The following is a 115,343-nucleotide window of genomic DNA, read 5'->3' on the forward strand; positions in this document are numbered from 1 at the left end:
TCGTGGTAATTAACGCAACAATGATAGCTAAAATTCCATTCATCATTAACTGCTTGCTTACCTGCGCACCAATGTAATTCAAGGAAGTTATTTGAGCGGTTGGCATAGCTGCTATTAATCTCGCTTTTAATTGTTCTTGTGTTAAATATTTATAGAGCGCCACTCGGACAGAAATGTGACGAACATCATAACCACGCACTACTGCCTGATAAAATCCCTGTTCTACTAAATTCTTACGTATTTTTGCAGTATCGATGGGGTTAGAAAAATTAACCTCCACTTGCATGCCACCTGTAAAATCCAAACCCAAATTAAGACCGTAAATTGAAAGCGAGAGAATCGAAGCTACAAACATAATCACCGAAAAAGTGCCCGCCCACTTACGTTGGCGAACGAATGGAATTTTGATATTCATCTTAAAAAATTCCATTATCGCTGATCCTTGATAGGTTGTATCTTGATACCAATAGACAAATTCGAAATGCGGTTACGCCTATAAATCAAATTAACTATTGAACGGGTGAAGAAGATAGCCGTCAACATAGATGACAGTAAACCGATACTCGTGGTAACTGCAAAACCTTGTACAGGACCTGAGCCTAACGCGAATAAAACAAACATCACAATCAATGTGGTTATGTTAGCATCTACAATAGTTATAAAAGCACGCTCATAGCCTACTTTAATACTTGCCTGAGGCGACATGCCGGCACGCAACTCTTCACGGATACGTTCATTAATTAAGACATTCGCATCCACTGCCATACCCATAGTTAAAACGATACCAGCAATACCTGGTAATGTTAGCGTTGCCCCCAAAATCGATAGGACAGCGATAATAAACATGATATTCAACATTAACGCTACATCAGCAATTACACCAAACAGACGATAGTAAAATGCCATAAATAGAATTACCGCCAAAGCGCCAATTTCTGTCGATAAAACGCCTATATGAATATTTTCTTTTCCGAGACTAGGCCCTACTACACGTTCTTGTACAAAATACACTGGAACTGGATATGCACCTGAACGCAATAACAATGCTAAATTCTTCGCATATTCCATCGTGGACAAATTAGTAATTTGAAAACTATTACCTAAAGCGTTTTGTATAGTTGCTACATTAATAAGTCGCTCTATTTTTCGATATCGAGTAATTATTTTGCCGTTTTCTAAATGACGTGTAGTTCGTGTCTCGACATAAACGACAGCAAGTGGTTTTCCTATATTTTCGGCCGTTATTCGATTAAAGGAAGATATATCATCACCACTCACACGAATTTGGACAGCCGGACGGCCGTTTTCACCAATAATGCTAGATGCATTGATAATCGAAGTTCCTTTTAGTACTATTTGCCCCTTTAACAAAATAGGATAACCTTCATACGTGTAGAGTTTCGACTCAAGGGGAACTACGCCCGTTTTTGCTGCCATTTGAGCATTGTGGTCTACGTCTACTAATTGCAAATAAATAGTGGCTACTTTGCCAATAATATCTTTAGCGCACGCTGTATCCTGAATGCCTGGTAAATCAATGCTAATATAACTAACTCCCTGCTGCTGAATAACCGGTTCCGCTACTCCTAACTCATTCACTCGCATCCGCAAAATCATGATAATTTGATCCATCACGTTTTGTTGTGTTTGTCGCAATGTTGTTTTTAAAATAGTGCCCTGAAGTGCAAGCCCTTTCTTTTTAAATTCATAGTGAGAAAACTGTTTTTTTAGAAATGTAATAGCTTTATCTCGCGATGACTGATCACGAAAATAAATGCTGATACCCTGTGCATCGCTCAACATATCAGTATACCGAACTTGTCTTTCTCGCAGGACTCTCGCCACAGCATGTAAATCACCTGTTTCCTGAGCCTTTACCATTGCATCAACATCAGTCTTTAATAAAAAGTGAATACCTCCACGCAAATCCAATCCCAATCGCATAGGTTTTGCTGCAATTGCCTGAAACCATCTAGGCGCTCGAGGTGCCAAATTCAAGGCAACTGAATAATCCGAACCTACAATAGCCTGAATCAGATCGTGTCCTTTTAATTGAGTTTCCGTATCGTGAAAGCGCACTAAGATAAAATTTTTAGTACTCTGAATAGATTGATAAGACAGATGCTGAGCACTTAAAATTGAAGCAATGTGATTTTTGATTGTCTCTGAAATTGAAGCATTCTCTTTTACCCTAATTTGTATGGCGGGATCTTCGCCATACAAATTAGGGAGTGCATAAATCACACTAATGACCACAAGTGAAACAAGTAAAACATAGCGCCACAGTGTCGGGTACTGATTCATGACCCCTAACCTAAGTCAGAAATTTTTAAGTAAATTCGATTGTCCCTTTGGGTAGCAGAGACATAATGGAAGTTTTTTGAACCATAATTTCAGTGCCCTTAGAAACTTCAAGAACAACAAAACTATCTTTAAATCGCGTTACTCTCGCCACAATACCTCCTGTGGTTACCACTTCATCGCCAAGCAATAAACCTTCTAGCAGTTGCCGAAGTTCTTTGGCCCTTTTAGTCTGTGGTCGGATCAGCAACAAATAAAACACCGAGATTAATAGCAGTGGCAACCATAATATCGACCAAAAACTTCCTCCATGAGACTGTTGGGCCAACATTGGTACAGCATAAGCCGTGCCAATACCTACCAAATTTAAAAGGCTCATAGCGTTACTCCTCAAAAACGCCTTAATGTACCGCGTTCCAAAGTAAGACGCAAATATTCTGACTCGAGACACTTTTAAGTACTTCGCTTATCGATTTCCTAGTGTTACACTAATCTCATGATAAAATATGAAAAAAATCAAGTTATTGCTGTAGGTCTTTCAGGCGGAGTAGATTCATCTGTAGCTGCGCTCATCCTAACAAAAACCGGTTATGAAGTTATCGGACTTTTTATGCAAAATTGGGAAGTTGACAAAGAAGACATTGTTTGCACAACTGAACAAGACTTAAACGACGCTAAAGCGGTCTCAGATCATATAGGTATCCCACTATACACAGTGAACTTCAGCAAAGAATATTGGGATAATGTCTTTCAACACTGTCTGGATGAGTTCAATGCGGGACGAACCCCCAATCCAGATGTCTGGTGTAACCGAGAGATAAAGTTTAAATTGCTTTTGAAGCATGCTAAAAAACTTGGTGCTGGCCACCTCGCTACAGGACACTATGCACGCATTAAAGAGAAAAATGGTCATTACCACTTACTAAAAAGCTGTGATAATAATAAAGATCAAAGCTATTTTTTGTATCTGCTAAATCAATATCCATTAGCTAATAGCCTCTTTCCCTTGGGGAGATATCAAAAATCTGATATCCGTACCATTGCCAAAGAGGCAGCGCTTATCACGCACGCCAAAAAAGACAGCACCGGCATTTGTTTTATCGGCAAACGAAAATTTAAAGAATTTTTAAGTGAATTTTTACTTGCACAACCTGGTAATATAGAAACACCAGACGGGAAAATCGTCGGCAAACATGATGGCATAATGTTTTATACACGTGCTCAACGGAAAGGCCTGCATATCGGCGGTCAAGCTCATGCCAACGACAAACCATGGTATGTTATTGACAAAGATGTTCAACGCAATGTGCTAATCGTTGATCAAGGACATGACCATCCGTTGCTCTATTCACACGAATTAATTTGCACGAAATTGCATTGGATCAGTGGTACCTATCCACTTCTCCCATTGACTTGTAAGGCAAAAATACGTTACCGTCAAGCCGATCAGGCCTGTAAGGTGACTGTGCTTAGCGAAGGTCGATTTCGTGTTGAATTTGAGCAAGCGCAATGGGCTATTACACCAGGTCAATCCGTGGTTTTTTATATAGACGATGAATGTTTAGGCGGGGGTATTATCGAAAAATGACAACGAAACTCTTTGGTAGAAGCTGTAAACCTTGCAAAGATGGAATACTACCGTTAACGAAAAAAGAGGCGGAAACTTTATTGAAGCAATTAGCAGATTGGATACTTGATGACTCAGGCATACAAATTAGTAAAGTTTTTCGATTTAAAAATTTTTACCAAACGATAAGTTTTATTAATGCGATTGCGTGGATTGTGAATCAGGAAAATCATCATCCAGATCTTAAAATAAGTTATAATTGTTGCCGTGTACATTTTACCACACATAGCATTCAGGGGTTGTCAGAGAATGACTTTATCTGTGCTGCAAAAATTGATCAGTTAATTTGATCAGAAAGCCCATCTTTTTCTCAAGCATAGGAGGTAGCTTCTAAAAATGAATTTAATTAGGTCTATTGTAACTACCGCTACTGAACCTGTCGACAATAAATAGGGATACAATGGAAAAATAAAAGGTGTGGCAGCGTGTTTAGCCTTGTTATTAGTGTCATTGCCACCAACCGGCCGTTTTATTAATCATCTATGAGCACCCGCCCGGACGGCAGCAGGTAATCATTTTATATTTCCTCACACGAACTTTATAAAAATGCCCTTCCTTTATGATAATAAAAATTATCTGCTTTTCAAACAAACTTGAGGTTTTCTTCTCCTGTTTTCCTAAAATGACGCACTGTTACATAATAATCTTATCAAGCAGTGAAACAAACATCCTTATGAGAAATTGTGTTATCATATTCTTCACCCTTTGTGTGAGTCTAAAGAAATATTTTATCGTTTGGCGAAAATTAAGGTCAGAAATAAAAAATTTTACCCAAATAAACTTTGGGGTGCTTTTGGATATTGTCGTTCTGTAAAAAATTGGAAATTTATATAGTTAAATAATTAAGCGCATCAAACAATGTGTGAAACATGTTATGTTTACTGTTCACAGTGTATCCTTTTTCCTCTTCCGTCCCGCATATAGTTAAACCTCGAAATGACAGGGAAAAAAATCGATTCAGTTCAGTCTGGAATAAAAAAGAAAGGGTGTCATCAGTTTTTCATTATCGCTTTCCTTTAAAAAAATTGTCGATTCTTTCACGGGCTTCTTTGGAGTTACGTATGGAAGCTAAGAGGGTGGCAGTTTTTGAGATAATATTTTCATTAATGGGACAGAGGTTATTGAGTAACTGTTTAGTTGCCAACAAAGCTTGGGGACCATTTTTTTTAATGGATTCTGCAATGGTATAACCCGTTGATTGTAATTCATTAGCATTAACAACTTGATGCAAAAGTCCTATTTTTTTTGCTTCTGTTGCAGCGAATAATTCAGCTGTTAAAAAGTAACGTCGCGCAAGGCCACAGCCAATTGAACGGATAATATAGGGCGCAATTATTGCGGGAATTAATCCCAACTTAACTTCAGAAAAACAAAATTGTGTCTCTGTAGTGGCAATGGTGATATCGCAACAAGCCATGAGTCCAATTCCACCGCCCATAACACAACCATGAAGTAGCGCAATAGTAGGTTTAGATAATTGGTCGATCTGTCGCAAAAGATTCCCTAATGTCAATGCGTCTGCTTCATTTTCTTCACGAGAGAATTTAACCATCCGTTTCATCCAGTTTAGATCAGCACCAGCAGAAAAATTTTTACCTTTAGCATTAATAATAACTACCTGAATGTTTTCATCGGTATCAATTTTTTTAAAAACCCTTTTTAGTTCAGTAATAACGACTTCATTAAAAGCATTACATTTTTTTGGACGGTTTAGAGTGATGACGCAAATATTTTTTTCAACGTTTTGTCGAATGCATGACGGTTTTGTCATCTTCCCCTCTCTACTTTTTTACCTTTACATCCTAAATACACCAAAATGGGTTTTAGAAATAGGTGCATTTAAGCTTGCCGAAATACAAAGGCTCAAAGTACGTCGTGTATCCACTGGGTTAATGACGCCATCATCCCACAATCTGGCGCTGGAATAATAAGGATTTGACTGAGCCTCATAAGTAGCACGAATATTCGCTTTAAATTTTTCTTCCTCTTTTTTATTCCACACCTCATTGCGTCGCTCCATTTGGTCATGTTTCACTTGAGCAAGTACGTTGGCTGCCTGTTCGCCACCCATAACGGCAATACGCGCATTAGGCCATATAAACAAAAATCGAGCACGATAACCACGGCCGCACATAGCGTAATTTCCCGCGCCATAGCTGTTTCCGATAATAACAGTGAATTTAGGTACTTCGCTACACGCCACCGCATGAACCATTTTGGCTCCATGTTTTGCAATACCACTAGTTTCGTATTTTTTCCAACCATAAAGCCAGTGATATTTTGTAAAAATACGAGAGGAATTTTTCGTTGACTACACAATTCAATAAAATGAGCGCCTTTCAATGCGGATTCTGAAAACAAAATACCATTATTAGCGATGATCCCGATGGGATAACCATAAATGTGTGCAAAGCCACAAATTAAAGTACTTCCATAAAGGGGTTTAAATTCTTCGAACTGAGAAGCATCTACTAGGCGAGCGATAATTTCGTGTACATCATAAGGTATACGAAGATCTGTGTTAATAATTCCGAGAATTTCCTCAGGGTCATAAGCAGGCTCTTCGATAGGGCAAGTCACCAAAGAAATTGTTTTTTTTCGATTTAAGTGGCTTATACATTCGCGCGCTATTTTTAAAGCATGTGTATCGTCATACGCAAGATAATCGGAAACACCTGACAACCGGCAATGCATATCAGCACCGCCTAATTCTTCTGCTGTAACAATTTCACCGACTGCCGCTTTAACCAAAGGAGGACCACCTAAAAAAACAGTGGACTGCTTTTGTACCATGATAACTTCATCAGACATCGCTGGTACGTAAGCACCTCCGGCAGTACACGACCCCATAACGATCGCAATCTGAGGAATATTTTTGGAAGAAAGACGTGCTTGATTGTAAAAAATATGACCAAAATGATCCTTATCTGGAAATACTTCATCTTGTTTAGGAAGATAAGCCCCGCCGGAATCGACTAAATAAATACAAGGTAAATCATTTTCTTCGGCAATTGTTTGTGCGCGCAGATGTTTTTTAACAGTAATAGGGTAGTATGTTCCCCCTTTGACGGTTGGGTCATTAGCGATAATTATACATTCCTGTCCGGCAATTTGTCCGATGCCAGTCACTATACCGCCAGCTGGTACATTATCATCTTCATAGAGTTTATAACCTGCCAAAGAAGACAATTCCAGAAAAGCTGCACCCGAATCTAACAGTCGCTCGATACGTTCACGTACTAGTAATTTTCCCTGCTCACGTTGCCGTTGGCATGATTGCTCCGGACCTCCTTTTCTGATTTTAGCGAGTAAAGCTTCCAATGTTTTTATCTGTAACTCCATCGCCGCTTTATTTTTTTTAAAGTCTTCGCTATTGATTTTTATTTTCGAAACAATTTTCGGCATCTATATTGTCTCCATAGCAACCGCTGTTGATTCGCTGCCGCCAATAATAAGTAGGTTACCGCGTTTTAAATTATTTTTTTCAGGATGTGTCATATGGGTTTTATTCAAGATTTTTCCGGATTGACTCTCATGGCATTTTCGTCGGAATAATAACGGTAGCTTTTTGGTATTTGATGATCATGGGAACAATTGCATCAGTATTTCTATCCTTGTTGGCTTTTTTGCTCGTAGTAGTGAAATAATCATAAAGTCACACACTTCGCACGAAATGATATCGCTCAGAACATATGTTTTGGCAAATACTAATATCATATGATCATAGATTCGGTCATGTTCTAAAAAGTAACTAAATCGCTATTATAAAATAAGGTGTATAAGACATTTTTCCATACTGCCAGCGATATGTTTATAGGAACTAGCAAGAAATTTCATTAACACCCTATAGGCGTTCGGGCAGAACTTATAATGACAACTTGGGCTTTCATTCATAAAGTTTATCTCCAATGTCTTTGAATAGTTTACGTCCAATAATAATTCGCCGAATTTCCGATGTACCGGCACCGATTTCATATAATTTGGCATCGCGTAGAAAGCGCTCGACGGGGAACTCAGCAATATATCCATTGCCACCAAGACATTGAATAGCTTTTAAGGCTACTTGGGTCGCATTTTCAGCAGCAAAGAGAAAAGCGCTGGCAGTGTCTTTTTGATGCATTTTTCCCGCGTCGGCGCTTTTTGCAATAGCGTATAAATATGCGCGACTAGCATTCAACGCTGTATACACATCAGCTATTTTTTCTTGTATTAACTGAAATTCAGAAATCGATTTTTTAAACTGCTTACGTTTGTGAACGTACGGTAAGATAACATCAAGACAAGCTTGCATCAAGCCTAGTGGACCTCCACCCAATACTAAACGTTCATAATCGAGCCCGCTCATCAAAATAGAAATAGCCTTATTAATTTCGCCTAATATATTTTCTTGAGGTACTCTGCAATTATTAAAAACCAGTGCGCAGGTGTCAGATCCTCGCATCCCCAATTTATCCAGTTTTTGTGCTGTTCGATAACCAGGCATACCTTTTTCAATTAAAAACGCACTGATGCCATGTGCTTTTGCTTCTAGATTAGTTTTAGCGTAAACAATTAATACATCCGCTTCTGGACCATTCGTGATCCACATTTTAGTGCCGTTTAACACAAATACTTCGCCTTCTTTTTTAGCAGAAAGTTGCATATTAACAACATCGGAACCTGCTTCTACTTCACTCATAGCCAATGCACCAACATATTCGCCGCTAATTAATTTTGGAAGATAGCGTTCTTTTTGTACTTTTGTACCGAAGCGATTGATTTGGTTAACGCATAAATTGGAATGCGCTCCGTAACTTAAACCTAATGAACCAGAAGCACGACTGATTTCTTCCATGGCAATAACGTGAGCGAGATAACCTATATTGATTCCACCATATTTTTTATCTGCCGTAATACCAAGAATGCCTAGAGCACCCAGTTTAGGCCATAAATCTCGAGGGAATTGATTAGTAGCATCAATTTTGGCAGCACGAGGAGCAATTTCTTCGCTAGCAAATTGCCGTATAGATTGACGGAGCATATTAATAGTGTCATCAAGCTGGAAATCAGGTCCATGAATCATATTATGATCACCTTGCTTTAAAGATTTATATTTTAACCATTCAAACAGGACGATAACAATGATCATAACCATAAAAAAATGATATCTTTAATTTCGCTTACTTTTATATTACCAATTCGTATTTTTACAGGAACGTTAGTCTAACATTATGATTTACTCTAAAATAAGATAAGTGTATAACTAAAAGAGATTTGCTCTCTCAATACAAAAATATTATAAAAAAGGCAAATAATAGAACGTGCGGGCTCTAGCTTGAAGAATGTGTAGTATGATTTATCATTATCTCCGCCCATTTTTATTCAAAATGGATCCTGAAATTGCTCATGCGTTAGCTTTAAAATGTTTTAAATTGGTTTCTTGTTCATGGATCATTAATCAACGATTAGCGTCTTTTCCTCAACAACCAACGTCGGTATTTGGTATTCGTTTTCCTAATCCAGTGGGGCTTGCCGCCGGTTTAGATAAAAATGGAGATTATATTGATTCATTATTAGGTCTTGGTTTTGGTTTTGTAGAAGTAGGTGCGATAACCCCAAAATTCCAGACTGGAAATCCGAAGCCTCGTTTATTTCGTTTGCCAGAGGCAAAAGCCTTAATCAATCGATTAGGATTTAATAATTTAGGCGTCGATTACTTAGTTCGACAACTTAAAAAACGTAAAATTAATGGAATAGTTGGTGTCAACATCGGAAAAAATCTAGCGACACCTTTAGAAAAAGCAAGCGAAGATTATCTCTATTGTTTGAAAAAGGTTTATCCATATGTGGACTATGCCACTATCAATATTTCTTCTCCAAACACTCCAGGATTGCAAGAATTACAGACTGAACACAATCTCGGGAACTTATTAAATAGCCTAAAAAAAGAACAGAAACGGTTAGAGAAGCATTATCGAAAACATGTGCCGTTGCTTTTAAAAATATCACCGGATTTAACGAAAGTAGAGATAGAAATGATTGGCCTTTTAGCGTTAAAGCACCATATAGAAGGTATTGTTGCGACAAATACCACTGCTAATCATGAAGGTATTAAAGGATTGCCGCACGCGGATGAAGTAGGCGGAATGAGTGGTAAGCCACTCTTTCCAACGACATTGCGTATAGTCGCCCAATTACGTACTTTTTTAAGCGATAAGATTCCAATTATTGCTGTTGGAGGTATTCATTCAGGGGAAGATGTAGTGGCTTTGTTGGCGGCAGGAGCGAAGCTGGTTGCCCTATATACGGGATTAATTTATGAAGGACCAAAGTTGGTTCGATCGATTATTGAATTTCTTAAAAATAAATTATAGTTTTAAGTAAGTTTGCTTTACTTTTGGATTTATTGCTAGGAGTAAGAGTATTCAGCTAGCATAAACTGCCGAATGGTTTAAATTCATCACTATCATACACAGCAAGCCTTCTGTTCTAGATTTATCAGTCTTTGCTACATGAATGAACACAACATCTTTTCTGACTCGGCAAAAGCAAAGCAAATTGCATCGTCACTTCATTAGTATACCAATTGAGACCCTTTCGTAGAGTACAATATTAGGACTAACAGAAGAAGTTGTGCTTTTTTCTGTGTATCTCACCATTGCCTTCACGGAGATAACAGAGGGAGTAAGAACTCATCTACTACTTTTTGCCGACTTTCTGATGAGTTTTCGTTCATTGAACGACGGAAAATGGTTATTACTTATGCATAACACGATAAAATAAAAAAATGACACAAATGACACCAACCTAAGAAGTATGTTATAAAAGGCGCCGTTATGAACCATGAAGCAATATTGAAATTTTGGTTCTCAGTCGAGTCGAAGAGGCTGTTATGCCTTAAAACTGGACTATCGTCTTGTTCGGAGAGAGTGAAGAGACGAAATGGGTGGAGAACGGACACATTGTCAATTGGCTTTGATCATCTGTTAGATCAATTTTTACACTATACTTATCTGAACTCTCTAAAAGCTTTTACCCAAGACAATGACATATTCGGTGTCTGCGTAAATGGTATAGAGAAACAGGGAGTCGCAAATTTAGCCTAATTCATCGGATATTTTATTATTTTCCCTTTCATTGTATTCGAAAAATTTACATCATCATAAAATTTTCGTCCGTGCTTATTGAGTACTTTATGATTTGGATTTATCAGGAATCCAAGTCATTGATGTACACAAGCTTTTTTAAATTTGCTAATTATTATTACAATGTTATTCGATGTTTTGGTCAGTTTCCTTAAAGAAATGTCGCTTTTGGTTAAGGATCTACAGCGAAAAAAATTAAATATTTGAAAAAGATACAACGTTTCTGAGGTGGTAATGCAAGAAAAAGAACGTATTTATCGAATCATTTTTTCTCACGAAGAAAAGACTTACGAAATTTATGCAAAATATATCTCTGAAGAAAGTTTGATGGGGTTTATTGAAATTGAAGAATTCATATTTACTGAATCTACTTCATTAGTAGTTGACCCATCAGAAGAGAAATTAAAGGCGGAATTTCATGGAGTAAAACGAAGTTATATTCCTATTCATAGGATATTACGTATTGATGAAATGGAAAAAAAAGGAGCAGCAAAAATAAAATATCCCACGCTAAAAAAAGATAATGTGCATCATTTTCCAAGTGTCTTTAAAAAGCCAATAAAGGAGTAAATATTTGGGTTTTACAATCATTGATCTTGAAGAAAAGAGACTGTTTTCGGTAGAATAAGGATTACTTTGATATCCTGTTGTGGTTAGTATTATCTTGTTCAGTCGAAACAAAGTTCTTTATAACTTCCTTAATTACCCGAATTAAAAAACAAACTATTATTGATTTATTGCTGTTGATTGATTAAGAAGGCAGACGTGTATAGCGATTTCACAACAGATTTACTCTCCAATCATCGATTGGTGCAATTATTACTATTTAGATAAGCTATGGACATTACCAATCTGTACTCAGAAAACAAATTAAACGATTTCTTTCGATTATTCAAAAGAAGTCTTATTTGCCCTCCGAAACTATACTTTTGCAATCAGCAAAAGGAGACAATAATTATATATAATATGTTAATCGAAGGGATCACACAGAGGACCAAGCCACAGCGAAGGACGAAACGATGATGCTCTTGTCTGAACATATTCGCGAAGTATTTGAAAAAGCAACATGCTTGTATTCTAAAATAGAAGTAGAAGCAGCACTTGATAGAATGGCTACAGAAATTAGCCAAACTTTAGCATCTGGTAACCCAATTTTTTTATGTGTTGTAGTTGGTGGTATTGTGCCATTGGGAAATTTATTGCCGCGTCTAGATTTTCCTCTCGAAGTAGATTATGTACATGCAACCCGCTATAGCGGGGATATAAAAGGCAAAAATTTAGAGTGGAAAATGAAACCGAGCTGTAATATGCGAGGTCGAACCGTCGTAGTCGTTGATGATATTCTCGATGGTGGCGTGACATTAGGCGCCGTTATTCAATATTGCCAAGACCAAGGAGCGAACACTGTCTATTCAGCTGTCCTAGTAGATAAATGCCAAGCCCGCGTGCCAAATGGATATAAGCACGCTGATTTTAGTGGTCTGAAAGTTGAAAATCACTATGTATTCGGTTACGGCATGGATTACAAAGGTTATCTACGCAATGCGCCAGGAATTTATATGTTGGCATCTGAACATGAATAACGACTTAATACATAACTGAAAGGACGACGATTTTTTAATTAATATTCTATATGATGGAAAATCGATGTAATTTAGTTCATTGTTTCGCAGCGGACTGTGCTGTTAATATGAAGTATACGTAAACAGCCTTGCAGACGTAGTTTTAATAATGGAAGATCATTAAAAAACATAGCAATAGAATAAGTTGCTGTTTACTTAGAAAAATATTCCTCTACTAATTGCATTCCCTTGTATAAATTTCCGTTTTCGTTAAACTCCGACTAACAAAATCAAGAAAAAATAGTGGCAGAATCTATAGATGATTTGACTGTAGAATATGTAGAAGATGGTGTTAAGACCATTAAGGAGTTTGATAAAGTGATTTTGTCTAAAGGCACCTGGATTATTATCCTTTTTAAAATCCAGATATGGAATAGAACAAAACAAAAATACAATCCCGTCAGTTATGCCATCCGTCGATATCAAAAACGGGTCGGTGAATTTAGACAGCGCTCGAAGTTCAATATTTCCAGGAAGGAACAAGCATAAAAGATCGTTGAGGCATTGTCTCAATGGACGAATGAAATAGATAATTAAACTGCAACAGAAATCCTATTTGGATGTGTTCATAAACTACTGTGTCCGAAAGTCTTTTTTGGTGTTGCATCCTAAAAATGTTTGATTATTTATCTAAGATATTTCCTTATAAATTTATACGTATATGTTAGCATTTCATCCTAGATCCCGCCGGAATGATAAATGACATGATCACTTCAAGAAATTCATTAACAGGTATTTTCTGGTTCTTTTCGACTACTGAAAATACTTTTAATCTTTTCGATCACCTAATGTTATAAAAGCGCGAGGATCAAGGAAACAACAACAAGCTATCTCAACTGCTAATTCGCTATCAATTTTATAATTTAAAAAGTATTCAGCAATACCTCGAATAACTTTATCAAATTTAGAGAAGCTTTTCGTAATCATCTCTCTTCAATAGCAATAAAATTCCTTGAATCAGGGCCAATATATTCAGAAATCGGACGAATTAATTTATTGTCAGCACGTTGCTCTAATATATGGGCAGTCCATCCTGAAATGCGAGACATTGCAAATAAAGGTGTAAACATTTGAATGGGAATTTTACAAAATGCATAGGCAGAAGCGCTATAAAAATCAAGATTAGGAAATAATTTTTTTTCATTCCACATGACTTTTTCTATCCGTTCAGAGATGGAAAAAAGATAACTCTCTCTTGAATGCTGAGCTAATTTTTTCGACCATTTTTTTATGATATTGGAGCGAGGATCGAAATCTTTATAGACGCGATGTCCAAATCCCATAATCAATTCTCTCCGCGCTAACATTTCTTTAAGGCCTTGTTCTGCGTTGTCGGAGTTATAAAAACGGTGAATTAATTTGTAAGATTCTTCGTTAGCACCACCATGCAATGGGCCTCTAAGGGTACCAATAGCGCTACAGATAGCGGAATAAAAATCCGACAGGGTTGCACCCGTTACCCGAGCTGCAAATGTGGAAGCATTGAATTCATGTTCTGCATATAAGATCATCGAAACATCAAGCATTCGTGCCTTCTGTGGATTAGGTTCTTTATCATGTAGTAATCGCAGAAAATAGGCAGCAGTACTGGGTGTCTTTAAGGTAGTATCGATGCGCTTGTCTTCTTTATGGAAAAAATACCAATAAAGAAGCATCGCAGGGAAAGTTGCGATTAAACGGTTTGCTATCTCAATGGCGTTATGCGAATTTGTTTCAGGTTCTAAACATCCGAGGATACTACAACCGCTACGCAAAACATCCATTGGATGTGTATTAGCAGGAATTTGTTCAAGTACAATTTTTAACCGCTCCGGTAATGATCGCAAATAGACCAGAATGTGACGATAGTCATTTAATTCTTGCTGATTGGGAAGTTTACCATAGATTAATAAATAGGCAACTTCCTCAAAACATGCATTTTCAGCCAGATCTTCGATCGAATAACCGCGATAATGGAGCCCGACATCTTTTTGACCAACGGTGCAGATAGCAGACTGACCAGCCACAACACCAGTAAGTCCCACTGTTTTTTGTTTGCGCATTGTGACTCCTATAGTTTTTGTTTTTTTAGTATAGCGAGAGTTAAACGAGAAACTGAAATGAGACGATCTTTCTCGTCTATAATGTCAATGCCCCATACTTGCGTACTTCTTCCTAAATGAAAAGGCTTTGCTGTACCGATTACATAACCTGAGCGAACAGAGCGAATATGGTTGGTGTTGATATCTAAACCCACACAATAGAATTTGTTTGGATCAATACAAAAATTACCGGCGGCACTACCAACTGTTTCAGCTAATACGCAAGAAGCGCCACCATGCATAATACCAAGAGGTTGATAAGTACGATAGTCTACAGGCATTTGTGCTCGAATATAATTAGACCCAATCTCTATAAATTCTATACCTAAATAGGTAATTATTGTGTTTTTGCTGCGTTCAGCCGCTTTTTTGGTGTCTAATGTAATTTTCCAAATACTCATTGAGCAATCCTAACTATAGAGATGAAAATTCAATGTATCACATTGATAGGGAATAATAAAAGTAGAGAATTAGCTAAAAGAGCATTCATCTTCTGAACGCCTTTTATTTTAAAAACTGATGCTAATACTGATTACGAACATTCTACCGCTTGGTGCCGCTAATCAAGAAAGTTTTTTTATCAAGAAAATTAAAAATAAGATAGTGAGTTCAAGATTATAGTTAGTTTCTCCTTAATTTCTAACTATGGAGAGAGATCTACAACTATAATCGTACAACTGAGATTCTCACAGTATCGACAAATTTATATAATGCGATAAGAATTATCACTCACGCTTTTATTCTTTTTGATTTAACGCTTAAAGCGCTAACATACCTGTTTCCATCCAACTAAATCCATCATAATATTTAACTCGACTTTAAAGGCTCAAAAACATGCAAACAACAGATAATTTGAGAATAAAAGCCGTACGCCCTCTCATCCCACCCATTCTTTTAATCGAAGAATTACCACTCAACCATGAAGTAGCTGATTTAATTTATAATACCAGAAGCCTCGCACAAGCAATTATTCAAGGGAAAGATGATCGATTGCTAGTAGTCGTTGGCCCGTGCTCGATTCACGATCCAAAAGCTGCTATAGACTATGCTTATCGACTGAAAGCCTGTATAGACCAATACACCGAGGAACTATGCATCGTCATGCGCGTTTATTTTGAAAAGCCCAGAACTACTATTGGTTGGAAAGGGCTAATTAACGACCCAACTCTGGATGGTAATTTCAACATCAATCAGGGGCTGAAGATCGCTAGACGTTTATTGTTAGCAATCAACCAAATTGGGGTTCCGACAGGCAGTGAATTTCTAGATACGATTATTCCTCAGTATATTGCGGACCTCACCTCTTGGGCGGCCATTGGTGCCCGCACCACCGAAAGTCAGATCCATCGGGAACTCGCCTCAGGTCTTTCTATGCCTATCGGATTCAAAAACGGGACTACAGGCAATATTCAAATTGCAGTCGACGCGGTTTTAGCAGCTCGCCATCCGCACCATTTTCTTGGCGTTTCTAAGCAAGGGATCGCTGCTATCATCTCAACCAAAGGAAATCCTAACAGTCATGTGATTCTCCGCGGTTCAACTCAATGTCCAAATTACGACTCTCAATCTATCGAAAAAACGGTCACAAAGTTAAAAGCTATTCACTTACCTCCAAGGGCAATGGTCGATTGCAGTCACGGAAACAGCAATAAAGATCATAAAAAACAGATAGAAGTAGTTGATTCACTCTGTGACCAAATACGACAAGGAAGCTTTTATTTATTTGGAGTAATGATTGAAAGCAACTTATTAGAAGGTAAACAGATATTGGAAACACACAAACCATTGACCTATGGACAAAGCATAACTGATACATGTATTTCTTGGGAAGATACGAAAATAGTACTTAATAAGTTGGCGGAAGCGGTTATTAAAAGGCGTCAGTACTAAAAACGGACAACAAACATATTCGCATAAAGGTTCATTTTTTGATGAGAAAAATCAATGACAGTAATGTATTTAGGTTTTTGAAGTCAGTTACATAATGAGAAAAGAAATGACATTAAACTTCATTCTGTTGCCTATCAGACAGAGAATTTTTCTTTCTCATCTTGATCCTGATTTAGAGTAGTTGGCGTTTAGGTTTCAATTAGAAAATGACTACTTGAATTTTGATGATAAAATCTCACGCAAAAACTTTGCTTCCCCTCTGTTGTCTCAATTTAATTAAAAGGTACTATTTAAGAAAATTTCACTATTAAACAGAGGGAGAACACATTTTTCGTTGTCGCCTAGCTTCATATAAACAAATCCCACAGGCAACCGATACATTTAAACTCTCAATAATTCCCTCTAACGGAATTTTAGCCAAAAAATCACACCGCTCAATTGTCAAGCGCCGCATACCCTGTCCTTCACTACCCAATACAATAGCAATATCACCTGTCAAATCGACCTCTTGAATGGAGAGCGCCGCTTCAGTAGCTGTCCCTACAATCCAGATACCCTCTTTCTGAAGATTTAAAAGCGTCCGGTATAAATTCGTGACATGAATAAATGGTATCGTTTGCGCTGCACCACACGCGACCTTACGAACAATAGGAGTAATTCCCACCGCCCGGTCTTTAGGCGCTATTACCATTTGTGCACCAAATGCATCTGCGCTTCGAAGAGAAGCCCCTAAATTATGAGGATCTTTCACACCATCAAGAATTAATAACAGTGCTGGCGACTTTCGTCTTTTTAAAATATCAGTCAACAACTCTTCATTAAAACTATCAAAATATCTGCACTCTGCAACAATACCTTGATGTTTTTTGCCTGCTAAAGCATCCAATTTATGGTGAGAAACACAAACAATGGAGATATCTAATTTTTCTGCTTTTTCGGTTAAGGATTGCAGTCGTTGATCCTTCCGATTTACCTGAATATATAAATTCAAAACAGATTGTGGAGACACATTCAGCAGAATTCTCACTGCATGAATTCCATAAATAATTTCTGAATTACCCACAACTACTCAACCCCTTGCACACCGATAATTACATTAATATGAATATAATGATAAATAAAATATAGTACAAACTAAATAACAAACGGAAACGTGGATCTTATTATGAGAAAAAGTTTCAAAAATCTTCATTTCTATTTTTATCATACGATCCGGCTTGTCATTGTTATTTTTCTGTCGTCCATGTTTGTGAGCTGCGCTTCTCAGATAAAAGACGGTCCGCCTAATTTTAGGGTTAACGTGAATAAAATCCCAAACGCAAAACCAAAACTATTGTCTTTCAGCAAATACGGTAACCCCTCTTCATATATGATCCACGGGAAACGTTATTATGTATTAAAAACGGTGTGTGGCTATGAACAACAGGGCATAGCTTCGTGGTACGGCACCAAATTTCACGGTCAGCTAACTTCAATCCGTGAACCTTATAATATGCTCGCTATGACAGGTGCAAGCCCTATCTTGCCTATTCCTTGTTTTGTTCGTGTTACTAATTTGAGAAATGGCAGATCAGTTATTATTAAAATTAATGATCGAGGTCCTTTTGTCACGAATCGGATCATTGATTTATCTTACGCTGCTGCAAAAAAACTCGATTATTCGGACACTGGCACTACCCTGGTTGACGTTAAATCAATTACTTTCTGTCACCACACATCAAACCACTCAATCATGTTAGCAGAAGTATCACCAACACGCTCTCCAAAATTATTTTTGCAACTAGGCGCATTTTATGAATTATCTCGTGCTCAAAATTTAAAAATGCGACTTCACGATTACGTTAAAAGTCCTGTTTTAATACTGAAAGGGATTCACAATTATCTTCCACTCTATCGTGTTCAAATCGGTCCATTACAATGTATTGAATTCGATTATTTACAAAGCAAGCTAAAAAAGTTAGGCTTTGGAAAAGCAGTAACTATCGTGAATTGAGTGACAGATGATAACTATAACAGAAGGTACTACCTGGGAGACAGTGCTTGGCAACGAAAAACAAAAATCTTATTTTCAGGATATTCTCGGTTATATTAAGAATGAACGTAAATCAGGAAAAGTTATTTATCCGCCCCAAAGGGATATTTTTAATTCACTAAAATTCACACCTTACGAATCAGTGAAAGTAGTCATTCTAGGACAAGATCCTTATCACGGTCCTAATCAGGCACATGGGCTTTCCTTCTCCGTACGTCCTGGTATCCCTATCCCACCATCGTTACAAAATATTTTTAAAGAATTACACAATGATTTAGGTTTTTCTATCCCATCTCATGGTTGTTTAGAAAAGTGGGCAAAAAGAGGTGTCTTACTTCTCAATGCTACTTTGACCGTTGAAGCTGGAAAACCGCAATCACACGCCAATATTAATTGGCATCTATTTACCGACCAAGTAATCGCTATTTTAAATAATTACCCGAAGAGAATTGTATTCTTACTATGGGGTTCCTATGCTAAACAAAAAGCTGTATTAATCACTAACACACGTCACCGGATTCTTAAAGCGCCTCATCCCTCCCCTTTATCGGCTAAACGAGGCTTTTTTGGTTGCCGACATTTTTCAAAGGCAAACATATTATTACGAGAAACGGGCTACCAAGAAATTGATTGGTCATTAAATTAACTCATTCCTAATTGTTCATACGAATATCATTTTTCTACAGCAGTTGAACTATTGAAGCACTTGATTCATCTTCTTGCCATATCGATCTCTCAAAACTGGTTATGCAAGCCGGAAAGAGCGAGAAAATATACACTGAAAGTAGTAAAACACTGACAAATGAGTTGTTAAACTCTTTGTTACTATGACACTCAATGAACAAATGCTTATCGTTCTAGCAATTCAAATAATCGACGGATTCCGATAAAAGTCTGTAAATAATTAGCGAATTAAGTTTATAACTTAATGTGTACCAGATAAATCGGCTGATTTGACATTTGTTAAGCGCAAAGATAGAGTTTTACGCCTACGCCGGGGTGGTGGAATTGGTAGACACGCAAGTTTCAGATACTTGTGGAGAATAACTCCATGGAGGTTCAAGTCCTCTCCTCGGCATTCAGCATAGGGAATGACAATGCTCAAAATTTTACAATACCCCAACCCACGATTAAAAACCGCCGCCGAACCAGTAAAAAAATTTAACGATGAATTACAAAAAATTATAGACGAAATGTTTGAAACACACTACAACACAGAGAATTGTGCGGCCCTAGCAGCTACGCAACTAGACTTCAAAAACCCAAAACACATTACTGTCATTGATTTTTCTCATCAAAAAAATGAACCTTTATGCTTAGTTAATGCAAAAATCATTCACCGCAACGGCGAATATATCGAAGAAGAAGGGTGCATGTCCGTCGGTGGAGGTATTTATAAAAAAATAAGGCGCGCAGCAAAAATTAAAGTTCGTGCACAAGATCGTCATGGCAAATCTATGGAATTTGAAGCTAACGGCTTTATGGCAAAATGTATTCAGCATGAATTAGACCATTTAGATGGTATTATTTTCCTTGATCATTTATCAATATTAAAACGACGCCGGATTGATAAATATTTGGAGAAGCTTAGAAGGAATAGTAAATAATATAGTGAAAAAACGTAATGAAATAGTACCTCTTAGTAGTCATATATGGCGAGACTATTTGCAGTTATGTAAACCTCGGATTGTCTTATTAATGTTATTGACGACTGTCGTTGGTATGTGTCTGGCAAGCCCTGGAATTGTTTCGTGGCGCATCTTATTATTTGGCAATTTGGGTATTTCTCTCGCTGCTTCCTCAGCAGCAGCAATCAATCATCTACTAGATCGTCATCTTGACAAATTAATGCATCGAACCAATCTTCGCCCTATTGCGCAAGGTAAGATAAGTCAACGAAATGCGGTTATTTTTGCGATTCTTTTATGTACTTCATCGATGATCATTTTGATAAGTTTCATTAATATCCTAACCGCATTACTTACCGTCCTGACGCTTATTGGCTACGCTGGTGTTTACACACTTTATTTAAAACATGCTACATCACAAAACATCGTTATTGGTGGCTTATCAGGCGCAACACCGCCTCTGCTCGGATGGGTGGCAGTTAGAGGTCACATTAATCTACCCAGCTTCATTCTGCTACTAATTATTTTTATTTGGACACCGCCTCACTTTTGGGCGCTCGCCATTCATCGCGTTGATGATTATGCGAAAGCAAAAATTCCTATGCTACCTAATACGCACGGAATTCCTTATACCAAATTGAACATTTTATTTTATACGTTAGGATTAACAGTCATCAGTTCATTGCCATTTTTGATTAAAATGTCAGGATGGATTTATTTTAATATTGCTTGTTTACTCAATATTGGTTTTATTTATTGGGCTACGCGATTGTTCATTAGTGATAGCAAAAAAATACCCATGCAGACCTTTCGTTACAGTATTTGGTATCTCATGCTTTTATTTATTGCGTTGCTGGTTGATCATTATGCTTACTTTTTTAAAAAATTATTCTGATTAGAAGAGAAAATATCTTTCAGAATAATAGTGTGCTTACGATCAGGACCAGTAGAAATAATGGTCACTGGCACTTCCACTAATTCTTCAATACGCGCAATATAGTTCTGTGCCGCTTGTGGAATTTGGTTATAATCTGTTAAACCGAGAGTTGAAATTCTCCAACCTGGCATTTCTTCATATTCCGGCTCACAAATCCCCAGTAAAGACTGATCAAAAGGCGACTCTCGTATTATTTTACCATTACATCGATAAGCCGTGCATAGACGAATAATTTCGAATTCATCTAAGACATCGAGCTTTGTTAATGCAATCCCTGTTAAGCTATTAATTTGAATAGAACGACGCATACTTAACGCATCAAACCAACCACATCGCCTTGGACGCCCTGTTACAGAACCAAATTCATTTCCTCGTTTTGACATTTTTTCACCGTTAGCATCTTTTAATTCTGTAGGAAACGGACCCGCACCTACACGTGTCACATAAGCTTTGGTGATACCGACGACTTTATCAAAATAAAGCGGACCAAACCCGCTTCCTGTAGATGCAACTCCTGCTGTCGTGTTTGATGAGGTGACATAAGGATATGTACCTAAATCAATATCCAGCAAAGAACCTTGCGCACCTTCAAAAATAATATTTTTTCCCTGTCGTTGCAAACTTCCTAAAATGGCTGAGACATCCCCAATCATGGGTTTCATTTTTTCACGGAGTGCCATTAATTGATCATAAATTTTTTGAGGATCTAGTGGATTTTGATGATAATAATGCTCCAGTTGAAAATTATGATAAGCCGTCGCTTTTTTTATTTTTTCAAACATACTCTCTGGATGCAGCAAATCCATCGCACGAATACCGCGCCGCGCCACTTTATCTTCATAAGCAGGTCCAATGCCACGCCCCGTTGTACCAATCGCTTTATCTCCAAGAGCTGTTTCATGTGCCTTATCAAGCGCTACATGATAGGGCAATAATAAATTGCAAGCCGAGCTAACCCTCAGGCGATCTGTTACAGGAACGCCTTTCGCTTCTAGCTCTTGAATTTCCTCCATCAAGGCTTGTGGTGATAAAACTACACCATTACCAATCAAACACAACACGCCTTCCCTTAAAATTCCAGAAGGAATTAAACGCAATACTGTTTTTTTACCATCAAGAATCAATGTATGACCGGCGTTGTGACCGCCTTGAAAACGTACTACCGCCGCCGCTCGCTCCGTGATCATATCAACAATTTTCCCTTTGCCTTCGTCTCCCCATTGAGTACCTAAAATAACTACATTCATCTGCTTATGCTCTTTTTACTGGCAAGACATTGGTAATCTTTCCATTGGATCGCAAACGCTAAGTATAATATGTCATTCTGCATCAATTTTTTATTTTTTGACACCCATCCTCGATTTATTGCAACATATAATTGACCTTGTTATGTTCTCTTAATCTCCTAATATGTCCAGAAGACCTTAATCAATTCGTGAGACAAATCACAAACAAATCTCACCATCTAAGAAGGATGGCATCCAATCACCGCGTTTGCCTAGCCTTGCGTAAACCAAAGTCAAAATACCCGCGCCATCTGAAATGAATTAGTTCTTTAAATTCAATGAGTAAATCAAGTGAGTCTCTCGAAAAATACAATACCAATTTCAATTATCATCCTTTAGATTGTAAATGAAATCGGCCTTTATCTAACAACAAAATTCGATCCATCTTTGCGGCAAGTTGCCGATTATGCGTAACAACAACAAAACTGATATTGAGCAAATTATTAAGGTGCAACATTAAATTAACAACATTTTCCGCGGTATCTTGATCGAGGTTTCCAGTAGGTTCATCAGCTAACACGCAACGCGGCTCGGTGACCAATGCTCGTGCAATAGCCACGCGTTGTTTTTCACCACCTGATAATTCCCCCACGCGGTGTTTTTGCCGATGGATCAAGCCCACCTGTTCAATGTAGAATAACGCCTTTTCTTTCACTCGTTTTAGCTTCATACCACCACGCACTAACAGTGGAATAGACACATTTTCCAACGCATTAAACTCTTGTATCAGATGATGAAACTGATAAACGAATCCTAAGCACTGATTACGTAATAAGCCTTTTTCATGCTCATTTAAACGAGTTATATCTTTTCCAGCCACTTCAATTTTACCGGAAGTCGGCTTATCTAAACCACACAATAGTTGCAAAAACGTAGATTTTCCTGTCCCAGAGGCCCCCACAATAGCTAATCGCTCTCCTTGAAGCAACGAAAAATTCACATCGTATAAAACGGGAACTCGCAATTTTCCTTCAATATAGATCTTAGTCAATTTTTTACAGAAAATCACTGGTCCATTATTCATACCGCAGTGCCTTCGCTGGTTCTGTCTGAAAAGCTATAAGTGCAGGATAAATAGTTGCAATTAAACTCAATACTAAGGCAATCAAAGCGACATTAATTACATCAGCCAACTGCAATTGAGAAGGCAAAAAATTTACAAAATAAACCGAGCTTTTAATAAATTGTACATGGAAAACTTCTTGAATCTTGTTAACAATAGCTGTGGCGTTTAATGCTAAAATTACGCCAAAAATAACACCAATGAGCGTCCCAATAAGACCAATAACAGCCCCCTGAATAATGAAAATCGACATAATACTTCGTGGACTCATTCCTAACGTACGAAGAATAGCAATATCTGCCTGTTTATCATTAACAACCATGACTAACATAGAAACCAAATTAAAAACAGCTACTGCCACGATTGACAATAAAATAACAAACATAATCGTTTTTTCCATCGCGATAGCATTGAAAAACGAACCAAATTGTTCTGTCCAATTTATGACAAAAAAACCACTCGGCAGTAATTTTTGTAACTCACTCGAAGCCACTGGTGCTTGATAAATATTTTTTATTTTAACATGTAACCCATTCGTTCCCTGAGGAAACAACTTTATGCCATCTTTCATATTGATATAAGCGATATCAACATCAAAATCAAAGCCACTTTTCATTGTAAAAATACCACTCACTATAAAACGATGAAATTCAGGAAAATGCCTAGGGGCGTTGTTGTCGTCTGAGGAGTAAAAAGGTTAATTTTATCTCCCAAACCTAATCCTAATTGATCTGCCAACTTCTGCCCAATAACGATATTGTAGCTCCCCTCAGTTAAACTATTTAACCGTCCCGCTGTCATTTTTTTATCGAGCTGAGAAACTTTCATCTCTTGGCAAGGTAGAATACCCAATACATTTATACCACTAATAACTCCTTCGTTGCTTAAAATACCCATCCCAGTAACAAACGGAGCTGATGCAACCACCTGTGGATTAGCATCTATGGTTTTTTGCAAATTTGGCCAGCTTTTACTAATATCTTTCCCTGTCATAACAGTAACCGACGGCGCAATTGAAAAGAATTGCGTACGAATTTGATAGTCAAATCCGTTCATAATAGACAACACAGTAATTAACACCGCTACCCCTAAGGTAATCCCCAATATTGAAACTAACGAAATAAAGGAGATAAAGTGATTGCAGTGTTTTGCTCGCGTATAGCGCAAACCAATATAAAGAGCAAGTGGTCGCATCATAGGAGAAACTATACTAAAAAAGCGTCTTCCCTGGTAGAGCTATTATTGTCGTTCTGAGGCGATACACTAGCCTTATTCAAGCTACATGACATAACATAAAGCAATTTAACCAGAATTAACTTTTAAATAACGGTAAATCTCATAATTGGGCATCGATTAAGCAGCCATTAAATATCAGTCAAACAACATTATGGACGGGCACCAAAAAACTGAAAAATTTTCAAATTTCTATCCAATCTCTCGGAAGCAAAGGTCACCCTTTGCAGAAGCCATTATTTTGCTTAGTGAACAAAAAATTAAATCTGCCGTTAAAACAAAATCTTTTCACATTGATCTATTTAAACAAATAGATTCAACTAGTGAATATTTAAAAAGCGTTAAAAATTCAAATAAATTACACATTTGTACTGCCGAAATGCAGACTCACGGTAAAGGCCGTTTTCAGCGGAGATGGCATTCTCCCTTTGGACAGAACATTTATTTGTCGTTAAAATATGCGTTTAACAAAAATATTAGCGCATTATCCGGTTTAAGTTTAGTTTGTGGAATAGCAGTTTGTAATGCAATTGAAACTGTCTGCCGACCTCCTCAAGATATTTTAATAAAATGGCCGAATGACATCATTTGTGATGATAAAAAACTCGCGGGGATCTTGGTTGAGATTGAAGTAAAAACACATGAATTATATTCTGTTATTATTGGTATCGGACTTAACACAAACATGGAGGCCGACAATCATAAAGAGATTAATCAACATTACACTTCAGTTAAAAAATTGACAGGTATTTATCAAGATAGAAATCAGCTTTGCTCTGCTCTTATTAGTCAACTCATCGATATCCTTTCTTCTTTTGAAGAAGAAGGATTCAACCCTTTTCTAACATTTTGGAAAAAAGAGATTATTTATTTGAAAAACCGGTGCGATTAAAATCAGGTCAGCAGGAGTTTCATGGAAAAGGTGCTGGAATTAATGAACATGGGTGTTTATTACTGCGATTATCAGATAGTTCTCAAAGAGCATTTTTTTCCGGGGATACGACATTACTGAAATAATTTTCCGCCTTTCCTCCGTATGGTAATACTGCCCAACAAGGAGCTTTTATCCAATCCTTTAACGTCTTAATATTTTCAGCAAGTACTGGCATATCAGGTTGTAAACAATTAGCGATCCATCCAGCTAACGGAATTCTATCTTGCGCAATCGCTGACGCTGTTAAAAGTGCATGATTTAAACAACCTAATCGAATGCCCACCACTAAAATCACGGGAATATTGAGCAATTTTACCACATCAGACATTAATTCTTTTTCATTTAATGGAACAAACCAACCTCCGATGCCTTCAACAATAAATACGTCGGCTGTTACCTTAAATGTTCTATTTATTATGTTCACTACTTCATATTTTGAAAAAAATTGGTTATTTAGTTGAGACGCAACATGAGGTGCAATAGGTAGTTCAAAAGTAAACGGATTAACGTATTCATAAGCTTTTTTAATTGAAGAAGCTTTTTGAATAGCAAGTGCGTCTTCGTTATAAAGCTTATGATTTATCCGTTGACAGCCAGATGCAACAGGTTTCATTCCGAAAGTAGAAAAACCTTCATTACTAAATTTCCGTAGCAATGCTACACTTACATAAGTTTTTCCAATCCCAGTGTCAGTGCCAGTAATAAAAAACTTAAATGTCATATTTATACTCTATTATCAAATGACTTAACTCACTCAACAATTAGACGACGATTTCTTTACAATAAAGAATCCAATTCGATAAGTTAGTTGGGTATTTTTTATTAGACGCACTGAGGGCAACCCCTCTCCGCTCTTTCGATGAATCAAACAATTGGCGCCTATATTTTTAATAGAACGAATCGTCTCTATTGGTGTATTAAATATCTCAATAAAATTTTCTTCCTGGAAAGAAAAAATTTCAAAACCAATTTCTTCTAATAAATCTACAATAGATTGTGAATCCAAAAAGTAATTTCGATAAGTATTTTTAAGCTCGTTAAAAGTACCTTGCAAAGGCATTGAAAATGCCATAACACCAAAATCTGACAACTGTAACAACAATGTTGTTAGCGTATGTTTTAAATCTAACGCCCATTGAAATCCCATATTACATATAAGCAATTGAAAAGAATTTTTTAAAAAAACGACGTCATCAAAATCAGCTAAAATAAAAATAACTTTCGAGCCTAATTTTTTATTTTTAGCCTTCTCCAAGAGCTCGTCACAAAAGTCGATAGCATAAAGTGTTTTGCAAGAAAATACATTAATAATTTCCCGCGTGCTAATACCGGTACCGCAGGCAAAATCAGCAATAACATCGTGTCGGAAATTTAAATTCTTTAATTGCTTTAACAAATTTTTACAAACTTCGCGCTGAATAAAACTATATTCATCATAAGTATCTGATGCTCTATTGAAAGATCTCTGAATTCTCACTTTTATATCATTAATCATTGTTTATAAACCGAGTTAATTGTTCTTTGCATTCCTTTCCATGAGAAAGAAAAATTATATGTCCCCCTTTTGAAATTAAATGGACTTTCGTACGGTCATTAAGGCGAATAAGCTCTTCAGAATTAAACTGAACAATCGGGTCTTTTTCTCCAATAAGATGAAGTATGGGGACTTTGATAGATTTATATAATTCTCTGATATCTGCCCTAAATAAAATTTCTAAATATCTTATGAGGTAATTTTTATTTGTCTGCCAATCAATCAAGTTGTTAATTAACAATGTCTTATAATGAGCTATAGTATTGGGATAATTAACTAGAAATAAAAAGTAGTCGAATAAACACTTGATATTACTTTTTGCAAGATTAAGAAATTTAATAGCTTCATTTCTTCTGATACCCTTCCATCCTTTATCTTGCAAAAACCGTGGCGAACTTGATAATAAAATTAGTTTTCTGACTTTTTCAGGAAAAAGTGAAGCCAATTGAATAGCTACTAAACCACCCAAAGACCATCCTACTATAATACTGCCATCAGCTAGATTCATTGATAAATGCCTTACAATTAAATCAAGTTTTAATTCATTTAAATGTGGCAGATCAATTAAAGTAAATTCATTGAAATAACAGGAACTTTCTTTTAGTAGACTTGCTTTAAATCCCCAACCAGAAATAAATAATATTAATGGTTTTTTTAACATAGCAATAAAGCAAGCTGGTCAACCAGTTGACTAATCTGTTCTTTGGTATGAAAGCAATTTAAAGAAATTCGGATTCTAGCAGTTTTTTCAGGTACGCTGGGTGGACGTATACAAGAAACAAAAAAACCTTTTTCAATCATTTTTTGTTGTATAATTTGCGTTCTCTTATTATCAGCAACAAGCAAACATTTAATAGGCGTCGTTTCGGAAGAAATAAGTTTAAGTCCTTTTTCATGACCTTGAAGAATAAAAAATTGTATAATTTCGTTAAGCTGATCCCGACGCCAATTTTCTGTTTGAATGATTTCGAGCGATTTTAAAGCAGCGAAAGAAATGGCAGGCGGCAAAGCGGTAGTATTCCGATAAGTCCTTGAAAACTGTAAAATAGCTTCCATCAGATCTCTATGACCAGAAACTATAGCACCAACACAGCCAAAAGCCTTTCCCAAAGGAGCGATCAAACAGGGGACTTCTGTTTGACTTAGTCCCCAGTAATCACTGATACCTCCTCCGTTGTTACCCAACACACCAATACCATGGGCATCATCGATAATCAGTATTACGGAAGAAAAGCTAAGTAATTCAATTATCGGCGGCAGTAATGCGAGGTCACCTTCCATACTGAAATTGCCTTCCGTCACTATAAAATTTGGCCTTTTCGAATGTAATAAAAACTTAAAATGAGCAAGATCATTATGTCTATAGCGATAATGTTTCGCTTTAGAAAGCTGAATCGCATCTAACAAAGATGCATGGCATAGTCTATCTGAAACAACAATACTTCCTCGATCTAATAACGAGGTCATAACACCCAGATTTGCCATATACCCTGAACTAAAGAAAACAGCTCGATCGCGATTTAAAAATTCAGCAAATTTTTCCTCCAGCCGTTGCTGCGGCTCAAAGTAACCAGAAATTAACGTAGAAGAACCACTACCTGCACCATACTTCTGAATACCTTCAATCAATGCCCCTTTTATTGCCGGATGATTGGCTAAACCTAAATAATCGTTACTGCAGAAATTTACACAAGACCTACCGTCAATCTTAACCCAGTTATCTCCTCGTTCACTGATAGCTATCCGTCTTCGTAGAAGTTGACGTTGAGTATATTGTTCTAATTTATTTCTAATCTTCGCCAACATATCATCTTTGTTAGACTGCCATCGATATAGGCGTTTTAAATCCCAATCGACTTAATAAATTAAAATCCCGACCCCGCTCCGGATTTTTTGCAGTTAATAACTTATCTCCACAGAAAATGGAATTTGCACCGGCCATGAAACACCAAGCTTGAAATTCATCACTCATTTCTTCCCTACCTGCAGACAGACGAATCATTGAGTGAGGAAACATAAGCCGCGTCACCGCAATGGTTTTGACAAACTCAAAGGAGTCTAAAAGTTTTGTATTCTCTAATGGTGTTCCTTTCATGGGAATAAGTTGATTAATGGGTATGCTCGTCGGGGGCTCAGGTAATTGATACAACTGCATTAGTAATGCGATCCTATCTTCTCGTGTTTCTCCCATTCCTAAAATTCCACCGCAACAGACATTAATACCTGCTTCCTTGACATTCTTCAACGTATCAACACGATCTTGGTAAGTTCTAGTAGTGATAATTTTTTTATAAAACTCAGGAGAAGTATCTAAGTTATGATTATAAAAATCCAGACCTGCTTCCTTTAAGTGCTTCGCTTGTTCTTTATTGAGCATCCCCAATGTCACACAAGTCTCCAATCCCAGAGATTTGACAGCTTTGATCATTTCAAGCACCTTTGGAAAATCACCTTTCGGTGGGCTTCGCCAAGCAGCACCCATACAAAAGCGTTTCGCACCTCCTTTCCTAGCCGCTTTGGCTTGCTCAAGAACAGTTTCAAGATCAATTAATCTTTCCCGCTTAACCTCCGTTTGATAATGCCCACTCTGCGTACAATAGGCACAATCTTCAGGACACGTGCCTGTTTTAATACTCGAAAGCGTACAAAACTCCATCTCAGTTATTTCAAAATTTATTCGGTGAACTGTGTACGCCTTGAAGATAAGTTCAAAGAGAGGTAGTTCAAACAATTTAGTGATCGACTCTTGACTCCAATCTTTTTTCATAAGGTAATCCTTCTAAAAACTCTCCCGGGTGATTTTCACGGGATTCATGTTACTTTTAAGTTTAGGCAGTCTATGATAGTCTCCTCTACAAGTCAACTATTGAAAAATTTAAGATTAATAACTCATGAAAAAATTACTAAATTTAGATTCACAACATATCTGGCATCCTTGCTCTCAAATGAAAGATTACGAACAATTTAATCCCCTTGTTGTTAAAAGAGCTGCTGGGAGTTATATCGAACTCGCCAATGAGAAAAAAGTTATTGATGCTATTTCCAGTTGGTGGTGTAAATCATTGGGTCATGGTCATCCAAGGTTACAAAAAGCGTTACAACAGCAAATGGAAAATTTTGAACACGTCATATTTTCTAATACTACCAATCAAATTATCGTTGAATTATCACAACGATTAGCCTCATTAATGAAAGGTTTAAACAAAGTATTTTATGCGGGCGATGGCTCTTGTGCCATTGAAATTGCCATGAAAATGAGCTTGCATTCAAGAATCATTAAAGGCGAACAGCAACGAACGAAATTTATCGCTTTAAAAAATGGTTATCATGGAGAAACTGCGGGTGCTTTAAGTGTAAGCTGTGTGGGTCTGTATCGCGCGCCTTACACGGCAATGCTATTCGAGCCCTATTTTATTACACCAATTCCTTACGTACTAAACACTCAAGATCCTCAATGGGAGGATTGCTCGAGCCAATGGAGAATTGTTGAGCGCTCTTTAGAGCCTTATGCTGAGACTGCAACAGCCATACTCGTTGAACCAATCGTTCAAGGTGCTGGTGGCATGAAAATTTACAGTCAGAATTTTCTAGCACATCTATCCCAATGGGCCAAGGTTCATCATATTCATTTAATTGCCGACGAAATCATGACCGGCATTGGCCGAACAGGAAAAATGCTAGCCTGTGAGCACGCTAAAATTATTCCTGACTTTATTTGCCTCTCAAAAGGGCTTACTTCAGGTTGGGTACCTTTTAGCGCTGTACTTACGCATAACGAAATGTATCACGTTTTCTATGATGATTATCAAACAGGAAAAGCATTTCTGCATTCTCATACTTACTCCGGTAATGCATTGGCAGCAAGTATTGCTCTTGAAACATTAAATATTATTCGTGAAGAAAATATTTGTGAAAAAGCTATTCTTCTTGGTAAAGCAATGCTTGAAAAAATGAACGCAGTTGCACAAAAAACCGGTCAATTAACCAATGTAAGAGGGATTGGTGCTGTAGCTGCTGCTGACTTAATCCCTGACCTCACTCGTCCTCGTCTAAGCTATGAAATTTATCAGGAAGCCATTAATCAGGGCGCTTTACTTCGTCCGTTGGGGGATACTCTTTATTGGCTACCCCCACTAAATAGTGATCTAACACTCATCGAAGAATTAGAAAATATTACAACTAATGCTATTCTGCTTCAGACGACCAAGAAATCCAACACACCTAGATGAAGTTTTCATTCTTAAATTCATATTTGAATTACTATATTGCGTCCATTTCTTACACTAATACTGATTTACTATACCTTTAAAACCAGAACGCTTAAAACCGGAACACTTTTCACCAACAATAGAAACATCTATGTTTCTTTAAATAAATGACTTGCAGTTGTTGGAGTTATATGATTTTTAGATAAGGTTAACGACACATTAAAACAGCACGCTCAATAGCAAAGTTACTGCTTTCCGTTACGAATCCTTAAGATTCTTGTGAATTCACTTTTCATCGCAGCAGTTAGGTAATCAAAATCCAAAATACTACATGGGGTTTTAAACGTCTTAAATTTAATCCTCCTTTATACCTGCCTTACCCTTACTGTTAAAAGATTCGATCGTGCTTTGTATAGAATGAAAAATTACTTACCTTTCTAGTTAAGCTTGATAAATCCATTCCTATCTCGAACCCATAAAAGCCGATGCTCCCAGAAAAATGATTTTTTAAGATGCATAATTATAAGACCCATAAAGAGTAAATTTATATTTTTTATTTTTCAATCACTTTAATATAATATTATTGCATCGCTAACTTAACTAATGCTATATCGTTTTAACGACTAGTTTTTCAATTAGTATGTACACTGCACGAATAGCTCGCTACAATTCCGCCGCCAGAATCACTAATTTTTAGAATAAATCTACGGACTCCTATTTCCATCACCTTGGATCGCGCTACTCACTTTTAACTAAAACCTGTGTGAAACGCTAAATTATTTCTTATCCTAAAAAGTTCGTATTATAACAATGAATCCGAATTATTATCATTAAGAGATAAATTCTACTTTAACAATAATATCCTACTTTTCCAGGCCTTATCATAGAAAAAAACATTGATATCAATGGAATATTTCGTCAGTTTATTACCTAAAAAACCAATTTTTCCAATTTTCAGGCGCAACCCACTCAAATGGTTCTATCAAACCATCAACTGTAGGCATAAGACCTACTGGACTTAAGATTTAATCCCTATCAGGTTTCCATTCCACTTGAACTTAAATTTACCGAATGAGATAAATTTAAAAACATTTTCCACCTGAAAATTCGTTCTGGGGCAATTTAAAAGGACGCTGACGGAGAGAGCGGGATTCGAACCCGCGTAGGCCATAAAAAGACCCCAGCCGATTTCGAGTCGGCGCCGGTATGGCCGCTTCGGTATCTCTCCGAGTGAAGTCATTGTATAGACCGATGATTTAAGAGATTACCATAAGTGTAGAGTTTAATCCAAACTATGGGCAACCTAAGGTTGCCCATCAACCCACTGATACTAAACAGATATTACTAGAAAGGAATCTTCAAACGATGCGCGATTTCCTCGTAGGACTCGACGACTCGACCAAGATCTTTCCGAAAACGGTCCTTATCAAGAGACTCTTTTGTTTTAATATCCCAAATGCGACAGGAATCAGGACTAATTTCATCACCTAAATAGACTTCTCCATTGCTGGTGCCAAATTCATATTTGGCATCCACTAAAATCAAACCAGCGTTTGAAAATAAAGAAAGAAGAACGTTGTTAATCTTTGAGGACAGCACGTTCATGTGATCAAGATGAGCTTGCTTTGCCCAGCCAAAACTTAATGCATGATTTTCATTAATCATGGGATCATGCAAAGCATCATTCTTCAAAAATAACTCATATAATGGTGAATTTAATCGGAGTCCATTTTCAATACCCAAACGACGACATAAACTTCCTGCTGAAATATTTCGGACTACGCACTCCAGGGGTATCATTTTGAGTCGTCGCACTATAGCTGTACAAGGTGAAATCATACTTTCAAAATGTGTTGGAATACCAGCCTCTTTCAACACATACATAATATAGGCGTTAATTTGATTATTGATCATTCCCTTGCTTACTAATTTTTTATGTTTTTCACCATCAAGCGCTGTTATGTCATCTCGAAATTCCATGATTAAAAATTCAGGATCATCCGTTTCATACATAGATTTAACTTTACCGCTGTAGAAAAGTTTTTGCTTTGATAACACCATGATGGCACTCATCGTTTATTTTGGTAAAGCATTTAACGAACACCCTACTTTAACGCAACATTTTTTCTCTTTAATGATTTTTATGGTTTTTGAAGATTGTAATTGACTTTGATTATCAAATCGTTGCAAGTTGCTACCGGGCGGAACCAGTGAATTAGGTCTTTTAATTGAATGGATATTATTGGGCACTGGATAATAATTTTTACTCGTTTTTACTTTTGTACCCACTGGCACAACGATAGAATGAATAGTGTGAGCGTGAGCAATATAACTCATATTCTGTTTGGCACAACCAACAAAAAAAATTGTCATCATGGCTGCTGCTAGACTCATCGTTAAATATCGCATACTCATTATCCCCCTTCCCTCTCCTAAATTTCAATTCCTACTTGTCGCAAAGCTTGTCGGACACCATCATGATATCTCTGACTCAGTGGTACTAAAGGCAAACGAATACCTACAGATATCATGCCCATTTTAAACAACGCCCATTTCGTGGGAATTGGATTAGATTCAATAAACAACGAATTATACAAAGGTAATAATTCATTGTCATACTTCCTTGCCAGCTCAATATTACCTGAAACTGCCGCAGCACACCACAAGTAAGACCTTTTTGGCACAATATTAGCGATCACCGAAATCACTCCCTTACCTCCTGCTAACATGAAATCCGTTGCCGTACTATCGTCTCCGCTCAATAAATCCAGCTGATGTGTAGCTTGCAATAACTGGGTAACTCGTTCTATATCACCACTCGCTTCCTTAACTCCCACAATATTCGGATATCTTGCTAAACGGAGTATCGTTTCAGGTAAAAGATCAGAAATGGTTCTTGAGGGCACATTGTAAAGTATCTGAGGAACGGGTACAGCCTCTGCGATTGATTTAAAATGTTGAAAAAGACCTTCTTGAGTAGGTTTATTGTAGTAAGGCACTACTAACAAAGCGGCGTCAGCACCTAATCTCATGGCCTGTTGTGTTAACTCAATACTATGAGTGGTTGAACACGTTCCAGTTCCAACAATGACCGGAATTTTTCCGTTAACTTGGTCGACAACTTGTCGAATAATTTTTATTCGTTCATCAGGAGCAATAGTTGGAGATTCACCAGTTGTGCCTAATACAACAAGGCCCTCGGTATTATTGTGGAGGTGCCATTCTATCAGCTTTTTAAAACTCTTATAATCGATTTCACCATCAGATCTCATCGGGGTGACGATAGCAACCAGGCTTCCACCAAACATTTATTTTATCCTCTTTTGCTTGATTCTATGTCAGTCTTTGCAACGACCGCAATCAACTTCACGTCAAAAGATATAACGTCCAGATGACTAGTGATAACCGTAACCAAACTTGTGCGTCTTTTCGAACAGTAACTACACAGAACAGCCCCTTTTTCCCGTTGCAAAAGGCCATAACTACTAGCTCTTAGTCTGCTATGTAGGGCATCCTAACATTAATTTGCCGTCCTTTCATACTATTCTGGCAACCAACACTCACTATAACTTCTCTAAAGCTATCGTGATGGAATCGTTTACCTTTATCTTTAAAGCTTTTATCCCAAAGAAGTTGTTCCACAAAATAAGATAACCCGATGGTTAGTTAATTTCAGAATTTCATTGTTTTATCGACTACATCCTGAATTACTTGGAGATCTGATCAAAGACGAAAACGAAAACTAATATCAAAGCAAATTTTGTTTATTCTTAATCATAAATACTCTCTTCGAGCAAACCCAAAAATTTATCGCGCTCTGTTGGCTGAAGAATAGCAAGTACGATCCCTGCAGAATTCATGGCTATTTTTTAGTAGTAAATTCAATCATACATTCCCAGATAATGGCTATTTATCATCTCCCACCCTTACGGGCCTACTATTATCGATGGCCCTGGCCCTCGCAAGCTGATTGATTATAGATGAGAGAATATTACGCAATCCCCATCCATTAATTTTCTGAGTTTTTAAGAGCAATGTCTATGTTGTACAATTCAGCAACAATGCTTAATTCTAAGCCGCTACTGCCGATAGTGTAGTTGCCAATAATATTAAAAATTTAAAAAACGTTCAAAAACTCGTCACGGACTTTTTCGTAAACCCTATAGATCGTTGTTGATGACTGATAAAATGAAATGATTGGTTTTTTTGGTAGGTATCCAATTGGGTTTTTGACTTTAATTTTTTGAGGGGTTTTTGGAATCAACGGATTTAAAGCCGATATTTTTACCAATTGCTTCTGGCGCCGGTTGTATGACGATTATTAGTCGCTTTTCTAAAAATTCTGTCCGGGTTTGTTCATTATGTGTTTCGCATGATAGAATGCAATGTTAATAAGCTCTTATTATACAATAGTTTAATTTTTCTTTAAATGTAAGCACTTTTCTTAGGAGAGCATTATACTCTTGAGAAGCGTTTTTCCGGTTGTGATAGGAGTATCATATTGTGGCACAGAACCGTTTTTCCGTCTCAGTGGAGGGAATGATTGAGAAGGTTGTTGCTTATGCAAAAGAGCAATTGTCTGATGAAAAAGTCACGTTAGTGACTAAATTTATTCGGCTTTTTTACGCTCCAATGGCGCTGGAGGATATTCAGGAGCGTTCTATTCCTGATTTATACGGCGCTGTTATTTCACAATGGGAATTAATGCTGCAGCGCAAACCATCCGAAGTAAAAATTCACGTTTTCAATCCTCAGTATGAACGAGATGGTTGGCAATCCACACACACCATTGCTCAACTTATTATAGCTGATATGCCATTTTTAGTCGATTCTATCCGTATGGAAATCAACCGCCTTGGTTTAACGACACATTTAATGATTCATATTGGCGGCATTAAAGTTTGTCGTAATAAAAAATATCAAATTGATGATGTTTTGACTTATCACACCGAATATCACAAGGAAGGCATGATTGAAGAAGCTCCTATTCATATAGAAATTGATCGCCAGACAGATCCTAAAATATTAGCGAATATTCAACGCAATATTTGTCGTGTTTTAAGGGATGTACGTGTTGCTGTTGAAGATTGGGGTTTAATGCAAGGCCGTGTATATGAGGCTATTACTGAATTAAATCCCGAAAAAATGCTGCAGCAGCCGGATGAAATTAAAGAGACAAAAGAATTTTTAAATTGGTTGATTAATGATCATTTTATTTTTTAGGATTTCGTGATTATGAAATGGTGGGTGAAGGAAAAGAGCAGGCATTGCGTTTAATACCTAGTTCCGGATTAGGTGTTTTACGCGATCATGCCCATAGCAAAATGTTGCGACAGTATCAGTATGCTGATTTACCAAAAGCTGCACGTAAAATGGCGTTGTCGACTGATCAAATATTGATTATGTTAAAAACCAACACGATATCGACAGTTCATCTGCCAGCTTACACCGATTGTATTGGCGTTAAACGTTTTAAAGAAAAAGGGCAATTAATTGGCGAGCGCCGCTTTATTGGTCTTTATACTTCCGATGTTTATCGCTCTGATCCTCGCGTTATCCCGATTATTCGCCTCAAGGTAGAATCTGTTTTAAAACGTTCAAAATTGCCTGCTAAGAGTCATGGATGTAAAGATATGCAACATATTCTTGCAACACTGCCTCGTGATGATTTATTTCATGCGACTACAGATGAATTGTTCGATTGGGCGATGGGAATATTGCATTTACAAGAGCGTCGCCGAATTCGTTTATTTATTCGTAAAGATGCTTACGGTCGTTTTATGTCATGTCTAGTTTATGTGCCGCGTGACAATTTTACGACGGATCTGGTGAAGCGCATGCAGGATATTTTAGTTAAAACATTTAATGGTTCGGATGTAAATTTTACGACTTATTTTTCAGAATCTATATTGGCTCGCATTCACTTCGTCATTCGCATTAATCCTCGGCGTTTACTGGAATATGATATTCAGGAATTAGAAAAAAAAATCATTAAAGTTGGTGAATCCTGGCAGGATGAATTTTATAAATATGCAATTAAACATTTTGGCGAAGAATTTGGGAATGATATTTTTAGCCGTTACCAGTATGCCTTTTCCTCAGGTTATCGAGAGGAATTTCTTCCTCAACAAGCAGTTTATGACGTAGAACATATCGAAAAATTGTCTCAATCAAGTCAACTAGGTATGAGTATTTATCGTCCACATGGGGTTGGGAAAAACGTCATTAGATTTAAATTATTTCATCCTGATTTCACAGTTCCTTTATCTGATGCTCTACCTATGTTGGAAAATATGGGTTTGCGGATTATCGGTGAACAACCGTATGAATTAACTTTTCTTAATGGACGTAAAATTTGGATTAATGATTTTTTAATGAATTATGCTAAGGAGCCTAAGTTTGAATTTGAAATTGAAACTGTTAAAACTCTTTTTCAAGAGGCTTATGAAAAAATCTGGTTGGGCATCGCAGAAAATGATAGTTTAAATCGATTAGTTTTAGAAGCGGGACTAACCTGGCGAGAAATTTCTGTTTTTCGCTCATATACCAAATATTTTCGCCAAATAGGCTTTACCTTTAGTGAAGGCTATATTGCTGACGCGTTGGTTGATAACCCAGAAGTAGCGCGACTACTTATTGAATTATTCAAATGTTATTTTGATCCAAAACGGGCACCGATAACGAAAGAAGAAGCTGAGGAAATCGAAGAGAAAATTCAAAAAGAACTGGATTCAGTCGTTGTTCTCGACCAAGATCGTATTTTAAGACGATATTTAACGTTAATTCATGCTACGTTGCGTACTAATTATTTTCAAGTGGATCAAGAAAACAATCCGAAGCCTTATCTTTCATTCAAGCTCGATCCTTCAAAAATTCCGGACATGCCTTTACCATTACCAAGATATGAAATATTCGTTTATTCACCTCGCTTTGAAGGTGTGCATTTGCGAGCTGCTAAAGTAGCGCGAGGCGGTATTCGTTGGTCAGATAGACGGGAAGATTATCGTACAGAAATATTAGGCTTAATGAAAGCTCAACAAGTTAAAAATTCAATTATTGTTCCTGCTGGTGCAAAAGGCGGGTTTTTACCTAAACGACTATCGCTGGATGCATATCGTGATGAAATAATGCAGGAAGGACTCTTTTGTTATCGAAATTTTATCGGTGGTTTATTGGATCTAACCGATAATTTAAAAGATGGTCAAATTATTCCACCTAAAAGCACCATTTGTTATGACGGATCTGACCCTTATTTAGTAGTAGCAGCGGATAAAGGGACATCCACATTTTCGGATATAGCGAATGATGTTGCTATTGAAAAAGGTTATTGGATGGGTGATGCGTTTGCTTCCGGAGGTTCTACGGGTTACGACCATAAGAAAATGGGTATTACAGCACGCGGTGCTTGGGTAGCAGCAAGGCGACATTTTCAGGATTTAGGAATCAATTTAGATAAGACAGAAATAACAGTCGTTGGTGTTGGTGATATGAGTGGAGATGTTTTTGGAAACGGTATGCTACTTTCGCGTCAGATAAAATTGGTTGCTGCCTTTGATCATCGACATATTTTCCTGGACCCAGATCCCGTACCGTTGACGAGTTATAAAGAACGATTACGATTATTTAATTTACTACGATCCAGTTGGGATGATTATGATCGAACGTTATTATCCAAAGGTGGGGGTGTTTATTCGCGAATGGTTAAAGCTATTCCACTCTCTCCTGAAGTTAAAAAATTGTTGCGAATTGAAAAAAATGTGATAGTCCCGAATGAATTAATTCGCACTATTTTAAAAGCGCCTGTGGATATGATCTGGAATGGTGGTATTGGCACCTATATTAAGTCCAGTCTAGAAAAAAATAGTGATGTTGGTGATCGCAGCAATGATAATTTAAGAGTGAACGCAAAAAATGTTCGTTCACGTGTTATTTGCGAAGGAGGAAATTTAGGGGTCACACAACTAGGTCGGATCGAATATGAATTGAATGGTGGAAAAATTAACACAGACTTTATTGATAATTCTGCCGGTGTGGATTGTTCTGATCATGAAGTCAATATCAAAATTTTACTCAATTACGTTGTTGCTCAGGGAAATATGACAGAAAAGCAGCGTAATGAATTGCTAGCGAGCATGACAGATGAAGTGGCGAAATTGGTACTGCAAGACAATTATTTTCAGAATAAAGCGCTTAGTTTAGCTTCCTATTTATCCGTACGCGATTTCGAGTTGAATAAGCGTTTTCTTGACATACTGGATCAGGAGAGAAAAATTAATCGGGACTTGGAATTTTTGCCAGATGATAAGACACTGCTTGAACGTCGTGCAGCAGGTTTAGGATTAACTCGACCTGAATTGAGTGTATTATTGGCTTATAGCAAGATTATTCTAAAATCTCAAATCAAAGCTTCAGGATTAGTTGAAGATCCTTATTTATCACGATACGTAGAAGATGTGTTTCCAACACCTTTGCGTCGTCGATTTAGCAGCCAAATGAAAGCACATTATCTAGCGAAAGAAATTATTGCTACACAACTCAGTAATCGATTAATTTCGATGATGGGTATCCCATTCCTCTATCAAATGCAGGATGAATTAGGGGTTTCTATACCGTCAATTATGCGTGCTTTTATTACAGCAATGAAAATATTTCAAATGGAAGAATTATTGACAAATGTTGATGCGTTAGATTATAGAGTAGATATTAAAGTCCACTATAAAATTAATGTGGAAGCGATTCGTTTAATCCGGCGGGCGTCGCGTTGGCTGCTACGGTATCGTCGTGGTGAGTTAGATATTGCGGTTACTATCAATCATTTTTCAGACCATGTTGCTGCGATTTGTTCCCGCTTGCCTAAATTACTATTAGGTGCTGATAAAAAAGTCATGGATGACCAGCAGAAAGCCTTAATAGAGCAATGTGTCCCTTCGGAATTAGCGTTCCGTATTGCTGGTATGCCGCCTCTTTTCCATGCGCTTAATATTATTGAAGCAGCAACCACCTACCACGAAGAAGTGTTTCGGGTAGCGAAAATTTATTTTATGTTGGTGGACCGACTGGATTTATTCTGGTTTCGTGAAAAAATTAATACTTATCCAGTGAGTGACCGCTGGGCTGTTTTAGCGAGAGCAGGTTACAAAGGGGATTTAGATTGGCTCCAGCGTGAGTTGACTGTACGTGTGTTGTTAGATACGAAAGCGCGAAGTATTCCAGGCAAGATTAATGAGTGGTTTGCTGAACATGAACCAATGATCCAGCGTTGGCAAAATATTTCAGCAGCCATGCGCAGTGCAGAAAAAAGACTTTGCTATATTATTTGTAGCGATTCGTGAGCTATTTGATTTAGCGGACAGCGTGACAAAATAAGGATTTCCAATATGGAAAGATAATCTTATGGGATACTTATAATTCTTTCGTATGGAGTGAATTATTTCTCTATTGGACAAAAATAGCCCACCAAATTAAATGTGCGATTTTTAGTTTTCCTAAACCATATCGCGGCTTTATATAGGTGGTAACTTATAAAAGTTCACTTGCATTTCCTCGGGAATCACCTTAGAATTTTTGAGTGGCTTATTCATTTAATCTTCATAAGGATCTAAAATTATGAGCAAAAAAGGTATTGTTGTCGCTTCGGCTCTTGCTGCAGCAGTTGTGTTGGGTGGGTGTGCTCCACGGCAGCCGATCCCTTCAAGTTCTCCTGCTTATCAAGCGGGACCAAGTATAAAGCTGGGTTGTTCCCACCATTATAAATATCATTGCAAGCGTACCCACCACAGATAAAAGTTAAAAATTATTTTATCGAAAAAGCCAGACATTCTTGCCTGGCTTTTTTATTCAAGCAAAGAGGACTCATTGTCTTGCCCATCTAGTTCTACTTTTTCAATTTTATTAAAGCGCCCTGTAATTTTTTGCGAAGATTTATGGACTTGGGTGACATCTTCATGGACTAAATCAATATGTTTAGACAAGTTGCCCATTCTTTTTTGAAAACGATCGAAATCTTTCCCTAGCATAATTAAATGCTCTTGAATAATGTGTATTTGTTTTCGTGTTGCTGCATCTTTAAGAACGGCTCGTGCTGTAGTAAGAATAGCCATCATTGTGGTGGGGGATACTAACCAAACACGAGATTTATGAGCCATTTCGACTAATTCAGGATAATTGCTGTGGATTTCCGCAAAGACTGCTTCTGCAGGAATAAACATGACCGCACCGTCAGTAGTTTCACCGGGAATAATGTATTTATCAGCAATGTCTTGAATATGTTTGCGTATATCTAGCCGAAATTGTTTTTCTGCCTGAAGGCGCTCATTATTTGATATAGAGTCGTTATGGAGTTGTTGATAATTTTCAAGCGGAAATTTTGCATCAATGACAATATTCCCAGTCGGTTCTGGCAAAAATAAAATGCAGTCGCATCGTTTACTATTAGTTAGTGTGTGTTGGATAGCGTAATGCGATTTTGGCAACATATTCTGAATTAAATTATTTAATTGCACTTCACCAAAAGCACCACGAGAGCGTTTATCAGCTAGTACTTCTTGTAAACTAACGACATTGCTAGATAATTCCGTGATTTTCTTCTGAGCCTCGTCGATAATCGTTAATCGTTTAACTACATCGGTAAAAGTTGCTGTTGTTTTTTCAAATCCTTCTGTCAATTTACGATCTACTTGGCCGCTAATTTCCCTGAGTCGTTGTTGAGTTTCATCAGTTAATTTATCCACCCGTTTACCAAGATTTTCAGTATGATTAACTAACGCTGTATTTACTTGCTCACGTACGCTTTTCATGCCTTGCAATAAACTGTCTTGAATCAATTTTAGACTTTTTATTTGGTGTGCATCAAACCGTTGTCTTTGCTCGTTTTGTTCTTTTTGTTGTTGATTAATTAGTGCTTGCATAAAATGACGCTGTTCATTTAATTGCTCTAGACGATCCTGTATAAGTAGTATTTTTTGGTCGATAGCTCGATAAATGTAGTGTTGTCGTTTAATACCAATGTATAATACGCCTATGCTGAGCATAATGAGTGTGGAAAATCCTGTGATCAGTATTGATTGCGAATCCATCATAAAATGCATAATATCAGATTCTTTTATAAGATATTACATCTAAGTATTAAAAGTAAAGATGAATAAAGGGCTGAGTTATGGATTAGATTTTTATATTTTTTCCAGTAATACCCATCATAAATGCTGACCTTGCCTGTTATGCACAATTTCTGTGGATAACTTTGTGGGTATTTTGTCAGAATGGCTTTTAATCTATTGATATCATAACCACAGATACAGATTGAGAATAAAATAAGCAAATAAAATTAATAAAATAAATTCAATAAGTTAAAAATTTTTATAAGACTTTGGTATATTTTTTAAAACGATTTGGCACTGTGTTTTATTATCAGTTAGACCTGTGAGCAACCTTGCCAAATTTTGAGAAACTTCAATGGAAATTAACTACAATGCACTTGTGAGTTGTTGTCCACACTAAGTCAAGACATTACTGCCTGCACTCACGGCAAGTAAACGTTCTGCAATCACCTTTAGTAGCAGTATCACAATACGAAGTTAAATCCAACCAAAAGAGAATTCATTCCCTCTGTTCTGCCACATTAAATGGATGGATTTCTCAGTGTTGGTAGCATTGTCATCAAGCTTCTGAAATTCTGCTAAGTGATTTCCAAGAATACCTGCTATGGAAAGAAATTATTCTATTTTCTAACAAAGTAGCAAATTTAGTCAGAACTGAAAGATTTAGAAAAGGAAACAAATAGCGAAGTACAGCATTTTATTCAATGGGGTGCAATCTACCCAATTAAAAGAACATCGCTGAATAAGCAGCCTAAATTACCAAAACGATTGGAATCTTATTCCTTATTTAAAATTGCCAACAGTTCATTCTACTAGGTTTCGATGAATTAGTGCCGTCGGTTCGACAATTTTTGGCAGTATTTAGAAAGCACTACCCCTATCACTACTCTGGCGAAAACGGAAACGTAGAAGTTCGCGTCAGTTATTTTTCTTCTCTCTTAAAAGCGAGATGGAAGAAAAATCGCAGAGCATTTGTCGCATCATTTAAAGGACCAAAAACATGAAATTTAAACTATGGCACGGAAAGCGCACGCTCAATGAGTCACTGATCCTGAAAAATCGGTTATATTATTTCTAATCTCTTCTATCATCGTTCTCAAGTTCTCCGTCTTTTTACAAAATTATTTCGGTCTGATAGACGATATTCCTCTTATCAAAACTGCGCTCGATATTTTAGAACTGAATTATTCATACATTGATATTATTCCACTAGAAGTTATTCTCTTGCTTATATCTCCTACTTATATTTTAGATGTAGATATTTGCAAATATTATGAGCTAAGTACATTGTATCGGATTGGAGAGACGGACGACCGTCAAAAAACGAGAACAAGTATATTGTATTAGCAAGCCATTGAATCTTTGTTAGGTTTAACCAATGTTCATACTTATTTTCAAGTTCTAGAAACTATAGAAAATGAATTTATGTTTGATTGCTTAATAACAAGCACAGCTATTTTGATAATGCTCTTCCAATGGTTTAGCAAGAGAAGTACAGATTCAACCAAATGTCTAATTGCATTACCTGACTCACGTTTTTGAAATAAGTGAAGTATAACAGTATGAAATTCATTTTTGATAGTAAACAAGTCCCACTTTTCAAAAATTGAAGGAAACCGGATAAATGTTCTTACAGGTCTATCAACATAGAAGAATAGATAAAAGTTTTCATTTCGATTAACTTACTAAAAGAACCTGAAAAGATGAATATTCTAATTCGTTGATACTATTAAAATGTAAACAGCTGATATAAACAGCACAATACTTTATTGGATTGAAAGTTATTTTAGATATGTGAAGGAGTATGAGAAATCCTAATACGGCGGAAAACTCCCTTCTAAAAAAAGGCTTCAATATAAACAAATTCGTCAAACTAAAAAGTTTGATACAACCGTAAAATAGGATTTTGATTATTATGGTTATTATGGAACGGTATGAAAAACACAAGGAAGTCTTGATCGCCCATTGATAAAAATCAATCTGTTTTTATTTGCTTTTAGGTTTCAGAGTGGAATAGTATATCAGATTAGTGCCGAACAAATTTAATGAGACAGGTTGTTGTACTCCCTGCTCTTGTATTTTCCATTTTCTAGTATAGCCTATACATCAATGTTGTTATTTATCCGATGGATTAATTTCTTATGATCAATAACTGATTCATTGTTGGTTGGATTACACAACTCTCATCCTCATAATTCAATAGTTATCTTCTGCCTTTCTTGTGCAGATATTGCCAGTTTTGCCAATATTAATCAGCATGAAAGTTTTATCTTGGTTGGATGGCATTTTATCGCTTAGTAAACCTTAGTTAGAGCAATATCTGTGATTCACTTACCATTCTTAGGATAAAAATCGTTTTTCGCTGACCGTATAGTGAGTGCAAAGGTACACGAGATATTGTGATAGTAGTCATTTCTGAAAGGGAAATTATGATATATTTTTCACCTTTCGCGAGCAGATGCCCTTCTAACACCATTAAGCATGATGGGTCAAAAGTTTAGTTTAATTCCGCTTGATTTGTTGGTGTAGAGTACTATAAATCGGTCGTGGTGGGTAACATAGCCGTATCTGTTCCTTCTTAGTAATACTTTTCCAAAATGGATTACAATTAGGTATCAGTTTCAACTACACTCCTATTGTTTTGCTATAACGTTTTGTCTAAAAATGATTATCACAACCGTATGATGTAATAATTACTGTGCGGCCTGCATTTCTCGAATTCTATTATCCGTCTTGATAATTAGAGTTTTAAAAGCAAGTGTTTGTCTCCAGAGTTAGTTGATACTACAAGAGACAACTAAATCGATAAATGAATGGCTATTTATAAAAATCATGAAGCGCATCTTTGATAATTTGAGTACGTAAACTAAACATCAAATAAATGTTGATATTATCAGAACTAAGACATTTTGCTGATTGAAAAATATGTTTTTATAATAGCAGTTATGTGAATAAGACGTTTTTATTGATCATACTGAAAATTTGTATGTTCTGGATAAACGATTAATACCTACTTCACGATACCCTGAAATTGCTCTCCTAGTCCGAAACAGCTAAAGAATTTTCTTCCAACATAATTTCAATTAATTTCAATATTGTTTTCTTAAAGAAAAGCTATTTTTAATAACTCGAAATATTTTTTGATCAGCCGTTGCAGAACATAAACTGGGAGTGCCTACTGTCGATGGAAATAAAATAAAACACTCATTGACCGAAGATAGTCGTTGTTTCAAATTATCAATGAGTGTTTAATATCCTTTCTTCTGGGAGATTGCTATGCTGTGCAAGGGAATGCAAATCTAAATAAGGCAATTTTCAAATGCGGGACTGTGGATATATATACTAAGGGGAATAAACGAGATGACAAAATTTTAAAGGAATGCGAATGTAAATTATTCTCTGTAAGATTTTGCTTTCTCAGGAAATGACAGGCGGTTGGTAGTGGGATTATGAATAAAAAACCCTTGATTCTCAACGAAACCGTAGTGGCTCAAAGTCGTTTGTTTGATATTAGAGAGTTTCATTTGCGCTTTTCCAATGGACAGGAGCGTCGTTTTGAGCGAATCTCTGGACGAAGGTATGGTTCTGTGATGATTGTTCCATTTTTAAATGAAGAAACAGTATTGTTAGTGCGCGAATATGGCACTGGAATAGGAGATTATGTGCTGGGCTTCCCAAAAGGAGCTATGGAAAATAAGGAAGATATTTTAATTACCGCCGAGCGCGAATTAAAAGAAGAAGTAGGGTATGGTGCACGTGATATGTCAATGATTGCTTGTTATAGTGCTTCTCCAGGTTATTTGCATTCGATGATGCACATTATTGTTGCTCGAGATCTCTATAGGGAAACAGCCTATGGTGATGAGCCTGAACCTCTCGAAATTGTCCCGTGGAAACTTTCTAACCTAGATGAATTATTGGTCCATCCTGAATTTCACGAAGCGCGCAGTGTTGCTGCTTTATTTTTAGTGGAGTGGAGGCGACGTGGACAATGAAGCGGAGTAGCAACAAGATTGCCTGGTGGTGGTGATTTAAATACGGAATATAATGCACAAGCGTCTGATTGTCCCAATCCTATCTTTTCTTTGTTGCGACTGGCGATCTTACCTAACAAAACAAAAATCATTTAATAATGAGTAGAAAAAAGAAGGAGAGCCTAGTGACCAAGCATATCAAAGTTGTATTAACTGGAGCAGCAGGACAAATTGGTTATGCGTTATTACCCCGTTTAGCTTCAGGGCAAGCTTTTGGAGTAGAAACAACCCTTGATTTACATTTACTGGAGATTGAGCCTGTTCTACCTCATTTGAAAGGGATCGTAATGGAATTAGAGGATTGTGCTTTCCCCTTGTTACGCAATATCATAGTTACTTCTGATCCGTACATTGCATTCTCAGACGTGAATTGGGCTCTTTTAGTGGGTTCTGTTCCACGTAAGGCTAAGATGGAGCGTAAAGATTTGTTAGAAAAGAATGGTGTTATTTTTGTAGAGCAAGGTAATGCGCTGAATGAGAATGCAGCGAGTGATGTGCGTGTGCTTGTTGTCGGTAATCCCTGTAATACTAATTGCCTAATTACTATGAATAATGCACCTCATATTCCAAATAATCGGTTCTATGCCATGACGCGCCTTGATCAAAACCGCTCAATTGCCCAGCTAGCACTTAAATCTGGCGCTAATGTGACTGATATAAAGAACATGATTATTTGGGGCAATCATTCTTCAACGCAATATCCTGATTTTTATCATGCGACAATAAACGGTCGACTAATTCCTCATGTCATTCGTGATAAAAACTGGTTGACGGAAAATTTTATTCCCTTAGTTCAACAACGCGGTACTGCTGTGATTAAAGCTAGAGGTGCTTCTTCAGCAGCTTCTGCAGCCAATGCTGTGATTGATAGTGTATGGAGCTTAATTAATACGACGCCAGTGGATGACATCTATTCAGTGGCCTTATGCTCGCGAGGTCAGTATGACGTGGATGAAGGTTTAATTTTCTCATTCCCTTGTCGCACGGAGAATGATGTTGTTAAAATCGTCGAAAATATTCAACACAATGAATTTGGCCAACAGAAATTGCTAAAGACGTTGGATGAGCTGCGGAAAGAGCGGGAGATGGTGATGGCATTAGGGCTTATCTGAGCCCTAGTAACCGTATAGGTAACAACAAGAGATTTATATGGAAGATTAAATTTCCATATTACCGGGGTCATAATCTTGAAACATAATAACTGGTTCTAAAGATATCAGTTCTGGAAGATGTCATATTGTTCAGATGACATATTGTGAAGGGAAGGGTTTGACGTTACAAGAAATAAAGGATAAATCAAAGAATAAATTGGCTATTTTAGGAATCGAAACCTCCTGTGATGAAACCGCTGTAGCTCTTTATGACGGGCAAGAGGGTCTGCTCGTGCATGAGGTTTATAGCCAAGCGGTTCATACGGAATATGGGGGTGTCGTTCCTGAGCTTGCCTCTCGTGATCATATTCGGAAGACTTTGCCTTTAATTGGAAAAATTCTTACCGATGCGCGATTATCTAAGAAAGATGTTAATGGCATCGCTTACACGAAAGGTCCTGGGTTGATTGGTGCTTTGATGGTTGGAGCATCGGTGGCGAAAAGTTTAGCCTATGCGTTGCAAGTCCCCGTAGTGGGAGTACATCACATGGAAGCACATTTGATGGCAGTACAATTAGAAAAAAAGGCGCCTGATTATCCATTTATTGCTTTGCTAGTTTCCGGTGGGCACACATTGTTGGTGCTAGTGAAAAAGCTAGGTTGCTACAAGCTGTTGGGTGAAAGTATAGATGATGCAGTGGGAGAAGTATTTGATAAAACGGCAAAATTATTAGGTCTACCTTATCCAGGCGGCCCTGCGTTAGCGAAATTAGCTGAAAAAGGTAATCCTACTCGTTTCTATTTCCCGAGACCTATGGTCAACAAACCGCATCTCAATTTTAGTTTTAGTGGTTTAAAAACACATGCTGTCCAATGTCTTAGACAGCATGGCGGTGATCAGCAAACACGAGTAGATATTGCGCGTGCCTTTGAAGATGCTGTGGTAGATACCTTGGCTCAAAAATGTTTGCGTGCTGTTAAGAAAACGAAAATAAATACATTAGTTTTGGTTGGTGGTGTAGCAGCCAATAAAAAATTACGTCAGCGACTCAACGAGATCATGACCAGCCATGCTGGAGAAGTATATTATCCACGCCAGGAGTTTTGTACTGATAACGGTGCAATGATTGCTTACACAGGTTGGTTACGCCTAAATGCCGGGGAAAAAGAAGATAATGTGATTCACGTTCGAGCCAGGTGGCCGATTGATTCACTCACTATTGTAGATTGTAGATGAGACTAAAGAGCCTATGACCTTATTTCGCACCGTTTGTCTCTCAGTAACTGTAGGAAAATTTTTGACACAAGCAAGACCGAAGGGTTTTAACGTCTACAAAGATCAATTTTGCTTTCTGTACCTTGACAAAGTCTCTGAATGTTTGTCCAGTGCTTCCAGATAATTAAAACCGCCATCAACAAAACTGGAAAAAAGTAATCTGTATGAGCACCAACCATCATAAAAATTGGAGCGGCGACAGCAGATAAAAGAGCGGCGACAGAAGCGTAGCACGTGAAATATGCAACTATGAACCAAACTAAAATAGTAAATAACCCTACACAGAATGACAAACCGACTAAAGCTCCCATCATCGTAGCAACGCCTTTGCCACCTCTGAAATCAAAGTATATAGGGAAAATATGACCAATGACAGCGACAATTCCTACAAAAGCCAGACTCGTTCCATGAACATGAAAAAACCGACCAATAAGAACAGCAACGAGCCCTTTTAACCCATCAGCCAGCAAAACGTAAATAGCGGCCGGTTTTCCTACGAGTCGCAATACGTTGTTAGCTCCAGCATTACCCGAACCCACTGTCCGTGGATCTGGAACACGCATCAGTTTTGCAATGATAACGGAAAAAGAAAGGAAGCAATAAGGTATGCTAGAATAACGCTGATAAGAAATCCCATTATACCTATCCTTTGATTGAAAAGTTGGAGTAATCATATCGATTTATGGGTGAAATGTCTACTTCAACAAGTAATCACGGTAATATCGAAGTTCTTCGATAGAATCACGGATGTCTTGCAAAGCAAGATGTTGTGATTCTTTGATAAGACCGCTCATGATTTGAGGAGCCCAGCGTTGGGCTAGGATTTTTAAGGTAGAAACATCGAGATGGCGATAATGGAAGAACTGGTCAAGTGTAGGCATGTAGCGGTGCAAAAATTGTCGATCTTGATAAACAGAATTACCGCAAAGAGGAGATTTTCCTTTTGGTAAGTAGTTCTTCAGAAAAGCCAGGGTTTCAATTTCTGCTTTCATTTCAGTTACGCTAATAGTTTTGACACGCTCAATTAAACCCGAAGCGGTATGATGAAAAGTATTCCAATTATCCATCGCTTCTAAAACTTCGTTTGGCTGATGAATGGCAAACACCGGTCCTTCGGCAAGGATATCGAGATTACTATTAGTCACAATTGTTGCAATTTCTAAAATACGGTCTCGAATAGGATCAAGTCCTGTCATTTCAAGATCAAGCCATATAAAATTCTCTTCATTAATAGTCATTATAATTAAACTCAAGCTAACTTTTCATGATAACAGCCTTCCATATAAAAGTTGTATAGTTATTTTGTAAAGAACACTACTGATATCTTATCAAATGTTAATTACGAATCCTTGGTCTAAATTATAGATTTTTCGAGCATCGATTAGCCCTACTTTCTCGATGTTTGTTGGTAGCCAATTAATGCTTGTAATCTTATTTCTAGGATCATTTTCCCTGCTGAGAAATAAAAAGAGACGACATTACATGTATACCGTTTTCATGCCCATTAATTTAGAAACCCTAAACTTCAAAAGAATAAAAACCAAAATTAGTATTTGTGTAAAATTTCTTTATGATTGTTTAAGCGAATAAGCTGCGACAAACCATTTAGTAATAGCTCGATACTTAGCTGATAAAGGCATCAATAAATAAAAAATCAAGTTTCTAGCTTTTTAGTCATTAACAGTAAACCTTATTGTTAATTGAAGACAAAGAATACAAATTAAATGTAATTAAAGTAAAGATAAGAAAGATAACAAACAAATTATCATCATTCAAATCAATGTATTCCGTGTGTTTGCAATCATATTTCTGATTTAGCTTTAAAAGCTAACTTTTTAGAAATCCAGAAGAAAGCAATATTAAATATGTGAATTACAGTATTGGTTTACTATTTATCTTCTGGTTTGTGGATGGCAAAAGTTTTAATAACTACTAGAAGAAACCAAAGAACATTTATTGAAAGTTTAAATCTATAAGTTGGAGAGCACTGCATTGGTTTTTATTTATTATAAAGTACTACACTGTATCAGTTATCCTGTCGCGCAAAATCTATATAGAAAAATTTAGATTTATCGATTGTTAGATTGTTAGTTGATCTATCAAGGAAATTAAAAAATTATAGAAATTAAAAAAATTATATTTATGAATCCGACTAATAATTTAAAAAATTATTATATTTTTAAGCTGAACTTTATTCGTTCCATAATGTTATTCTATCTTTATTAAAAATTGCAGGCGAAGCGACTTGAAATACAAGAATAATCAATACAGAATACTACCTGAAGTTACTAGGCACGCTCCTATTAACTGCGATTTATAATTATCGCCTACAAATTCTGTTTTATTTTCTAAAATTCACTTTTATCCACTACAGCTGATCAAAACATTTTGACCCTTAGTTGTAATTTTATGTATTGTTCCTGATTACTGCTTTACCGGAAGCCCCTATCAAACTTACCTATCCGGTAAGAACTACTTTATTTCATTTTTCTTTTTTAGACTGCTCATTTTTCCATTCTTCTTTATATATTGTTATTTTGCTCGTTCAGTTTCTCTTTTTGAACAATTCCTCTGTACCAATCTAGAAGGTCAATCGCTTTTCTTAAGCGGTTATTTTTTTGTTCGACAGTACATGTAGATGGCTTTACTTAAACCAAAGAGACTAATGAATAACCACGCAATTTCAATTACGCCTGAAGCTAAATTCCAAGTAAAAAATAAAGAAAGTAAAATTAAACTTGCACCCAGTAAATTCATGAATGAATACGTGATGCTGCTCTGATCAAGTTTATAAATTTGCAATAAAAAATAAGCTAATAAAACGAAAGTAACGCCAATTATACCGATGATGTTGAATTCAGATGATAAAAATTTTAAAAAAATGCCCATCGATTCCCTATATAATTTACCATTAGCTATTCACATATCCTCAACACTGTTAGCCCATTATTATCATCGCTCATCTTTCTTCTATCAGGCGCTGAGACCAAATCGCCTAAGGGACAACGGAAGGCGACAAAAATGGAAAAAAGATGGATAGCCTTTACGTCAAAATACATTCTACCTCATAACCACCGTATTTTCGGATATTAATCACACCGCTATCTAAAATTAAATATTGCCCTTTTATCCCTAAAAGATAGCCATTAATTGAAAGCGTTTTATCTAGTAATAATACTTTTACCTTTTCTGGGTACTTCAGAACCGGATAATTTAATCGCGTCACGATCGAGGTTCTAACCGGATAAATGTCTCCTGATTTAAATTGACCGATGACCATTTTGAGCGAATAATTTGCTTTTTGGAATAAAGCATCGCGGGCTGAAATCAAATTGATTTCTTGTGTTGCGTTTTTCAGCATTTTCCGCCAATTCGTCCGATCCGAAACGAAATCTTTTAATGCAACTTCGAGGACACCGGCTTGGTAGCGATTCGCTGTGTAGAAAACAGGCACTGCTTGTAATGCTCCTTGATCAATCCAGCGCGTTGGCACTTGAGTATTGCGTGTGACACCTACTTTTAATCCGGATGAATTAGCTAAATAAACTACATGTTTTTGATAACAATGTGTATGCGCCCAGTCGTCTGTTGGACATCCCTTTTCAACCCGGCAACATTCAGGATGAATAATGCAGAGATTACATTCCTGTAGTCGACGCAAACACGAAAAACAAAAACCTTGCTGAAAACTTTTATTTGTTTTACGACTGCACTGAATGCAGTGAATAATTCCAGTATGGTTAAAAGCAATCGATTTACCAAGCAACTCATTTAATAATATTTCTTTATCTTCTAAAAGCAAATAATAATCAACTGTTTTATTTAAAACAGTCTTTAACTTTTTTAAATAACCTGTAATTTTTTTCATGATTTTTTATAAATAACACACATCCTTTGACTGGCCCCGTGCCGACAATAAAATTTCTGAATAATCCAATCAATAATCGATACAGATCTAAAACATCAATCTTGTTTCTTGTTTCTTGTTTCTTGTTTCTTGTTTCTATCACTCCCTCTTTCTCCTGTTAAATTTAATTCATCTAGGCGTCGCTTTAAATATTCCCAGGGTTCTTAGTCCAACATTCTGTAAGCAGCGTTATTGTTATTTTTTAATCTTCAAGAATGATAACACCGCTCTCACCCCATCATCATTGATTTCCCTTTAGTAGTTAAGATTCCATTTTGTGAAAATGAGAGTTTGTAGTGATCACTGAAATCTAGCATTCGCTGAAGTGATATTTTAGCTTTAGCAATTATTTCTGACTCCACCATAATTTCGTTATTACCAGTAATTAGTGATCGTTCCAAGTGCTGCAAGTTATTCATAGCCATCCAAGGACAATGTCCGCAACTTTGACAAGTTGCTCCATGACCTGCGGTAGGTGCTTCCATGAATGTTTTGTGAGGAGATTTCTGCTGCATTTTATAAAAAATACCGCGATCTGTTGCCACAATAAAAGTATGATGAGGTAATTCCTGGGAAGCTTGCAGTAATTGTGATGTAGAGCCTACTACATCTGCTTGATTTACTACTGCAGGTGGTGATTCTGGATGAACTAAAACAGCTGCTTGAGGATACCGCCTTCGTAAATCCGCAAGTGCTTCTCCTTTAAATTCTTCATGTACAACACAAGCACCATCCCATAACATCATGTCGGCACCTGTCATTTTCTGAATATAATTACCCAAATAGCGATCCGGAGCCCACAGAATTTTTTTGCCTTCTTCATCTAAATAATTAATGATTGCTAGCGCATTCGACGATGTTACTACCCAATCAGCACGAGCCTTAACAGCTGCCGACGTGTTACAATAAACAACTACAGTGCGCCCAGCATTTTCATCACAAAATTGAGAAAATGGTTCAATAGGGCAAGAAAGATCAAGCGAACAGGTGGCCTCCAACGTCGGCATTAAGACACGTTTTTCATGACTAATAATCTTTGCACTTTCTCCCATAAAACGAACCCCTGCAACCATTAGCGTTGTTTCGGAGCACTGACGTCCAAATTGGGCCATCGCAAGAGAATCTCCCACAAAACCCCCTGTTGCATCAGCTAAAGCCTGTATTTCAGGAGGTGTGTAATAGTGGGCGATAACGACTGCGTTTTCTGCCTTCAATAAATCAGAAATGCGTTCAATAGTTTGATTAGATTTGGACATTTTAGTATATTCTGGAGAATTATTTATTCTTATCAGAGATTGAATGGTGGTAAGATTTCCAGATTTCAAAACCACCAATTAAGCTATACACTTCTTTGAAGTCTTGCGCCGCTAAACGTTTCGCTACTGATTGACTACTTACTCCGTGATAGCAGTACACTAGAATAGCTTTCTCTTTATCAGCCTTATTAGAATATTCCTGCAATGCTGCCATCGAAAGATGGATGGCGTTGGTAATGCGCTCTTCTTCGTAGCTGTCTTCATCCCGCACATCGACAATCACGATATCGCGCTCCCTTATTAGCTGCTTTGCCTCGATATGAGAAATCTGTTTATACATTATTTCAGCCCCCTCTCAGGTACTGTAAATACATGAGAATGCTATTTAATTATAGCACCCCTATCATACCCGCTCAATCTTTCCTGTCGTAAATAGGTAATCCAACCAAAGATTTGTCAAAATCTCCTGAGTGCGGTTTTGAGACAAACGTTCATCAATGTTTTTGAGATCTACCACCTCCATGGGCTGATGTTGCCAGGAGCAAGCATAAACTGCTTTGGTTCTTTTCCCTGTTACAGGATCAATCTGCCACTGTAAACATTGAGCGCAAACTCCTTTCATCATACATTGCATGGGACCGTAAACAGAAGCGATGAATTCTACGTCAAAGTGAAAATATTCTTTCAAAAAGCTCGCACGAGCTTTTTGAACACACCTCAAAAGTTTGGTTGAACCCACTACGTACACTTGATCAATGGATTGCAGTGGAACAGATGATGGCTGCAGTGCATAATCACGCAATACTGCAATCAATTCTCCTTGCCTCGTTCTATCTTGAGGCCGGGTAGTATTAATTTTTTCTCCTTTCTTCGTGATCCATAAAATAGCGTCGCTCGCAACTTCTAATTCTTCTCTACAAAATAATTCTTCGGCTGTTTCCATCATAGCTACATAGAAAATTCGATGGCCTGCGCGGCGAAGAATAGGGCCTAAAGAGCGCAAGTGGGAAGAAGCCATGCAGCAGTCACCGATAACCATAATGGTTTTTGACCCATCTGGAGCTTTGCTAGCGCATCCTGTAGGTCCCATTATAGAAATCGGCTGATTTGGCTTTAAAGTAGCAATTAATCGAGAGCTCCCGCCGCGTTCTGATACCATAAAACTCACTACATCAGGGTCATCATTTTGATTAACGCCAATCATAGCCAGTGTTTCTGTTTGTAAACGAGTGCCTGCTACTAGTGGGGAAAGACATTCGTAATTTTGTAAACGATAAAACTGACCCACTTCAAAATTTCGAGCCGCCATGGGGGCTCTAATTTGGCATTCTACCATCTCAGGTGTATGTCGTCGCACAGTAACTATTTTAGCCTGGAAAAGGGTTTGCATTTGTTGACGAAATTTGTCGTATTCAATACGATCGCCACTAAACAGATGATTATACTGTAAGGCTTCGACGATTTTCGGATAAGTCCGTTTCGCTGAGGCAATAGCCTTTACAACACTGCCGTGAAATATAGGATGAGTATCACCCAAAAAGCTGACGCGATAGCCATCTTTTTCATAACCAGTGAAAGGTCCAAACTTTTCCATTTTACAATGCCCTAATTCACTAACAGCTTGCAGCTGATTGTCAACTAATTCAAACCGCTTATAATTGAATCCATCTCGTAAAAATATATCTTTATGCTCATAACTATAAGCAATATTCGGGCTTGCTCCAGTTGCAACAAAAATAGAGCGAGCTGGTAAAACTTGATCTTCATCCGTTAAAATCCATACCCCCTTATCATGAATACGTGATCGACAAATCAAGGCAGATACCCATCCTTGTTTATCCACTTCTACGGCTTTCGGTTCAAGACCTTCAGCATAGTAAATACCTTCTTCCAACGCTTTTATTACTTCTTCGTGATTGTGTTTATAGGCTGGTGATTCTTGCATGGTACGCCGATAAGTGACAGTTACTCCACCCCATTGATGAAGAAGTTGAGTAAAATTTACAGACCGATTTTCTTCTTTTGCTTTTTGACGTTCCAAAGTAACTATTTGTCCGTGTCGCAGAAATTCATCAAGGATCTCCAGAGACGCTTTATCAAAATGCGATCTTACTATTTTTTCTCCAAAATATTTTTTAACTATTCCATATCTCTGTCTTATTTTTTCAACTTGAACAATATAGTAAGCTTGCACTTCTGTTGCTGTATCAATGGCGGTTAATCCACCTCCTACGACAACAGCTGGCAAGCGAACTTGTAAATTTGCTAAGCTCGAAAATTTAGCAGCACCAGTTAATTGAAGAGACATTAAAAAGTCATTTGCTTGCCGCATACCAGGTGCTAAACTGCGAGGAATTTGCAATTCTCTCGGCAAGCCGGCCCCCACGGCTACTGCCAAGTGATCAAAGCCCAATCGCCACGCATCCTCAACAAGTAGAGTTCCACCAAAACGCACACTTCCAAATACTTGAAAATATGGGCGTCTTAATAAACTAATGTAAATTAATTTTAAGAAATTCTTATCCCAGCGTACAGTGATCCCATATTCAGCAACTCCCCCAAAACCAGCCATTACTCGATTATCTAGACGCTCTTTTAATTCGGCATAATTATGAATAGGTTGAGTGATAATGTCTCGTGGTAATGGTTCGATTTTCAAACCTTCCGTTCCTACTACCGCAAAACCTTCCATTAAAAGATGATGCGCCAACGTAAAACCTGCTGGCCCCATCCCCATAATTAATACCTTTTTTCCATTATAGGGCTTTGCTACATATTGTTCACAGCGTAAAGGATTCCAACGAGTCAACAAATCGTAAATTTCAACACCCCAAGGAAGCTTTAACACATCGGTTAAAATACGTGTCTCTGTTTGTGGGATATCGACAGGCTCTTGTTTCTGATAGATACAGGCTTTCATGCAATCATTACAAATACGATGCCCCGTCGCAGGACACATCGGATTGTCAATCATCACAGTCGCCAAGGCCGCAATGCCGAAGCCTTCTTTTTTAAAACATGCATCTCTGAAATTTTTTCATCCAACGGGCATCCTGTTAATGTTTCCCCCAATGCATTAATTTTTAATCCTTCTTTAGAATTGCTTTTTTTGCCGGAAAACCTTTGGAACAAAAGTCACCATTTTTTTTATGACAATAAATGCAATAATGGATATGATCCATAACCTCACGGCGACACATACGTGAATCGGTTAGATCGAAGCCATTGCGATAACAATGAGATTCAGAAGCCCCTTTAAGTCGACCAATAGAATCGTCAGAAACAGTAACCATTTTTACTAGGTTTTCATAATTCAAATGCTCAGGCAAATGAAAACTCACCCATCCTTTTACAACTGCCTTGCCTTCCGATTGTGTCATAGCTGCCACACACCATTGCGTCAGTTTTTCGATGGATTCTGTATTCGCTTTCGGATCTTGTAATAAACGTTGACTCCACATCGCGATAGCGAGTTCACGATCTTCTGCTAACTTATTCTGTTCTAGCTGCTTTGTTACCCATTGATCTATTTCATGAAAATTACTTATTTCCTCCGCTTTCTTCAATAAGCGACGTGCTTGACGGAGGACATAAAATTTCTTGAAAGCGAAGATCGGATTTTCTTTTAACGTTATTCCTCGTAGGCGGCTAACAGCCTCTTCAATCGAAAAAAGATTAGCAATAAAAACTTCTAAGATAGGTCCGCATTCGACGATTAGTTCACTGATTTCTTCTGGTTTTAGGAAAGCACCTGAACGATAATGAAGCAGCTTAGCTTGTAGCACTTCATCAGCGCTTTTTAAAAATTTTAAAAAAGACGTGTCTAGTCTAGCAAGACCGTCTGCGGTAAATAACTCTAAAAAGTGGAATTCCTTTAGCGACAGCGATGCATGGGTCATGGAAATAGTGTCCATTTCATTTTATTAATGATACAATAGTCGACGCAGCTTTAATTGGAGAGTCTGTGTTTGTGAAGAAAAGAAACTCTCGGTACCGCGGCGCTTTCATTAGCGAAATCGATAAACGTCTCGCAGAATTTGATCGTACGCATGATTGGTCCGAGACGCAAGATGCCGAAAGAAAAAGTACGAACGCATTTTCAAATTGCGTAGTAAGGCCATTCAGTCTCGGAAAGAAAAATCTATTTGGGATTTTTAATGACAGTCAGAAAATTTATAGATCTTTAAAGAATTCTGTTAATTTCCCACTTTCGTACAATTCCATAACAATATCACTTCCCCGACAAATTCACCTTTAATATAAAGCTGTGGAATCGTAGGCCAGTTAGAAAATTCTTTGATACCTTGGCGAAGATCAGGTGATTCTAATACATTATAGCTTGAAAATTGGACCTCGCATTGCTCCAAAATTTGCACGACGCGTCTCGAAAAACCACATTGTGGAAAATCAGGTGTTCCCTTCATGTATAAAACAACAGGATGACTTTCTATTTGTTGTCGAATTTCTTCTTTTATATTCATCATTAGCCTCTTTTATATTCATCTGGAGTATAAGTCTTGAGTGAAAGTGCATGAATATCAGCGAGCAGAGCATCACCTAGCGCCGCATAAACTAATCGATGCCGCATTACAGGAGTTTTCCCTTCAAAGGCAGGGCATAAAACTACCACCTCAAAGTGGTGCCCGTCTCCTTCAGCAAACACCACGTGACTTTCCGATAAGTTAGCTCCAATACGTCTTTTAATATCATCACCTGTAACCATAAAAGACTACCTTCTCTCTTTGCGTTACATTATAATTCGCACGTTGCAATTACTGGAGCTATTGTAGCATGACATTTGTTGTAATTGATAACTGTATACGCTGTAAATACACGGATTGCGTCGAAGTCTGTCCCGTTGACTGTTTTCGTGAGGGGCCAAATATGCTAGTCATCGATCCAGATGAATGTATCGATTGTAATCTCTGTGTTCCAGAATGCCCTGTTGATGCCATTTTCTCTGAGGACCATTTGCCAGAAGATAAGCAGTGCTACATCAAACTTAATGAAAAACTAGCAAAAGAATGGTCAGTCATTACCTCCAAAAAAGATGCGCCTCCAGATGCCAACAAGTGGGCGGAGGTACACGATAAACTGCAATATCTAGAAACCAAATACCCAAAAAAATAATTAAATAAATTGTTCTTTTTTTAATCAATAGGATGGGAATGTATCCACAGCAGTATCTAAACTAATTAAACCGACTAAGCCCATCCTCATTTTATAACTACTTAATTACAGATAATATTCAATATGACCAATGTATCATCGTAGGTTGATGGCGTAAAATGACCGGATATTCATTATTTGTTACCTATAATAATCCAGTCATAAGAAAATATACCCACTCCCAAAACTAACCGTCAACAAGCGTTAACTGAATAAAGCTTCAGAAGATCTAAAGTTGATATACTCCCTGATGCTGTTTTCGCATCAGGGAGTATATCAACACAGTATCGGGCTTTCGGTTTTTATCTTTCATCAATTCTGTGGTAATGATATGCGCCTCCGACGTCACTTCATAGGTCTTTTATTTTGATGGAATAAGGATGAGACGACATCTTTTTAATGTATGCTCGCAGTTAGCAGTATTATTAGTTATAATCATGGCATTGACTTACTTAGAGATGGTAGCCATGTTCCTGATCACCGTTGAAAGTATGCGTTTTATTTTTTGACTAGATAACGTGGCATTTTTTTGCTGACGACGTATGGAGATCTTTTTAGTAGGACTATTACTATCGATAACTCTGGTACTACTTATATGATTATTTTGTTATTTTTACATTCTAAGAGTATCGTTTCATGAAAAAACTATACATAAAAACGCATGGCTGTCAAATGAATGAGTATGATTCCATTAAAATATTAGATGTGCTCAATGTTTCTCATGGACTAGAACTGACAAGTGACCCAGAAAAAGCCGATTTAATTTTAATTAATACCTGCTCTGTCCGTGCAAAAGCACAAGAAAAGGTATTTTCAGAGCTAGGACGGTGGCGTCCACTTAAAGAAAATCGACCAGAAATAGTAATCGGCGTAGGTGGCTGTGTAGCCAGCCAAGAAGGGGAGGCCATTATCAAGCGTGCGCCTTTTGTTGATATCATTTTTGGTCCACAAACGCTGCATCGATTACCAGAGCTTTTAAATAACGTAATTCAAACACGCCAACCATCGGTTGATATTACCTTTCCAGAAATCGAAAAATTTGATCGCTTACCAGAACCAAAAGCTTTGGGACCTACAGCATTTGTTTCGATTATAGAAGGATGTAGCAAATATTGTACATTTTGTGTGGTCCCGTATACACGGGGTGAAGAAATGAGTCGCCCTTTTGATGATGTCATTGCTGAAGTCATCAAATTAAGTGAACAAGGTGTTCGTGAAATTACCTTATTAGGACAAAATGTTAATGATTATCGCGGTGTTACGTACAATGGACAAGTAGCAGATCTCGCGATGCTGATTCATTATTTAGCAGCTATCGATGATATTCAACGAATCCGTTTTACTACTTCACATCCTTCAGCATTTTCTGAAAATTTAATAGACGCTTACGCAGTAGAGCCCAAGCTTGCCAATCATTTACATTTACCTGTGCAAAGTGGATCAGATCGTATTTTAGGTGCAATGAAGCGCCAATATACAGTGCTTGAATTCAAATCCAAAATTCGTAGATTGCAGGCAGTTCGTTCCGACATTAGCATTTCTTCTGATTTTATTGTGGGATTTCCTGGTGAAACAGCAGCTGACTTTCAAGCCACCATGAATCTCATTCATGAAATCGGCTTTGATCATTCTTTCAGCTTTATTTATAGCCCACGCCCTGGTACACCAGCAACGCAGCTCCAAGATGATGTCCCACTAGAAGTTAAAAAAGAGAGATTAGCTCTTCTTCAAAATCGTATTAACATCAATGCCGCCAGAATTAGTCAGACGATGGTGGAAACCGAACAACGAGTATTAGTTACAGGTCCTTCTAAAAAACAACCAGAGCAATTAAGCGGTCGAACGGAAAACAATCGCGTGGTAAACTTTATAGGAACGCCACCATTGATTGGACAAATGGTAATGGTTAAAATAAAAGAAGCTAGGCCTAATTCACTCTGGGGTGAAGTAAGTATATATCAAGGCCGGTAAAACTTTTCTAGCTGCTGCTTGCACGGCAGCAACCTCTCTGGGACAAGATATTAAACGAAAAATGATCCCTATTAATCATTTGCATGACCACCACTATTTGAAGTATACTGAGAACCTTTATCCGGAAAGGTACGATTGAGGTTGTGCTCCTTTAGCTCTCACATGGGTCATGGATAGTTAGTGATGCATTTGTTATTGTTAGACGGAGCACAAAATGCTATGAGAAAACAGATGGAAAAGCTGTAATTATCAGAAGATTTCACCTAAACAGATTTCCAAATGTGGAATGTGGTACGACGCGTTACTTATAGGCGTATGAAGAAGATAGCGAACGAATTGCATATTGAACTACAAAATGCAACACAGTTTCAACCGCTACCTACACTTTTACAATTACAACGATGGGTTAATGTCGCGTTTCAATTTATCCCCCTCTTTTCTCCTCACAGTGATTCAGAATTAACTATCCGTTTTATCGATAAAGAAGAAAGTGTAGAATTAAATAGAACTTATCTTCATAAAAATAGCCCTACGAACGTTCTATCATTTCCTAATGAATCTATTCCAGGATTTTTTTCAACTTCATTAGGAGATTTAGCCATCTGTGCGCCGCTTGTGGATGAAGAGGCCAAAGCCCAAAATAAGACGTTAGAATCTCATTTTGCTCATTTGGTTATTCATGGTTTTTTACATCTATTAGGTTATGACCACATTGAGGAAGAAGAATCAGAAGAGATGGAAGGACTTGAAATTAAAATTTTATTTAAACTGGGTTATAAGAGCCCTTATGAATAGAAGAGAATAAGGACTATGCTGGGGGTTTGCTTTCTCATTAGCTAATTTCTATCGTTTTAGGGTCACCCTTTAATTATTGTGGATTCTTAAAATGAGTTCACATCTATGAGTCATGAGTCTTAACCTAACATTAAAGAACGTCTGCAGCATAGCTGTTTTCTAATTTTATAGCACTTATCGGGTAAGTATTTTCCTACTGAAAATTATCATTAACATGAATACGCTTGTTATTACTCAAACATCTATCAACTAATCGAACTTTATGATACAAAAAGAGCACGAACTTTTAGGTCACAATGCTTTGAAGGTGGCCCTGAAGATGATTGAAGATATCTGAAAGACATCCGAGAAAGTACGCGCGATGTGATGGCGATGGTTCCCCTAGTCCATAGATGATTATGACTAATCAAAAGCGACCACTCAACTCGTGTTGCGCCATTACTCATTAGTTCTGCTCATTCATACTTTCCTGCTATTGAAGTGATTGATATTTTACTCATGAAAGATTTATTATAACTATAAATTAGAAAAAAGGAGTGAAAAATCCGAATTTAAAGATCTGGCAGCGTCTTTCTGTTTAATTTCAGAAACTAACTTATTTAATATTTTATTTTAAGAAGTTAGGCTAAAGTGAATATGGCCATAAAAAGATATTCTCGAAAAAGATCGTTGGCAAATAGTATTGAGGACTAAAGCAATATTGCTGATTGGAAGCCGCATTATATAATTGAACCAAAAATTACAGAAAAAGTATTTATAATACTGATTTGAGTAGTCCATTTTAAAACGCATATTCATCACGAGATTTTCTACTGTTAACAGCTATGTTATTTAGCGTTCGGTCGTTTACAAAAGCATGGGTTGGGAGCTAATCAAAGCGATGATAGAAAATCAGAGTAATTTTATCCAATAAGTCAATCGTCTAGTGATTATACTTAATGAAACGAACTGTAGAAAAAATGAATAATTTCTTATTCACACTTTTAGCTATTATTGCCGGGGCTATATTAGCGCTGGCTTTCCCCCATTTGGTTGGTTTCCTATCGCCTTTATTTCTCCAGTTATTTTATTAGCTATTTGGATTCGTTCTGGACCTTTACAGAGTCTGTGGCAAGGATGGATATTTGGGGTCGGATTTTTCGGCATAGGAGCTTCATGGGTCTATATCAGCATCCACAGCTTTAGTAATGCTAATATCACTTTAGCTGTTTCAATTACTGTCTTATTTATTTTCATTCTCTCTTTATTTCCTGCTATTCAAGGTTTTTTCTTTTCAATCTTGCAAAAAAAATTTTCTATTTTTGCATCTCTTTTCATTTTTCCTGCGTGGTGGGTCGTCTGTGAATGGTTGCGAAGTAAATTGTTCACAGGATTTCCATGGCTTTTTTTAGGATACAGTCAAATCAGCTCTCCATTAAGAGGATTTGGACCCATTTTGGGAGTATATGGCATTTCTCTAGCAGTAGCCTTTATCAGCAGTTGCTTATATCTTTTATTTTTTCATAAAAAAGTCTTCGTAAAAATACTTGGTGTTACTATAATTATTTTATTATTTACTGTTGGTGATATTTTAAACATTATTCGTTGGACATACCCTCAAAAAGAATCACTTAAAGTCAGTCTGGTGCAAGGTAATATATCCCAACGGCAAAAATGGGATGTTGATCATTTACTGTCTACACTACAGATTTATCGCTCCGAAACAGAAAAACATTGGAATACCGATATTATCGTGTGGCCAGAAGCCGCCATCCCTGTCTATCCTCAACAGGTTTCTCTTTTTCTTAAAAATCTAGATAAAGAAGCTAAAAGACATAAAACAGCACTTATTATTGGTATTCCTATCTACAAAGGAAAGATAAAAAAAACTTTCAATGGATTAATTGTTATAGGTGAAGGGAAAGGTTTTTATTTGAAGCGTCATTTGGTTCCTTTCGGAGAATACACTCCACCATTTTTTTCTACTATAATGAAGTATTTTTTTGATATCCCTCTATCGGATTTAAGTCCTGGCCCTCAGCATCAAATCCAATTATTGGCTAAAAATATATCTTTTGCTCCACTCATTTGTTATGAAATCGCTTATTTTCTGGAGTTTTTAGGGAGTATATCAGGAAAAAAATTCATCGTTGTCGTTAGCGACGATAGTTGGTTCAATAGGAGCATTGCTTTAGCTCAACAATTACAAATTGCACAAATGTGTGCACTGGAAACAGGACGATATGTGCTCTACAGCACAAATACCGGTATTACTGCTATAATTGATCCACAAGGAAAAATTCAACAATCAGCTCCACAAGACCGACAAATTGTTTTATCAGGCAAAATTTACCCGGTTACAGGAAAAACACCTGTAATGAAATGGAATTATTATCCAGTAGTTGGGATAATAATTTTGTTTTTTTTAATAGCATTATTTATGAGGATGTTTCGGATTTATAGTTGACGCCATACGTCAGGGAAAAAGAGTTTAGTTTTGTGAATACAAGGCTTGAGAAAGCATGCTTCATGAGTAAATTCAATTAAGGTCGACAATTAGTACCCACTATCGCAGGATCTATACGCAAAAATAAATTTCCATCCCACTCTTCAGATGATCAAGAATCTTTTAAAAATAGGCCGTTTGTGTAATAGCTATTACAATTCGTTCAATACTAGATGCGTTTAAATCTACACGGAAATATAGAGGAAAGCCAACACTACACGAAACTCCAAAATCCTAGATATCTCAGTATGACAAAGTCATTTCTTTACCTTCCATACAGAAAGTCCCTGAGGTATCCTACCTCAACTATGAATAAATTATATAATCCGAAAAACATCGAAGTAGCTGCTCAAACTTACTGGAAAGAAAATGAATGCTTTGTAATAAAGGAAGATCTCAGCAAAGAAAAATTCTACTGCGTATCCATGTTACCTTATCCCAGCGGGGAGTTACATATGGGACACGTACGCAACTATACCATCGGCGACCTTATCACCCGCTACCAGAGACATAAAGGCCGTAATGTCCTACAACCCATGGGTTGGGATGCCTTCGGTCTTCCAGCGGAGAACGCTGCTATCTACCGAAAGCTGTCGCCTGCCGAATGGACCCATAAAAATATCAAAAAAATGAGAAAACAATTCAAGCAACTTGGCTTTGCTTACGACTGGTCACGAGAAATCACCACCTGCGAACCTGATTATTACCGTTGGGAACAATGGCTTTTTATCCAGCTCTATAAAAAAGGATTGGCTTATAAAAAAAATGCTATCGTTAATTGGGATCCTGTAGATCAAACCGTCCTTGCCAATGAACAAATTATTAACGGTCTCGGTTGGCGTTCCGGTGCTCCTGTTGAACACCGTGAAATTTCACAATGGTTCCTAAAAGTCACTGATTACAGAGAAGAATTGCTAAAAGATCTCAACGAATTAAAAGGATGGCCAGAAAAAGTTATTACTATGCAGCGTAATTGGATCGGGCAATCACAAGGTGTCGTTGTTAATTTTGCTCTTGAAAAAAGCGCAACCCCACTAGAAGTCTTCACCATACGTCCAGATACTTTAATGGGTGCGACCTATCTCGCTATTGCCCCTGAACACCCCATCTCGAAAGAATGCGCCAAAAAAAGTAAAAAAATCGCTGCCTTTTTAAAGAAATATCAACAAACACGAGTAGCTGAAGCTGACATCGCTACTGAGGAAAAAGAAGGTATCGAAAGCGGGCTTTTCGCTATCCATCCCGTTACTCATAAAAAAGTGCCTATCTGGATTGCTAATTTTGTCTTAATAGAGTATGCCTCTGGTGTCATTATGGCTGTGCCTGCACATGATGAACGTGATCATGAATTTGCTGTAAAATATGATTTACCAATTAAACCGGTAATTGAACCTATAGATAATTCCGAATGGAACTATCAACAAACTGCCTATACAAAATTGGGTAATTTAATTAATTCAACGCCTTTTGAAGGAATGAATTCAAAGACAGCTTTTCATGTTATTGCCGATTATCTTAAAAATCATAACCTCGGTTATCAACAAACTAATTATCGCTTGCGCGATTGGGGTATTTCACGTCAACGTTATTGGGGAACGCCTATTCCGATTATTTACTGTAAAACTTGTGGCACTGTTCCTGTCCCAGAAAGTCAATTACCTGTTATTTTACCAGAAAATATTATTCCTACTGGCTGCGGCTCCCCACTCAAGGATTTGTCTGATTTTTACAAAACTAAATGTCCTGCTTGTAATAAAGCTGCTATTCGCGAAACTGATACGATGGATACTTTTGTTGAATCTTCCTGGTATTACGCACGTTATACCTGCTCAGATCAAGGCAAGGTAATGCTTGACGATCGCGCAAAGTATTGGACTCCTGTGGATCAATATATTGGCGGTATTGAGCATTCCGTGATGCACCTTTTTTATGCACGCTTTATGCACAAATTATTGCGTGACCTTGGACTCTTCAATTCAAATGAACCCTTTATTCGCTTATTGACGCAAGGCATGGTTTTAAACAATGGCGCAAAAATGTCTAAATCAAAAGGTAATGTCGTTTCACCTCAATCGCTGATTAAAAAATACGGGGCAGACACCGTTCGGTTATTTATTATTTTTGCGGCTCCTCCAGATCAGGACCTGGAATGGTCTGATAGCGGCATTGAAGGTGCTCATCGGTTTCTAAACAAATTATGGAGTTTTACTTCTCAAGTTAAAGACGCATTAACCAATATTAATCGGCAGAAAAATATAAATGCTTATCAATGGGAAATCTCTTCGCATAAAAAGATTCGTCGAACACTGCACGAATATTTACAACAAGCTAACAATGATATAGAACGGATGCAATTTAATACTGTGGTTTCAACCACCATGAAAATATTAAATCTATTAATGAAATTGACCATAGATAATGAAGCAGACTCTTATTTAATTCATGAAGGGATAGGAATTTTATTAAGGTTGTTATCGCCAATTACTCCTCATATTACTCATCATTTATGGCAAGTTTTAGGATTTGGTAAAAATATTCTTGAAGCAAACTGGCCAAAACCTGATTCTAAAGCTCTACAAACCACTCAAATCGAAATGATCGTCCAAATTAACGGAAAGCTTCGCGCCAGAATTCAAGTACCTACCGAAGCGCCTGATTACACCATTAAAAATACCGCATTACATCAGGAAAATGTACAACAACTTCTTGTCGATAAAAAAATTAAAAATATCATTGTCGTGCCTAAAAAACTGATTAATATTGTAGTAGATGATACGTATGGACGAAGTTAAAGAAAATATTACAAATTTATTTAAAATGCTATTAATGGGAATTTTAATTTGTGAAGCCCTAGCCGCTTGCGGGTTCAAGCCACGCTCAACCAACGATATTGCTCAGCAAATGCGCGTGCTTTATCTAGACTCTTCTAACCCTTACCATCCGTTAGTTGTTCAATTACGCCGCACATTACAAGGGTTAAATGTGCAGTTCACTCAATGCAAAAAAAATGCCCCAATTATATTGTGGATTAATAATATTCACTGGAATGCAGTTATCCCCCAATTATATCTATTGTCAATGCTGTTAATTACACCTATGTTTTACACGTAACTGTTGCATTGGAAAAAAAGAAGGAAAAATCATACAGGGTCCTCGGACTTTTTCATTAAGCCGCACATTAGTTCAAAATAACACTCAACCATATACGCCAAACGCTGCCTGTCTGATGAAACGCGAAATGATCGGAACAATGGTAGATCTCATTTATCATTATCTTACGACCACTCCCAACCGGTAATAGCTATGCAATTATCTTACAAAAAACTTAACACCCATTTAAATCAACAAACTCTTCTACCCGTTTATTTAATTTGCGGTGATGTTCCGCTATTAGTTCAAGAATCGAGCGATCTCATTCTAGAGAGTAGTCGACAGCAAGGGTTTCATCAACGTGAATTACTTTTTATTGAGCCAGGTTTTCATTGGCAGGTATTCACAGAAACTGTCGATAACTTTAGTTTGCTCAGCGATAAAATAATTATTGAAATTCGAAACGCTAAAGCAAAATTCGATGAGAATGGAACCCAAGCCTTATTACGTTATCTCGATAGCCCACCTAATCACAAGCGTTTGTTAATTATTACTAATAAATTGACCGTTGCTCAACAAAAAACTAAATGGTACAAAGCAATTGACCGTTGTGGCGCTGTTATCCCACTGTGGCCTTTATCGACGTGCGAGCTTTCGATATGGATTGCGCAACGTCTAAAATCAGCAAACTTAAATGCAGACGCGGAAAGTATTACACTTTTAGCAGAATTGACAGAAGGAAATTTATTAGCTACCCAACAATCCATCGAGAAATTAAGCTTGCTGTATCGTGATCAACCTATTACTCCTAAGGCCGTCAGTAAAATAGTGAGTGATAATGCATATTTTACGATTTTTGACTTAACGGAAGCAGCATTAATAGGTGCATCCTCGCGTGTAATTCGAATTTTATGTGGCCTATATTCTAATGACAAAGAATTAACTCCACTCGTTCTATGGGCACTTACACGTGAGCTACGCGCACTTTATCCATTAGCTTACGCCTATCAACATGGTAAATCTCTTACGCAATTATTCACCTGTCAACGGCAAATTCGTAAACGGTCACTCAAAATGGCACTTTCTCGATTAAACACGAAAACTATTGCACAGTTACTACAACAAGCAAAACACATTGACCATATTATTAAAGGCATTACACCTGGTAATGCCTGGCAAGCGCTGGAAAGTTTAAGTTTGGCAATTTCTGGTAAGAAATTAAGATGACATTTTCATTATTAGGCCTTTTAGGCGGGACTTTTGATCCTATTCATAAAGCTCATTTATTTATCATTAAGGAATTAGCTAATAAATTACAGTTTAAAGAAATCCAATTGATTCCCTGTGGACATCCTCCTCACCGGAACACACCAATAGCTAGCCCAACGGATCGTATTAAAATGATAAAACGAGCAATCATCAATATCCCTCATTTGAAAATAAATGGCATCGAAACTAGAAGAAAAGGCCTTTCTTATACAATTGATACCCTTAAATCTTTGCGCGTTTCTTTTCCAAGGCAATCGCTCTGCTTTATTATGGCGACAGACGCATTCTTGCATTTTAATCAATGGAATGAATACAAATCTATCTTAAGATATTGCCATCTGATTGTCATAAATCGCCCTGGTTATCCTCTGCTAAAGGAAAAATGGCTTGATGAATTGCTACTACAACATCAAACCAGAAAAGAAGATGATTTAAATCGTGCACAATCAGGCAAAATAATGATACAACATATTCCTACTATTTCAGTCAGCGCCACAGAAATCCGCTGCTACTTAAAAGAGGGAAATGATGCCGCTGTAAAGCCCCTATTACCAGAAAAAGTGTTCGACTATATTAAAAATAAGCGCCTCTATCAATCACTTTACTAAAAAATTGCTTTTTAAGTAGAGCTTGTCTAGAGAGAACAACCCCGATATGATTAGAACAGAATGAAAATAGCTGAACTCGCTAAATTAGTTACTGATACGTTAAACGAGCACAAAGCTTTACAAATTAATAACCTTAACGTCACAATGCTCACTGATATTGCAGACCATGTAATCATTTGTAGCGCCGCCTCACGACGTCACGCAGGCGCATTAGCAGATCAAGTTATCCATCGTGTGAAAGAAAACGGTGTGCGACCACTAGGCGTTGAAGGTGAAGTGGAAGGTGAATGGATTCTAATCGATTTTTTTGACATCATAGTGCACATTATGTTGCCTGAGATACGTGATTTCTATAGCCTCGAAAAATTATGGAGCATGATAGAGGCCAGTGACGAACGATATGAAAATTAATCTAATCAACCCTGGCCGTGTAAAGAACATGGGTTTACGTACGTTTGCATTGTAATTTTGTTTAAGTCTTCTTAAATCCCTATTGTTAAAAGAAACAGATGTATGCTTAGTTAGGAGCAATTGTCTCAATGACGATCAACCGACAGATAAGTTTATTGGAAAGGGATTATTACTGATAAATTAAATTATTTATAAATTATTTACCTTTTGAGGTCCTGAAGTTCTTCCTCCGTCGTATTCAGAAAATCTGGTAAGTCACTTTCCCGATTAATATTTCCAAATCCGATTATACGGATTGTCCTTGCCAAGAAAATTTATCGTGCTTGGAATACAATGATGACTTATTACTCTTAATCATCGTTAAAGAAACAATAGCGATTTCATGAAAAAACAATCAATTGTAATCAAAAATATTCAACTGGAAATGCGTCTATTCAGAAATCGCTGCTTAGCAGCTCTCTTCCTCCTCTTTATCTTTGCTTTCGTTCTCATTAGTCAACTGATTTATTTACAAATTAAAAATCATCGTTTTTATTCGACTTTGTCACAACATAATCTACTCAATATTATTCCTATTCAGCCTAATCGCGGTCTAATTTTCGATCGCAATGGGATCCTATTAGCGAAGGATATCCCTACTTATACATTAACTATCATTCCAAATGGAGCAAAACATTTAAACGCAATGATAAAACGATTAAGTAAAGTTATTTCTCTCTCGGAAGATGATATAAAACGATTCCATCGTATTGCTTATCAATACCGTCCCTACCAGCCTATCCCACTAAAATATAAATTAACTAATGAAGAGGTTGCTCGTTTCTATGTCAATCAATACCGGTTTCCTAAAGTTGAAATTAAAACGCGAATGATGCGTTATTATCCTTTGGCTAATATTACCAGTAATGTATTGGGATATGTCGGACACATTAATCCGCAGGAATTACAAAAATTAAACGCAGATAATTATACTGCTGATGATGATATTGGAAAAATGGGAATTGAAAAATATTATGAAAAGCGGCTTCACGGTACTCTCGGTGCTGAAAAAGTTGAAACTGATGCTAGCGGGCGAATTGTTCGCACTTTAAAAGAAATTTCTCCAAACGCTGGAGACAATATCTACTTAACTATTGATAGTAAGCTACAAGCGGAAGCTAACAAGGTGTTAGGTGACGAAAGCGGTGCCATTGTAGTGATGGCACCGGATACTGGCCAAATACTAGCGTTAGTTACTAAACCTAGTTTTAATCCCAATCCATTTGCATCTGGATTAAGTTTACAAGCGTACCAAAAATTATTGAATTCGCCGCTGCATCCTCTCTATAATCGACCGATCCGTGGGCAATTTGCCTCTGGCTCCACCATCAAACCCTTTTTGGCCATTTTCGGTTTAGATGAAGGAATCGTCACTCCTCAATATCAAATTTACGATCCTGGCTGGTTTCAATTACCAAACACAAAACATATTTATCATGATTGGAGGCTTACTGGTCATGGTTGGGTTGATATTGTTAAGGCTATCGCTGTCTCTTGCGACGTTTATTTTTATAATCTTGCTGTCATCATGGGCATAGACCGTATTGATGATATATTACATAAATTTGGTTTTGGACAGTTGACTGGTGTTGACTTGCCTGAAGAAGTACCTGGCCTTATCCCCTCTCCTGATTGGAAAATAGGTGTTCAAGGTTATCCATGGTATACGGGTGATACTATTGAAACTGGCATTGGGCAAGGGTTTTTTCTAGTTACCCCTTTACAATTGGCACAAGGGGTCTCAATTATCGCCGAACGAGGTAAGAAATACCGACCAACATTGTTATTTAAAAGTGTGGCTCAGAATGGAACAGAGACGATACCACCACTTATTTCTGAAACACCAGTAGTATTAAAAAATCCAAATAATTGGAACATTATTATTCGCGCGATGCAAGATGTAGTAGATAAGCCGTGGGGAACAGCCGATTTTTTTGGCAAACACCCAGGTTTTACTGTGGCAGCCAAAACCGCAACAGCCCAGATTTACGGCCATCAGAGAGATGAAGATACCAGTCGTACCAATATCCCTAAACGATTACGCAATAATCATCTTTTTATCGCTTTTGCGTCTGTCAACCATCCTGAAATTGCAGTCGCTGTGGTGGTTGAGCATAATGCTATGGCTGATAAAATGGCAGGTGAGATTATGAATTATTACTTTAATCACTTAGTAGTATCCCAAGATGCCCAATAATAAATCACCACTACTCAATAAAGTAAATCAGGAATCGCATCTCAAACTACGAATAGTTTATTTATGGTGGAAAGCATTACGAATTGATCCGCCGCTTCTCGTTTTTATTTTTCTGTTAGCAATAACGGGGCTGTTTATTTTGTTTAGTGCCAGTAATCAAAATACTGGTGTGATGTTAAAACAAACCGCCTGGCTACTTTTAGGTTTTGCTGTGCTGTTTATTTTCGCTTACATTTCACCCATTGTTTATCGACGATGGGCACCATGGATATTTGGTGCAGGATTACTGTTATTAATTTCTGTATTAATTTTTGGAAACGTCGATAAGGGTTCCCGTCGATGGTTCGATTTAGGGTTTTTTCATTTACAACCCTCAGAAATTATGAAGCTCGCTATGCCGATGATGTTAGCTTACTATTTCAGTGATAAAGAATTTCCTCCTAAAGCAATTCCACTCATAGTTTCTCTTCTCCTATTAGTTTTTCCAACGATTTTAACAGCAAAGCAACCTGATTTAGGCACAGCCATCATTATCTCTATTTCCGGTCTATCTGTTTTATTATTGATAGGGCTCAATTGGCAACTTATTTTTACTTTTTTATCTATCGGCGCTCTCAGTACTCCTATCGTATGGCATTTTATGCACAATTACCAGAAAGAACGTGTACTGACTTTCCTTAATCCTGAACGTGATCCTTTAGGAAGCGGTTATCACATTATTCAATCTAAAATTGCCCTCGGTTCAGGAGGATTATTTGGTAAAGGATGGTTGCATGGTACACAATCACATTTTCAATTTTTGCCTGCCCATGCTACCGATTTTATTTTTGCTGTTAATGGAGAAGAACTGGGGTTTATTGGTTGTCTTATTTTATTAACTATTTTATTCGCTATTTTTATTCGTTGCTTTTATATTAGTAGTCAGGCGCAAGATACATTTACTCGCTTGTTAAGTGGCGGCTTGAGCTTAACATTTATTTTATCTGCTTTGGTAAATATCGGTATGGTAGTCGGTATTTTACCAGTTGTTGGTATCCCGTTGCCTCTGGTAAGCTATGGCGGTAGTTCGATCGTTACTACAATGGCTGGGTTCGGTATGATTATGTCGATTCATACACATCGAAAATTATGGTCCAGTTAATAAGAGGAATTTTATGTTTAGGAAATGGATTGAAGGAGGATTGTGCGCGGGGTTGTTATTATCAAGCTTATCTGTTTTTGCTTTTGAGAAGAAATATCAATCCCCTTTGCCAACGAAAGCGCGCACATTTATTAATTACATGGTCAAATATTATCATTTCAATCGCACCAAGCTCACTGATACCCTTTTAGAAGCAAAATATAATCAAAATGTAATTTATCAGATTACTCATCCCTATGAAGCTAAACCATGGAACGTTTATCGCACCTTTTTTTGACAACAAAATATATTCAAAATGGTCTTCATTACTGGAAAATGCATAAAGAAGTGTTGCGGTACGCCGAACACCATTATGGAATCCCACCTCCCATTATTGTCGCTATTATTGGTATTGAAAGTAATTATGGTTCACTGGTTGGGAAATTCTCTGCATTAGATACTTTAACGACGCTAGCTTTTCATTATAAAAAACGAGAAAAATTTTTTACACGAGAATTAGTGCAACTTTTTCTATTAGTTAAAGAACAAAGGTTGGCAATGGAGTTGATAAAGAGCTCTTATGCGGGAGCTATTGGCATTCCTCAGTTTATGCCAAGCACTTATCGATATTATGGAGTTACTTATTCAAAAAATGCCCATATTGACCTCATAAAGAATGATGAAGAGGCTATTGTTAGCGTTGCTAATTTCCTCAATAAAAATGGCTGGAAAAGTCATCAACCTATCGCCTGCGCATGTACTGATACAAAGCTCCTCAATCTGGCTCTTATGTCAAAAAAAACTATCCCACAAAAAAATATCGACTTATTAAAAAATAAATTAATATTTGCATCCTGTTCTATACCAGCCAATCAAAAAGCTACTGTCCTTCAAATTAAAAACGAAGACCCGCATGAGTATTGGCTAATTCTTCATAATTTTGATGTGATTATGCAATATAATCCGCGTATAATTTATGCAATGGCAGTTTATCAATTAAGTCAAGCAATTCAAAACAACATGGATAAAGATCTTTAGAAATAATGAATTACACAAATAACGGTGTATGGTGTGAATGACAATTACCAAATAAGACGCCCGCGCCCCCCCGGCGCTACACACTTCTATCCATCATTTAAGTCTATAACCAATCGCCGCCAGCCGTTTTTTTAACGATGGATGTGTAGAAAAGAGATTATTCAAGAAATGTCGAAGTTGAATCCCTGGAATTGCGGGGTCGAATATGTAAGCGGCATAGCGAACAGCCTCATGAGGAGTCTGAGAATATTGACGAGAGTAGTCTTCTTGGTTTTTTGTATAATCGTCCTGAATTTTTATCAAAGCACGTGCGAGGGGTTCATTATCTCGCATCAATTCTACAGAGCCTGCGTCGGCCATATATTCTCGTGTCCGGCTCAGATATAACATTAGTATTACAGTTAAAAAAGGCATTAAATAACGTGATAATAAGATAAAAATGAATAACGGATTCCGTGTTGTTGTTGTTGCTGCCGCCTCCCCTCCCTCTTCTTGCGAGCGATCCTGAAAAATGATGCTAAAGAAAAGAATATCAACGACGACTAATAAAATATTAGCCAACACGGAAGCTGTCATCGTTAATTTAATATCCATATGGCGGATGTGACTGAGTTCATGTGCAATTACCGATTCTAACTCACTGCGATCTAGTTTACATAAAAGACCATGAGTAATTGCCACCATTGCCGATTTTTCGTTATAACCACTAGCAAATGCATTCATATAATTGGCATTAATGATATAAATTCTAGGCATAAACTTGAGTGCTGCTGAAATTCTTAACTCCTCGACGATATTGTAAAGTACCTTTTCTCGCAAAGTTTGTGCAGTATCTAGGGTAATTTCTCTATATTCCGTTCCTAACATCATTAAATTATGGCTAAAAGTAAACGTAACATATAATGAAACCGCAGCGATTAATCCCGTAACTATCATCACCTTAGGAAAAAGTCGAAAGGTAAGAAGAGCAAAAAATAATTGGGAAACAATGGCTTCTGGGTAATGCCACATGTAAATATAAAGATCAACCAGCAAACCAATGGTTAGGTAAATCACTATAAAAGTTGTGATGACTAGAGCGGTCCTCCGCCGATTCTGGCTTAGTGATCGACGCCAGTCAACCGTTGATTTTTGAAAATTACCAATAGGATTCATGATTCTAATTGCACTTTATAATTTTCTTGTTCTTGTATTTTCTCTGGTGGTAATTCCCAATAGGGGAAGTAAAAACTCAACTTGCTAGGAAATAAACTGACAATTATCAAAGGGAAAATCATTTTCTTTTTAGCATTATAACGTTCAACGCTATCGTTATAAGCCTGCTTCGCATAAGCTAATTTGTTTTCTGTACTCACAATAGTCTCTTGTAATTGCAGGGCATTTTGGTTAGCTTTAAGATCTGGATATTGCTCGAAAAAAAGGATAAGCCTGATAGAATCGTGGATATCTTGTTCTCAGCTTTCATGCGAGCGCCATCATTCTCTGTCTGTTTTGCAATTTGTGCCTCATTACGCAACGCAACTACATCTTTCAAAGTAGAACGTTCGTAATCCATGTACTTCTTAACTACGTTAATAAGTGATTCAAAAACCTTATAGCGACGATCCAATTGAATATCGATTTGCTTATTGTTATTACGGATTGATTCTATCAGAGCAATCAAACTGTTATATGCTGCAACCCCATAGACAGCGAACAGAAAGACTACGATCAAAATTATAAAGAGAGTCATAACAAGTACCTTTTTTGGTTTAATTATGATAATTATAACTTAATTAATATGCAACTGATATAATACCGCACTGTTTCCTGCTCATGCCAGAAAAATAGATGTATCCTTTCAACGTTATCAGAGGCATGCTCCTTTATGGAAGGAATAGTTGAATCAAATACTCCGGCAAGTAGGTTACTTGAGATGATGGGCCTTTCATCACACGTTTAAAAAATACCAGCGATACAATCGAATTTTAAATTTTGCATTTTTTGAGTTATAAAATCAAAAAGAGGCTTATAAAACTCTTAAAGGCTCTTTTATCTAGATTCGCCCTGTCTTTCTAGAAAGCTACACATTTTCAAGATTGTGTGTCATCCTAATACTACTGGATAATCTTCACAAGAATTATATTGCTGTTCTCTGATGATTTTCATAGGAAGCTCGCAATTCTGAGAAATGTTGTCTTATTTCTCCTAAAAGAAATATTTTTCAATCAAAAAGCAGACAATAATCTATAAGTTAATTTTATCCTTATCAATAGGATTTTTATCCCCCCTGCGGATTTATTAGAGTCGACAGTTAAATATTTAGTCCCTAATAAGCTTTATTCAAATTCAATTCTAAAACCTTTTATGCATTATTATTCCAGTTTTCCAGTAACTATCTTCTGCAAAATCTTTATTCACATCTATTTTCGTTTACAAATTTCATCGGTATTTTTAAAACTTAGATAAGAATTTGCCTTATTTTTTAATTTATCTGGTAAAGCACTCAATTAATTCATTAAATAAATTAGAAAAATGATGAGTATATTCTCTCATTGATTAGGACAGATACGAAAAAATCTTTTTTACCTTACCTCAGATCTCATGACATATATGTCTTACGCACAGCCTTTAATGATGAATAAGAAACATTCTTCTTAATTTATTGCTTATTAAGCACTACTATTATTAAGCTATACTACTATATTAAATGGTATAAAATATAAGTAAAAGTGTTTGTGCTCAGCATTGAGAATTTAATCTAATTAGTATGATTTAGATTGATTTGAGTCAATACAATCAAAATCTCTGAAAGATTTACTGAAATTTGGACTTATAGACTCATATTAATTTTTAAAAATGCGATACAAATTTTATTAAGATTTTCGATAAGATTAAAATAAATTTCAAATTTATAAATTGTAAATTCTCTTACTATAGAATATAGAAGCGTCAAAACTTAACACAGTATTTTTATAATTAATTTCTTTCTTATTCTCTCTTCTATTGTAAAAAACTAATAAGTTTTAGAATAACGAAAGATAAATCTGCTTTCTTATATATCTTTTTCAATAAATCAGTTTTTAAATATTTTATTTATTTCTGTGCATACGAGCTTTAATAATAATTCAAAATAATTCTTTTATATTAGAATTATTGCCTCAAAATTAAAAAATTTCATTTTCATACTTATATATACTCATATATGAATCGTCACAACTTTTAGCAATAGTATCTAAATGTCCTATAAGCTTACTATCCTAGAATTTTTAACTGATACAATGTTGTCAAGCATTATCTCTCACGCAGATTTTAATTAAATTTAAATTTTACCTTTTAAACGCAATAAGAAAAATGGATCGGCACAGATTTTTCTATCTCTTTATGATAAAACTCAATAAGTTTCAATAAACATTAATCCAAGGAAATCTTGCTATTCTTCTTTCTTTATCAATTGCAGTATACAATCTATGAAAAGCTGTAGTATGTTATCATCAAAACTAATGTTTCTCTTAATTTTTTAAATATTTCTTTCACCTAACTTATCATTCTGAATTAATTCAATTTTATATTTCATCATTTCTTTTTATTCAGATAGTACTTTTCAATTCGTTCAATAAATTAGATTCTTTTTTATACATATTTAATTCTTGAACATTCTTATTTTATCTTTAATATTTCTCCCTTTTTATTTATTAACTTTTATATGCGGTATAAAATTTCAGAATTGAATTCATGCCTTGCAGACCTATTTTCCCTACAAGGAAAGATTCTATTTTTCTTTTCTTCTATCACATCTAGCACAGGGATTATTACTGATAAATTAAATGATTTATCTTTTTCTGAAATTTACTTTATCAATGTAATCCTATTAAAACTATAATAACATCTCGTTTAAACATACGCGAGTTCAATTAATTTTTAATTTTAAAAATAAAATTTTCGTATCAGTAGATAATTTTTAAATATAAGAATAATTATATCAAAAACTATAAATGTTTACTTTCCAATAAATCTAGAAAAATTTTTTCATTAAGAATAGAAATACCTAATTTTTTTGCTCTATCATACTTACTACCAGGATTTTTACCAGTCACCACATAATCGGTATTTCTTGAGACATTACTGCTAGTTTTCCCGCCAAAATATTCAAGTTTTTCTTTTACCTCATTTCGAGTGAACGACCTTAAACTGCCAGTTAAAACGAAAGTTTTGCCAGTAATCCAAGATTTTTTAATTACTTGTTCTTCTGTCCAGTGAATACCTAATTGAATTAATTTATTAATTAAATCAACATTGTACTTTTGATGAAAAAATCCTTTAATATTTTTGGCCATCACTGGGCCAATGCCTCGAATGACTTGTAGATCTTCTACAGAAGCTTGCATTAAAGATTCAAGTTTACGAAAATGACGAGCTAGTGTGCGTGCAGTAGTCTCCCCTATCCCACGAATGCTTAGAGCATATAAAAACCGAGATAATGTTGTTTTTTTACTACGCTCGATTGCTCTTAGCAGATTAAAAGCCGATTTTTCACCCATACGAGGCAATGTGGCAATCGTCGACTGTTTTAATTGATAAACAGTGGTAATATCTTGAATCAATTTTTTCCGTATGAAAAATTCAATCAATTTCTCTCCTAGTCCCTCGATATTCATTGCTTGACGCGAAGCAAAGTGTTTAATCGTTTCGCGTAATTGAGCACGACAATATAATCCCCCCATGCATCGTGCCACGGCTTCACCGTCAGGCTTAACGACTTCCGCATAACAGATTGAACAATGCGATGGCATTTTAATTATTTTGGTATTCTCCGGTCGCTTTGACAAAATAGGACCAACTACTTCAGGAATAACGTCACCTGCTCGACGAACAATAACAGTATCACCGATCCGGACATCCTTTCGCTCCAATACGTCAAAATTATGCAAAGTGCCACTACTCACCATCACCCCTCCGATAAATATCGGCTCTAAACGAGCTACCGGTGTGACAGCACCAGTACGTCCTACCTGAAATTCGATTCCCTTTAACAATGTCATTTTTTCTTTGTCAGGAAATTTATAAGCGATAGCCCATCGCGGCGCACGTGAAACAAAACCTAATTTTTCTCGCAATGCTAGAGAATTTACTTTTAAGACAATACCATCTATATCGAATCGTAATTTCTCACGAATTTTTACCAAATCTTCATAATAGCTAAGACAGCCATTAATCCCTTTAACTACCTTGATTTCAGGAACGATCGGAATACCCCATTCTTTAAAGCGCATTAACATATCACTATGCTTTTCAGGCAATTTTCCTCCCCTTTAAAAATACCTAAGTGATATCCAAAAAAAATGAGTGGTCGTTTAGCAGTAATTCGAGGGTCTAATTGGCGCAAACTACCAGAAGCAGCATTTCTAGGATTAGAAAATGTTTTTTCTCCACGCCTCTCAGCTTCCCAATTAAGTTTTATAAAACCTTCCCGTGACATTAATACTTCACCGCGTATTTCAACCAGGTTCGGATAATTGCTGCCACGTAACTGCAGAGGAATGACTGAAATAGTTCTGGCATTTTGTGTTACATTCTCACCTATGAAACCATCGCCTCGTGTAGCAGCGCGCATCAGCTTACCATCTTCATATAGCAAGCTTAATGCCACCCCATCCAGCTTGGATTCACACACATATTCCAAGGGGTTCTTGGTATTCAATCGTTTCTGGATGCGTTCATTAAATATAAGCAACCCTGCTGCATCAAATACATTATCCAATGACAACATTGGAATTTCATGATGAACCCGCTCAAAGACAGTGAGCGGGTTAGCGCCAATCCGCTGAGTTGGAGAAGCTGAGATAATTGAGCCTGGATATTTTTCTTCTAATTCTCGAAGTTCAAAAAAAGTTGATCATAAACCGCATCTGAAATACTAGGTTGCGATAAAATATAATAGCGATAATTGTGCTCATTAATCTCTTTTCTTAATCGATCGATTTTTTTGTGAATCTCTAGCGGAATTATCACTTTTATTTACCTACCGATTTGACTTCGTTAATTTCATCAAAAACAGACACGCGCTTTGATTCTTCAAAGTGGCGAATGCGCGCTCTAATCTAAGCCACTTTATTCATTATTCAAGATAAAACGATTCTTATTCCATCTCTTACAACCCAAATCTCCACTTAATTGACACGCTGTCAAGCATCGCACCGAAAGCAATCATTAGATCATCAGTTTACACAATTCCCTTACTCCCTCTTCCCGATCATACTTTAATACAACACGAACAAAACTAGACTTTGGTAAAATAACATTCATGTCTCTGACCAGATTTTATTTTATGACGATGACAAATATTACATTGTGTGCTACACCAAACCACTTGCTAATACCTGCAGTAATTCGTGATCATTACAGTGATATTCTAGCAATGCCGTCATCTAGTTTTGTTGCAGTACCTTCTGGTGATTCTAGCATATTATTCGTATTAATTTTAGGCTCATCGTTTGGGAAATGTGCCAGAATCAAAGGTTATTGATGAAGCTCATCCGCTTGTGATTCTTGTTACATATAGAAGATCCAGACAATAAACCTTAAAAATAACAACACGATCAACAAAAATTGTTCCTTTACACTGTTTCTACGATTGCTATCGCTTCTTTCATACTGACCGACACGATGCGAGAAACACCTGGTTCTTGCATGGTAACTCCAATTAAACAGTCCGCCATTTCGATGGTTACTTTATTATGACTAATCACCAGAAATTGAATCTCTTTTGACATTTCTTTAACAAGCTGACAAAAGCGACCAACGTTAACATCATCTAACGGTGCATCTATCTCATCTAATATACAGAAAGGCGCTGGTTTTAAATGAAATAAAGAAAATATCAACGCAATCGCCGTTAGTGCCTTTTCTCCACCGGATAGCATATGGATTGTCACATTGCGTTTGCCAGGTGGTTGTGCACGCACGATCACACCGGTCGTTAATAAATCAGCCTCTGTCATTGCCAACATTGCTTGGCCACCACCAAAAATCTGAGGAAATAACAATTTGAAGTGGTGGTTGACTCTATCATAAGTTTCTTTGAATTTCATGCGCGTTTCACGATCAATTTTTTGAATCGCATTTTTCAAAATCTCTAGCGCTTCTGTTAAATCGGCGTATTGTCTATCTAAATAATGTTTGCGTTCATTTATACTTTCATATTCTTCAACTGCTGCAAGGTTAATCGGACCTATACATTGAATACGTTGAACCAGTTGATCTAATTTTTCTTGACAAACATCAATCTCCGCATCTGCTGACAGCTCAGCAATCACTTGCTTACAATTAAAATTGTTTTCATTTAATTGTTCTTGAATGGTTGTTTGTCGCACACTGAATGATTGGCGTTGCATACGTAATTCTTCCAATTGTGTTTGTGTCTCATGTAATGCCTTTTGGGTAAGTAAACGTTTTTGTTCCAGTTCACGTAAAGTCTGATTAGCTTCTTCGAGCTGTTTTTCAACTTCCTGTAATTTCGTTTTAATAGCCAGCTGTTCTTCTAATTTATCGTGAAGTTGCTCATTTAAAGTTTCTAATGGCTTATTGCCCTCGGACAAATATTGAGATAGTGTCTCTAGGTGTTCGGTGATTTGTTTTAATTGTCGTTGATCGTGCGCGACGCTCTGCTTCAATAGATTTAATTGATCTTTACTGCTGGTTAAGCGAATTTCTAACGCATCAGCTTCCTTACGTTTTTGATAGGCTTTTTTGCGTCCCTCTGTTAATTGCTGACTATAATGATCGCGTTGATGAAGTATTTTTTTCGTCTCTTTTCTAAAGAACTTCTGGAACTGATCAATGATTGAGTTTTATTTTGAATAATTTTAAATTCTTGTTCATGTTGTTCAATGCGTTGTTCTGATTCTGCAATGGATTTCCTTAGTCGGTTTTGTTTCTGTTGCGCATCATTTAATCTCTCCTGCTTCTCACTTAAAATAGTTTGCACCCGAGTGGCTTTGATATTTATCTCTTGATAGAGCTGGCGAGTAATGTCACGATTGGTTTCTTTTTGAGCTAATTGATGCTCATATGTTTTTGATAGCATTTCCAATTGATCGCAATGTTTCCGTTGTTTAATAATTTTATTTTTCAAATTTTTCAATTTTTTTCTCTGAGTAAAAAACCGTTTTGTGCATCATGTATTTTGAAAACTCGAGCCCAATAAGAACCAAACCAAATACCGTCTTTGGTAATGATGGATTCGTTTTCTTGAAGCGAAGTTTGTAATTGTTTTACTTCTTCTATCGTTTCCGCAATATAAATACCGGCTAGCCAATGCTGAAATGGCCAGTCACTGTTAATCTGACTTATCAAAGTAGGCGCTTTATTAAATGAACTTATTTTCTTAGGGGACACGTTTTTTGCTACTAACGTGAGCTGTCCTCTCAATAAAGATGACAATGGGCGAAGAAAAGGCGCGACATCGTCCACACAAATAGCGTTAAGATAATTGCTCAATACTGTTTCTACAGCTATTTCCCAGCCAGCGTTCACTTTGAGTTTTTGCCCCAATCGTGGATTCCCTTTTAATCCCTGACTGAAAATCCATTCGCTTGTCTGATTGTCATTATCTCTTAATGCCAATTTTTGTAAAGCTTCTATAGAAGCAGCGTGGGCTTCTGTCACTTGCAAGTTCCGACATAAAGCTTGTAATTCCGCGTGAGTCATCTGATTGATTTTCCGTTGCTTAATAATCTCGTCTGTGCATGATTGTGATTTTGATTGCGCCTCACTGAGTTTTTGATTTAATGACTCCAAATCTATCGTCAATAGCTCAATTTCAGCGTGTAACTGTTCTAACTGAAGCTGATTTAAATTTTGCTGCAGTTGTTCTCTGTGTTTTTCCAAATCGACTAATTGGCATTCATAATGCTCGCGTTTAACGCGCATAACTTCCGTTTGACTTATCAGCTGGGAAGCTTCTGCCTGAAAGGCATCCCACGTTTCTTGCCAACGAATTATACCTGCTTCAGCTTGTGCTAATTTATCTTCTGCTTCATCGGCTGCTAATTGAGTGTCAGATGTGCTCGATTTTAATTGCTTTATTTTCGTTTCTAATTCGGTAATTTGGATTTTATAATTGATACTATTATTTTCTAGTTCTACCCATAAATTTTTATTTTCTTTTAATTCAGTTTTCCATTGCTGTGTCTGATCTTTCGTGTTTTGTATACGTTGCTCTAAACGGGCAATGTCAGCGTCTGTGCCATAATAACGCTTTTGGACTGCATTATATTTTTTATTTAATTTAATTAATCGCTCACGAACTTTTTCTATTTCAGATTCGATCCAATGCTGATCACTTTGCTTTTCTTCCAAAAAATGTTTTGCTGATTGATCGTTTGATCACATTCAACCAGTTTTTTCTCTAGTACTTTCCATTTCAAAGCTTTGATCTGAGCACTTAATAAACGTTCTTCTTCTTTATAAATTTTATAGCGCTCAACCATACTAGCTTGTCGTTTTAACTGTCGTAATTGTTTTGCAAGTTCTTCACAAATGTCGTTGACACGATCTAAATTTTCTTGTGTGTGACGCATCCGATTTTCTGTTTCACTGCGTCGCTCTTTATATTTTGAAATGCCAGCAGTTTCCTCGATGCAAAGATGTAATTCTTCGGGTTTTGCTTCGATAAAACTTGAAATCATACCTTGTTCAACAATCGCATAGCTGCGAGGGCCAAGACCAGTTCCAAGAAAAATATCTACAACATCTCGACGACGTACATGTATCCCGTTAATAAAATAATAAGATTGCCCGTTGCGCTCTACTTCTCGACGAACGGTAATTTCAGCATATTTAGCATATCCACCCCAGCAGCGACCATCATTATTATCAAAATGGAGCTCTATGGAAGCTTTTTCGACTGGCTTGCGAGACGTTGTACCATTAAAAATAACATCATTCATCGAGTGTCCGCGAAGCTGTTTAGCCGACATTGCTCCAGTAACCCAACGTACAGCATCTACAATATTCGATTTACCGCAACCATTAGGACCAACAATGGCATTAAGTGATCCACGAATAGGGATCAATGTAGGATTGACAAATGATTTGAATCCTACAAGTTTGATGGTCTTTAACTGCATGAATAGCCCTCATTTTCCCTATTATTTAAGTGATTTTAATCTACCGCAAATTAGCTCGAGAGGAAAGTTCGCTTAAACACTAAATTCTACCTTATTGTTGATCAAATCGTTTCTCGACCCTATAGTGTTTTTTCATCATTCTGCAGTTTTTCTTAGGAATCTATAATATTTTTTATGCTCATTCCAATTCTTTCATATTATAGATTCCTAAGAAAAACTGCAGAATGATGAAAATTAGAACTGGATAATGTGTTTTTCTCAAATTCATGGGCGATCATTTTGTAATCGCTCATATCAAAGAAGGCTATATAATCTACAATAGCCCACTTTAAACAGGGGGAAGCCCATCTCCCTTAATCAACAAAAGACACTAAAAGTATGTGGAGGATTTATACTCGATGGATAATTCTCTTTCCAAAAACATAGGTCTTTTTTCCCCATTACTTCAGTGCTTTTCTCTCATTTATATAAATAACACGATAAAACGGTCCTCATACGCTGTTCAACTAAACAAAATACCTTTTTTTATAGTTAATCCTATAAAACTACAGCTCTTTCTCGCTCAAGACTAAAGCAAATTTTTATCTCCGCTTAACTAAGAAAGATAACAAGATATAAAAAATAAAAAAATAGAGAAAGGCAGTAAAGTCATCTCGCTAATTTAAATATATTTTTTCAAAAAGTCATAAAAATTATATGATTCCTCTATGAATTTTACAGAAATGAAATAAAAAGCTCACAGTCTTTTAAGAAGTATTCAACACTTCTTTGGACGAAATATGAAAATAGCTGATTTACAAATCTTATTCCAATTTTTTCTGAGATTGTATGAGCCACGGCAAAGTTACTCACTGCAACGACAATAGATATACATAATAACAGAACTTAGAAACGACTGGGAAGCATTTCATTTGTAAATCATTCCCCCTTCAAATTTTAAAGAAAAATCTAATAATACTGTTAATCGTAATCAAAATGATGGAAAAAATTACCCATAAGGAAGGTTCAATACAATGATTTGAGCGCAGCACTCAAGGATAAGACGACGAAATGCCACTTTAATTACCAAAAGGTGTACTATCCAATCAGATCAGTAAAGAGGATTGTCCTACTACAGTTGGCAATTAATTTAAGATGTAAATGGTGTTTAATGGCTGAATACTATCAATATACCACTAGTACCGAAAAAAGAAAAATTGTTGCGAATTATCAAAATTGCTTATATTTTTCCATGTTTAAAACACCTATCCAAACGTCACAGAATACGGTCAATGAGTGATAAATTTACCCATCAGTCAGTTCGGATGAGAAACGACGAAATTAGTTCACTTGTCTTAACCTAGAAAAGCATTCAAGAGAATTACCTTTTTGAGTGGTTACAGTACCCGCTTCACTTCGGCCATCGATGGTCTACACGTCAATTCAATAATACAAATATATAATATTAACGCTGCTATCCAAAAATAAATTGCCACGCGTCAGGAATCATAAAATAATTTAAGCCTAAGCCAAATAACCCCAAAAGCAATGATAAAGCACTTAATAATAAAGTCGATAAGGTAGTATTTATTCCAACCACATGCAACATATGATGCAAGTGATCATGACTTGCCATCAAGACAGGTTTTCGCTGTCGCAACCGTAATATAATCACATTGATTAAATCAAAAATAGGAAATGCCATAATCCACAACACTGTCATTGGTTGAACTAAAGCAGAATTCTGCTGAGACAAATCAATAGCAATCCATGACAACAAAAAAGCGATAAATGTACTTCCTGAATCACCCATAAAAATAGCTGCATGTTTTCGCCACGGTAATCGCATATTAAACCCTAAGAAAACTATAAGAAGTACAATCAAAATGAAAAGCAGCCGAAAATCCAACCTAGCGTTTAATTTATCACTCAAAAACAATAGCAATAGCGATTGTCCCAATGCAATATTTCCTGTGAGACCATCTTGACCATCAATCATATTCATTGCATTAATATTAGCGAGTATTATCAATATAGTCACTGGAATTGCCAATAGACCAGTTTTCAAATCACCAAAAAAAAACAAATTACCTAAATTAGCAAGAACTACATTTCCACAAATAATCATGAGAAAGGCTGCAAGCAGTTGTCCACATAAGCGCAATTTTGAACTTAAATCACTAAAATCATCTACCATACCAATTAAAACCAAAATACCACTGCCTGCCAACACACCGCGATGAGGTAACAAAGAAATTGGAAGCGTTAATAATGAAAAACAAAAAGAAAAAAACAGCGCTATGCCACCAATTAAAGGAACTTCTTTTCCATGACATTTTCGATTGTTTGGTCGATCAACAAACCCGACACGTATCGCTAACGGTCGTAATAACCAAATACAAAATAAGGCAATTAAAGACGCGATGATGCTACTTTTAAGCAATTCCATGAAAGCTGTTCCGCTGATATTTCAAACGGATCAATGATAACAGGCAGCGAAAAGATTATTCAAATATTTCAAGAAAACTCGCCATGCCAACTCCTTATCTCTGAGCAAGGGGTTGCGTGTAAATAATATGCCCCAGCGGAAGGCAATATCTACGGGCGTGTTAACACCGATTAAGATCGTTTTTGGTCAAGCGCGTTATTTTGTCAATATTAAAGCGGACGCCAAATCTTATAATAATGCGGACCAGTCTCTTACTACAATTTTTATCAGAATTGGCTTATGCAGCTTACGTCGAAAAAAATAGAACTCAATAGGAGTTATCAAAATCAAACGAGTGATCACTTTGAATGACCCAAAAATAGCGGCATATTCGTATAAAGAAAGATAATAGTACCACAAGTCATCACAAAGTTCCTTAAAACCCCTATTCTAGTAAAAGTAGAAATCATTTATTCTTTTTGTTTCCTTTTTCCTTTGTCGGAAATGATAACAGACAGAGAATGGTTAATCATTTGCAATATTTTTAAAGGATTTTTGGATTGTGTGATAGTTCTTCCGATAATTAAATAATCACTGCCTGCTTTAAGAGCAACTTCGGGTGTCATCGTTCGCTTTTGATCATTTTTTTTATCGCTTTTTAGTCGAATACCGGGTGTTACTAATAAAAAATCCTTACCACACTGCTGACGCAAAAGAGGTGCTTCGTGAGCCGAACAAATCACTCCATCCAACCCTGCCCTTTTAGCCAAAATTGCCATACGGGAAACTACTATGGAAACGTCATCTTGAATACCCAACATTTTTAAATCGTCATTATCTAGGCTCGTCAAAATAGTAACACCTAATATCAAAAGCTTTCTATTCGACGTCATGGACTTTAAAACATTCATCGCAGTTTCAATCATTAAACGTCCACCTGACACATGAACGTTAATCATCCAAACTCCCAATTCCACAGCAGCCCGACAAGCGCCAGCCACTGTTTGAGGGATATCATGAAATTTCAAATCTAAAAAAATACGATAACCTTTTTTCATTAATTCCTCGACAAAGGAAGGTCCATAACGCGTAAATAAAACGCTGCCAATTTTAAGATGACACAGCTCTGGGTTTAATAGGCGAACTTGCGCTAAAGCCTGTCTAACTGTGTCTGCATCAATAGCGACGATAATTTTAGGTTCTGGTTTTCTCATCTCCCCTAACTGCCTTCTAAGCCTTGGATAGGACGTACCGTATTCCAATGATGACAGCTCGGACACAACCAATACAATATTTTCCCAGAAAAACCACATTGGGAACAGCGGTATACAGGTTTATTAACCAATAATGTTTTCATAAAATTTTGTAGAATTAGTAATTTTTCTCGTGTATCTCCTGTTGAATTTAACAGATACAATCCTGCCAAATGCGTTAAACCACGAAGCGATGGCTGTCGTTTTATTTGCTGTGCAATAAATTCAATCGTTACCTTTTCTCCATGTTGATGTTGCAAATAATCCGAAATAGCCAATACTAATGAAATTCTCGGGTAGCGCATTAAACAATCCTCTAAATAAGCTACTAATTTATCTTCTTCACTAATACGACGATAACATTCAGTCAGCGGCAAAACTACTTCAGAGATATAATCAGGATCTTGCTCAACAACGCGTTTATAACAACGAATGGCTTCTTTATAATTCCCTCCTTCCGTTTCTAAACGAGCTCGAATCAAACTAGCACGCACGCAATGATGGTCAATCGCCTGCGCCCGTTTTAAATAATGCAAGGCTTGAGAAGTATGCCCTTTGTCAATCACTTGTTCAGCTAATTCACAATGATATTGCGCAATGATATCGTGCACAGGTTCCCTTTGAGCCAATAATTTCTTGGCCGTTTCAATGGCTTTTTGCCAATCTTTTTCTTGCTGATAAATATGCAACAAAAACCGTAGGCTTTCTTGATTTTCCTCGCCCATCTCAACCAGTTCAAGAAACAATCGCTCAGCGCGGTCTAATACCCCTGCTTGTAAATAATCTTGCCCTAACTCCAATAACGCATGAAACCGATGACTTTTATCTAACTGAGGACGAGCAATTAAATTTTGATGCACGCGGATAGCCCGATCCACTTCCCCCGCCGCCGAAATAAACTTCCCAACGCCAAATGAGTTTCAACGGTATCAGTATCCACTTCTAATAATTTGATAAAAACATCCACCGCTTTATCCGGCTGTTCATTAATCAAATAATTTAAACCTTTAAAATAATCCTGTCGCAATGCTGGGGACAATTTGGCTGTATTTCTAAATGATGCACGCTGCCTTGCGAACCATCCTCCAACGGCTGCAACAGGTAATAATAAAAATAGTGTCTGTACAATCACTAATGCACATCCTTAATGGGAATTTTCCGTAGATTCTGTACTTCTCGCTCAATACGTCTCACTTGGGACTTCAACCGTCGAGCAGCCTGTTTATTCTTAAGAAGCGAAGGAAGTACAGCAATCATCCCCAATATTACCCCAACGAGCAACGTCATTAAAATCAATAAAGGTAAATAAATCGTTTGTGTATCTAAATAATAGTTGAGCGTAATTTTCTGAGAATTAAGTGCAGAAAATGTAATTCCTAATAAAATAATAAAAATCCAAAAGACGTAGAGAACATAACGCATAGCAGGTATCCTTTATTTATGGATGAAGATTTTCTCCATTTTACTCAAAAAAAACTTCGAATGCTCTGTGGTGTAAAGTTAAAAATAGAAAAAGATCCGCGCCATCAGCTCAAACCTGAAAGCCTCTGGATGGTACGGATGTTAGATTGGGAGATATTTTGAACATTGAAGCTTTCTGCTACAATTTATTCTGTTCTTCTTTCTTACTTTGTTGCATTTGCTCTTTCAACAAATCCCCAAGGGTAGTTTTAGTAGGCATATCTGCTACCCTGCGATTTCCTTTATCAGAGCGACCTTCCACTGCCTTATGGGACACATGAATGAGGCGATTTTTACGATCCGTATTGACGATTTTAATAGCTACCTCATCACCAATATTAAGCTCTTCTGTGAGATCTTTTACACGATCGTAAGCGTAATCCGCCAATCGCATTACACCAAATATCTGATCAGCCAACTCCAGAGTAGCTTGCTTGCTATCCACTTCTTTAACCTTCGCTTGAATAACAGTACCTTTATCATGAGTATCCAGAAATTCCAGCATAGGATCACTTTCTAATTGTTTAACGCCTAAAGAAATGCGTTCGCGTTCTGGATCGATTCCCAGGATAACTGCTTCAATTTGATCGCATTTTTTATATTGACGAATTGCTTCTTCCCCGCTTTGTATCCAAGAAATATCGGAAAGATGAACCAGACCATCAATATCGCCTTCCAATCCAATAAACATTCCAAAGTCGGTAATTGAACGAATCTTTCCCCTAATCTTCTCGTCTTTTTGATGTTTTTCTGCAAATTCCTGCCAAGGATTTCGTTTACACTGCTTGATCCCCAGAGAAATACGACGACGTTCTTCGTCAATATCAAGCACCATGACCTCAACTTCTTCATTAGGCTGTACAACTTTACTAGGGTGGATATTTTTATTAGTCCAATCCAGCTCAGACATGTGCACCAATCCTTCTACACCTTCCTCTAACTGAACAAAGCAGCCATACTCCGTAATATTAGTGACTTTAACATATACTCTCGAACCCACAGGATAGCGACGCTCGATATTTAACCACGGGTCATCTGCCAATTGCTTCATACCAAGAGAGACGCGACTCTTATCGCGATCAAACTTAAGAATCTTAACGCGAACTTCGTCACCTACATTCAGTAGTTCATTTGGATGCTTAATCCGTTTCCATGCCATGTCAGTAATATGCAACAGACCATCGACACCACCCAAATCAACAAACACCCCATAATCGGTGATATTTTTAACCACGCCGTTCACTTTCTGACCCTCTTGTAGTTCTTCCAGGCGTGCCTGTCGCTCTGCGCTAGTTTCTACCTCCATCACCGCACGACGAGATACCACCACGTTATTTCGACGTTGATCCATTTTAATGATCTTAAAGTCAATTTCTTTGCCTTCTAAATAGCCGGGATCACGAACTGGTTTTATATCAACTAATGAACCTGGTAAAAAGGCGTGAATCGAATTAACTTCTACCGTAAAGCCACCTTTCACGCGCTCAATAATTTTACCTTTAACCATTTCCCCAGTCCGATAAGATTTTTCAAGTTGGGTCCAGGCTTTCGCACGACGGGCTTTTTCTCGCGACAAGCGGGTTTCACCGAATCCATTGTCAGGTGTTTCAATAACAACATCGACTTCGTCACCCACTTCGACGTCTTCATACCGAAATTCAGAAGCTGAGACAATACCTTCGGATTTAAGTCCAGCATTTACAATAATTCGGTCAGGTCGAATTTCAACGATTTTAGCCTTAACTAAGGCACCGGGACGTAAATCAGTTTCAGTTAAACTTTTTTCAAATAATTCAGAAAAATTTTCGTTCATTCTAATTGTTATATGGTTATATGGTTATATGGTTATATGGTTAAATTATTTACCTCTCAGCTAACCCCTTCCTTTTATCCAGACCTCGTTGTTTGACACAGTTCATGACTAATGCGAAAACCCCATCGACGCTCAGATCAGTGGTATTAATCACCACTGCGTCATTCGCTGGTTTCGCTGGGGCAATTGGTCGACTGTTATCACGACGATCACGCTCCCCCAACTCCTCTCGAACTTCAGGCAGGCTAACATTAATCCCTTGCACTTGCAACTGTTTATAGCGTCGATAGACCCTAACATCAGGGTCTGCGTTAAAAAAAATTTTAGCGGTGCGTCTGGAAAAACCACTGTTCCCATGTCGCGCCCATCCGCCACCAATCCGGGCTGACGACGAAAATTACGTTGATACTGAAGTATGGTACTTCGAACAAGAAAGAGTGCTGAAGCTTGCGAAGCCACGATGCTGCATTCCTTAGACCGGATGGTCCGAGTGACATCATACCCATCACAACTGACTTTTATCTGTTCATTTAGATGATTCTTAATCGATATCTGGATTCGTTTCAAAAGACTAGCTAAGGCATCGGTGTCGGATAAAGAAACATTATAATAAAGCAAAGCCCACGCAATCGCCCGGTAAATAATGCCGCTATCTAATATGCACCATCCCAATGCCTTGGCTATCCTTAACGCAATAGTCCCCTTACCAGAACCAGAAGGGCCGTCGATAGTAATAACAGGTATCCGTTTTTTGTTATTTTCCAGCAAGAACTCCTACTTATCTATGAAGAAATGCATTCCACCATCCTTGGCCTGTTGCTATTTCATGATTATTTTTCTCCTTGTTTAAAGTCTATACAACTTAGCTAAAGCTGATCTTAAATGGATCCTTCATATCTAGCCAATCAACAAATTTAGGTACTTTAGAAATGGACCATCGGCTACCTACCATCTTCCTCAATAATTGCAATAAAAGGGACTTTCTGTTACGAAAGAAATCCATACTGTCCTCTCTTCCATCAGAAACTTTCATAGAAACAATATTATACTAATTATATATCATCAAATTTTTATTTTTAACAGAGCGCTCATTTATTTTATCAGGCCTTGCCAGCCACCAATGTCTACATACTACGCACACTTATCTTCCGGAACAAGTAAAAAAATTTATTTTCCCTCATCTGCCCCCGTGAGTTTAAGAAGAGGACAACAGGTAGCGACGCTTACTCTTTCTTGTGTCAGAATTTTTAAAACCTTCAAAACCTAGGGCCATAATAAGGCTGTATAATATAAGACTAAAAACAGATGCGTTTATTTATATAGCGCGATTTCCATCTAGATCACAAGACTAAACTCACAATACATTGTGCTTTCTGTGATAATAGCGATACTTTTATTTTGCAGTTATCACCTTAACATTCATTCCAATATTGTTTGCTAGTTCGACAAAATTAGGAAAAGAAGTGTTTACATTATCACAATTTCGAATTTTTATAGAACCTGTTGCTATTGTACCTGCAATTGTAAATGCCATTGCGATACGATGATCTTGATGGCTATCAATTTCACCGCCCATTAAGGTTCCTCCTTTAACGAAAATGCCATCTGATAAGGATTCCGCTTGAATACCTAATTTTTTCAGTCCATCTGTCATGGCTGCAATACGATCCGTCTCTTTTACGCGTAATTCTCTGGCACCCCTTAATACCGTTTGACCTTGTGCTGCAGCAGCTGCAATTAATAAAACAGGAAATTCATCAATAGCAAGTGAAACCTGTTCTTTCGGAATTTCAATACCTTTTAATTTGACATAGCGCACAGTGATATCTCCGATAGGCTCACCGTTCTTTTCATCGTGATTCATAATCTCTATATCTGCGCCCATCATTTTTAATAAATTAATCACGCCTAATCGAGTAGAATTAATACCTACTCCCCGTAGTAAAATGACCGAACCAACTGAAATCGTTGCTGCAACAATAAAAAAAGCAGCTGAAGAAATATCGCCGGGAATGAAAATTGCATTTGCTTTTAAAGTACCGCCCCAGACACACAAATCGAATTATTTTCCATATGGATAGGATAATGAAAATGCTTCAGTAGTCGCTCTGTATGGTCACGAGAAGAAGCTGATTCTGTGACGCAGGTTTTTCCCTTCGCATATAAACCCGCTAATAATAAGCACGATTTAACCTGCGCGCTTGCGATAGAAAGCTGATAACGAATTCCTACTAAGTTTTGACATCCGTAAACTCTCAAAGGTGGAAAATTTTCGGCAGAATCAATTTTTGCCCCCATCTGAACCAAAGGATCAATAATCCGCTCCATAGGACGACGCTGTAGTGATTGATCACCAGTTAATACCGTATCAAAAGATTGCCCGGCCAATAAACCTGTCAATAATCGAATTGCCGTTCCTGAGTTACCGCAATCTAAAACACCAGATGGCATCCTTAAACCGTTCATGCCAACACCATTAATTAACACAATATTTTCATCATCAATAACTTCAATCGGGACGTCCATCTGTTGAAAGGCATTAACAGTGGCAAGATTATCTGCTCCCATTAAAAAACCATTCACCTGCGTTCGGCCTTTTGCAACAGCAGCTAGGATCACCGCCCGATGTGAAATAGATTTATCTCCAGGAACACAAATTTCTCCATTTAAGTTTTTTGATGGGGTAGTTTGATAATCCATTTCATTTTTAACCATGCTGCTTTTCAAACTGTTGCATAAAAGTTATTAATGCATCAACACCTTCTTCAGGCATGGCATTATAAATACTCGCTCTCATCCCACCTAACAATCGATGCCCCTTTAAATTAGCCAATCCATTCTTCCGCGCTTCTTTCAGAAAAAGCTCATCAAGATTTTCATCGACTAAAGTAAAAATGACATTCATTCGTGAGCGGTATTGAGGATCAATCGAATTATGATAAAAATCACTTTTATCAATCACAGCATACAATTTATCCGCCTTACGTATATTCTGTTTTTCCATCGCTCTTACTCCTCCTTGCTCTTTTAACCACTTAAAAATAAGTCCTGACATATACCAGGCGAATGTAGGCGGTGTATTCAAAAGAGAATGCCCTTTTGCGTGTAACGAATAACGCAGATAACTAGGTGTTAGTGGTAACGGTTTTCGTCTTAATAAGTCCTCACGGATAATTACAAGAGTTAAGCCCGCCAGACCAAGATTTTTTGAGCACAAGCAAAAATTAAACCATAGCGCGATATATCAGAAGGGCGCGAGAGTAAATTAGAGGACATGTCACAAACTAAAGGCAAAGATGTGCTAGGAACATAATGAAATTCTATGCCATTTATCGTTTCATTATCTACATAATAAAAATAAGCGGCATTGTCAGGGATATCCCACTCAACTTGATCAGGGATTCCTGTATAAAGGAGATTTTTAGAATTCGCTGCTAAATGCACATCACAATAAATTTTTGCTTCTTTAATGGCAAGCTCCGACCAAACTCCTGAAGCAATATAGACTGCTTTTTTATAGGTTTCTAATAAATTCATAGGCACCATTGAAAATTGTAGCCGAGCACCTCCTTGCAAAAATAAAACTTGATAATTTTTCGGAATTGCTAATAAATCTCTAAAATCACATTCGCTTTCTTCGACGACTTGTTTAAACTCTTCCCCTCGATGAGGGACTTCCATAATCGATATGCCAACACCGTGCCAATTTAATAATTCATCGCGCACTGTAGAAAGTATTTCTTCCGGTATCATGGCTGGCCCAGCTGAAAAATTATAGATACGAGACATAAAAGATTCTTATAGCTGAAGAATGACTGATTTCCTACTCTTCCTTCCCCACTATTAATTCAGTAGAAATTGTTTCCATACCCACTAAAGATTCATCTTTCGCAAGCTGAATCAATCGAACGCCTTTGGTGTTTCGCGCCATTTGAGAAATCTCGTTGGCACGGGTACGTACCAACGTACCTTTATCACTAATGAGTAACACGTCATCATCATTAAACACCTGTGTTGCTGAGACGACTTTCCCGTTACGATTATTAATACGGATCGCAATGACCCCATGACCACCACGACCAGTTACCCGATAATCTTTTAACGCCGTGCGTTGTCCATAACCGTGCATTGTCGCTGTCAAAATATTTCGGTTTAGTTTAACAATAATTAATGCAATAACACTTTGCCCTGACTTTAATTTAATGCCGCGCACACCGTATGCTGAGCGACCCATTTCACGCACCTCTTTTTCGTGAAAACGAATAGCTTTCCCAGCATCCGTCACAAGCATCACTTCTTTTTTACCATCGGTAATATCCACACCAACCAAGCGATCCCCTTCATTCAGCGCTAAAGCAATTTTCCCATTCGCCCTTGGGCGGGAAAATTTTGATAAAGAAACTTTTTTCACGGATCCTTGTGCTGTTACCATGAAAACATAATGTGAGTTATTATAATGGCGGATCGGTAAAATCGCTGAAATATGTTCGTCCTTCTCTAATGGAAACAGATTAACGATAGGCCGACCACGAGCTGTTCGGCTACCACGGGGTACTTGATACACTTTGAGCCAATACACTTTCCCCTGAGTCGAAAAACATAAAATCGTATCATGCGTATTTGCCACTAGGATATTCTTCACAAAATCCTGTTCTTTCATAGCCGCTGCCAATTTACCACGCCCACCGCGATGCTGGGCTTGATAACTACTTAAGGATTGTGATTTAACATAACCTTCATTGGAAAGCGTGACCACCATGTGCTCTTCAGGGATTAAATCTTCACTAGTTAAATCAGATTGCGTATCGATAATGATTGTTCGTCGTTGGTCACCAAATTGCTCCTTCACCTCCACTAATTCACCACGGATTACATGATGAAGCTTATTGGTATCAGAAATAATCGAGATTAATTCATCAATATGATTAATAATACTAGCGTATTCTTCTTGAATTTTATTGGATTCAAGTCCAGTCAGGCGATGTAATCGTAAATCTAAAATCGCTTGCGCCTGTGCGGGTGATAAACGATAGCCTTCCTTTTTCAATCCATATTCAGGCATTAAATCATCAGGACGTGTACGATCACTGCCTATTTTTTTCAATAATTCCCTAACAGTGCCTAACTGCCAGGACTGCACTAATAAATTTTCTTTTGCAATAACAGGGGTTTTTACCTGTTTAATCAGTATGATGACTTCATCAATATTTGCAAGTGCTACTCCTAATCCTTCTAAAACATGCGCTCTTTTTCGTGCCTTCTGTAATTCAAAAAGAGCACGACGTGTTATGACTTCACGTCGATGTTGTAAAAAAGCACTTAATAATTGTTTTAGATTTAATAATCGAGGCTGGCCATTATCCAAGGCCACCATGTTGATCCCAAAAACAGTTTGCAGTTGTGTTTGCGCATATAAATTATTGAGCACTACTTCGGCGTTATCACCGCGACTAACCTCAATCACCATTCTCATACCACTTTTATCAGATTCATCACGTAACCCTGAAATACCTTCAATCTTCTTTTCTCGGACTAATTGACCGATTTTTTCTAATAAACGCGCTTTGTTTACTTGATAGGGCAACTCATGCACGACAATTAAAGAGCGCCCACTTTTCGTGGTTTCAACTTCAACTTTTGCACGTATGTAAATGCGGCCACGACCTGTTTTATAAGCCTGGATAATACCACCACGGCCATTAATTATTCCCGCTGTAGGAAAATCAGGGCCGGGAATATAAAGCATCAGTTCTTCAATGGTCAAATTCGAATCGTCAATCAAAGCCAACGTCGCATCAATCATTTCATTCAAATTATGTGGTGGAATATTAGTAGCCATCCCCACCGCAATCCCTGAAGAACCATTGACTAATAAGTGAGGAATTCGAGTAGGCAGTGCCAAAGGCGCCATTTCAGTTTCGTCATAATTTTGGACGAAATCAACGGTCTCTTTATCCAGATCCGCCATTAGAGCGTGGGCAAAACGAGACAAACGAACCCCAGTGTAACGCATGGCTGCTGGCGCATCGCCATCCACAGAACCAAAGTTTCCTTGGCCATCCACGAGCAAATAACGCAAGCTAAAAGGTTGTGCCATTCTCACAATCGTATCGTATACCGCCGCATCCCCATGAGGATGGTATTTACCAATCACATTCCCTACGATACGCGCTGACTTTTTATAAGGCCTGTTCCAATAGTTCCCCAATTCATGCATCGCATACAGCACGCGCCGATGAACTGGTTTTAGGCCGTCCCGCACATCCGGTAGCGCACGACCAACAATAACGCTCATCGCATAATCAAGATAGGATTGCTTGAGCTCGTTTTCAATTGTGATTGGTATAATTTCTTGTGCAAAATCCGCCATGAATGCTTTCCTAAATTTTTCTATTTAAAAATAAAAAGTTATTAAATTTAAAGGAAAAAATTATTGTACCATATTTAACATGTTACATCTAACCCACCTCGATAAGCAAAGACGCAGTTTAAAGCACACTCTATCAATAAACAGATTTTAAAATCCTAACCAGCTAAACTATTTTTTCTTCTTTTCCTGGAAAAAAATAAAGATGAAGTGTTTTCCCTTAAATGAAATGAAATTTATGAATCAGAGAATAAAGGAGGATGAGTACACTTATGAAAGCAGATCCTGATAACGTTTTCATTAAAAGATCAAAATTTGAAATACAAATTTGAAATACAGTTATGAGATATTGAATTAAACCTTTAAAGAGTATCTAGGAGCAAACAGGAAACCAGCTTGAACTGAAGGAAGCCAAAACAGGTGAAAATGAAATTAACGCATTGATATAATAATCCTCTGCTGACAAAAGGGCGCAATACAAAAACACTATAAAAATTTTTGAACAATATTCTCGCCTATATGATTCGACAAAACTCAAAAATACACCTTTCGAAACTTCATAGAACCTGGTGTGCGCGGCATTAAACAAAATGGGGAATTTGATAACTTGCCTTATGGCGAACTTTTAGAGGAAACAGATTAGAGTAATACAGAAAAAAGTAAATAACTCCTCGTTTTCCAGTAACTTCTCCCTGATCTTCTCAATAAACCTTGGTTCTTCTACAGAAAGCATCAAGCTCATTGATTAAATTACCAGGAAATACGCCATCGAATGAGGTGTTAGCAAAATATCTGTAAAACACATTTCATTATCTCACACATAGTGTTTCATAGAAAAACGACCTCAGGCATGCCAGAGTCCAACATTACAGCGGATACGACATCTTACTTTAGATAAAATACTCAAATCCGATAAAGATTATAACAACCTTTATTGTCGCAATCTTTGTTGACGTCCTTTAAATGAGAGCGTTATCTAAAGCTTGCGAATATTACGTAGAGAATTTAGAAATTACAAAACCCCTATTATCTCGTTTTCACGACGACCTACATATGTTTTATAATCCTTTTAGTCATTCAGTAAAGTTCTCAGTTCTTTAGATCATTATAAAAATTCAGATGAAAAAATAGATAAATTATTCATAGACTAGGTTAAACAACACATTAAGAACATAAGAACATCTCTATATCGTGTGCGAATTTCTGAAAATATATCAAGAAAGAAAATATCTTAGAAATCATTTTTAAGTTTGTATTTGATTTCATTCTAGTTAGAAAATCAATTGATCTATTGATAGCAGAAGATCTGCTTCTCTAAAAGAGATGACGAAATAAAAATTTATCGATATAGTTATATCCAAGATAAAAAAGTTAAAAAATGAGATATTACTATTATGCCTGTTTCTCTATAAAAAACATTATATGCTACAAGAGGTCCTTATCACCAAGATACGGTAATGATATTTTATTAAGGTTCGCATAAGCCTTACTCATGGCAGTTTTCTAAATAAAAGTCAGAATTTATTTTAATTGCATGTCATTAAATATTTTCGATGTAGGTGGATGTTATTCATTATAAACCAGGGAATCATTCTCGAGGAATAATGAATGAATGGGGTTTATTTCTAGACGCAAACGCTTCTTTGCTATCACCTGTGTGTGCTCTTTAAGAAAGCAAACGAAATCGATCCAACTTAATTAATCGCTCAGAAACTTTCTCTCGCAAAAAATTGAAGTTCATACTGCATCATATACTGCATGTATTGCGAGTCATTTCTTCTGCTGGAGATTAATTTGGACCATATTCTCGTTACTGCCCAGAAACCGTTGATTGCCTGATTACACAGGGTTTCCAAGACTTCAGCCATTTTTATCGAAAACACATTGCAAATGATGATGTTTTCCGCCTCAACTGATTTACGAAATTATCAACCCCACTCAACCTATAGACCCACTCCTATTTTTTCCGTTAGTATTAAATCGCATCACATCAAAAATAAGAGGATTTATCCCATGGAAAATATTGATACGCTAATTAGCGCACGTTGGATTCTACCCATTGTTCCAGAAAACCAAATTTTAGAAGCCCATGCACTGGCGATACGCGGTGAATATATTGTAGATCTTCTCCTTTTAGATAAAGCTAAAGAAAAATATCACGCCGAACAATATTTAAACCTGAAAGATCATGTTTTGATGCCCGGGCTGATTAATGCACACACACATACACCGATGAACCTATTTCGCGGCTTAGCGGACGACGTGCGGCTCTTTGACTGGCTTCAAAAGCATATTTGGCCTGCCGAAAAAGCCCTGATTAACACTGAATCTGTACAAGCTGGTGTAAGACTGGCTGTTGCAGAAATGTTACGTGGAGGTATAACCTGCTTTAACGATGATTATTTTTTTCACAATACGATCGCTGAAACGGCCTATGAAGCTGGTATTCGCGCCTGTGTAGGCGTTCTGGTAATAAATGTTTCTACTGAATGGGCAAAAGATGAAAAAACCTATTTAGCTCGTGCAAAAGAAACCCTGTCGCAAAAAGAACATCGCTCTCTCATTACTTGGGCGCTAGCGCCTCATGCGCCTTATACAGTTAGCGACACTGCACTCAGAGAGATTAGAAAATTATCAGATCAGTATGACTTGCCCATTCATATGCATATCCATGAGACAAAAGATGAAATCGAACAAGGGTTAAAAAAATACGGAAAAAGACCGCTCACGCGTTTACACGAACTCGGTTTATTGTCGCACCGATTAATCGCTGTGCACATGACACAACTCACTTCCGAAGAAATTGAGCTTATTCACCGCAGACGTATAAATGTCGTTCACTGCCCTGAATCTAATTTAAAACTTGCCAGTGGGATAGCGCCTGTTACCAAATTATTAAAAGCCGGAATCAACGTGGCGATTGGGACAGATGGTGCTGCTAGCAATAACGATCTAGATTTATTCGGCGAAATGAGAACAGCTGCTTTTGCAGCAAAAATGTCGGATGCTGATCCCACTCATTTAACTGCTGAAGAAGTTATAAAAATGGCAACACTCAATGGGGCAAAAGCATTAGGACTCGGTGATAAAATCGGCTCTCTAGAGGTTGGAAAATTCGCCGATGTAATTGCGCTGGATTTGAGTTCTTTTTTAACACAACCTGTCTTTAATCCTATCTCACACCTGGTTTATGCGATAAATCGACTGCAAGTGAGTGACGTATGGGTAGCAGGTAAACGCCTTTTGCAGGAAGGCGAATTTACAAAATTAGATATCGAACGCATACTTAAAGACAGTTTAAAATGGACTGAAAAGGTTTTGCCTTTTAAAGCAGGTCAAAAATTAGAAATTATTAGTGCAAATGCTGCTACCTAAAAAAGTCATCATTGTTGAAGTTTATATCACGGGATGGGTTTAAAATGAAACTAAAACGTACCTACCTCATTAAAAATTGAATTTATCAATCAACTACTATCTAAGATAGGATTATCCACTATCCAAACAACTGGTTTCGTATTACCCAAATGGGGGTGTCTTAGACGGCTGATCACGCAGAGGTTATGAACTCGCCATCAAACGTTATCCTGACATTCGTAAATAATTTAACAGTACGTAATTATGTGTCTTGCGTATTGACTGCCCTTGCGAATGCGAAATCACACCACAACAAGTATTCTCAATTTCTGAGCAACACTAACCCCGGCTACTATCAAACTTTACTCGGTGATACTATCCCCGGCGTTGGGACACCGTAGAAAGTATAGCAACTTATCAGGGTGATTACAGAAAAAACACCTTTAAAAAACTCACCGACCATTTTCGTGGCACTTATTGTACAGGTGCACAAATATCACATTAGCCTAGAAAAGCATTTGAACCATCGATAACTCCCCGTAACTGAACTGTAGTGGTTGCCCGTATGGTCTGCAGAGACAGTAATATTAAGCGAATCATTCTACTTCTGTAGAATTAATTTATAGTTTTTTAATCAGGCGAACCGTTTCGATGACAACAATACCTCCTCTTTTCATTTCCTAAAAAAAGGTATAATGGCCAGACCGTGATAAGGGAGACGGTTAACTCTCAACAGTTGTCGGTTGAGATTTTACAATCATTAACTTCAAAACTGCTCATGAACACTACCCTACTAATCCTAGATTGCATAGCTATAAGCATAGGTGCAGGTCTTATTTATGGCATTTTTGGGGGTGGGTCTGGATTAATCATGATGCCAGGATTTTATTATCTATTGCATCACTTTGCGCTAAGTGAAGATTATCAAATGCAAGTAGCTATTGCCACGACAGCGGCGGTCAGTGTTTTATTGGGGATATCGGCGACACAGGTTCAGTGGCGTAATCATCTTATTGATTTCAATATTTTTAAAAAAATCGCTCCTGGCTTATTAATCGGAACCTTCCTGGCTATTAGTTTATTAAATATAATTCGCAGTGCCTACCTCAAACGATTGTTTGGATTTTTCGTCATATTGGTAGCAGTTTGGCTAGGATTTTATCGGTCTAAACAAGACAAAAAAATTTGGTCTTTATCATCATCTTATAATCACATTTTATCCACAATTATAGGATTTTTATGGTTTTTATTGGGCATTGCCGTATTTACCGTTCCCTATTTATATAAATGCGGTATCGATCTTCGGCGTTCAATTGGTTGCGCAACATTGACAAGCACAGTTTTTTCAGGGATTGCTGCAGTTTTGCTTATTTTCACAGGCTTATTTCAGGTTGGTTTTTCGAATGAACATATTGGATTTGTTAATTTACCGTTATCCGCTCTAGCTATTATTCCAAGTGCCATTTCAGCGCATTTTGGTTCGAAAATCAGTATAAAACTGTCAAAATCTCACTTAAAAATTATCTACGTCGTTTTGCTTTATGCTATCGGGTTTTTAATGCTGCTGTAATTTTCTTTTGAATCCAATCGTTGTAGCCATTTAATGATTTCATAGAGCATGTTTACTAAATGCTTTAGACAAAATTCGAAAGCATGAATATTAATCACGCAATAGGCACTTGGAGACTGAGAAAATTTATGGATCACCTTTTCTATAACATCGTTAATCTGTTCTTTCGAGGACAACATCGTAGTTGTTGGTTCTTTTGAACAAATAGCATTAATGAAATTAAATAAGCTTAATATTTGTCGATGAAGCCCTATTAAATCTTTATTTCTATAAAAATCATGAAGCTGTGTAGATTCGGTAAAAAGTGTTTGACGCAACATATAAATATTTCTCAACAATTTGCGCTCCAACAAAAAAATAGCTTGATAAATTGAACGTTTTTTCTTCACTCGTGGATCTTCATTCACGGCTTCTTGCAGCAATATGTTTTGCTTCGAGATATGGGTAATCATGTCATTCTCAATCTTTTCCTGTTCAGCAAGCAATTCTTGTATCAATTCTTCTTTTGTAATAAACAATTCATAAAGCGCCTGAAATTGTTTTAAAGTGTTTGCAATGCTTGAACGGAGGAGCTTCTTTGCATGTGATGGAAATACAAATCGAGTAACAGACACCGCAATTACGATACCCAGAAAGATTTCTAGAATCCGATCTCCGGCGGTTTTTAAAGTGGGTGTTTTTGAATCCAAAATCATAATCATTGTTGTCGCACCCAGGAGACCAAATTGGCTAATATCTGTTGAACTACTGGCTAAATAAGCAAAAATAGCAAGCAGTATTAACAACAAAACATAAATAAGCGTAGGATGATTACCTAATAACAAAAGGGCAGTTGCTGCTAAAAGCGCTCCAACTACTGTACCCAACAAACGAAGATAAGACTTTTTTATCGTTCCTCCAATTCGTATATTAGTTGCCATCACAACTAGGATGGTAATTAGTACCCATTGTGGCATTGATAAATGCCACAGATCACCAATGAAAATACCAATCAGACAAGCCAATGATGTCTTAAAACTTGCGATAAGCCGCTCTCCCGATAGATGTTTGATACCCACCTTCAAAAATTTATAAATTGGAACATTCATAACATTTGATGGAAACAAGAGGTACACTTACTTATAGAACAAAATAAAAACAGCATAATCGATCTTAAGAATTAAGGGATTAATAGAAAATGGAAAAGTGCCCGCGTATTTTTACAAAAACCCCCTCGATATCAATCTACATTTTTGGAAATCTTAGCACGCTACTTTCGAGAATAGCAATCAGAAATTTAATAATTCGTTAATGTTATTTGTCTTTCTATCGCTTCACAATTGATTTTCCTGAAGGAAATTAATTCTGATAATAGAAAGCTCACAATAATCGACACACCACCAATCTCTCACCCAAATAAATTGCTACTTACTTAAAAGTAGCTAAAATGGTCAAACCCGGTTTAAAACAGTAAATTAAATAGAATTACTCACAGAAACGTCTACTTTCTAGAAAAAATGGAATAAACATACGATCTGGTTGCTTCAGTTCCTGAATTACCTCCAGTAAGGATGGACAGATAACTATTCGTATTCTGAAGCAATGTATGATTTTCTTTACAAAGCATTTAGATTTGTTGTTCTGATTCGTGTTATCTATAGATGATGTTAGTTTTGTATGTCTCGAGACAAGGAATATAAAAGTTTTATTTTTGAATGCAAGGGGGTTATAATCTATTGAAATCAGTGGTTTTAGATTGTTAATTATCTATTTTGACTATCGGGCAGTCTTAATAGTTCTTCGTTCTATATAAAGAAGAAGACCTCACAGAAACTTTAAAACGGTTATTTTAAGAGAAATTTAAAAGATATAAAACACGGGTTAAATACTATCAATACCAGTGCAGAAGATTATTTATCGCTGTTATCTCAAAAATAAAAGGATTGTCTTACTTTGTGTAAGGAAATTCTCAAAGAAATGAAAACTGGATATTGTTTACGATAATTTTACACACCAATGATGCTTCCTTTATTGCAGGTGATAGAAAATTATTCTGATAAAGTCTGCATTATCAATAGCAATGAGGTAATTATGTGACCATAACGGACATCATGATGAAAGCATTTGCAAAAAGAAGAGAGGATGTGGGGGGTTTTTTTGTTTTTTGCTTTATCGTTATAAAAATCTATGTTAGAAAATTTTAGAACATATTTTGAACACGATTAGTGTCATGTATTGGGATCGTATGGCATTGAAAGTGATTATGATGATTTGAATTTATTAAAACACACTTCTAAAAAATTACTAAATATTCAAGTCAAGTTGAAATAAGTGGGTGCGAGATTTTAATCCTAAAGAAAATTAATTTTCTTCCACAAAATAAGGACGTATGAATAAAAGATTTACCACCAAATAAATTAATCCCAACGCAAAAACAGCTAGTGAAAACGGTATTGAATTGTGTGTTTCTAAAAGAACAGCCAATGAACAGATAAAAGAAGAGGTAACTAATATTAACGACCCCCACAAAGAACTTACTGTCCCTGAAGCACCAGGAAACAAACTAATGGCTCTAATAAAACCATTCGGCTGAACCCATCCGTAAGCCAGATAAATAAGGAGTATAGGAAACGAGATGGTGACCCAATTCATTCCATAAAAAATGGCTAAGAGTACACTAATTAAACCACCTATATTCACTGTGATTAGTCCTGTTAACATCACATTCTTTAAAGAAAATTCCTTAATAACCCAATTATTGGAAAGGCACCCTATAAAATAAGCTAAGCCTATAAGTAAAGCGATATGACCATAAAATACGGCGGTATGTCCCAAAATAGTTTGGATCATATAAGGAGCAACGATGTTAAAAATAACAGATACTGAAGAGCCGAGCGAGATGGTTATAGCTATCATCACGAACAAACGATGCCTGAGGATCTGCAGTACATTTTTTGCATGGATGTTAAAAATAAAAGGAGTACACTCCAGAATTGTTTCAGGCAGGAAAAAATAAATTAACAATAACAAAATAAATCCATAAATACACAAGAAATAAAAATTTGCTTGCCAGTTAAAATAATGCTGTAAATAGCCACCAATCAATGGTGCGACGATAGGGCCTAGCGCCCATACAGCGGAAGCATTCCCTGTTATTTGTTTTAATGAAGAACCTTTAAAACAGTCCATAATGATAGAGCGATAAATGGCTGCGGGCACGCCGGTAGTTAATCCTTGTAAAAAGCGAAAAGTGAGTAACATGCCGATATTAAAAGACATTGCGATACCGGCAGAAATAAGAACATAAATCATCATTCCAGCTAACAATAATCGACGTCGACCAAAGCTATCTGATAAGATGCCAAAAACAAATTGACCTAATCCCAATCCTAATAAATAAACACTTAACGTTAATTTAACCAAAGACGTCTTCACAGCAAAATGGTGAGTAATAGCAGGTAATGAAGGTGTATAAATGTCAATACCCACTCCACTTAAAGGTGCCATGAGCAATATAATGAAAACTAAAAAATCTTTATTCAAAACGATAGACTCGCAAATTGTTACTTTTATACCAACCGAAAAAGTGTGAAAGATAAGCGTCGAAGGTTTACGGGCGCAACCGTGAAGCAGCACAATGCAACTTCCCTCCTCCCGAGCCTCTACACCCGGAGACCCAGTCCCTTACACTGTGTTTGGAATGTCTAGGGTTGGAACTTTTTATTTTCTTATTTTTTTTATTTTCATTAAGTAAGAAGAATACCAATGAAGTCATTTAAAGTCGAACATTCTCACATTTAATTCTATGAAATTATAGCGTAATATTTTACAAGGCTATCAGAAAATTGGTTAATCGTGAGGACTGGAATTTTTACTTTTTTGCATGAACCAATCTGTTATTATGAAATATCACCCTTAATTTCTATAGGAATGAAAGAGGCAGCTCTTATAATTCGCCTTTAATTAAAATCGTGTCATAGGTGCCAATGGATTCATCTGATTAATTAGATGACATCCAATGGGTACGAATCGTTGGAAAAGTCAGTAATGGTGAGAAAAATTTAAAATGAAGACGCGAAAAAGAGCAGGACGCAGTTAATTCTCGATTTTCAATTGCCCGATATCTATGACCTGGAAGTGGCCAGAAGGCTCCTAGCCCTGATTAAAAATTAGTTAATCACTGCTGCGATGAAAAGTGCTTTATCTATGGTTTGTTAGAATCTGGTGAAAAAGCTTGATAACAGAAAACAGTAACTCGATGCACTGGAACGGGCGCTTCTCGAATTATTTCTTACTTTTCTAAACCTTTGGGCAATATGTATTTTCTTGTTATTACTTAACTTTTAAAAGCCACTTTTGGATCTGTTGGATTTTATCACGAACCATCGCTGCTTCTTCAAATTCTAAATTTCTCGCACGGCGATACATCTGTTCTTCCAATTTCCGAAAATGTTTTGACAATTTTTTCGGTGACATAGCAAGACACTCCGCTTTTTCTTCTGCCACCGCTTGCGTCTGGCTAATAAACGACCCTTTTTTATAAACACGCGCGACTTCAATAATTTCAATAATGGCTTTTTGAATGCTCTTCGGAGTAATATGGTATTTTTTATTATAGGCTTCCTGAACCTCTCGTCTTCTTTGCGCTTCATCTATTGCGCGCTTCATAGAATTGGTAACGTGATCTGCATATAAAATAGCTTTACCGCGCACATTTCTCGCTGCACGTCCGATAGTTTGAATTAGGGAACGCTCGGAACGTAAAAAACCTTCTTTATCAGCATCTAAAATTGCAACCAAAGAAACTTCTGGAATATCTAATCCTTCGCGCAACAAATTAATTCCTATCAACATATCAAAAGTTCCAAGACGAAAATCCTGAATAATTTCTACGCGTTCTACTGTTTTAATACCAGAATGCAAATAACGTACGCGCACACCGTGCTCGGAAAAATATTCTGTTAAATCTTCTGCCATTCGTTTGGTTAACGTAGTTACTAAAACGCGCTCATGTTTGATGGCTCGCTTTTTAATTTCCGATAATAAATCGTCAACCTGAGTGGAAATTGGTCGCACTTCAATTGCCGGATCTGTTAAGCCAGTCGGCCTCACTAACAATTCTACCACTTGACTGCTGCGTTTTTCTTCATAAGAACCAGGTGTCGCTGAAATAAAAATCATCTGAGGAGACAATTTCTCAAATTCATCAAATCGCAATGGTCTATTATCAAGCGCTGAAGGCAAACGAAACCCGTATTCAACGAGAGTTTCTTTGCGCGTACGATCCCCGCGATACATACTGCTTAGCTGTGGCACAGTTACGTGCGATTCGTCAATAATTAGGAGTGCATTTTTAGGTAAATAATCCATTAAAGTTGACGGCGGCTCTCCTGCATTTCGACCTGATAAATAGAGAGAATAATTTTCAATAGCAGTGCAATAACCTAATTCTAAAATCATTTCTATATCAAAATTTGTCCGTTGCTCCAGGCGTTGACGTTCTACCAACTTATTAGTCTTTTCAAATTCAACCAATCTTTCTTTTAATTCAATTTTTATTTGATCAACAGTCAACAATAATTTTTCTCTAGGCGTCACATAGTGCGTTTTTGGATAAATGGTCACTCGCGGCACTCGCCGTAACATCTCATGCGTCAGTGGATCGAAATAACTGATATTTTCAACCTCATCATCAAATAGCTCGATCCGCACCGCCTCTCGATTAGAATCTGCGGGATAAACGTCAATCACATCACCGTAAACCCGGTAAGTTGCCCGATGTAGTTCTAAGTCATTTCGAGTATATTGCAACTCTGCTAAACGCCGTAATATTTTACGCTGGTCGATTCGATCACCTCGTGTTAAATGTAATAGCATCTTTAAATAAGAGCCAGGATTACCTAAACCATAAATTGCAGAAACAGTAGCAACAATAATGGTATCATAACGTTCTGTTAACGCTTTCGTTGCTGATAAACGCATTTGCTCAATGTGTTCGTTAACCGAGGCATCTTTTTCGATATAGGTATCTGAACTAGGTATATAGGCTTCCGGCTGATAGTAATCGTAGTAAGAAACGAAGTATTCGACAGCATTTTCTGGGAAAAATTCGCGCATTTCTGAATAGACTTGCGCTGCTAGAGTCTTATTGGGTTCTAAAATAAGCGTAGTACGTTCAGATTTTTCAATCACGCTAGCAACGGTGAATGTTTTTCCTGAACCAGTCACACCCAAAAGCGTCTGTGCTGTTAGGCCATTACTTAAGCCAGTAGTCAGTTTTGCTATCGCCTGAGGCTGATCTCCGCTAGGCTTAAATTTAGAGGTGAGTTTAAATTTTTTCATCTAAATGTGTTCTTCGTCATTCTACAGTTTGACTGTGGGTAGTGCACCAAAAATAATAGTTGAGCCCATCTAATTCATTTTATCCTGCTTTAAAAATTGAGGAGATAACGTCAAAGGTGAGATCTCCGCAGATTTAATAGATTGCGAACCTAATTGAATTGAATGATATTTTCTCTTAGATTGGATTGTTGACCAAATCACAAAACTATACCTTTCTAGAACTCCCATTGTTTACAACTTTATTTTCCGTTACTCTAACCAAGCAGTCTCAAAGGAGCTTAAACATGAATGCTATTCTATCCACCAGAACCAAACAAATTGAACCTTCCGCTACTTTAGCCATTTCAGATTTAGCCCATGAATTAGAAAATCAAGGTCGTGATATAATTAGTCTTAGCGCTGGAGAACCCGATTTCGACACCCCAGATTTTATTAAACAGTCCGCCATCCAAGCTATTTATGAAGGCTTCACTAAATATACCAACGTGGATGGTACCTCTGATTTAAAAGCGGCGATCGCTCATAAATTGAAGCGAGATAATCAGCTAGACTATGAACTCAATGAAATTATTGTAAGCAACGGCGCGAAGCAATCGATTTATAATGCTTTCATGGCGATACTTAATTCAGGTGATGAAGCTATCATTCCAGCCCCTTATTGGGTAAGTTACCCTCCAATGGCAGAAATGGCAGAAGCAAAGCCGGTGATTATTCAAACAAAGATTACGAAAAATTTCAAAATTATTCCTGAACAATTATCAAAAGCCATCACAGAAAAAACGCGTTTATTAATTTTAAACAGCCCAAGTAATCCTTCTGGCATTGCTTATTCAAAAAATGAATTAAAGGCTCTAGCAGATGTCTTGCTGCAGCATCCGCAGATTTTAGTTCTTTCGGATGACATTTATGAATACATTTTGTGGGGCCAAAATCGTTTCGTCAATATAGTTAACGTTTGTCCTGAACTACAGGAACGTACAATCGTTGTTAATGGCGTCTCAAAGGCCTACGCAATGACTGGATGGCGAATTGGTTATGCTGCTGCTTCTAAAAGCATCGTTCAGGCAATGAAAAAAATCCAATCACAAAGCACTTCTTCTCCAAATTCGATTGCTCAAGTAGCTGCTACTAGTGCGTTAGGCCATGAACACCAAGATTTTAATTATATGTATGAAGCATACAAATCCAGACACGATTTCGTGCTTTCAACTCTGAATAAAATGGAAGGTATACATTACATTCCAGCAGATGGTACGTTCTATCTTTTTCCAAATGTCTCAGCGACAATACAACGACTTGGATTAAAGTCCGATATTGAACTCTCCACTTATTTATTAGATAAAATCAATGTGGCAGTGGTACCCGGTAGTGCTTTCGGGTTTAAAGGCTACATTCGTCTTTCTTATGCTACGAGTATGGAAAAATTAATCAAAGCAATGGACAGATTAGCAACGGTATTCGATCAATAGTTCAGTTGATTCTCAGTGCATTGATCGTTAACATACAGCTTCTTTCCATCGTACTCCTCGGTAGCTCAGTAGGTAGAGCAGGTGACTGTTAATCACTTTGTCGGGGGTTCAAATCCCTCCCGAGGAGCCAATTGAAAGAGTAGCTGGTTAATATAACTATTTTATTTTATTACTATTTCTATAACTTAGATTAACCAGCTACTCTTTCAATTGAATCATGCTCAAGCCTTAAAGGATTTTTACACAGGATATTAGGATTAATATTGTACTAAGTGAAACGCATTTCAAAATTAAATTCATCAACTCAATTAAAATTAAATTTTTAATCTCTATTGGCCAATAATGCATTGTAATTCTCTCCAATTTATGTGTCCTTAAAATCTTACCGATTTTCATTAAGAAACGACGCCGATCGTAAACGACTCCAAACGCGCGACCCAATCATCTGAACCCACACATCCATACCAGCACAAAATTGAGTGCTTACTGACTATTATTGTGTAAAGGGTAATGTAGACTATTACAGATTACGTTTTAGAATAGAATGAAAATAATGTTAGTTGTTTGGATATGAAGTCGTTCTAGTTAAGAAAACCTATCTGCTTTAAGCGAACAAATTTTACGATGAACATGTGGAAATCGTTAGTTTTTAGCGGGCTCCTGATGTGTATACTTTCGTTTTTTGTTAATTATGTTTATGTATTATTTTTGCGATATTAGTCTAGACGTTTGATAGCGATAAAAAATATGTTCTAACATGCGCTGCTCAGGCCTGCCACTTTTGAATGCGGTGACTAGCCTAGATAGTCATAGATCATTTATCCAGTCTTTGAAAGCTTTTAGATTAAGATCGTATTTAACCCCTTTTAATAAACAACATCTTCTGTAACGACCCACCTGAAACCAGACATTGAGTGGCATTGCGATCAGCAATCAAGCTGATATTAGTAAAATAAAAGGATCATTACCGCGATGGTCTCGCTACCATTTATCAGCGTGATACCACAACAATAAAATAGATAATTAGAACAAACTAGGGCTAAAGCCATTGAAAAAGGAAAGAAGGTGATTAATACCCGTCACTTCCTCAAATGTCACAATGGCACTTACCATATGGTGAAAACTCATCCCTATTGCGACTCTCTATACTCTATATATAAAAATAGCCTAATATTCAAATTCTACTTTTTCATTACTACACAATTGACTAAGACGATTTAATAATTCACTGCTAGGTTTAATTTTCCAAGCATCTCCTAAAACAAGCTCAGCAGCAGCAGTTTCACTTTGATAAGCAATAGCAATCGAACATTGTCCTCCGACATAAGATTCGATGGCAGAAGGGAGTTGAGCAAGGAGATGGTCAACCTCCTTGCCATCCACCCGAATAAGCAATCGTTTAACCATCTGCTCACGTGCCTGATTTAACGTCATTAACGTATTAGCTACCAACCTGTAACTGCCGGTATAATCGTCTCTCTCTACTGAACCATGAACGACTAAAATAACATTATCATCCAAATCCGCAGCGACCTTTTGATATAAATTACTAAACAAAGTGGTCTCAATTCGCCCAGTCCGATCCTCAAGAACAAGCACCGCCATGCGTTTTCCACTACGTGTCACTATGGTACGTATCCCCATCATTATGCCTGCAACGACAATAACGCTCTCAGAAATATTCAATTGACTAATAGCTACCGCTCCAGCAGCTTTGATTTCCTTTTCGTAAGAATCCAAAGGATGACCAGTAACATATAACCCCAACGTTTCCTTTTCTCCTTTCAAACGTTCGGCAGTACCCCACTCAGACTTTATAATGTATGACTCAAAAATTTCTTTCTCAGATTCGTTGCCGAATAAATCATGTTGGCCCAACTCTTCATTTCTATTTTTTTGTTCTGCCGATTGAAGCGCCAGCTTTAATGACTTGCTTAAAGACGCACGCGAAATATTAAAGTCATCCATCGCTCCTGAGCGAATTAAGGGATCTAATACACGCCGATTTACTTTACGCAAATCCACACGATGACAAAAATCAAAAAGCCCTTGAAATTTACCTTTCATATCGCGACATGCCACGATATGTAAAGCAGCCACTTCGCCAACCCCCTTAATCGCTCCCAATCCGTATTCAATCTGCCCTTTAGCATTAACCGTAAAATAATAGTGCCCTTGATTAATAGTCGGCGGTAATATTTCTAAACCCATATTACGAGATTCGTGAATAAAACTAACTACCTTATCGATGTTATCCATATCAGACGATAAAACCGCTGCCATAAATTCCGCAGGATAGTGGGCTTTCAGCCACGCTGTTTGATAAGCAATGAATGCATAAGCAGCAGAGTGCGATTTGTTAAAACCATATCCTGAAAATTTTTCGATTAAATTAAAAATTTGAGTTGCTAAATTTTCATTTATTCCTCGCACCTTGGTGCCTTGCATAAAGACGGCGCGTTGCTTCGCCATTTCTTTGGGTTTCTTTTTTCCCATGGCGTGCCGCAAAACATCTGCAGCGCCTAAAGAATAACCTGCTAATATCTGCGCAATTTGCATTACTTGCTCTTGATAAAGAATTACACCATAAGTAGAACGTAAAATCGGTTCTAAATCTGAGTGAAGATAATGCACCGCTTGTTCACCATGCTTACAAGCAATAAATGTATCTACCATCCCAGACTGCAAAGGCCCAGGTCGAAATAAAGCAAGCAACGCCATGATATCGGCAAAACTGTCAGGCTGAAGCCGGTGAATTAATTCTTTCATACCCCGAGATTCCAATTGAAATACAGCGGTAGTCGCACAACTTTTGAGAAGTGCATATGTTTTTTCATCCCATAATGGAATGGTGTTAATATCAAGCAGTGATTCATTTTGTGCTTTTCTTTTAGCATTAATATTTTGTACTGCCCGATCGACAATGGTTAACGTACGTAAACCTAAAAAATCAAATTTAACCAAGCCAATCGCTTCGACATCATCTTTATCAAATTGTGTCACCAGATGGTCACTATCAGGTTCGGAATACAACGGGATAAAGTCAGTTAATTGAGTTGGTGAAATGACTACACCGCCGGCATGCTTACTTGCATTGCGTGTAAGACCTTCTAATTTCATCGCGAGATCAATAAGGTTTTTTACCTGGTCATCTTCTGCATATCGCTTAGCCAGCATTGCCTCTCGTTCAAGTCCTTTTTCTAGTGTCATGCCTAATTCAAATGGCAGTAGTTTGGCAACCTTATCAACATAACTATAAGCTAAACCTAGCACACGACCAACATCTCGTAATACGGCACGCGCCGCCATCGTGCCATAAGTAATAATCTGAGCTACTGCTTCACGCCCATAACGTTTTGCTACGTAATTAATAACGCGATCGCGACCTTCGACGCAAAAATCAATGTCAAAATCAGGCATAGAAACGCGTTCTAAATTCAAAAAGCGTTCAAATAGCAATTCATGTTCTAACGGATCTAATTCAGTTATACCTAACGAATAAGCTACCAACGACCCCGCACCAGAACCTCGTCCAGGGCCAACGGGAATATGATGCTGTTTTGCCCATGCAACAAAATCTGACACAATTAAAAAATAATCTGCAAATCCCATTTTAATAATAACAGTAATTTCAGTTTCTAAGCGATCGTCATAAATCTTTCTTGAAAATTTTTCTTTTGCTTTTGGTCCAGCAAAACGTTTTTCCAATCCTTCTTTAACTTGCTGACGAAAATAATCTTCAATGGTTAAATGAACAGGCACAGGGAATCGAGGCAAAAATATTTCGCCGAGCTTTACCTGAACATTACAACGTTTGGCAATTTCAATAGTATTTTCTAATGCTTCAGGAATATCTGAAAAAAGTGCCTCCATTTCTTCAGCGTTTTTTAAATATTGCTGATCACTATAAGCACGGGGTCGATTAGCATCTTCTAATAAATAACCTTGATGAATGCATACTCGCGCTTCATGCGCTTCAAAATCTGATTGATATAAGAAGCGAACATCATTGGTGGCGACGACGGGGGCATCGTAGGCTAACGCCAATTGAACGGCGTCATAAATGTAATCTTCTTCTTGTTCCCGATCAGTGCGCTGTAATTCAAGGTAAAAGCTGTCAGGAAAATAGTCTAACCAACGACTTAAACGTTCTCCCGCTAGAGGATAACGATTTTGTAACAAGGCTTGGCCAACATCGCCACGACGCCCCCCGATAAAATAATCAGTCCACCTCTTGCCTCTACTAACCATTCCCAACGAATTAATGCTTGATTACGAGCCCGACCTTCGATATAGGAACGAGATAATAATTGGATAAGATGATGAAGACCAATGGAATTTTGACAAAGGGCAGTCAGACGGAATATTGTATCACCTTCAACTAATAACAATTCAGAACCGATAATGGGTTTGATTCCTTTATTAAACGAAGCACGATAAAATTTAACGAGAGCAAAAAGATTGACTTCGTCAGTCAATGCAACCGCGGACATTTTTAAATCGGCAACACGTTGCAATAATTGATCGATACGTACCACGCTGTCGACAATTGAATATTCACTGTGAACAGCTAAATGAATAAATGAATTCATTAGTTATGCCCCATTTCTTATATTACCTTCGTAATCTAGCGATTTGACCGAATATTCAATTTGCTAGATTACGAAGGTAAGCCGTAACAACGTATTAATTTTTTCTGTTCTCGGTAACGTTCTAAAGCTAACTCAATTAATTGATCTAATAAATCACGACAAGGTAATCCTGTCGCTTCCCACATTTTTGGATACATACTAATATCCGTAAATCCAGGAATAGTATTAATCTCATTAATCATTAATTCATTTTTATTTGATATAAAAAAATCTAC

The 115,343-nt window shown here is 37.1% G+C and carries 77 protein-coding genes, 3 tRNA genes and 13 pseudogenes (2 of these 93 running past the window's edge); 39 read left to right on the plus strand and 54 right to left on the minus strand.

Features of this window, described 5'->3' with window-relative positions:
- The 3 genes in view from secF to yajC are tightly spaced (at most 25 nt apart) and all read right to left on the minus strand, a layout consistent with a single transcriptional unit that may run on beyond the window.
- A protein-coding gene (gene secF / locus LG660_RS01245; protein WP_258267564.1) for a protein translocase subunit SecF crosses the window boundary here: on the minus strand, window positions 1–430 show its 5' portion. 485 nt of this gene lie to the left of the window's left edge; the window shows 430 of its 915 coding nt (coding positions 1–430); it begins with the start codon at window positions 428–430; its stop codon lies beyond the left edge, outside the window.
- Complete coding sequence (secD, locus tag LG660_RS01250; protein WP_258267565.1) at window positions 430–2,304, minus strand: protein translocase subunit SecD; 1,875 nt, start codon at window positions 2,302–2,304, stop codon at window positions 430–432. The genes secF and secD overlap by 1 nt, the downstream gene beginning before the upstream one ends.
- Window positions 2,305–2,329: 25 nt before the next feature.
- Window positions 2,330–2,680: a preprotein translocase subunit YajC gene (yajC, locus tag LG660_RS01255; protein ID WP_258267566.1), complete on the minus strand. Its 351-nt coding sequence runs from the start codon at window positions 2,678–2,680 to the stop codon at window positions 2,330–2,332.
- A 117-nt stretch (window positions 2,681–2,797) separates the two neighbouring features.
- On the opposite strand from yajC, the gene mnmA reads away from it, so the two are divergent.
- Both mnmA and LG660_RS01265 read left to right on the plus strand, forming a co-directional pair.
- On the plus strand, window positions 2,798–3,889 hold the full coding sequence (mnmA, locus tag LG660_RS01260) for a tRNA 2-thiouridine(34) synthase MnmA (protein WP_258267567.1): 1,092 nt from the start codon (window positions 2,798–2,800) through the stop codon (window positions 3,887–3,889).
- The gene (locus tag LG660_RS01265; RefSeq protein ID WP_258267568.1) at window positions 3,886–4,218 is read left to right on the plus strand and encodes a 4a-hydroxytetrahydrobiopterin dehydratase; all 333 of its coding nucleotides are present in this window, start codon (window positions 3,886–3,888) and stop codon (window positions 4,216–4,218) included. Before mnmA ends, LG660_RS01265 begins: the two co-directional genes overlap by 4 nt.
- Window positions 4,219–4,931: 713 nt before the next feature.
- Here the strand turns inward: LG660_RS01265 and LG660_RS01270 are convergent.
- From LG660_RS01270 to LG660_RS01280, 3 genes and pseudogenes are all read right to left on the minus strand, one after another.
- A complete protein-coding gene (locus tag LG660_RS01270) occupies window positions 4,932–5,699 on the minus strand; it encodes an enoyl-CoA hydratase-related protein (protein WP_258267569.1) in 768 nt (255 codons plus the stop codon).
- Between the two features lie 24 nt (window positions 5,700–5,723).
- A pseudogene (locus LG660_RS01275) lies at window positions 5,724–7,333 on the minus strand (carboxyl transferase domain-containing protein).
- A 481-nt stretch (window positions 7,334–7,814) separates the two neighbouring features.
- The gene (locus LG660_RS01280) at window positions 7,815–8,990 is read right to left on the minus strand and encodes an isovaleryl-CoA dehydrogenase (RefSeq protein WP_258267699.1); all 1,176 of its coding nucleotides are present in this window, start codon (window positions 8,988–8,990) and stop codon (window positions 7,815–7,817) included.
- Window positions 8,991–9,258: 268 nt separating this feature from the next.
- On the opposite strand from LG660_RS01280, the gene LG660_RS01285 reads away from it, so the two are divergent.
- The 4 genes from LG660_RS01285 to LG660_RS01300 all read left to right on the plus strand — a co-directional run bounded on the left by LG660_RS01285 (window position 9,259) and on the right by LG660_RS01300 (window position 13,163).
- Window positions 9,259–10,281, plus strand: coding sequence for a quinone-dependent dihydroorotate dehydrogenase (locus LG660_RS01285; RefSeq protein ID WP_258267570.1), 1,023 nt, complete (start codon window positions 9,259–9,261; stop codon window positions 10,279–10,281).
- Between the two features lie 1,005 nt (window positions 10,282–11,286).
- The gene (locus tag LG660_RS01290) at window positions 11,287–11,622 is read left to right on the plus strand and encodes a DUF1820 family protein (protein WP_258267571.1); all 336 of its coding nucleotides are present in this window, start codon (window positions 11,287–11,289) and stop codon (window positions 11,620–11,622) included.
- A 452-nt stretch (window positions 11,623–12,074) separates the two neighbouring features.
- The gene (locus tag LG660_RS01295; protein WP_258267700.1) at window positions 12,075–12,635 is read left to right on the plus strand and encodes a hypoxanthine-guanine phosphoribosyltransferase; all 561 of its coding nucleotides are present in this window, start codon (window positions 12,075–12,077) and stop codon (window positions 12,633–12,635) included.
- Between the two features lie 282 nt (window positions 12,636–12,917).
- A complete protein-coding gene (locus LG660_RS01300) occupies window positions 12,918–13,163 on the plus strand; it encodes a hypothetical protein (protein WP_258267572.1) in 246 nt (81 codons plus the stop codon).
- Window positions 13,164–13,442: 279 nt separating this feature from the next.
- Here LG660_RS01300 and LG660_RS01305 read toward each other — a convergent pair whose 3' ends face one another.
- The 3 genes from LG660_RS01305 to LG660_RS01315 are packed head-to-tail and all read right to left on the minus strand — an operon-like array spanning window position 13,443 to window position 15,156.
- Window positions 13,443–13,601, minus strand: a complete 159-nt coding sequence (locus LG660_RS01305) for a hypothetical protein (protein WP_258267573.1) — start codon at window positions 13,599–13,601, stop codon at window positions 13,443–13,445.
- Complete coding sequence (gene prpC / locus LG660_RS01310) at window positions 13,598–14,716, minus strand: bifunctional 2-methylcitrate synthase/citrate synthase (RefSeq protein WP_258267574.1); 1,119 nt, start codon at window positions 14,714–14,716, stop codon at window positions 13,598–13,600. Before prpC ends, LG660_RS01305 begins: the two co-directional genes overlap by 4 nt.
- A gap of 8 nt (window positions 14,717–14,724) precedes the next feature.
- Entirely contained in the window at window positions 14,725–15,156 is a 432-nt protein-coding gene (locus LG660_RS01315; RefSeq protein ID WP_258267575.1) for a hotdog fold thioesterase, read from the minus strand.
- A gap of 433 nt (window positions 15,157–15,589) precedes the next feature.
- Here LG660_RS01315 and LG660_RS01320 point away from each other — a divergent pair, with 433 nt between their 5' ends.
- Window positions 15,590–16,645 (plus strand): 3-deoxy-7-phosphoheptulonate synthase, encoded by a 1,056-nt coding sequence (locus LG660_RS01320; protein WP_258267576.1) that lies wholly within the window; start codon window positions 15,590–15,592, stop codon window positions 16,643–16,645.
- A 307-nt stretch (window positions 16,646–16,952) separates the two neighbouring features.
- Here the strand turns inward: LG660_RS01320 and rlmB are convergent, their stop codons facing one another.
- Window positions 16,953–17,708, minus strand: coding sequence for a 23S rRNA (guanosine(2251)-2'-O)-methyltransferase RlmB (rlmB, locus tag LG660_RS01325; RefSeq protein ID WP_258267577.1), 756 nt, complete (start codon window positions 17,706–17,708; stop codon window positions 16,953–16,955).
- 237 nt (window positions 17,709–17,945) lie between these two features.
- On the opposite strand from rlmB, the gene LG660_RS01330 reads away from it, so the two are divergent.
- The 5 genes from LG660_RS01330 (at window position 17,946) to cyoE (ending at window position 21,200) form a co-directional block, all read left to right on the plus strand.
- A complete protein-coding gene (locus LG660_RS01330; protein ID WP_258267578.1) occupies window positions 17,946–18,638 on the plus strand; it encodes a septal ring lytic transglycosylase RlpA family protein in 693 nt (230 codons plus the stop codon).
- 7 nt (window positions 18,639–18,645) lie between these two features.
- Window positions 18,646–19,323, plus strand: coding sequence for a uracil-DNA glycosylase (gene ung / locus LG660_RS01335; RefSeq protein WP_258267579.1), 678 nt, complete (start codon window positions 18,646–18,648; stop codon window positions 19,321–19,323).
- A gap of 347 nt (window positions 19,324–19,670) precedes the next feature.
- Window positions 19,671–19,755 (plus strand) — tRNA-Leu (locus LG660_RS01340).
- A gap of 19 nt (window positions 19,756–19,774) precedes the next feature.
- Window positions 19,775–20,284: a peptide deformylase gene (def, locus tag LG660_RS01345; RefSeq protein ID WP_258267701.1), complete on the plus strand. Its 510-nt coding sequence runs from the start codon at window positions 19,775–19,777 to the stop codon at window positions 20,282–20,284.
- A gap of 4 nt (window positions 20,285–20,288) precedes the next feature.
- Window positions 20,289–21,200 (plus strand): heme o synthase, encoded by a 912-nt coding sequence (cyoE, locus tag LG660_RS01350; RefSeq protein WP_258267580.1) that lies wholly within the window; start codon window positions 20,289–20,291, stop codon window positions 21,198–21,200.
- On the opposite strand, the gene LG660_RS01355 is transcribed toward cyoE, so the two are convergent.
- The 3 genes and pseudogenes from LG660_RS01355 to LG660_RS01365 all read right to left on the minus strand — a co-directional run bounded on the left by LG660_RS01355 (window position 21,176) and on the right by LG660_RS01365 (window position 24,788).
- On the minus strand, window positions 21,176–22,489 hold the full coding sequence (locus tag LG660_RS01355; protein ID WP_258267581.1) for an adenylosuccinate synthase: 1,314 nt from the start codon (window positions 22,487–22,489) through the stop codon (window positions 21,176–21,178). The two genes, cyoE and LG660_RS01355, sit on opposite strands and share 25 nt — an antisense overlap.
- A 367-nt stretch (window positions 22,490–22,856) precedes the next feature.
- Window positions 22,857–23,552: an ABC transporter ATP-binding protein gene (locus LG660_RS01360; RefSeq protein ID WP_258267582.1), complete on the minus strand. Its 696-nt coding sequence runs from the start codon at window positions 23,550–23,552 to the stop codon at window positions 22,857–22,859.
- Window positions 23,545–24,788: pseudogene (locus LG660_RS01365) on the minus strand (lipoprotein-releasing ABC transporter permease subunit). Before LG660_RS01365 ends, LG660_RS01360 begins: the two are co-directional and overlap by 8 nt.
- Window positions 24,789–24,978: 190 nt before the next feature.
- Here LG660_RS01365 and LG660_RS01370 point away from each other — a divergent pair.
- Entirely contained in the window at window positions 24,979–25,716 is a 738-nt protein-coding gene (locus tag LG660_RS01370) for a biotin--[acetyl-CoA-carboxylase] ligase (RefSeq protein ID WP_258267583.1), read from the plus strand.
- The gene (locus LG660_RS01375) at window positions 25,707–25,841 is read left to right on the plus strand and encodes a biotin protein ligase-related protein (protein ID WP_258267702.1); all 135 of its coding nucleotides are present in this window, start codon (window positions 25,707–25,709) and stop codon (window positions 25,839–25,841) included. Before LG660_RS01370 ends, LG660_RS01375 begins: the two co-directional genes overlap by 10 nt.
- Here LG660_RS01375 and bioD read toward each other — a convergent pair.
- Genes bioD through bioB form a run of 5 tightly spaced genes read right to left on the minus strand, consistent with a single transcriptional unit; the run spans window position 25,799 to window position 30,059 of the window.
- A complete protein-coding gene (gene bioD, locus LG660_RS01380; protein WP_258267584.1) occupies window positions 25,799–26,479 on the minus strand; it encodes a dethiobiotin synthase in 681 nt (226 codons plus the stop codon). The two genes, LG660_RS01375 and bioD, sit on opposite strands and share 43 nt — an antisense overlap.
- A 33-nt stretch (window positions 26,480–26,512) precedes the next feature.
- Window positions 26,513–27,253, minus strand: coding sequence for a methyltransferase domain-containing protein (locus tag LG660_RS01385; RefSeq protein WP_258267585.1), 741 nt, complete (start codon window positions 27,251–27,253; stop codon window positions 26,513–26,515).
- Window positions 27,246–27,953 carry an alpha/beta fold hydrolase gene (locus tag LG660_RS01390; protein WP_258267586.1) on the minus strand — a complete coding sequence of 236 codons (708 nt, stop codon included), beginning with the start codon at window positions 27,951–27,953 and terminating at the stop codon, window positions 27,246–27,248. Before LG660_RS01390 ends, LG660_RS01385 begins: the two co-directional genes overlap by 8 nt.
- Window positions 27,947–29,098, minus strand: a complete 1,152-nt coding sequence (locus LG660_RS01395) for an aminotransferase class I/II-fold pyridoxal phosphate-dependent enzyme (protein WP_258267587.1) — start codon at window positions 29,096–29,098, stop codon at window positions 27,947–27,949. The genes LG660_RS01390 and LG660_RS01395 overlap by 7 nt, the downstream gene beginning before the upstream one ends.
- 10 nt (window positions 29,099–29,108) lie before the next feature.
- Window positions 29,109–30,059: a biotin synthase BioB gene (gene bioB, locus LG660_RS01400; RefSeq protein WP_258267588.1), complete on the minus strand. Its 951-nt coding sequence runs from the start codon at window positions 30,057–30,059 to the stop codon at window positions 29,109–29,111.
- A gap of 124 nt (window positions 30,060–30,183) precedes the next feature.
- On the opposite strand from bioB, the gene bioA reads away from it, so the two are divergent.
- Window positions 30,184–31,521 (plus strand): adenosylmethionine--8-amino-7-oxononanoate transaminase, encoded by a 1,338-nt coding sequence (gene bioA / locus LG660_RS01405; RefSeq protein ID WP_258267589.1) that lies wholly within the window; start codon window positions 30,184–30,186, stop codon window positions 31,519–31,521.
- A 1,116-nt stretch (window positions 31,522–32,637) separates the two neighbouring features.
- On the opposite strand, the gene LG660_RS01410 is transcribed toward bioA, so the two are convergent.
- The 4 genes from LG660_RS01410 to dapA form a co-directional block, all read right to left on the minus strand.
- Window positions 32,638–32,728, minus strand: a tRNA-Ser gene (locus tag LG660_RS01410).
- 116 nt (window positions 32,729–32,844) lie between these two features.
- Window positions 32,845–33,564 (minus strand): phosphoribosylaminoimidazolesuccinocarboxamide synthase, encoded by a 720-nt coding sequence (gene purC / locus LG660_RS01415; protein WP_258267703.1) that lies wholly within the window; start codon window positions 33,562–33,564, stop codon window positions 32,845–32,847.
- 12 nt (window positions 33,565–33,576) lie between these two features.
- Window positions 33,577–33,909: a hypothetical protein gene (locus LG660_RS01420; RefSeq protein WP_258267590.1), complete on the minus strand. Its 333-nt coding sequence runs from the start codon at window positions 33,907–33,909 to the stop codon at window positions 33,577–33,579.
- A gap of 23 nt (window positions 33,910–33,932) precedes the next feature.
- Window positions 33,933–34,808, minus strand: a complete 876-nt coding sequence (gene dapA / locus LG660_RS01425) for a 4-hydroxy-tetrahydrodipicolinate synthase (RefSeq protein ID WP_258267591.1) — start codon at window positions 34,806–34,808, stop codon at window positions 33,933–33,935.
- Between the two features lie 1,231 nt (window positions 34,809–36,039).
- Here dapA and LG660_RS01430 point away from each other — a divergent pair.
- Both LG660_RS01430 and LG660_RS01435 read left to right on the plus strand, forming a co-directional pair.
- Window positions 36,040–40,866, plus strand: a pseudogene (locus tag LG660_RS01430) (NAD-glutamate dehydrogenase).
- 240 nt (window positions 40,867–41,106) lie between these two features.
- Window positions 41,107–41,283, plus strand: coding sequence for a hypothetical protein (locus LG660_RS01435; protein WP_258267592.1), 177 nt, complete (start codon window positions 41,107–41,109; stop codon window positions 41,281–41,283).
- A gap of 50 nt (window positions 41,284–41,333) precedes the next feature.
- On the opposite strand, the gene LG660_RS01440 is transcribed toward LG660_RS01435, so the two are convergent.
- A complete protein-coding gene (locus LG660_RS01440; protein ID WP_258267704.1) occupies window positions 41,334–42,575 on the minus strand; it encodes a DNA recombination protein RmuC in 1,242 nt (413 codons plus the stop codon).
- Window positions 42,576–46,045: 3,470 nt separating this feature from the next.
- Here LG660_RS01440 and nudE point away from each other — a divergent pair.
- The 3 genes from nudE to tsaD all read left to right on the plus strand — a co-directional run bounded on the left by nudE (window position 46,046) and on the right by tsaD (window position 48,958).
- Window positions 46,046–46,591 (plus strand): ADP compounds hydrolase NudE, encoded by a 546-nt coding sequence (nudE, locus tag LG660_RS01445; protein WP_258267593.1) that lies wholly within the window; start codon window positions 46,046–46,048, stop codon window positions 46,589–46,591.
- A gap of 164 nt (window positions 46,592–46,755) precedes the next feature.
- The gene (locus LG660_RS01450; protein ID WP_258267594.1) at window positions 46,756–47,742 is read left to right on the plus strand and encodes a malate dehydrogenase; all 987 of its coding nucleotides are present in this window, start codon (window positions 46,756–46,758) and stop codon (window positions 47,740–47,742) included.
- Window positions 47,743–47,938: 196 nt separating this feature from the next.
- Window positions 47,939–48,958, plus strand: coding sequence for a tRNA (adenosine(37)-N6)-threonylcarbamoyltransferase complex transferase subunit TsaD (gene tsaD, locus LG660_RS01455; protein ID WP_258267705.1), 1,020 nt, complete (start codon window positions 47,939–47,941; stop codon window positions 48,956–48,958).
- An 86-nt stretch (window positions 48,959–49,044) separates the two neighbouring features.
- Here tsaD and plsY read toward each other — a convergent pair.
- From plsY to LG660_RS01490, 8 genes and pseudogenes are all read right to left on the minus strand, one after another.
- Window positions 49,045–49,634: pseudogene (gene plsY, locus LG660_RS01460) on the minus strand (glycerol-3-phosphate 1-O-acyltransferase PlsY).
- A 58-nt stretch (window positions 49,635–49,692) separates the two neighbouring features.
- Window positions 49,693–50,235, minus strand: a complete 543-nt coding sequence (gene orn, locus LG660_RS01465) for an oligoribonuclease (RefSeq protein ID WP_258267595.1) — start codon at window positions 50,233–50,235, stop codon at window positions 49,693–49,695.
- A 1,372-nt stretch (window positions 50,236–51,607) separates the two neighbouring features.
- Complete coding sequence (locus LG660_RS04485) at window positions 51,608–51,886, minus strand: CBU_0592 family membrane protein (RefSeq protein ID WP_444861385.1); 279 nt, start codon at window positions 51,884–51,886, stop codon at window positions 51,608–51,610.
- A gap of 154 nt (window positions 51,887–52,040) precedes the next feature.
- A complete protein-coding gene (locus LG660_RS01470) occupies window positions 52,041–52,865 on the minus strand; it encodes a DUF2797 domain-containing protein (RefSeq protein ID WP_258267596.1) in 825 nt (274 codons plus the stop codon).
- 269 nt (window positions 52,866–53,134) lie between these two features.
- On the minus strand, window positions 53,135–54,160 hold the full coding sequence (gene nadA, locus LG660_RS01475; protein ID WP_258267597.1) for a quinolinate synthase NadA: 1,026 nt from the start codon (window positions 54,158–54,160) through the stop codon (window positions 53,135–53,137).
- 19 nt (window positions 54,161–54,179) lie between these two features.
- Complete coding sequence (locus tag LG660_RS01480; protein WP_258267706.1) at window positions 54,180–54,503, minus strand: thiosulfate sulfurtransferase GlpE; 324 nt, start codon at window positions 54,501–54,503, stop codon at window positions 54,180–54,182.
- A 60-nt stretch (window positions 54,504–54,563) separates the two neighbouring features.
- Complete coding sequence (locus tag LG660_RS01485; protein WP_258267598.1) at window positions 54,564–57,134, minus strand: FAD-dependent oxidoreductase; 2,571 nt, start codon at window positions 57,132–57,134, stop codon at window positions 54,564–54,566.
- A gap of 109 nt (window positions 57,135–57,243) precedes the next feature.
- Window positions 57,244–58,074 (minus strand): hypothetical protein, encoded by an 831-nt coding sequence (locus LG660_RS01490; protein ID WP_258267599.1) that lies wholly within the window; start codon window positions 58,072–58,074, stop codon window positions 57,244–57,246.
- 56 nt (window positions 58,075–58,130) lie between these two features.
- Here LG660_RS01490 and LG660_RS04315 point away from each other — a divergent pair.
- Window positions 58,131–58,205, plus strand: a pseudogene (locus LG660_RS04315) (hypothetical protein); the annotation flags it as partial.
- A gap of 128 nt (window positions 58,206–58,333) precedes the next feature.
- On the opposite strand, the pseudogene grxD reads toward LG660_RS04315, so the two are convergent.
- Window positions 58,334–58,641: pseudogene (gene grxD, locus LG660_RS01495) on the minus strand (Grx4 family monothiol glutaredoxin).
- Window positions 58,642–58,643: 2 nt separating this feature from the next.
- The gene (locus tag LG660_RS01500) at window positions 58,644–58,883 is read right to left on the minus strand and encodes a BolA family protein (protein WP_258267600.1); all 240 of its coding nucleotides are present in this window, start codon (window positions 58,881–58,883) and stop codon (window positions 58,644–58,646) included.
- Window positions 58,884–58,951: 68 nt separating this feature from the next.
- Between LG660_RS01500 and fdxA the strand changes: the two genes are divergently transcribed.
- From fdxA to mltB, 13 genes are all read left to right on the plus strand, one after another.
- A complete protein-coding gene (gene fdxA / locus LG660_RS01505; RefSeq protein WP_258267601.1) occupies window positions 58,952–59,290 on the plus strand; it encodes a ferredoxin FdxA in 339 nt (112 codons plus the stop codon).
- 675 nt (window positions 59,291–59,965) lie between these two features.
- On the plus strand, window positions 59,966–61,300 hold the full coding sequence (gene miaB, locus LG660_RS01510; protein WP_258267602.1) for a tRNA (N6-isopentenyl adenosine(37)-C2)-methylthiotransferase MiaB: 1,335 nt from the start codon (window positions 59,966–59,968) through the stop codon (window positions 61,298–61,300).
- A 315-nt stretch (window positions 61,301–61,615) separates the two neighbouring features.
- The gene (gene ybeY / locus LG660_RS01515; RefSeq protein WP_258267707.1) at window positions 61,616–62,095 is read left to right on the plus strand and encodes an rRNA maturation RNase YbeY; all 480 of its coding nucleotides are present in this window, start codon (window positions 61,616–61,618) and stop codon (window positions 62,093–62,095) included.
- A 1,063-nt stretch (window positions 62,096–63,158) separates the two neighbouring features.
- Window positions 63,159–64,541, plus strand: coding sequence for an apolipoprotein N-acyltransferase (gene lnt / locus LG660_RS01520; RefSeq protein WP_258267708.1), 1,383 nt, complete (start codon window positions 63,159–63,161; stop codon window positions 64,539–64,541).
- 347 nt (window positions 64,542–64,888) lie between these two features.
- On the plus strand, window positions 64,889–67,372 hold the full coding sequence (gene leuS, locus LG660_RS01525) for a leucine--tRNA ligase (RefSeq protein WP_258267603.1): 2,484 nt from the start codon (window positions 64,889–64,891) through the stop codon (window positions 67,370–67,372).
- Window positions 67,359–67,691, plus strand: a complete 333-nt coding sequence (locus tag LG660_RS01530; RefSeq protein ID WP_258267604.1) for an LPS-assembly lipoprotein LptE — start codon at window positions 67,359–67,361, stop codon at window positions 67,689–67,691. The genes leuS and LG660_RS01530 overlap by 14 nt, the downstream gene beginning before the upstream one ends.
- A 192-nt stretch (window positions 67,692–67,883) precedes the next feature.
- Window positions 67,884–68,897, plus strand: a complete 1,014-nt coding sequence (gene holA / locus LG660_RS01535) for a DNA polymerase III subunit delta (protein WP_258267605.1) — start codon at window positions 67,884–67,886, stop codon at window positions 68,895–68,897.
- Window positions 68,894–69,547, plus strand: a complete 654-nt coding sequence (gene nadD / locus LG660_RS01540) for a nicotinate-nucleotide adenylyltransferase (RefSeq protein WP_258267606.1) — start codon at window positions 68,894–68,896, stop codon at window positions 69,545–69,547. Before holA ends, nadD begins: the two co-directional genes overlap by 4 nt.
- A gap of 60 nt (window positions 69,548–69,607) precedes the next feature.
- A complete protein-coding gene (gene rsfS / locus LG660_RS01545; RefSeq protein ID WP_258267607.1) occupies window positions 69,608–69,958 on the plus strand; it encodes a ribosome silencing factor in 351 nt (116 codons plus the stop codon).
- Window positions 69,959–70,340: 382 nt separating this feature from the next.
- The gene (gene mrdA, locus LG660_RS01550) at window positions 70,341–72,194 is read left to right on the plus strand and encodes a penicillin-binding protein 2 (RefSeq protein ID WP_258267608.1); all 1,854 of its coding nucleotides are present in this window, start codon (window positions 70,341–70,343) and stop codon (window positions 72,192–72,194) included.
- The gene (rodA, locus tag LG660_RS01555) at window positions 72,184–73,335 is read left to right on the plus strand and encodes a rod shape-determining protein RodA (RefSeq protein ID WP_258267609.1); all 1,152 of its coding nucleotides are present in this window, start codon (window positions 72,184–72,186) and stop codon (window positions 73,333–73,335) included. The genes mrdA and rodA overlap by 11 nt, the downstream gene beginning before the upstream one ends.
- Window positions 73,336–73,348: 13 nt before the next feature.
- A complete protein-coding gene (locus tag LG660_RS01560) occupies window positions 73,349–73,612 on the plus strand; it encodes a hypothetical protein (RefSeq protein WP_258267610.1) in 264 nt (87 codons plus the stop codon).
- Complete coding sequence (gene mltB / locus LG660_RS01565) at window positions 73,609–74,352, plus strand: lytic murein transglycosylase B (RefSeq protein WP_258267611.1); 744 nt, start codon at window positions 73,609–73,611, stop codon at window positions 74,350–74,352. Before LG660_RS01560 ends, mltB begins: the two co-directional genes overlap by 4 nt.
- A 93-nt stretch (window positions 74,353–74,445) precedes the next feature.
- Here the strand turns inward: mltB and htpX are convergent, their stop codons facing one another.
- The 3 genes and pseudogenes from htpX to ligA form a co-directional block, all read right to left on the minus strand.
- Window positions 74,446–75,507 (minus strand): zinc metalloprotease HtpX, encoded by a 1,062-nt coding sequence (gene htpX, locus LG660_RS01570; protein WP_258267612.1) that lies wholly within the window; start codon window positions 75,505–75,507, stop codon window positions 74,446–74,448.
- Window positions 75,504–76,084: pseudogene (locus LG660_RS01575) on the minus strand (LemA family protein). Before LG660_RS01575 ends, htpX begins: the two are co-directional and overlap by 4 nt.
- Window positions 76,085–78,320: 2,236 nt before the next feature.
- A pseudogene (gene ligA / locus LG660_RS01580) lies at window positions 78,321–80,340 on the minus strand (NAD-dependent DNA ligase LigA).
- Between the two features lie 325 nt (window positions 80,341–80,665).
- Between ligA and LG660_RS01585 the strand changes: the two are divergent.
- On the plus strand, window positions 80,666–80,857 hold the full coding sequence (locus LG660_RS01585) for a hypothetical protein (RefSeq protein WP_258267613.1): 192 nt from the start codon (window positions 80,666–80,668) through the stop codon (window positions 80,855–80,857).
- A gap of 91 nt (window positions 80,858–80,948) precedes the next feature.
- Here the strand turns inward: LG660_RS01585 and LG660_RS01590 are convergent, their stop codons facing one another.
- The 13 genes and pseudogenes from LG660_RS01590 to gyrA form a co-directional block, all read right to left on the minus strand.
- Complete coding sequence (locus LG660_RS01590; protein WP_258267614.1) at window positions 80,949–82,004, minus strand: coiled-coil domain-containing protein; 1,056 nt, start codon at window positions 82,002–82,004, stop codon at window positions 80,949–80,951.
- Window positions 82,005–82,093: 89 nt separating this feature from the next.
- Window positions 82,094–82,474 carry an Atg14 domain-containing protein gene (locus LG660_RS01595; RefSeq protein WP_258267615.1) on the minus strand — a complete coding sequence of 127 codons (381 nt, stop codon included), beginning with the start codon at window positions 82,472–82,474 and terminating at the stop codon, window positions 82,094–82,096.
- Entirely contained in the window at window positions 82,471–83,691 is a 1,221-nt protein-coding gene (locus LG660_RS01600) for an SMC hinge domain-related protein (protein ID WP_258267616.1), read from the minus strand. Before LG660_RS01600 ends, LG660_RS01595 begins: the two co-directional genes overlap by 4 nt.
- Window positions 83,646–84,461 carry a chromosome segregation SMC family protein gene (locus LG660_RS01605; protein WP_258267617.1) on the minus strand — a complete coding sequence of 272 codons (816 nt, stop codon included), beginning with the start codon at window positions 84,459–84,461 and terminating at the stop codon, window positions 83,646–83,648. Before LG660_RS01605 ends, LG660_RS01600 begins: the two co-directional genes overlap by 46 nt.
- A 1,453-nt stretch (window positions 84,462–85,914) precedes the next feature.
- On the minus strand, window positions 85,915–86,889 hold the full coding sequence (locus tag LG660_RS01610) for an MraY family glycosyltransferase (protein ID WP_258267618.1): 975 nt from the start codon (window positions 86,887–86,889) through the stop codon (window positions 85,915–85,917).
- A gap of 449 nt (window positions 86,890–87,338) precedes the next feature.
- Complete coding sequence (gene pyrF, locus LG660_RS01615; RefSeq protein ID WP_258267619.1) at window positions 87,339–88,082, minus strand: orotidine-5'-phosphate decarboxylase; 744 nt, start codon at window positions 88,080–88,082, stop codon at window positions 87,339–87,341.
- A 5-nt stretch (window positions 88,083–88,087) separates the two neighbouring features.
- Window positions 88,088–89,253 (minus strand): annotated as a pseudogene (gene lapB, locus LG660_RS01620) (lipopolysaccharide assembly protein LapB).
- Window positions 89,253–89,543 carry a LapA family protein gene (locus LG660_RS01625; protein ID WP_258267620.1) on the minus strand — a complete coding sequence of 97 codons (291 nt, stop codon included), beginning with the start codon at window positions 89,541–89,543 and terminating at the stop codon, window positions 89,253–89,255. Before LG660_RS01625 ends, lapB begins: the two are co-directional and overlap by 1 nt.
- A 178-nt stretch (window positions 89,544–89,721) precedes the next feature.
- The gene (gene rpsA, locus LG660_RS01630) at window positions 89,722–91,395 is read right to left on the minus strand and encodes a 30S ribosomal protein S1 (protein ID WP_258267621.1); all 1,674 of its coding nucleotides are present in this window, start codon (window positions 91,393–91,395) and stop codon (window positions 89,722–89,724) included.
- Between the two features lie 49 nt (window positions 91,396–91,444).
- Window positions 91,445–92,163: pseudogene (cmk, locus tag LG660_RS04400) on the minus strand ((d)CMP kinase).
- A 625-nt stretch (window positions 92,164–92,788) separates the two neighbouring features.
- Window positions 92,789–94,095, minus strand: a pseudogene (aroA, locus tag LG660_RS01645) (3-phosphoshikimate 1-carboxyvinyltransferase).
- A 7-nt stretch (window positions 94,096–94,102) separates the two neighbouring features.
- Window positions 94,103–95,184 (minus strand): annotated as a pseudogene (serC, locus tag LG660_RS01650) (3-phosphoserine/phosphohydroxythreonine transaminase).
- A 34-nt stretch (window positions 95,185–95,218) separates the two neighbouring features.
- Complete coding sequence (gene gyrA, locus LG660_RS01655) at window positions 95,219–97,765, minus strand: DNA gyrase subunit A (protein ID WP_258267623.1); 2,547 nt, start codon at window positions 97,763–97,765, stop codon at window positions 95,219–95,221.
- A gap of 2,010 nt (window positions 97,766–99,775) precedes the next feature.
- Here gyrA and LG660_RS01660 point away from each other — a divergent pair.
- Both LG660_RS01660 and LG660_RS01665 read left to right on the plus strand, forming a co-directional pair.
- Window positions 99,776–101,137 carry a TRZ/ATZ family hydrolase gene (locus LG660_RS01660; RefSeq protein ID WP_258267624.1) on the plus strand — a complete coding sequence of 454 codons (1,362 nt, stop codon included), beginning with the start codon at window positions 99,776–99,778 and terminating at the stop codon, window positions 101,135–101,137.
- A 685-nt stretch (window positions 101,138–101,822) separates the two neighbouring features.
- A complete protein-coding gene (locus tag LG660_RS01665; protein WP_258267625.1) occupies window positions 101,823–102,686 on the plus strand; it encodes a sulfite exporter TauE/SafE family protein in 864 nt (287 codons plus the stop codon).
- On the opposite strand, the gene LG660_RS01670 is transcribed toward LG660_RS01665, so the two are convergent.
- From LG660_RS01670 to uvrB, 3 genes are all read right to left on the minus strand, one after another.
- Entirely contained in the window at window positions 102,656–103,774 is a 1,119-nt protein-coding gene (locus tag LG660_RS01670) for an FUSC family protein (RefSeq protein WP_258267626.1), read from the minus strand. The two genes, LG660_RS01665 and LG660_RS01670, sit on opposite strands and share 31 nt — an antisense overlap.
- Window positions 103,775–105,026: 1,252 nt before the next feature.
- On the minus strand, window positions 105,027–106,301 hold the full coding sequence (locus LG660_RS01675; protein ID WP_258267627.1) for a multidrug effflux MFS transporter: 1,275 nt from the start codon (window positions 106,299–106,301) through the stop codon (window positions 105,027–105,029).
- Between the two features lie 696 nt (window positions 106,302–106,997).
- Window positions 106,998–109,007, minus strand: a complete 2,010-nt coding sequence (uvrB, locus tag LG660_RS01680; RefSeq protein WP_258267628.1) for an excinuclease ABC subunit UvrB — start codon at window positions 109,005–109,007, stop codon at window positions 106,998–107,000.
- A 284-nt stretch (window positions 109,008–109,291) separates the two neighbouring features.
- Between uvrB and LG660_RS01685 the strand changes: the two genes are divergently transcribed.
- Both LG660_RS01685 and LG660_RS01690 read left to right on the plus strand, forming a co-directional pair.
- Window positions 109,292–110,476, plus strand: a complete 1,185-nt coding sequence (locus LG660_RS01685; RefSeq protein WP_258267629.1) for a pyridoxal phosphate-dependent aminotransferase — start codon at window positions 109,292–109,294, stop codon at window positions 110,474–110,476.
- A gap of 54 nt (window positions 110,477–110,530) precedes the next feature.
- Window positions 110,531–110,606: transfer RNA gene (locus LG660_RS01690), tRNA-Asn, on the plus strand.
- A gap of 1,037 nt (window positions 110,607–111,643) precedes the next feature.
- Here LG660_RS01690 and dnaE read toward each other — a convergent pair.
- Together dnaE and LG660_RS01700 are read right to left on the minus strand one after the other, a co-directional pair.
- Window positions 111,644–115,068: pseudogene (dnaE, locus tag LG660_RS01695) on the minus strand (DNA polymerase III subunit alpha).
- Between the two features lie 68 nt (window positions 115,069–115,136).
- Window positions 115,137–115,343, minus strand: the 3' end of a protein-coding gene (locus LG660_RS01700) for a D-alanine--D-alanine ligase family protein (protein ID WP_258267630.1). It continues 897 nt past the right edge of the window; only the last 207 of its 1,104 coding nucleotides appear in the window; the start codon falls outside the window, past its right edge — the gene reads right to left on this strand; its stop codon occupies window positions 115,137–115,139.

Origin of the sequence: Coxiella-like endosymbiont, from assembly GCF_024730665.1 — a bacterium.
In the GTDB taxonomy this organism is placed as follows: Bacteria; Pseudomonadota; Gammaproteobacteria; order Coxiellales; family Coxiellaceae; genus Coxiella.

Bases quoted from the DNA above. Each gene is read 5' to 3' on its own strand.
- secD (WP_258267565.1), bottom strand. From the start codon at position 2,304: ATGAATCAGTACCCGACACTGTGGCGCTATGTTTTACTTGTTTCACTT.
- yajC (WP_258267566.1), bottom strand. From the start codon at position 2,680: ATGAGCCTTTTAAATTTGGTAGGTATTGGCACGGCTTATGCTGTACCA.
- mnmA (WP_258267567.1), top strand. From the start codon at position 2,798: ATGATAAAATATGAAAAAAATCAAGTTATTGCTGTAGGTCTTTCAGGC.
- LG660_RS01265 (WP_258267568.1), top strand. From the start codon at position 3,886: ATGACAACGAAACTCTTTGGTAGAAGCTGTAAACCTTGCAAAGATGGA.
- LG660_RS01270 (WP_258267569.1), bottom strand. From the start codon at position 5,699: ATGACAAAACCGTCATGCATTCGACAAAACGTTGAAAAAAATATTTGC.
- LG660_RS01280 (WP_258267699.1), bottom strand. From the start codon at position 8,990: ATGATTCATGGACCTGATTTCCAGCTTGATGACACTATTAATATGCTC.
- LG660_RS01285 (WP_258267570.1), top strand. From the start codon at position 9,259: ATGATTTATCATTATCTCCGCCCATTTTTATTCAAAATGGATCCTGAA.
- LG660_RS01290 (WP_258267571.1), top strand. From the start codon at position 11,287: ATGCAAGAAAAAGAACGTATTTATCGAATCATTTTTTCTCACGAAGAA.
- LG660_RS01295 (WP_258267700.1), top strand. From the start codon at position 12,075: ATGCTCTTGTCTGAACATATTCGCGAAGTATTTGAAAAAGCAACATGC.
- LG660_RS01305 (WP_258267573.1), bottom strand. From the start codon at position 13,601: ATGATTACGAAAAGCTTCTCTAAATTTGATAAAGTTATTCGAGGTATT.
- prpC (WP_258267574.1), bottom strand. From the start codon at position 14,716: ATGCGCAAACAAAAAACAGTGGGACTTACTGGTGTTGTGGCTGGTCAG.
- LG660_RS01315 (WP_258267575.1), bottom strand. From the start codon at position 15,156: ATGAGTATTTGGAAAATTACATTAGACACCAAAAAAGCGGCTGAACGC.
- LG660_RS01320 (WP_258267576.1), top strand. From the start codon at position 15,590: ATGCAAACAACAGATAATTTGAGAATAAAAGCCGTACGCCCTCTCATC.
- ung (WP_258267579.1), top strand. From the start codon at position 18,646: ATGATAACTATAACAGAAGGTACTACCTGGGAGACAGTGCTTGGCAAC.
- def (WP_258267701.1), top strand. From the start codon at position 19,775: ATGCTCAAAATTTTACAATACCCCAACCCACGATTAAAAACCGCCGCC.
- LG660_RS01355 (WP_258267581.1), bottom strand. From the start codon at position 22,489: ATGAATGTAGTTATTTTAGGTACTCAATGGGGAGACGAAGGCAAAGGG.
- LG660_RS01360 (WP_258267582.1), bottom strand. From the start codon at position 23,552: ATGAATAATGGACCAGTGATTTTCTGTAAAAAATTGACTAAGATCTAT.
- LG660_RS01370 (WP_258267583.1), top strand. From the start codon at position 24,979: ATGGACGGGCACCAAAAAACTGAAAAATTTTCAAATTTCTATCCAATC.
- bioD (WP_258267584.1), bottom strand. From the start codon at position 26,479: ATGACATTTAAGTTTTTTATTACTGGCACTGACACTGGGATTGGAAAA.
- LG660_RS01385 (WP_258267585.1), bottom strand. From the start codon at position 27,253: ATGATTAATGATATAAAAGTGAGAATTCAGAGATCTTTCAATAGAGCA.
- LG660_RS01390 (WP_258267586.1), bottom strand. From the start codon at position 27,953: ATGTTAAAAAAACCATTAATATTATTTATTTCTGGTTGGGGATTTAAA.
- LG660_RS01395 (WP_258267587.1), bottom strand. From the start codon at position 29,098: ATGTTGGCGAAGATTAGAAATAAATTAGAACAATATACTCAACGTCAA.
- bioB (WP_258267588.1), bottom strand. From the start codon at position 30,059: ATGAAAAAAGATTGGAGTCAAGAGTCGATCACTAAATTGTTTGAACTA.
- bioA (WP_258267589.1), top strand. From the start codon at position 30,184: ATGAAAAAATTACTAAATTTAGATTCACAACATATCTGGCATCCTTGC.
- LG660_RS01420 (WP_258267590.1), bottom strand. From the start codon at position 33,909: ATGCGATATTTAACGATGAGTCTAGCAGCAGCCATGATGACAATTTTT.
- dapA (WP_258267591.1), bottom strand. From the start codon at position 34,808: ATGTTTGGTGGAAGCCTGGTTGCTATCGTCACCCCGATGAGATCTGAT.
- LG660_RS01435 (WP_258267592.1), top strand. From the start codon at position 41,107: ATGAGCAAAAAAGGTATTGTTGTCGCTTCGGCTCTTGCTGCAGCAGTT.
- LG660_RS01440 (WP_258267704.1), bottom strand. From the start codon at position 42,575: ATGGATTCGCAATCAATACTGATCACAGGATTTTCCACACTCATTATG.
- nudE (WP_258267593.1), top strand. From the start codon at position 46,046: ATGAATAAAAAACCCTTGATTCTCAACGAAACCGTAGTGGCTCAAAGT.
- orn (WP_258267595.1), bottom strand. From the start codon at position 50,235: ATGACTATTAATGAAGAGAATTTTATATGGCTTGATCTTGAAATGACA.
- LG660_RS04485 (WP_444861385.1), bottom strand. From the start codon at position 51,886: ATGGGCATTTTTTTAAAATTTTTATCATCTGAATTCAACATCATCGGT.
- LG660_RS01470 (WP_258267596.1), bottom strand. From the start codon at position 52,865: ATGAAAAAAATTACAGGTTATTTAAAAAAGTTAAAGACTGTTTTAAAT.
- nadA (WP_258267597.1), bottom strand. From the start codon at position 54,160: ATGTCCAAATCTAATCAAACTATTGAACGCATTTCTGATTTATTGAAG.
- LG660_RS01485 (WP_258267598.1), bottom strand. From the start codon at position 57,134: ATGATTGACAATCCGATGTGTCCTGCGACGGGGCATCGTATTTGTAAT.
- LG660_RS01490 (WP_258267599.1), bottom strand. From the start codon at position 58,074: ATGGACACTATTTCCATGACCCATGCATCGCTGTCGCTAAAGGAATTC.
- LG660_RS01500 (WP_258267600.1), bottom strand. From the start codon at position 58,883: ATGGTTACAGGTGATGATATTAAAAGACGTATTGGAGCTAACTTATCG.
- fdxA (WP_258267601.1), top strand. From the start codon at position 58,952: ATGACATTTGTTGTAATTGATAACTGTATACGCTGTAAATACACGGAT.
- miaB (WP_258267602.1), top strand. From the start codon at position 59,966: ATGAAAAAACTATACATAAAAACGCATGGCTGTCAAATGAATGAGTAT.
- ybeY (WP_258267707.1), top strand. From the start codon at position 61,616: ATGAAGAAGATAGCGAACGAATTGCATATTGAACTACAAAATGCAACA.
- leuS (WP_258267603.1), top strand. From the start codon at position 64,889: ATGAATAAATTATATAATCCGAAAAACATCGAAGTAGCTGCTCAAACT.
- LG660_RS01530 (WP_258267604.1), top strand. From the start codon at position 67,359: ATGGACGAAGTTAAAGAAAATATTACAAATTTATTTAAAATGCTATTA.
- holA (WP_258267605.1), top strand. From the start codon at position 67,884: ATGCAATTATCTTACAAAAAACTTAACACCCATTTAAATCAACAAACT.
- nadD (WP_258267606.1), top strand. From the start codon at position 68,894: ATGACATTTTCATTATTAGGCCTTTTAGGCGGGACTTTTGATCCTATT.
- rsfS (WP_258267607.1), top strand. From the start codon at position 69,608: ATGAAAATAGCTGAACTCGCTAAATTAGTTACTGATACGTTAAACGAG.
- mrdA (WP_258267608.1), top strand. From the start codon at position 70,341: ATGAAAAAACAATCAATTGTAATCAAAAATATTCAACTGGAAATGCGT.
- rodA (WP_258267609.1), top strand. From the start codon at position 72,184: ATGCCCAATAATAAATCACCACTACTCAATAAAGTAAATCAGGAATCG.
- LG660_RS01560 (WP_258267610.1), top strand. From the start codon at position 73,349: ATGTTTAGGAAATGGATTGAAGGAGGATTGTGCGCGGGGTTGTTATTA.
- htpX (WP_258267612.1), bottom strand. From the start codon at position 75,507: ATGAATCCTATTGGTAATTTTCAAAAATCAACGGTTGACTGGCGTCGA.
- LG660_RS01585 (WP_258267613.1), top strand. From the start codon at position 80,666: ATGACAAATATTACATTGTGTGCTACACCAAACCACTTGCTAATACCT.
- LG660_RS01605 (WP_258267617.1), bottom strand. From the start codon at position 84,461: ATGCAGTTAAAGACCATCAAACTTGTAGGATTCAAATCATTTGTCAAT.
- LG660_RS01610 (WP_258267618.1), bottom strand. From the start codon at position 86,889: ATGGAATTGCTTAAAAGTAGCATCATCGCGTCTTTAATTGCCTTATTT.
- pyrF (WP_258267619.1), bottom strand. From the start codon at position 88,082: ATGAGAAAACCAGAACCTAAAATTATCGTCGCTATTGATGCAGACACA.
- LG660_RS01625 (WP_258267620.1), bottom strand. From the start codon at position 89,543: ATGCGTTATGTTCTCTACGTCTTTTGGATTTTTATTATTTTATTAGGA.
- rpsA (WP_258267621.1), bottom strand. From the start codon at position 91,395: ATGAACGAAAATTTTTCTGAATTATTTGAAAAAAGTTTAACTGAAACT.
- gyrA (WP_258267623.1), bottom strand. From the start codon at position 97,765: ATGGCGGATTTTGCACAAGAAATTATACCAATCACAATTGAAAACGAG.
- LG660_RS01660 (WP_258267624.1), top strand. From the start codon at position 99,776: ATGGAAAATATTGATACGCTAATTAGCGCACGTTGGATTCTACCCATT.
- LG660_RS01670 (WP_258267626.1), bottom strand. From the start codon at position 103,774: ATGAATGTTCCAATTTATAAATTTTTGAAGGTGGGTATCAAACATCTA.
- uvrB (WP_258267628.1), bottom strand. From the start codon at position 109,007: ATGAAAAAATTTAAACTCACCTCTAAATTTAAGCCTAGCGGAGATCAG.
- LG660_RS01685 (WP_258267629.1), top strand. From the start codon at position 109,292: ATGAATGCTATTCTATCCACCAGAACCAAACAAATTGAACCTTCCGCT.